Source organism: Proteus sp. LHD240705 (genome assembly GCF_047921555.1).
Lineage (GTDB): Bacteria > Pseudomonadota > Gammaproteobacteria > Enterobacterales > Enterobacteriaceae > Proteus.
On sequence record NZ_JBLRMI010000005.1, the window covers coordinates 57,672 to 173,014 of the forward strand.

At 38.5% G+C, this 115,343-nt stretch carries 96 protein-coding genes, 1 tRNA gene, 3 pseudogenes and 2 riboswitches (2 of these 102 cut by a window edge); of the genes and pseudogenes, 54 read left to right on the forward strand and 46 right to left on the reverse strand.

Annotated features, from left to right (window positions below; genetic code table 11):
* The 4 genes in view from recD to recC are tightly spaced (at most 15 nt apart) and all read right to left on the reverse strand, a layout consistent with a single transcriptional unit that may run on beyond the window.
* Positions 1-163 carry the 5' portion of an exodeoxyribonuclease V subunit alpha gene (recD, locus tag ACNART_RS11165; RefSeq protein WP_368927783.1) on the reverse strand. Its footprint begins 1,748 nt before the window's first position, so the window shows 163 of its 1,911 coding nt (coding positions 1-163); its start codon is at positions 161-163; the stop codon falls past the left edge of the window.
* Positions 164-165: 2 nt separating this feature from the next.
* The gene (recB, locus tag ACNART_RS11170; RefSeq protein WP_416303598.1) at positions 166-3,777 is read right to left on the reverse strand and encodes an exodeoxyribonuclease V subunit beta; all 3,612 of its coding nucleotides are present in this window, start codon (positions 3,775-3,777) and stop codon (positions 166-168) included.
* Complete coding sequence (gene ptrA, locus ACNART_RS11175; protein ID WP_368927785.1) at positions 3,774-6,662, reverse strand: pitrilysin; 2,889 nt, start codon at positions 6,660-6,662, stop codon at positions 3,774-3,776. The genes recB and ptrA overlap by 4 nt, the downstream gene beginning before the upstream one ends.
* A gap of 15 nt (positions 6,663-6,677) precedes the next feature.
* Entirely contained in the window at positions 6,678-10,061 is a 3,384-nt protein-coding gene (gene recC / locus ACNART_RS11180) for an exodeoxyribonuclease V subunit gamma (RefSeq protein WP_368927786.1), read from the reverse strand.
* A 134-nt stretch (positions 10,062-10,195) separates the two neighbouring features.
* Between recC and ACNART_RS11185 the strand changes: the two genes are divergently transcribed.
* Positions 10,196-10,318, forward strand: coding sequence for a hypothetical protein (locus tag ACNART_RS11185; protein WP_269812639.1), 123 nt, complete (start codon positions 10,196-10,198; stop codon positions 10,316-10,318).
* A gap of 87 nt (positions 10,319-10,405) precedes the next feature.
* Here the strand turns inward: ACNART_RS11185 and ACNART_RS11190 are convergent, their stop codons facing one another.
* The 7 genes from ACNART_RS11190 to rppH all read right to left on the reverse strand — a co-directional run bounded on the left by ACNART_RS11190 (position 10,406) and on the right by rppH (position 16,846).
* A complete protein-coding gene (locus tag ACNART_RS11190; RefSeq protein ID WP_198620951.1) occupies positions 10,406-10,867 on the reverse strand; it encodes a DUF2509 family protein in 462 nt (153 codons plus the stop codon).
* Entirely contained in the window at positions 10,864-11,508 is a 645-nt protein-coding gene (locus ACNART_RS11195; RefSeq protein ID WP_198626197.1) for a prepilin peptidase-dependent protein, read from the reverse strand. Before ACNART_RS11195 ends, ACNART_RS11190 begins: the two co-directional genes overlap by 4 nt.
* The gene (locus ACNART_RS11200) at positions 11,502-12,011 is read right to left on the reverse strand and encodes a potassium:proton antiporter (RefSeq protein ID WP_232797586.1); all 510 of its coding nucleotides are present in this window, start codon (positions 12,009-12,011) and stop codon (positions 11,502-11,504) included. The genes ACNART_RS11195 and ACNART_RS11200 overlap by 7 nt, the downstream gene beginning before the upstream one ends.
* Before the next feature lie 181 nt (positions 12,012-12,192).
* Positions 12,193-13,044, reverse strand: a complete 852-nt coding sequence (locus ACNART_RS11205) for a thymidylate synthase (protein ID WP_198626198.1) — start codon at positions 13,042-13,044, stop codon at positions 12,193-12,195.
* 46 nt (positions 13,045-13,090) lie between these two features.
* Entirely contained in the window at positions 13,091-13,981 is an 891-nt protein-coding gene (gene lgt / locus ACNART_RS11210; protein ID WP_109373089.1) for a prolipoprotein diacylglyceryl transferase, read from the reverse strand.
* Positions 13,982-14,060: 79 nt separating this feature from the next.
* The gene (gene ptsP / locus ACNART_RS11215) at positions 14,061-16,307 is read right to left on the reverse strand and encodes a phosphoenolpyruvate--protein phosphotransferase (protein WP_196532776.1); all 2,247 of its coding nucleotides are present in this window, start codon (positions 16,305-16,307) and stop codon (positions 14,061-14,063) included.
* Positions 16,308-16,315: 8 nt separating this feature from the next.
* The gene (gene rppH / locus ACNART_RS11220; RefSeq protein WP_036934096.1) at positions 16,316-16,846 is read right to left on the reverse strand and encodes an RNA pyrophosphohydrolase; all 531 of its coding nucleotides are present in this window, start codon (positions 16,844-16,846) and stop codon (positions 16,316-16,318) included.
* 112 nt (positions 16,847-16,958) lie between these two features.
* Positions 16,959-17,050, forward strand: a riboswitch (TPP riboswitch).
* Positions 17,051-17,165: 115 nt separating this feature from the next.
* Between rppH and thiB the strand changes: the two genes are divergently transcribed.
* The 6 genes from thiB to rluA all read left to right on the forward strand — a co-directional run bounded on the left by thiB (position 17,166) and on the right by rluA (position 26,643).
* Entirely contained in the window at positions 17,166-18,128 is a 963-nt protein-coding gene (gene thiB / locus ACNART_RS11225) for a thiamine ABC transporter substrate binding subunit (protein WP_198632392.1), read from the forward strand.
* The gene (gene thiP / locus ACNART_RS11230) at positions 18,128-19,708 is read left to right on the forward strand and encodes a thiamine/thiamine pyrophosphate ABC transporter permease ThiP (protein ID WP_368927787.1); all 1,581 of its coding nucleotides are present in this window, start codon (positions 18,128-18,130) and stop codon (positions 19,706-19,708) included. Before thiB ends, thiP begins: the two co-directional genes overlap by 1 nt.
* Entirely contained in the window at positions 19,701-20,402 is a 702-nt protein-coding gene (gene thiQ, locus ACNART_RS11235; RefSeq protein ID WP_198620955.1) for a thiamine ABC transporter ATP-binding protein ThiQ, read from the forward strand. Before thiP ends, thiQ begins: the two co-directional genes overlap by 8 nt.
* 88 nt (positions 20,403-20,490) lie before the next feature.
* Positions 20,491-22,845 (forward strand): DNA polymerase II, encoded by a 2,355-nt coding sequence (locus ACNART_RS11240; protein WP_416303599.1) that lies wholly within the window; start codon positions 20,491-20,493, stop codon positions 22,843-22,845.
* A 185-nt stretch (positions 22,846-23,030) separates the two neighbouring features.
* Complete coding sequence (gene rapA / locus ACNART_RS11245; protein WP_198626202.1) at positions 23,031-25,934, forward strand: RNA polymerase-associated protein RapA; 2,904 nt, start codon at positions 23,031-23,033, stop codon at positions 25,932-25,934.
* 55 nt (positions 25,935-25,989) lie between these two features.
* The gene (gene rluA / locus ACNART_RS11250; protein ID WP_072064290.1) at positions 25,990-26,643 is read left to right on the forward strand and encodes a bifunctional tRNA pseudouridine(32) synthase/23S rRNA pseudouridine(746) synthase RluA; all 654 of its coding nucleotides are present in this window, start codon (positions 25,990-25,992) and stop codon (positions 26,641-26,643) included.
* 243 nt (positions 26,644-26,886) lie between these two features.
* Here rluA and djlA read toward each other — a convergent pair whose 3' ends face one another.
* Entirely contained in the window at positions 26,887-27,687 is an 801-nt protein-coding gene (djlA, locus tag ACNART_RS11255) for a co-chaperone DjlA (protein WP_023582748.1), read from the reverse strand.
* Between the two features lie 430 nt (positions 27,688-28,117).
* Between djlA and lptD the strand changes: the two genes are divergently transcribed.
* From lptD to apaH, 6 genes are read left to right on the forward strand one after another with little or no spacing between them, the layout of a single operon-like run.
* Positions 28,118-30,490 (forward strand): LPS assembly protein LptD, encoded by a 2,373-nt coding sequence (gene lptD / locus ACNART_RS11260; protein WP_198620958.1) that lies wholly within the window; start codon positions 28,118-28,120, stop codon positions 30,488-30,490.
* A gap of 50 nt (positions 30,491-30,540) precedes the next feature.
* Complete coding sequence (surA, locus tag ACNART_RS11265; protein ID WP_198632353.1) at positions 30,541-31,878, forward strand: peptidylprolyl isomerase SurA; 1,338 nt, start codon at positions 30,541-30,543, stop codon at positions 31,876-31,878.
* The gene (gene pdxA / locus ACNART_RS11270; protein ID WP_198620960.1) at positions 31,868-32,866 is read left to right on the forward strand and encodes a 4-hydroxythreonine-4-phosphate dehydrogenase PdxA; all 999 of its coding nucleotides are present in this window, start codon (positions 31,868-31,870) and stop codon (positions 32,864-32,866) included. Before surA ends, pdxA begins: the two co-directional genes overlap by 11 nt.
* A complete protein-coding gene (gene rsmA / locus ACNART_RS11275) occupies positions 32,859-33,677 on the forward strand; it encodes a 16S rRNA (adenine(1518)-N(6)/adenine(1519)-N(6))-dimethyltransferase RsmA (protein WP_156734007.1) in 819 nt (272 codons plus the stop codon). The genes pdxA and rsmA overlap by 8 nt, the downstream gene beginning before the upstream one ends.
* Positions 33,678-33,702: 25 nt before the next feature.
* Entirely contained in the window at positions 33,703-34,080 is a 378-nt protein-coding gene (apaG, locus tag ACNART_RS11280) for a Co2+/Mg2+ efflux protein ApaG (RefSeq protein ID WP_416303600.1), read from the forward strand.
* A 2-nt stretch (positions 34,081-34,082) separates the two neighbouring features.
* Positions 34,083-34,904 (forward strand): bis(5'-nucleosyl)-tetraphosphatase (symmetrical) ApaH, encoded by an 822-nt coding sequence (gene apaH / locus ACNART_RS11285; RefSeq protein WP_198620961.1) that lies wholly within the window; start codon positions 34,083-34,085, stop codon positions 34,902-34,904.
* Between the two features lie 438 nt (positions 34,905-35,342).
* Here apaH and folA read toward each other — a convergent pair whose 3' ends face one another.
* A complete protein-coding gene (gene folA / locus ACNART_RS11290) occupies positions 35,343-35,828 on the reverse strand; it encodes a type 3 dihydrofolate reductase (protein WP_088494660.1) in 486 nt (161 codons plus the stop codon).
* 175 nt (positions 35,829-36,003) lie between these two features.
* Here folA and ACNART_RS11295 point away from each other — a divergent pair, with 175 nt between their 5' ends.
* Positions 36,004-36,618: a LysE family translocator gene (locus tag ACNART_RS11295; RefSeq protein WP_109373076.1), complete on the forward strand. Its 615-nt coding sequence runs from the start codon at positions 36,004-36,006 to the stop codon at positions 36,616-36,618.
* Between the two features lie 41 nt (positions 36,619-36,659).
* On the opposite strand, the gene ACNART_RS11300 is transcribed toward ACNART_RS11295, so the two are convergent.
* From ACNART_RS11300 to nudF, 10 genes and pseudogenes are all read right to left on the reverse strand, one after another.
* Entirely contained in the window at positions 36,660-37,790 is a 1,131-nt protein-coding gene (locus tag ACNART_RS11300) for a hypothetical protein (RefSeq protein ID WP_416303601.1), read from the reverse strand.
* A 107-nt stretch (positions 37,791-37,897) separates the two neighbouring features.
* Positions 37,898-41,128, reverse strand: a complete 3,231-nt coding sequence (gene pta, locus ACNART_RS11305) for an autotransporter Pta (RefSeq protein ID WP_368927790.1) — start codon at positions 41,126-41,128, stop codon at positions 37,898-37,900.
* A gap of 453 nt (positions 41,129-41,581) precedes the next feature.
* Complete coding sequence (ftsP, locus tag ACNART_RS11310; protein ID WP_198620766.1) at positions 41,582-43,003, reverse strand: cell division protein FtsP; 1,422 nt, start codon at positions 43,001-43,003, stop codon at positions 41,582-41,584.
* A 386-nt stretch (positions 43,004-43,389) separates the two neighbouring features.
* Positions 43,390-44,139: a 1-acylglycerol-3-phosphate O-acyltransferase gene (locus ACNART_RS11315; RefSeq protein WP_198620765.1), complete on the reverse strand. Its 750-nt coding sequence runs from the start codon at positions 44,137-44,139 to the stop codon at positions 43,390-43,392.
* A gap of 64 nt (positions 44,140-44,203) precedes the next feature.
* Entirely contained in the window at positions 44,204-44,929 is a 726-nt protein-coding gene (locus ACNART_RS11320) for a DNA gyrase C-terminal beta-propeller domain-containing protein (RefSeq protein ID WP_406588771.1), read from the reverse strand.
* A 51-nt stretch (positions 44,930-44,980) separates the two neighbouring features.
* Positions 44,981-47,161: pseudogene (gene parC, locus ACNART_RS11325) on the reverse strand (DNA topoisomerase IV subunit A); the annotation flags it as partial.
* A 31-nt stretch (positions 47,162-47,192) separates the two neighbouring features.
* Positions 47,193-49,088, reverse strand: a complete 1,896-nt coding sequence (parE, locus tag ACNART_RS11330; RefSeq protein ID WP_416303602.1) for a DNA topoisomerase IV subunit B — start codon at positions 49,086-49,088, stop codon at positions 47,193-47,195.
* A 124-nt stretch (positions 49,089-49,212) separates the two neighbouring features.
* Entirely contained in the window at positions 49,213-49,788 is a 576-nt protein-coding gene (yqiA, locus tag ACNART_RS11335) for an esterase YqiA (protein ID WP_198620762.1), read from the reverse strand.
* 3 nt (positions 49,789-49,791) lie between these two features.
* Entirely contained in the window at positions 49,792-50,631 is an 840-nt protein-coding gene (gene cpdA / locus ACNART_RS11340; RefSeq protein WP_109373068.1) for a 3',5'-cyclic-AMP phosphodiesterase, read from the reverse strand.
* Positions 50,632-50,857: 226 nt separating this feature from the next.
* Complete coding sequence (nudF, locus tag ACNART_RS11345) at positions 50,858-51,493, reverse strand: ADP-ribose diphosphatase (protein WP_198620761.1); 636 nt, start codon at positions 51,491-51,493, stop codon at positions 50,858-50,860.
* A 213-nt stretch (positions 51,494-51,706) separates the two neighbouring features.
* On the opposite strand from nudF, the gene tolC reads away from it, so the two are divergent.
* The 3 genes from tolC to ACNART_RS11360 all read left to right on the forward strand — a co-directional run bounded on the left by tolC (position 51,707) and on the right by ACNART_RS11360 (position 55,335).
* The gene (gene tolC, locus ACNART_RS11350; RefSeq protein ID WP_109373066.1) at positions 51,707-53,104 is read left to right on the forward strand and encodes an outer membrane channel protein TolC; all 1,398 of its coding nucleotides are present in this window, start codon (positions 51,707-51,709) and stop codon (positions 53,102-53,104) included.
* Between the two features lie 330 nt (positions 53,105-53,434).
* Positions 53,435-54,163, forward strand: coding sequence for a DUF1190 family protein (locus tag ACNART_RS11355; RefSeq protein WP_072070058.1), 729 nt, complete (start codon positions 53,435-53,437; stop codon positions 54,161-54,163).
* A gap of 8 nt (positions 54,164-54,171) precedes the next feature.
* Complete coding sequence (locus ACNART_RS11360; protein ID WP_109373065.1) at positions 54,172-55,335, forward strand: glutathionylspermidine synthase family protein; 1,164 nt, start codon at positions 54,172-54,174, stop codon at positions 55,333-55,335.
* A gap of 98 nt (positions 55,336-55,433) precedes the next feature.
* Here ACNART_RS11360 and ACNART_RS11365 read toward each other — a convergent pair whose 3' ends face one another.
* The 4 genes from ACNART_RS11365 to ribB form a co-directional block, all read right to left on the reverse strand.
* The gene (locus ACNART_RS11365) at positions 55,434-55,754 is read right to left on the reverse strand and encodes a CcdB family protein (RefSeq protein ID WP_198626205.1); all 321 of its coding nucleotides are present in this window, start codon (positions 55,752-55,754) and stop codon (positions 55,434-55,436) included.
* Positions 55,754-56,005 (reverse strand): type II toxin-antitoxin system CcdA family antitoxin, encoded by a 252-nt coding sequence (locus ACNART_RS11370; protein WP_368927793.1) that lies wholly within the window; start codon positions 56,003-56,005, stop codon positions 55,754-55,756. Before ACNART_RS11370 ends, ACNART_RS11365 begins: the two co-directional genes overlap by 1 nt.
* A gap of 344 nt (positions 56,006-56,349) precedes the next feature.
* On the reverse strand, positions 56,350-57,135 hold the full coding sequence (gene ygiD, locus ACNART_RS11375; protein ID WP_198620760.1) for a 4,5-DOPA dioxygenase extradiol: 786 nt from the start codon (positions 57,133-57,135) through the stop codon (positions 56,350-56,352).
* A 178-nt stretch (positions 57,136-57,313) separates the two neighbouring features.
* Positions 57,314-57,967, reverse strand: coding sequence for a 3,4-dihydroxy-2-butanone-4-phosphate synthase (gene ribB, locus ACNART_RS11380; protein WP_023582768.1), 654 nt, complete (start codon positions 57,965-57,967; stop codon positions 57,314-57,316).
* Positions 57,968-58,091: 124 nt separating this feature from the next.
* Positions 58,092-58,250: riboswitch (FMN riboswitch) on the reverse strand.
* A gap of 202 nt (positions 58,251-58,452) precedes the next feature.
* Here ribB and ubiK point away from each other — a divergent pair.
* A complete protein-coding gene (gene ubiK, locus ACNART_RS11385; protein WP_198620759.1) occupies positions 58,453-58,773 on the forward strand; it encodes a ubiquinone biosynthesis accessory factor UbiK in 321 nt (106 codons plus the stop codon).
* 101 nt (positions 58,774-58,874) lie between these two features.
* Here the strand turns inward: ubiK and ACNART_RS11390 are convergent, their stop codons facing one another.
* Positions 58,875-60,197, reverse strand: a complete 1,323-nt coding sequence (locus ACNART_RS11390) for a 6-phospho-alpha-glucosidase (RefSeq protein WP_349442856.1) — start codon at positions 60,195-60,197, stop codon at positions 58,875-58,877.
* Positions 60,197-61,825, reverse strand: a complete 1,629-nt coding sequence (locus ACNART_RS11395) for an alpha-glucoside-specific PTS transporter subunit IIBC (RefSeq protein ID WP_368927794.1) — start codon at positions 61,823-61,825, stop codon at positions 60,197-60,199. The genes ACNART_RS11390 and ACNART_RS11395 overlap by 1 nt, the downstream gene beginning before the upstream one ends.
* A gap of 301 nt (positions 61,826-62,126) precedes the next feature.
* Between ACNART_RS11395 and ACNART_RS11400 the strand changes: the two genes are divergently transcribed.
* Complete coding sequence (locus ACNART_RS11400; RefSeq protein ID WP_198632361.1) at positions 62,127-62,831, forward strand: GntR family transcriptional regulator; 705 nt, start codon at positions 62,127-62,129, stop codon at positions 62,829-62,831.
* A 108-nt stretch (positions 62,832-62,939) separates the two neighbouring features.
* Here ACNART_RS11400 and hldE read toward each other — a convergent pair whose 3' ends face one another.
* From hldE to ACNART_RS11415, 3 genes are all read right to left on the reverse strand, one after another.
* A complete protein-coding gene (hldE, locus tag ACNART_RS11405) occupies positions 62,940-64,364 on the reverse strand; it encodes a bifunctional D-glycero-beta-D-manno-heptose-7-phosphate kinase/D-glycero-beta-D-manno-heptose 1-phosphate adenylyltransferase HldE (protein ID WP_109373059.1) in 1,425 nt (474 codons plus the stop codon).
* Between the two features lie 95 nt (positions 64,365-64,459).
* Positions 64,460-67,300 (reverse strand): bifunctional [glutamate--ammonia ligase]-adenylyl-L-tyrosine phosphorylase/[glutamate--ammonia-ligase] adenylyltransferase, encoded by a 2,841-nt coding sequence (glnE, locus tag ACNART_RS11410; RefSeq protein WP_368927795.1) that lies wholly within the window; start codon positions 67,298-67,300, stop codon positions 64,460-64,462.
* Between the two features lie 26 nt (positions 67,301-67,326).
* Complete coding sequence (locus ACNART_RS11415; RefSeq protein ID WP_198620755.1) at positions 67,327-68,250, reverse strand: inorganic triphosphatase; 924 nt, start codon at positions 68,248-68,250, stop codon at positions 67,327-67,329.
* A gap of 219 nt (positions 68,251-68,469) precedes the next feature.
* Here ACNART_RS11415 and ACNART_RS11420 point away from each other — a divergent pair, with 219 nt between their 5' ends.
* Together ACNART_RS11420 and ACNART_RS11425 are read left to right on the forward strand one after the other, a co-directional pair.
* Complete coding sequence (locus ACNART_RS11420; RefSeq protein ID WP_109373056.1) at positions 68,470-69,090, forward strand: TIGR04211 family SH3 domain-containing protein; 621 nt, start codon at positions 68,470-68,472, stop codon at positions 69,088-69,090.
* 26 nt (positions 69,091-69,116) lie between these two features.
* The gene (locus ACNART_RS11425; RefSeq protein ID WP_368927796.1) at positions 69,117-70,355 is read left to right on the forward strand and encodes a multifunctional CCA addition/repair protein; all 1,239 of its coding nucleotides are present in this window, start codon (positions 69,117-69,119) and stop codon (positions 70,353-70,355) included.
* Here ACNART_RS11425 and folB read toward each other — a convergent pair whose 3' ends face one another.
* A complete protein-coding gene (gene folB / locus ACNART_RS11430; RefSeq protein WP_099074474.1) occupies positions 70,356-70,706 on the reverse strand; it encodes a bifunctional dihydroneopterin aldolase/7,8-dihydroneopterin epimerase in 351 nt (116 codons plus the stop codon).
* Positions 70,707-70,810: 104 nt separating this feature from the next.
* Here folB and plsY point away from each other — a divergent pair, with 104 nt between their 5' ends.
* The 5 genes from plsY to ACNART_RS11455 all read left to right on the forward strand — a co-directional run bounded on the left by plsY (position 70,811) and on the right by ACNART_RS11455 (position 75,096).
* Positions 70,811-71,467 (forward strand): glycerol-3-phosphate 1-O-acyltransferase PlsY, encoded by a 657-nt coding sequence (gene plsY / locus ACNART_RS11435; RefSeq protein ID WP_023582777.1) that lies wholly within the window; start codon positions 70,811-70,813, stop codon positions 71,465-71,467.
* Between the two features lie 440 nt (positions 71,468-71,907).
* Complete coding sequence (locus tag ACNART_RS11440) at positions 71,908-72,606, forward strand: RraA family protein (RefSeq protein ID WP_198620752.1); 699 nt, start codon at positions 71,908-71,910, stop codon at positions 72,604-72,606.
* Positions 72,607-72,622: 16 nt separating this feature from the next.
* Complete coding sequence (locus ACNART_RS11445; RefSeq protein ID WP_198620751.1) at positions 72,623-73,147, forward strand: prephenate dehydratase domain-containing protein; 525 nt, start codon at positions 72,623-72,625, stop codon at positions 73,145-73,147.
* A gap of 78 nt (positions 73,148-73,225) precedes the next feature.
* Complete coding sequence (locus ACNART_RS11450) at positions 73,226-73,624, forward strand: cupin domain-containing protein (RefSeq protein ID WP_196532807.1); 399 nt, start codon at positions 73,226-73,228, stop codon at positions 73,622-73,624.
* A 59-nt stretch (positions 73,625-73,683) separates the two neighbouring features.
* Positions 73,684-75,096 carry a 3-deoxy-7-phosphoheptulonate synthase class II gene (locus tag ACNART_RS11455; RefSeq protein WP_198620750.1) on the forward strand — a complete coding sequence of 471 codons (1,413 nt, stop codon included), beginning with the start codon at positions 73,684-73,686 and terminating at the stop codon, positions 75,094-75,096.
* Positions 75,097-75,177: 81 nt separating this feature from the next.
* Here ACNART_RS11455 and tsaD read toward each other — a convergent pair whose 3' ends face one another.
* Complete coding sequence (tsaD, locus tag ACNART_RS11460; RefSeq protein WP_198626212.1) at positions 75,178-76,197, reverse strand: tRNA (adenosine(37)-N6)-threonylcarbamoyltransferase complex transferase subunit TsaD; 1,020 nt, start codon at positions 76,195-76,197, stop codon at positions 75,178-75,180.
* Between the two features lie 342 nt (positions 76,198-76,539).
* On the opposite strand from tsaD, the gene rpsU reads away from it, so the two are divergent.
* The 7 genes from rpsU (at position 76,540) to ACNART_RS11495 (ending at position 83,899) form a co-directional block, all read left to right on the forward strand.
* A complete protein-coding gene (gene rpsU / locus ACNART_RS11465; protein WP_001144069.1) occupies positions 76,540-76,755 on the forward strand; it encodes a 30S ribosomal protein S21 in 216 nt (71 codons plus the stop codon).
* 112 nt (positions 76,756-76,867) lie between these two features.
* Positions 76,868-78,616: a DNA primase gene (gene dnaG / locus ACNART_RS11470; protein ID WP_368927814.1), complete on the forward strand. Its 1,749-nt coding sequence runs from the start codon at positions 76,868-76,870 to the stop codon at positions 78,614-78,616.
* Between the two features lie 186 nt (positions 78,617-78,802).
* Complete coding sequence (rpoD, locus tag ACNART_RS11475) at positions 78,803-80,659, forward strand: RNA polymerase sigma factor RpoD (RefSeq protein ID WP_198620772.1); 1,857 nt, start codon at positions 78,803-78,805, stop codon at positions 80,657-80,659.
* Between the two features lie 317 nt (positions 80,660-80,976).
* Positions 80,977-81,053: transfer RNA gene (locus ACNART_RS11480), tRNA-Ile, on the forward strand.
* A gap of 554 nt (positions 81,054-81,607) precedes the next feature.
* The gene (locus ACNART_RS11485) at positions 81,608-81,967 is read left to right on the forward strand and encodes a hypothetical protein (RefSeq protein ID WP_198626213.1); all 360 of its coding nucleotides are present in this window, start codon (positions 81,608-81,610) and stop codon (positions 81,965-81,967) included.
* A gap of 87 nt (positions 81,968-82,054) precedes the next feature.
* Positions 82,055-82,774, forward strand: a complete 720-nt coding sequence (locus ACNART_RS11490; protein WP_349442861.1) for an enterotoxin A family protein — start codon at positions 82,055-82,057, stop codon at positions 82,772-82,774.
* Between the two features lie 207 nt (positions 82,775-82,981).
* Positions 82,982-83,899: a bestrophin family protein gene (locus ACNART_RS11495; RefSeq protein WP_198620771.1), complete on the forward strand. Its 918-nt coding sequence runs from the start codon at positions 82,982-82,984 to the stop codon at positions 83,897-83,899.
* 158 nt (positions 83,900-84,057) lie between these two features.
* Here ACNART_RS11495 and ACNART_RS11500 read toward each other — a convergent pair whose 3' ends face one another.
* Both ACNART_RS11500 and ACNART_RS11505 read right to left on the reverse strand, forming a co-directional pair.
* Positions 84,058-85,587 carry a methyl-accepting chemotaxis protein gene (locus tag ACNART_RS11500; protein ID WP_198620746.1) on the reverse strand — a complete coding sequence of 510 codons (1,530 nt, stop codon included), beginning with the start codon at positions 85,585-85,587 and terminating at the stop codon, positions 84,058-84,060.
* Positions 85,588-85,854: 267 nt separating this feature from the next.
* On the reverse strand, positions 85,855-87,381 hold the full coding sequence (locus tag ACNART_RS11505) for a methyl-accepting chemotaxis protein (protein WP_198620745.1): 1,527 nt from the start codon (positions 87,379-87,381) through the stop codon (positions 85,855-85,857).
* Between the two features lie 417 nt (positions 87,382-87,798).
* On the opposite strand from ACNART_RS11505, the gene ACNART_RS11510 reads away from it, so the two are divergent.
* Positions 87,799-88,473 carry an HAD family hydrolase gene (locus ACNART_RS11510; RefSeq protein ID WP_198620744.1) on the forward strand — a complete coding sequence of 225 codons (675 nt, stop codon included), beginning with the start codon at positions 87,799-87,801 and terminating at the stop codon, positions 88,471-88,473.
* Between the two features lie 90 nt (positions 88,474-88,563).
* Here ACNART_RS11510 and ACNART_RS11515 read toward each other — a convergent pair whose 3' ends face one another.
* The 6 genes from ACNART_RS11515 to ACNART_RS11540 form a co-directional block, all read right to left on the reverse strand.
* Positions 88,564-89,139, reverse strand: coding sequence for a TerD family protein (locus ACNART_RS11515; RefSeq protein ID WP_368927797.1), 576 nt, complete (start codon positions 89,137-89,139; stop codon positions 88,564-88,566).
* A 79-nt stretch (positions 89,140-89,218) separates the two neighbouring features.
* Entirely contained in the window at positions 89,219-89,797 is a 579-nt protein-coding gene (locus ACNART_RS11520; RefSeq protein WP_100158820.1) for a TerD family protein, read from the reverse strand.
* A 53-nt stretch (positions 89,798-89,850) separates the two neighbouring features.
* Entirely contained in the window at positions 89,851-90,891 is a 1,041-nt protein-coding gene (locus tag ACNART_RS11525; RefSeq protein WP_198620743.1) for a TerC/Alx family metal homeostasis membrane protein, read from the reverse strand.
* Between the two features lie 34 nt (positions 90,892-90,925).
* Complete coding sequence (locus tag ACNART_RS11530; protein WP_109373009.1) at positions 90,926-91,381, reverse strand: tellurite resistance TerB family protein; 456 nt, start codon at positions 91,379-91,381, stop codon at positions 90,926-90,928.
* 25 nt (positions 91,382-91,406) lie between these two features.
* Complete coding sequence (locus ACNART_RS11535) at positions 91,407-92,579, reverse strand: TerD family protein (RefSeq protein ID WP_196564181.1); 1,173 nt, start codon at positions 92,577-92,579, stop codon at positions 91,407-91,409.
* Positions 92,580-93,164, reverse strand: a complete 585-nt coding sequence (locus ACNART_RS11540) for a TerD family protein (RefSeq protein WP_198620741.1) — start codon at positions 93,162-93,164, stop codon at positions 92,580-92,582.
* Positions 93,165-93,488: 324 nt separating this feature from the next.
* Between ACNART_RS11540 and ACNART_RS11545 the strand changes: the two genes are divergently transcribed.
* The 13 genes and pseudogenes from ACNART_RS11545 to ACNART_RS11605 all read left to right on the forward strand — a co-directional run bounded on the left by ACNART_RS11545 (position 93,489) and on the right by ACNART_RS11605 (position 105,893).
* A complete protein-coding gene (locus tag ACNART_RS11545) occupies positions 93,489-94,556 on the forward strand; it encodes an ATP-grasp domain-containing protein (protein ID WP_198620740.1) in 1,068 nt (355 codons plus the stop codon).
* 14 nt (positions 94,557-94,570) lie between these two features.
* Positions 94,571-95,707, forward strand: a complete 1,137-nt coding sequence (locus tag ACNART_RS11550; protein ID WP_368927798.1) for a phosphoribosyltransferase domain-containing protein — start codon at positions 94,571-94,573, stop codon at positions 95,705-95,707.
* Positions 95,700-96,470, forward strand: a complete 771-nt coding sequence (locus ACNART_RS11555; RefSeq protein ID WP_234980414.1) for a hypothetical protein — start codon at positions 95,700-95,702, stop codon at positions 96,468-96,470. The genes ACNART_RS11550 and ACNART_RS11555 overlap by 8 nt, the downstream gene beginning before the upstream one ends.
* A 2-nt stretch (positions 96,471-96,472) precedes the next feature.
* A pseudogene (locus ACNART_RS11560) lies at positions 96,473-97,217 on the forward strand (cysteine protease StiP domain-containing protein); the annotation flags it as partial.
* 125 nt (positions 97,218-97,342) lie between these two features.
* Positions 97,343-97,549: pseudogene (locus tag ACNART_RS11565) on the forward strand (RNA-binding protein); the annotation flags it as partial.
* Positions 97,549-98,493, forward strand: a complete 945-nt coding sequence (locus ACNART_RS11570) for an HpcH/HpaI aldolase/citrate lyase family protein (RefSeq protein WP_109373002.1) — start codon at positions 97,549-97,551, stop codon at positions 98,491-98,493. The pseudogene ACNART_RS11565 and the gene ACNART_RS11570, both read left to right, overlap by 1 nt.
* A gap of 284 nt (positions 98,494-98,777) precedes the next feature.
* Positions 98,778-99,275, forward strand: coding sequence for a tellurium resistance protein TerW (locus ACNART_RS11575; RefSeq protein ID WP_109373001.1), 498 nt, complete (start codon positions 98,778-98,780; stop codon positions 99,273-99,275).
* Between the two features lie 513 nt (positions 99,276-99,788).
* The gene (locus ACNART_RS11580) at positions 99,789-100,427 is read left to right on the forward strand and encodes a vWA domain-containing protein (protein WP_198626216.1); all 639 of its coding nucleotides are present in this window, start codon (positions 99,789-99,791) and stop codon (positions 100,425-100,427) included.
* A gap of 17 nt (positions 100,428-100,444) precedes the next feature.
* The gene (locus ACNART_RS11585) at positions 100,445-101,086 is read left to right on the forward strand and encodes a TerD family protein (RefSeq protein WP_198626217.1); all 642 of its coding nucleotides are present in this window, start codon (positions 100,445-100,447) and stop codon (positions 101,084-101,086) included.
* The gene (locus tag ACNART_RS11590; RefSeq protein WP_416303603.1) at positions 101,086-101,724 is read left to right on the forward strand and encodes a vWA domain-containing protein; all 639 of its coding nucleotides are present in this window, start codon (positions 101,086-101,088) and stop codon (positions 101,722-101,724) included. Before ACNART_RS11585 ends, ACNART_RS11590 begins: the two co-directional genes overlap by 1 nt.
* A gap of 105 nt (positions 101,725-101,829) precedes the next feature.
* Positions 101,830-102,870: a TerY-C metal binding domain-containing protein gene (locus tag ACNART_RS11595; RefSeq protein WP_198620733.1), complete on the forward strand. Its 1,041-nt coding sequence runs from the start codon at positions 101,830-101,832 to the stop codon at positions 102,868-102,870.
* On the forward strand, positions 102,870-104,366 hold the full coding sequence (locus ACNART_RS11600; RefSeq protein ID WP_368927800.1) for a PP2C family serine/threonine-protein phosphatase: 1,497 nt from the start codon (positions 102,870-102,872) through the stop codon (positions 104,364-104,366). Before ACNART_RS11595 ends, ACNART_RS11600 begins: the two co-directional genes overlap by 1 nt.
* Before the next feature lie 27 nt (positions 104,367-104,393).
* Positions 104,394-105,893 (forward strand): helix-hairpin-helix domain-containing protein, encoded by a 1,500-nt coding sequence (locus ACNART_RS11605; RefSeq protein ID WP_368927801.1) that lies wholly within the window; start codon positions 104,394-104,396, stop codon positions 105,891-105,893.
* 67 nt (positions 105,894-105,960) lie between these two features.
* Here ACNART_RS11605 and ACNART_RS11610 read toward each other — a convergent pair whose 3' ends face one another.
* Entirely contained in the window at positions 105,961-106,377 is a 417-nt protein-coding gene (locus tag ACNART_RS11610; RefSeq protein ID WP_198626219.1) for a TonB family protein, read from the reverse strand.
* 257 nt (positions 106,378-106,634) lie between these two features.
* On the opposite strand from ACNART_RS11610, the gene aes reads away from it, so the two are divergent.
* A complete protein-coding gene (aes, locus tag ACNART_RS11615) occupies positions 106,635-107,603 on the forward strand; it encodes an acetyl esterase (RefSeq protein WP_368927803.1) in 969 nt (322 codons plus the stop codon).
* On the opposite strand, the gene ACNART_RS11620 is transcribed toward aes, so the two are convergent.
* Positions 107,600-108,313, reverse strand: a complete 714-nt coding sequence (locus ACNART_RS11620) for an NUDIX hydrolase (protein ID WP_198632372.1) — start codon at positions 108,311-108,313, stop codon at positions 107,600-107,602. The two genes, aes and ACNART_RS11620, sit on opposite strands and share 4 nt — an antisense overlap.
* 153 nt (positions 108,314-108,466) lie before the next feature.
* Here ACNART_RS11620 and ACNART_RS11625 point away from each other — a divergent pair, with 153 nt between their 5' ends.
* Together ACNART_RS11625 and ACNART_RS11630 are read left to right on the forward strand one after the other, a co-directional pair.
* On the forward strand, positions 108,467-109,486 hold the full coding sequence (locus ACNART_RS11625) for an SPFH domain-containing protein (RefSeq protein ID WP_198620728.1): 1,020 nt from the start codon (positions 108,467-108,469) through the stop codon (positions 109,484-109,486).
* Positions 109,486-110,430: a sugar kinase gene (locus ACNART_RS11630; RefSeq protein ID WP_198626221.1), complete on the forward strand. Its 945-nt coding sequence runs from the start codon at positions 109,486-109,488 to the stop codon at positions 110,428-110,430. Before ACNART_RS11625 ends, ACNART_RS11630 begins: the two co-directional genes overlap by 1 nt.
* Before the next feature lie 63 nt (positions 110,431-110,493).
* Here the strand turns inward: ACNART_RS11630 and ACNART_RS11635 are convergent, their stop codons facing one another.
* A complete protein-coding gene (locus tag ACNART_RS11635; protein WP_109372991.1) occupies positions 110,494-110,829 on the reverse strand; it encodes a hypothetical protein in 336 nt (111 codons plus the stop codon).
* A 504-nt stretch (positions 110,830-111,333) separates the two neighbouring features.
* On the opposite strand from ACNART_RS11635, the gene ACNART_RS11640 reads away from it, so the two are divergent.
* The 4 genes from ACNART_RS11640 to dhaM all read left to right on the forward strand — a co-directional run bounded on the left by ACNART_RS11640 (position 111,334) and on the right by dhaM (position 115,083).
* The gene (locus ACNART_RS11640; protein ID WP_109372990.1) at positions 111,334-111,594 is read left to right on the forward strand and encodes an ogr/Delta-like zinc finger family protein; all 261 of its coding nucleotides are present in this window, start codon (positions 111,334-111,336) and stop codon (positions 111,592-111,594) included.
* Between the two features lie 272 nt (positions 111,595-111,866).
* Complete coding sequence (gene dhaK / locus ACNART_RS11645) at positions 111,867-112,931, forward strand: dihydroxyacetone kinase subunit DhaK (protein WP_198620725.1); 1,065 nt, start codon at positions 111,867-111,869, stop codon at positions 112,929-112,931.
* Positions 112,932-112,960: 29 nt separating this feature from the next.
* Complete coding sequence (gene dhaL / locus ACNART_RS11650) at positions 112,961-113,593, forward strand: dihydroxyacetone kinase subunit DhaL (protein WP_198620724.1); 633 nt, start codon at positions 112,961-112,963, stop codon at positions 113,591-113,593.
* 41 nt (positions 113,594-113,634) lie between these two features.
* The gene (gene dhaM / locus ACNART_RS11655) at positions 113,635-115,083 is read left to right on the forward strand and encodes a dihydroxyacetone kinase phosphoryl donor subunit DhaM (protein WP_198620723.1); all 1,449 of its coding nucleotides are present in this window, start codon (positions 113,635-113,637) and stop codon (positions 115,081-115,083) included.
* Positions 115,084-115,188: 105 nt separating this feature from the next.
* On the opposite strand, the gene ACNART_RS11660 is transcribed toward dhaM, so the two are convergent.
* Positions 115,189-115,343 carry the 3' end of a hypothetical protein gene (locus ACNART_RS11660; RefSeq protein WP_198620722.1) on the reverse strand. It continues 697 nt past the right edge of the window, so only the last 155 of its 852 coding nucleotides appear in the window; its start codon lies off the right edge, out of view; the stop codon is at positions 115,189-115,191.

Genomic DNA, 115,343 nt, shown 5'->3' on the forward strand with positions numbered 1-115,343 from the left:
TACTCAATGGTAAACAAACATGCCCCGCTCCAGTTTGAGCACTCAAATAAGCAAATACAAATAGTAAAATAGGGTTTTCATCTTCAACCAGCATTTGTGCAAATCGGAGATCTAAAGGTCGTAATAAGTTTTGTGTAATCGCTTGTTCTAATAGTTTGATCATTTTTATTTCTCACCGACTACATCGGATTTGCTACTTTTACCTGTAAATAATGAATCCAACGCCAAAACAAAAGCTTCATCAGGCAAATAAGCGTAAACCCCATTTCCGGGATGTTCTTTATCTATACCCCGTAAAAAAAGATAATAAATACCACCAAAATGAGTTCGATAATCATAATCAGGAATACGTTGCTGTAAAAAACGATGTAACGCTAAGGTATAGAGTTGATATTGCAAGTCGTAGCGATGATCCATCATTGCATTCATCATCGCTTCTTGTGTGTAATCCTCACTCGATCCACCTAACCAATTCGATTTATAATCCACAACATAGTATTTACCTTCCCAAGAAAAAACTAAATCAATAAAGCCTTTGAGCATCCCTTCTACTTGTTGAAATTGCAAAGCAGGACAACGTTTTGATAGAGGATCAAACTGACTTATTAATTGAGTCAATTGAGCTGATGATACTTCTTTCTCAATAGGTAAATAGAATTGTAATTCATCAAGTTGTTGTGATTTTGGGATATCAGCAAGACATAATCCTTGAGAATTAAGAGGCGTATGAAACAGCGTTTCCATCCATGTAACTAAAAGAGGAGCCCACTTTTCATCAAAGCCTTGAGCTGTCAATTGTCCTTGTATCCACAGTTCATCAATAGGCTGCGAAAAATCCAACACTTCAAGCAAACTATGTAAGAATGTTCCTGCTACTGCACCACGAGGGAAATGATGAATAGAATTTTCATCAACCTCTCCTTGTTGCTTCTCACCTTTAGCATCTGTATCAAGTCCTGGTGCGATAGATTGCACCAAAGCCTCAATATCACCCAAATCAAAATGATAATTACGATTTGAATGCTGATAGGTTAATCCTGAATAACTCGTTATACGCCAATTATCATGGATCTGACGTTTAAATATAGCGGCCTCAAGTTTTGTTTCTGCCATTAATTGAAGCTGATAGCGATGTACTGATATGTTATCAAGCGTTGTTACACTGATATTATCATCTAATAAAGCGTGAATTGATTGATGTAATAATTCACTATCGCCTTCTTCACCTTGCTGTAATAAATACCCTAAAGCATTTTTATGCAGATCAGTAAGCCCTGATTTACGTTTAGTCCCTTTAACAAGAGGAGCAACACCAACATAACAGCAGAATTTAGATCGTGTTAATGCCACATAAAGTAAGCGTAAATCTTCAGCTAAGCGCTCTTCATCTGCTAAACGTAAGCTTTCAGGCCGGCTAAAAATATCTAATTTCGCGTGAAATTTTTCTCTGTCATGATAAAGCGCCCCTTTTTGTTCTTGGTAATTACAAGCAAAAGGTAAGCAAACAATAGGATATTCAAGGCCTTTAGATTTATGAATAGTACAAATTCGCACAAGATTTCGGTCGCTTTCCAAGCGCATTTGTTGACTTTCAGATTGCGCATCAGGATGAGAAATCTGTTGTGCTAACCAACGAATAAGAGCGTGTTCACTATCAAGTTGTAATGATGTTTCTTGTAATAATTCACCAATATGCATGATATCTGTAAGCCGGCGCTCACCATCAATACTTGCGAGTAAATTTTCCGCAATTTGATTATCCATCATGATTTTACGCAACATTGGTAAAACACCACGCTTTTGCCATAATGCATAATAATCAGCAAATTTTTCTACATAATTATTCCAGCGATGTTCATCATGATTTAGGCTATCAATTTGCTTCGCGCTAAAACCAAATAATCGGCTGGCTAAAGAGGCTCTTAAAACACGCTCTTTCTCTGGTGTTACAACCGCTTGTAGTAACCAAAGTAGATCTTTCGCTTCATTGGTTTCAAATACACTTTCACGATTGGATAAGAATACGGATTGTATTGAAAGTAAATTCAGTGCATCACGGATCAGTATCGCTTCTCTACGGCTACGCACCAATACCATAATATCAGCAGACGTAACCGCTCTTCTTGCACCTTGCTCAATCAGCCAAGCCTGTTGCTGATCCCCTGCTGATAACCAATCACGAATTTGTGCGGCACATTGCGCTGCCATGATTTGCTCATAATTTCCCGTAGAAACACTTTCGCCTTCAGCAAGCCAAAAATTAAAAGGCGAAATCGGCTCATCATGGTAAATAAAGACCATGTCTTGGTTTTTTTCAGCCGAACTTACTTCAATAAAAGGAATATGTTCAAATAAAAATGGGGCCTTGGAACGCATAAAAAGCTTGTTAACTGCATTCACCATACCCGGCGCAGAGCGCCAGTTAGTATTTAATGTGTAGTGATGAGATGTCTGCTTTCGTGCTTGAATATAAGTAAAAATATCCGCACCACGGAAAGCATAAATTGCCTGTTTAGGATCACCAATAAACAGCAAACCACTATTTTCATGCTCACCATAAATGGCATCAAAAATACGATATTGTTGAGGATCGGTGTCTTGGAATTCATCGATCATTGCAACTGGATAACGTTCACGAATAGCTTGCGCTAAAGCCTCGCCACTTTCACGTTTTAACGCTCTGTCTAGACGTGTTAATAAATCATCAAATCCCATTTCACCACGACGCATCTTTTCATTTTCAATACCTTGGCGTATTTCAGGGATGGCGTTGGCAAGAATAACATCTCGCAGAGTTAGGCTCTGCTTTGTTAATCGTTCAATTTCAACAAAAAGAATATGCTCTGGTGCTGGGCCTTTCGTTGCCTTTTCATTCAGCATTTCTTGAGAAAAACGAACCAAACAATCAGGTAATTGATAGCTTTTCGTTTCTAATGTTGATGCCCACAGAGTAATTTCTTCAATCCATTTAGGTAAGAAACGACTGCTATAACTACGTTTATCAACACCTGAAGCGGTTATCCATGCTTCAACTTCATGATGATGTTCATGCCAACGAGTTTTTACCTTGTTAATTGCTTCAATAACCGCTTGATGACGCTCTTTGACTGATTCATTTTCACTGTCTAATGCCACACCTTCGATTTCAGGCATTTCACCTTGTAAATAAGGCTGTATTTCATAAAGTAGCTGTTCAGGGCCAGACCAAATCTGGCTTACTGCATTAGCAACATCATAAGAAAGTGGATAACAATGACGGCGCCAAAAGTCAGCACATACCCGTTTTTTAAGCTCATATTCATCTTGGATCAAGACTTGTTCAAACAAGACTCCTGATTCAAATGCATTGTTTGCCAACATACGCTGGCAAAAGCCATGAATAGTATAAATAGCCGCTTCATCCATTTGTCGTTCTGCTTCTAACAACCACTGTGCAGCCAGCTCTTTATTCGGGATTTGTTTAAGTAATTCGTGGTAAGCGTTATCACTACTTTCAACATCATGACGGATACAGGCAAGTCTTAGTTCATGGATATTTTTACGAATACGGGCTCGTAATTCATCTGTCGCCGCATCCGTAAATGTCACAACTAAAATCTCTTCAACACTGAGAGGGCGGTAGAATGCAGACTCTCCGCCTAATCCAAGAAGCAACCGTAAATACAACAACCCTATTGTATAAGTTTTCCCTGTTCCTGCTGACGCCTCGATGAGGCGTCTTTGGTACAGAGGGAGTGTATACGGGTTTAATGGCTGTGCCTGTATCACTTCACTCACTCTTTAATTTCCTCAATAGGTAAGGTTTTTTGTAATTCACTTACCGTAGCATAACGTTTCCATTGTTTATTTTCGGCGTAATCAGCATCTTTGCCATCTTTACCAATAATTTGAGAAACAAAAATAAATCCGTTTGGTTTTATAATTGCTTTTTCATAAAACTCAATAGCTTGTTTTAACGTTACTTTATTAAGCTCAGCTAAGAATTTTTCACGTCCATCATATTTTAAGTTATTACGATGGAAGTCATTTCGATAAAGAGAAACTTCTTCATAGAATGTTTGAGGTGGCTGTTTAACTTCGGTAATAATCGCTTGTTTATACTGATTAAAATCAGCCTCTTTCATTTTTTTCAAACGCTCGTAAGCTTGTTGATAAAATGCGTTATAGCGCTCATTTAAATAGACAGGCGGTTTTGCATTACTTTGCAGTAAAAAGCCAATACCTGATTGCTCACCCATAGTAGCTTGATAAGCAAATACAGCATAACCAAGTTGCTCTTCTGTTCTTAATTGATCATAGAACCAAGGTTTGATAATAGACGATAACACTGAAGAAATTGCCTGACCTTCAAGGCGGCTATAACCCGTTGGGATATAAAGCTCACCTAATGCGTTATCTGTGCTCTTCGATTTATTTTGGAATTCAACTGCATTTAATTTATTGAATACTAATGTTTCACCGATCCAATATTCTGTGCCTTGATTACCTAATAATTCGTGTGCAGATTTAGCAATATTGCGGCTTTGCTCTGGCGTTAAGTTACCAATAATCAGCGCTTGAAGTGCCGCGTTTTTAATGACTTCACGGCGATTATCAATAATATCTTGCAGTGTAATTGACTCTAATGCTTTGAGTTTGTCAGCTTCTTCATAGTACGGGATCGTATTTAATCGACGAGCTGGTAGCATAGCTGCTTCAAATGCTTTTAAGTTATGGGTCACTTCAAGTTGTTCACGATACCAAGATTTTGCTTGATCTAGCTCTTCTTGAGTTGACTCAAAATTCATATAGCTTTTCAGTGTCGCATTAACAAGTTCTGGTAAATGTTGCGTATAACCATTCATTGAAAAATCAATACCTTGTCCTGATGTAGATGAGATATTCATTCCCGCAACAGAAGCTTGGTAAGATAATTCACTTAATGCTAGACCTGCAAGATAGTCTGTTAAAGTTTGTGTCACTTGTTGCTTAACAGTGATATCCGATTTTTTATTCACCAAACTTAATGTCACACTCGCTTTCGGTTCATCAGAAAAATAGTGTGATGGCATATAGAACAGACGAGCACTTTTATCCTGCCACAACAATTGTGGTTTGATGATTTTACTGTCCGCATCAATCAGTGAAAGATTATCAGGGATGTAAGGGTTAAGTGCTGGCAATGATAATGAAATATCATCTGATAATGTTTGCCATGTTTTTAATTGCTTATCTGTGATTTTATCAACCTGATAAGGCGCGTTAACAAAGTAAGCTTGTTTGTTAGAAGGTTCATTAGGACTTATTACCCAAATACGAGCCTTCTCTGGTGTCAGTGAATCAAGACGTGAAAGGATAGCTGAAGGCTCATAATTATCAGCGATATAGTCTGCATTAAGGATATTTTTGACTGGATAACGCAGCATCATATCCGAAATGCCTTCTATGTAATTCATATCTCTTACAATAGAGCCATAACGGAATGAGAGATCCAATACATTCGCAATTTCATCAAAGTAACGCTGACTGATACCTTCTGTTTGAATTAAACGAATGTACGAAAAGATAGCGGAAATCACTTTGTCTTTTTGCGCTAACCCTTTATCGGTTAACGAAACATAAATGGTAAACGAGCCTTGGTTACGATCAATATAGGGCTCTGAGAACGCACTAATATTTTCGGCTAAACCTTGGTCTTGTAACCATGTTGCTAAAGTGCCTGAACTACGATTACCAATTAAATAGCCAATGTATTCGTCCGTTTTACTGCGAAAATCAGCAACGTTGTTATCTATACCAAACTCAATTTGTAAAGTCTTTTGCGGTTGAGCCGGTACTAAGTGGATCATTAACCCTTTTTCTTTATCCGTCATAGCAGGTACAGTGGTGACAGGCACATCTGCCTTTTTATTCGGGATACGAGCGAAAGTGTCTGCGGCTAATTTAGATAATTCATCAAGTGACTTATTACTGTAAATTACCCCATTCATTAAGTTGCCAGAATAGTGCGTTTGATAAAATTTAATTAATTCATCTTGTAATTTACTGTTTGGCTTATCACTCAGCGTTTCTAAATTTCCGCCCATAAAACGGGAACTTGGATGAGCAGGGTTTAAGGTTTCTGCCCTGACTTGCCAAAAACGCATACCATCGCGCGCGCGCGCCATAGTTAATTCTGCATTAACAGCATTACGTTCACGATCTGCATTTTTAGGATCAAGTAAAGGTTCAGCTAAAGCATCAGCAAGTCGATCAACCGCTTCATTAATGGCACTATTTTCCACTTCTAAATAGAATGCAGTACGATAAGTCGTTGTACTCGCATTATGAGAGCCACCATTCTTTTGTAAGAACTCAGACATGCTGCCTGATTGAGGATATTTCACCGATCCCATTAACACCATATGTTCTAAATAGTGCGCAAGACCTTGCTGACTATCAGGATCTTCTAATGCGCCAACAGGTAGCGCAACTGCCGTTAATGATTTAACTGCTTTTTCATCAGAAACCAGTAATACTGTCATTTCATTAGGTAGTTTAATCGCTTGATATTGCCGTGGATCGCTCTCACTTTTTTCAATGCTATCAGGCAATACTTGCCAGAGTGGATCAGCGGCAAAGCTGTTGATACTCACTAGCATCAATAGCAACATGATCCATAGTTGCGAGCAGTACTTTCTCATCTGATATGAGCTCCCTTATTTTTTCAGAAATGGAATTATTGGTTTAAATATTGTTAATGCCGTCTGTTTGACCGTTTGTAAAAAAGGCTCGTCTAATTGAGAGAAAGCACGCTGAACATACATATCACTCATTTCACCATCTCGATTATAGCTATCCGTTAAATGTTGCATCAGTACTAATTCTGCTTTCTCAAGTGTCTCTTCATCATCAAGTAAAAACTCTTGTGATTTTTTATCATAGCAAGCTTGTAACCAAGCCCAGCCACTTTTCGCAAATAGCGCTAATGGGCTGTTTAACCCTTGTTTATAGTCACTGATTAACTTGTCTAACGTTGAATAGGCAAATTCAGGATCAACTGGTAATAAACACCATTGAGTCTCTTTTCTGCCGTAAAACCGACTCTCACCCGTTCCCTGTTTCAAACAATAAACTAGGTGCTCAATCCACAGCTGCAATAAGTCATTAGCGGTTAAGCTGGCAGGTCGCCAACGTAATAAACCATCAGCTTGTACCTCATTTAAACGACCAATCAATGGCATTGCACTAAAGCTTTGCTCTAATGTGACAGAATGTGTAGCTAATCGTTCACTTCTTATCTTTTCAGCTAAAGGAAGTAACTCTTCTATTTGCTGCTCCCAATAAATTTGACCAAATGCACTTGCAGGAAGTTGACCTGCTGCTTTGATACGCTCAAACAAAGCTTCTGTTGAAGTTTGATCAATCAATGCTTTTAATAACCATTGATTCAATAGATAACGTTGAAGAGCATTTATCACAAATGGCTCTTCTTCGGGTAATTCTGTTTCTTCAATAACAAAGTTTATTTTTAATCTTTGTTGGAAGAATGCACGAATAGGATGACGATAAAAACGTGCAAGCGCATCAACAGAGACTTGATCTATTGTGTCATCATCGTTTAGTGGCTCGGTAAAAGTTTGATGAACCATTCCCTGCCCACTGGCAGCAGGCAGCCATTCAGAGGCATAAGAACGAAAGAAAGCGCCTATTTGGAAATTTTCTTGAGCAAAAGGAACACGGCTATGTTGTGTTAATAGATGCTGATTTATACGAGCCGCACTGTCATCGACATTGAGTTCATCATCCTCCGGTAAACGGAAATTTTGCCCAATATAATCTTGTAACTCTTTGATTAAAACTGATGGATTGCATTCTCGATCGTCACGTATCGATTTTCCGATATAGCTGATATAAAGGTATTTTTCAGCTGAGCTAAGCGCTTCAAGGAATAAATAGCGGTCATCATCACGACGTTTTCTATCACCACGACGGCGTTTTTCCGCCATTAAATCAAATCCTAACGGCTGAATATTACGAGGATAAATACCATCGTTCATACCTAATAAACACACTGCTTTAAAGGGAATGGAGCGCATAGGCATTAGTGTACAGAAATTAATGCTGCCAGCTAAAAAACGCTGACTAATTTTTTCATCATCGAACCGTACTGTTAATTCATCCCGAATAAGGACTAGCGGAATTTCATTTTGATATTGCGCTTTCAATCCATTTTCAATCACTTTTTGCCATTGTTGGATAATAAGCACTAAAACTAATTCCGTTTCCTCATCAGACTCAAAAAAGGCATCAACTAATTGTTGTCCAACTTCTAGCCATGATTCTAATGAACGAGTTTCACTTAAACGTGTACGCCAATCACTTAATGTATAAAGAAAATCAGCGAGATGCCCTGCAAGCTCCGCAACTAATCCACTGGATTCATCATAAGGAAGCACACCTTTCCAAGGACCATTTTCACTTTCCATCGCATAACCAAGCAACATGCGCAGTAAGCCAAACTCCCATGTATTTTTGCCCGTGATTGGCAATAAGAATGAAGCCACATTCTCATCATCTAATCCCCAGCGTATGCCTGACTCATCAACCCAACGACGTAGTAGTTTTAGTTCATTTTCAAAAATAGAAAAATGCCCTGCTAAAGCAGGGACTTCAAGCAGTGCCAACACTTGTTCAGCGGTAAAACGACTTTGAGGAAGTTCTAGCAACGTAATAAAAGCCTGTAATACAGGGTGCGCTTGACGCGCTTTTCTATCTGAAATAGCAAAAGGAAGATAACGTTCTGAAGGTGCATTACCAAACACTGCTTGAATATAAGGTGTATAGCTATCGATATCCGCAACCATCACAATAATATCGCGCGGTAACAATTCAGGATCTTGTTCTAATAAATACAGTAATTGGTCTTGCAGTACTTCGACTTCGCGCTGTGGGCTATGGCTTGCATGGAAAGTCAGTGAGTGATCATCTGGTGAAATCACTCGTTTATTTTCACTACACTCATAAGTTTCAAGTGTTGTACCTAATTGCGAAAAATCTTCTAAATCAAGAATATCTGCTTGTAATTGATGAAGTAAATTATCTCTTGGGATCTCAACAAACGCATCTAACACATCGGTATATTCAAGTTCAGAGAGGAAATAAAGATTATCTTTACCTAGTTTTCCCCATGATGCTAATAGCGGATTACCGATGTTTTGCTCGCCCTCATCATTAAATAACGAAGAAGCATTTTTTTCATCTTTAAACCAAGGCGATTCATGCAATTGCTTATAATGGCGTGGCTTTCTGCTATTAAGACGAGAGAGAAATTTAGGATCTTGAATATCTCCCCAATAGTAACGGCAAGGATTAGTAAAGAGTAAATAGATCTCAGTATGACGCCCTATCGCTTGTAATGCCTGCAAATAAACTTGAGGTAGAGCCGAAATCCCACAAATAAAAATACGAGGTGGAAAACAGTGTTGAAGCTCCCCTTCTTTTGCATTATTTAAAGTCGAAATAAATTGCTGATAAAGGTTAGAACGGTGCCATTGAGGCTGATTAAGATCTTTTGTGTATTGCTGTAATGCTACCCACAATATTTTTTGCCAGCGTTGATTTTCACTCAACCCTTCGATTAACTCATCATTTTCCCACGAAGCTAACCAATCTGAACGATAAACTAAATATTGGTCAAATAAGTCAGCTACACGTCCTGCTAACTGGTGAAGTTTACGTTTATCTTCATCATCATCAAGGTAATGCAGTAAGGGTTTAAATTCTTCATTAGGCAAAAATTCAGGAAGTAATGCCATTAATTTCCATGTCATCGCATCTTTAGAAAAAGCGCTTTCTTTAGGTATACCTGATAATACCCGAGTAAACATTTCCCAAATAAAGGTTGCTGGTAATGGATAACGGATATTAGCAGCAATACCCAAGCTTTCGGCAAGCTGGATTTGCAACCATTGAGACATTCCAGGGCTTTGTACAAGGATCACTTCTTGTTCAAAAGGAGAAGAAAGTGGCCTGGTCTGCATAAAGTGCACCATAAGTGACTTTAGTAATGACAACTGATTTGAGTGATATATATGAAACATCAGATCCTCATCTTATTAATAGCATGACCAGTAATACAGCCTTATTTCGGGTAATACATTATTGGCAACATAACCTTCTATTTGCTGACAACCTTCAGACTGTAAAAGTGAGCGTGTCATTATTTTGGGGTTAGATGCGAAATAATCAGGTGATTTATCAGACATTTGTTCAAATAAAACAAAAAGTTCCTGCCCTGACTGCTGAATTTGAATTAGCTGCTGAAAATCAGCTTTTAATGATTGACTATACGCTATAATAGCGACAAAACTAATATTAAAAAACAGCAATATAAACATTGTATTAAGTAATATAGAGCCACTTTCTGATTTATTTTGAATATTATCTATAACACACACTCCTTATGCACTAATGGGCAATAATCTAGCCATCCGCTTGGATGAATAGTTATTGTTCTATTTTTATCCTTTAAGATACTAACCCATTGGTAATGATATATTTTATAACCTTTTAAGCTTTCTGCTTGTCCTTGAAGTAAGCCCTTATCTAGAGAGAGCAAAAGTAGGCAGCTTTTTATTTTAGGATTTGCATGAAAAGTATGACATTGCCATTTATTTAATCGAGTTGATGAAAGATCCCAATTAAGTGCAATCCCCCACTGCAATGCAGATTCAGCAAATAAAAAAGCCTGTCGTGCTTGTAACTCTTGCATCACTATTTGTTGAGACTGCCTGTAATGATAAGCAAAGTTTCCAAGTACAGATAAACTCATCACAACAAAACCCATTACCATCAATAAACTTGCAAACCCCTGTTCATCTTTTCTATATGTAAAATCGGTATTCATAACAAGGTCACATTCCTTAAACGCATGATATTTTGATAATGCGACTTCACTTTATGATTTTGTTTTAAATGAAATTTTAAAGAAACTGAAAGATAAAAAAGAGACATCCCTTTTATTAAATGGGGCTTTGAATAAGAACGCAAAGTAAATTCAGTCACCTCAATTTCATTACTCTCAAAAAAACGTTGCCATCCTGAAGAGGCGCAATCTTTGACTCCTCTTCGTTGTTCTAGTTGTCCATTTTTAAGACGGTATCCAAAATAATCACTCTCTTTTGAAGAAGGCGGTTCCCATTTGCCATTGCTGTTTATGTCGTAAGCAAAAATAACGCAGGAGTTTTTCTCTTGAAGGGGGTATTGTCCTATCTTTAAAGAAGACTCAGCCAAGCCGTTTGGCTTCAACGTATTAACACAACTGTCATAACAATACCCTGTGCGTCTTAATTGTGCTTCTAACACCAATAACCGTTCTCTTAAAAAAATATCTAACTGGTATTGTTGGTAAGAATAGATCAGTGTGTTCATTATTTGAGGATAAGCCCGACTGATACATAGAAATAAAACCCCACTTATCGCGATAGCAAAAAGGCATTCCATCAACATCATGCCAGACGAAAATGAAATTCCAGATCGTTTCAACATGATGGAAATGCCTTCATGCTCTGACTACATGCTCTTATTCTGCCTAATGATGAAATAATAATTTTCACTTCGCCTTCTACACTGTGAAGAACAAAGCTCATGGGTTTTAACGTTTGACGAATTCCACCAAACGTAAAGTTTGAAACTGTTGATTGCTTAAGTTGAATGCCTGAAGCTAATTGAAAAATATCTTGTTGCTCTGATAAATGGCGAGAATGAAGAGGAGTCGCAATTATTTTATTATTTGGTGATAACAAAAGCGTAATTTTAATTCTTACATTAAATAATAGAGCTTGTTGTTGCTGATAAGAAAGAAAAGCAATGGTTTCACGCACGCTATGCAGTAACTGACGCTGGTAAGTAAAATGCTGATAAGCAGGAATTGATAAATAGCTTAAAATAGAAACTATCATCATCACAACCAATATTTCAAGTAAGCTTATACCAAATTCGCCCTCTTGCTGATGTGCCCTACTTAGGCTTATATCCATGTTATTGTTCATTTATTTCTCCTTTTAACCTACTGCGAGAATGCAGACAAAACATTTAAAGGTAAATAAAGGAAAGTGTTTTTTTCGAACAACAACGCAATAACCGTATTTTCAGAATAAATACAAAATAAGGGTAAAAATGAAAAAAGCCCCTGTTTATTGCTAAACAGAGGCCTTTAAAGCAAGGAATAAACTAAACTGTAAATGGATATTTTATTGCTTCATGGCATTGATAACCTTCAACAGTAAAATCATCCGTTGTTACCCAAGTTTCAATATCTTCCAACGTTTTGATTTTTGGATTGATATGTAATGTTGGTAACGGTAATGGCTCTCTTTTTAACTGCACATCACGCATTAGAGGTAATTGATTTTCATAGATATGTGCATTGATTATCTTATGAAATGCTTTACCCGGCTTATGCCCTGTAATTTGAGCCACCAGCGCCAATAAAACAAAGCACTGAATTTGGTTGAAATTCAAACCTAGCGGCACATCACAACTGCGCTGATAAGAGGTTAAATAAAGCGTATCACCCACAAGTGAAAAGGTATGCGTATGCATACAAGGGCGTAAACAACCCAGTTCCGTTTCACCCGGATTATAGAACGTTACGATTTCACCACGATCATCGATACCTTTAGTCAGGTCATCTACCACTTTACGTAATTGATCAAAATGAGAACCATCAGGGCGTTGCCATTGACGTCCTTGAACGCCATAAACACGCCCCATATCGTCTTCGCCTTTGCGATGAGGGTTATTTAACCATGCACCATTTTCATTTGCATTGGCATTCCATGTATTGCAACCAATTTCACGAAATTGAGCGGCATTGTCATAGCCACGTAAATACCCTAACAGTTCTGCAATGGCCGCTTTATAAAAACTTTTTCGTGTTGTTATCAGCGGAAATTGGTTATTCGCAACATCATATTCCAGATCGGCATTAATCACCGTTAAACAACGGGTTCCTGTCCGTTTATTATCAATCCATTGCCCTTCATCGATAATGCGTTGACACAATGCCAGATACTGCTTCATGTTGTCTCTCTTGTTAATTAGCTAATAATAAAAAATTTATCTCACACTATTTGTGAGCAGATGTTGGGTTTTGTGCCGTTTTTTTATCTTGACGATAAGCCCATACCATAAAAATAATACCCAACAGAATCATTGGAATTGAAAGTATTTGCCCCATACTCACACCACCAAATAATCCTAGTTGTGCGTCTGGTTGACGGAAGAATTCAACAATAATACGGAATGCGCCATAACCAATCAGGAATAGACCCGACACACTTCCGACAGGACGACTTTTACGCACAAAAATATTCAGAATAATAAATAACACCACGCCTTCTAACAGCATTTCATAAAGCTGAGAGGGATGACGAGGTAAAACACCATATTCTTGAATAATAGGCAGTAACGTTGTTGGATCTTGAGCAACAAGCTGGAGATCCGCAGAACGCGAGGTTGGGAATAAGAACGCCCAAGGCGTATCTAATGTGACACGTCCCCATAATTCGCCATTGATAAAGTTACCAATACGGCCTAGCCCTAATCCAAATGGAATTAACGGTGCAACAAAGTCTGCCACTTGGAAAAATTTACGTTTAGTGCGTTTAGCAAACCAAATCATGGCACAAATGACCCCAATTAAACCGCCATGGAACGACATTCCGCCATCCCACACTTTAAAGAGGTAAAGAGGATCATTTAAAAAGACAGGTAGGTTATAAAATAAAACATAACCTAAACGACCACCGATAAATACACCCACAAAGCCGACATAAAGTAATGTTTCAACTTCATTTTTATTCCAACCACTATTCGGTTTTGCAGCTCGGCGATTTGCAAGCCATAAGGCAAAGACAAACCCAACTAAATACATCATACCGTACCAGTGTAGTGACACAGGCCCGATAGAGAACATAACGGGATCAATCTCTGGAAATTTAAGGTAGCTTATACTCATTATTCCCTACTTCACTTAATCAATAATTTCTGTGCTGGTTATTTATTACCAACACAGAAAAGGCTTATACGAAGGTCTGCTAGATACCTCCGCGAATTAATCCACCTAATCCTTGCCGTTCCATAAATTCAGAAGACAATTTTTTGATTTCTGTTGTGGTTTCAGCTTGCAACACCTGTTGCATAAAAGGCTGTAACATCACAGGATCAAGATGGCGCAATAAGTATTTTACCCTAGGTAAACTACGACCACTCATGCTTAACTGCCTAAAACCGAGCCCTATTAACAGCAATGCCCCTATTGGCGTACCTGCCATTTCACCACAAACACTCACTGGCAACTGATAATATTGGCATTGTGTTGCAATCAAATTCAGTGAACGCAATAACGCAGGATGCAAATTATCATAGAGTGATGCTACATGGGTATTATTACGATCGACAGCAAGTAAATACTGAGTCAAATCGTTTGTTCCAACAGAGATAAAATCAACCCGATTGGCTAATTGTGACAGCATAAACACCAACGAAGGAACTTCAAGCATGATGCCTAACGGTGGTGGAACACACTCACACTTTATTTCTCGACTAACTTCATCACATGCTCGTAGCAGCAATGTTCTTGCTTCGTCGATTTCATCAAGACTTGTCACCATCGGCAACAATATTTTCAAATTTTTAAATTCGAGATTTGCTTTTAGCATTGCACGTAGCTGAATAAGGAAGATTTCAGGTTGATCGAGCAATATTCTTATTCCTCTCCAACCTAAGCAGGGATTTTCCTCATTAATTGGCATATAAGGAAGTTGCTTATCAGCACCAATGTCTAAAGCGCGCAATACAACGGGTTTATCTGGAAAAAAAGAGAGAATTTCACGATAACGGTTTTTTTGTTCATCTTCAGAGGGAAAACCACTTTGCAACATAAAAGGAATTTCGGTGCGATATAAACCCACACCATCTATTCCCACACTAATGCGTTGCTCATATTTTATATTTAATCCCGCATTCAATTGAACGCTAACTGCTTCACCGTTTTTTAAAACCGCTTGCTGTTCAAGTTGATCTTCTGCGATTTGGCTTAATACGCTCTCTTCATCAATAATTTGTTTATATTCTTGAGTAATAAAAGGCTCTGGCTCAATAAATATTTCACCACGATAACCATCAAGAATAAGCATGCGATTATGTAACAGCTCAGGTTGAATATCTGCTCCCATAATCGCAGGTATTCCCATCGCTCTAACAAGAATGGCAGAATGTGAGTGAGTTGCGCCATCTCGAACAATGACACCAGCAAGTTGTTGCTCTGGTAACTCCGCCAATAAACTGGCACTTAATTCATCAGCGACCAAAATAAAACGCTCTGGCCAAATATTGGTTGAGCTTAGATCATCATCTAAATGAAATAATAAACGCTGTCCTAATGCTTTAAGATCAGAGGCTCTTTCTCGCATATAACCGTCTTTCAGGCTGGAAAATTGTGCTGATACTTTCTCAACCACCACTTTAACTGCCCATTCTGCGACATAACCTTGTGTGATTATCGCGGTCATTTTATGTTTAAGCTGTGGATCATTAAGTAAATGCGAGTAGAGATCAAAAATGGCCGCACTCTCTTTTTGTGCATTCGCCATAAAACGCTTACTAAAACGGCGACATTCTGCTGTCGCATCTTCTAAAGCAACAGTGAGTCGATTTAGCTCTGCTTTTATATCAAGTGCACTGGCTTTAAATACATTTTCAAGGATTGGCTGAGCGACTTCTTGCCAGCCATATGCCATCACCACCCCCGTCGAAACCGAAAGTGCTTTAATACGGCTTTGACGATATTGTCCAAAAAGCCCTTTAGTTTGTACTTGCGATAACGTTGCACCTAATTGTGTCGCCAGTGTCACCATAAAAGATTCTTCGCTTTCATTAAATAAGCGACGCTCTTTTTGCTGAACGACTAATACACCAAGGAGTTGACGACGATAGACAATAGGTACACCGAGAAAAGCACGGAGATCATCTTCTTTAACTTGAGGAAGGTATTTAAAGCTAGGATGCTCGCGAATATCAGCGAGGTTGATGAGCTCTGAAAGACGCCCCACTTCACCAACAACGCCTTCATCAAATGAGAGGCTAACGGCTCTCCCTCTAGGTTTTTTTAACCCTTTGGTCGCCATAAGATAAAAACAACTACGTTGTTTATCGGCAAGATAAATAGAACACACATCCGTGTGCATTGCCTGACACGTTTCCTTGACTAAGAGTTCAAGAGCTTCTGGAAGCCCCGCTGCCATAGCCACTTTTTCTACAATTTCTCGCAAACGTGTCAGCATAGTGTTATCTAATACCTTTTACGCCGATATCCATACGATGGACGAGGTAAAGACACTTGTTCTTGCAACGGCATGACTACGGGTGCGAACTCTTTCATTACACGTCGATAAACATCGCGTTTAAAAGAGACGACTTGTCTAACAGGATACCAGTAACTCACCCAACGCCAGCCATCAAATTCTGGCGTTTTGCTTTGTTGAACATTAATGTCTTTATCATTACTTGTTAACTGCAAGAGGAACCAACGCTGTTTTTGTCCAATACAAACAGGTTTTGTGTCCCAACGCACCAAACGCTTCGGTAACTTGTAACGTAACCAGTTACGTGTGGAGGCAAGAATTTTAACATCCTTGCGACTTAACCCAACTTCTTCGAACAACTCTCGGTACATTGCCTGCTCTGGCGATTCTCCAGGATTAATTCCCCCTTGAGGAAACTGCCATGAATGTTGCCCATAGCGACGAGCCCAAAGCACTTGCCCTTGCCGATTACAAATTACAATCCCTACATTCGGGCGGTAGCCATCATCATCGATCACTAGACTACCTCAATAACCAAATTTGAAAGATAACTCATTGTTTCATACTACCCACAAACGGTAAACCTCTATCAACAGACTTTGCACGACGCGCGTATTTATCTACAATGGGAAAGTCTCAACGGGGTGCCTTTTTAGGCTGAGAAAAACTCGTGGAACCTGATCCAGCTAATACTGGCGTAGGGATTTGAGTCAGGATGTTGCAATATTCATTGATTTGCCATCCTCACTCCTCAGATCCTACCTGACTTTTACTGAGGAACTAAACGTGTTAACTAAATCGCTTCGCTTTACTTTCCTTCTGGGCGCACTGGGCATTATGAGCACTTTTTCAACTCAAGCCTTAGCACAAAAACCCACACTGACTGTTTACACTTATGATTCATTTACCGCAGATTGGGGGCCAGGGCCTGCAATAAAAAAAGCGTTTGAACAACAATGTGATTGCGAATTAAAACTTGTTGCCCTTTCTGATGGTGTTTCTCTGCTTAATCGCTTACGTATGGAAGGTGATAAGAGTAAGGCTGATATTATTTTGGGTTTGGATAACAATCTGATCCACGCAGCAAAAGAAACGGGACTTTTCGCACCAAGTCATATCGATACATCAAAACTCACCCTACCTGAAAAATGGGCTGATGATACCTTTGTGCCTTATGACTACGGTTATTTTGCTTTTATCTATGATAAAAACCGCATTGCTAATCCGCCAAAAAGTATGGCTGAACTGCTAAATAGCAAAGAAAAGTGGAAGATTTTGTATCAAGATCCTCGCACCAGCACACCGGGTTTGGGTTTAATGCTATGGATGCAGTCACTTTATCCTGAAAATACGGCCTCTGAATGGAAAAAATTGTCAGAGAAAACGCTGACAGTGACTAAAGGTTGGAGTGAGTCTTATGGCTTATTCTTAAAAGGTGAAGGTGATTTTGTGCTTAGTTACACATCATCTCCGGGTTATCACATTTTAGCGGATAAAAAAGATAACTATGCAGCGGCAATTTTCGATGAAGGACATTACTTACAAGTCGAAGTCGCGGCAAAATTGAAATCGAGCAAACAACCTGAATTAGCGCAACAATTTATGCAATTTATGCTCACCCCTGCTTTCCAAGAAACTATTCCTACAACCAATTGGATGTATCCTGTTATTGATATGCCATTACCTGACGTCTATTCCGTGATGCCTAAACCCGAAAAATCATTGCAATTCGATGCAGATGTTGTCGCAAAAGAGCGCCAAACATGGACTCGTAATTGGCAATCTGCGGTTAGCCGCTAATGGGAAGATGGCTTATCCCGGGGCTATGTGCCTCGGGTTTACTGCTTATTGTGGCGTTATTGTCATTTGGCGCATTGTGGTTTAACGCACCAAGTGGTGAGCTGACCTCAATTTTTGCTGATGAATATTTATGGCATGTTGTCCGCTTTACTTTTTGGCAAGCCTTTTTATCTGCGCTGTTTTCGATATTACCTGCTATTTGGCTCGCCAAAGCACTCTATCGACGCCAATTTAAAGGACGAACACTGTTTTTACGCCTATGTGCCATGAGTCTTGTGTTACCTGTTCTAGTTGCACTTTTTGGTATTTTAACGGTTTATGGCAGAGTGGGATGGATTGCTCAAATTTGTGAATGGCTAGGGATCGATTACCAATTTCCCCCTTATGGTTTGCAAGGCATTCTATTAGCTCATATTTTTTTCAATATGCCGTTAGCAACCCGAATGCTATTACAAGCACTCGAAAGTATTTCGTCAGAACAACGCCAATTAGCCTCACAGCTTGGCATGAATGGCTGGCAACGTTTTCGTTTTCTTGAATTTCCCTATTTGTGGCGTCAAATTCTGCCCACGGCATCACTTATTTTTATGCTCTGCTTTGCAAGCTTTGCCACTGTATTGGCATTAGGCGGAGGTCCTGCGGCAACGACTGTTGAACTCGCGATTTATCAAGCGTTAAACTATGACTACGATTTACATCGCGCTGCACTGTTAGCGTTGATCCAGCTTTTTTGTTGTTTAGGTTTAGTGCTTATTAGCCAAAAGCTAAAAGGCACCCTTTTTGTGGGAAGCAGTCAAAAGCTACATTGGCGTGATCCCTATGATCCTATCTTTAGCAAAATAATCGATGGTTTAGTGATCACTCTTGCGATCCTCTTTTTAGTACCGCCAATTCTAGCGGTAATAACGGACGGTCTTAACAGTCAATTTATACGTGTCATACAACAACCTGTACTTTGGCAGGCGTTTACTACCTCACTGATTATTGCGGTTGGTGCAGGTATTGTTTGTGTTGTATTAACGATGATGTTGCTATGGAGTAGCCGAGAACTTCGCTTACGGCACTTTAAAAAAGCAGGACAAGCCATGGAAATGAGTGGTTTGATTATTCTGGCGATGCCGGGGATTGTGTTGGCAACAGGCTTTTTCCTTCTATTCAACAATACGATTGGATTACCCGAATCACCGTATGTTTTAGTCATTTTAACCAACGCATTAATTGCTATTCCGTATGCATTAAAAGTACTTGAAAATCCAATGAATGACATCGCTTCACGTTATGGTCTTTTGTGTCAGTCGCTCAATTTACAAGGTATAAATCGACTCCGTTGGATAGAATTACGCGCATTAAAAAAACCAATATCACAAGCCCTTGCTTTTGCTTGTGTGATTTCTATTGGGGATTTCGGTATTGTGGCTCTTTTTGGTAATGAAACCTTTAGAACCTTACCTTTCTATCTTTATCAGCAAATTGGTGCTTATCACACTCAAGATGGTGCCGTGACCGCCATGATCTTATTGCTACTTTGCTTCACTCTTTTTAGCCTAATAGAACGATTGGCAGGAAAATCTCATGATTAAATTAGAGCACCTTGCTTACACCTATGAACACCAACATCTCTTATTTAATTTAACCGTTAATACGGGAGAGCGTATCGCTGTGTTAGGCCCCAGTGGCGCTGGAAAAAGTACATTACTCAGTTTAATTGCGGGTTTTTTACCGTCAGAAAAAGGAAGCCTTTTTCTCAATGGTGAAAACCATACTAAAACCGTCCCTGCTAAACGTCCTATCTCCATGTTATTTCAAGATAATAACTTATTTCCACATTTAACTGTCAGACAGAATATTGGTTTAGGGTTAAATCCCAGTTTAAAACTGACTGATGCGCAAAAAGCACTATTAGAAGATCGCGCTAAACAAGTGGCTCTCAGTGAATATCTTGAACGCTTACCATCCCAATTATCGGGGGGGCAGCGTCAACGTGTCGCAATTGCACGCTGCTTGGTACGTGAACAACCGATTTTATTACTCGATGAGCCTTTTTCTGCATTAGATCCCGCTTTACGCATTGAAATGCTGGCACTACTTGAGCAACTTTGTGGTGAGAAGACGTTAACCTTATTGATGGTTTCGCATAGTTTAGAAGATGCTGCAAAAATCGCCTCAAGAGCGATTGTGATTGATAACGGTATGATTGTGTATGATGGAAATACACAATCACTAATAAATGGTAAAGTGGATCAATCACTTATTTTAGGTATTCCGTTTAATTAATCTTAGCTAAAATTAACTGTATAAATAACCACTATATTGACTATAATAAACACATATTTAGTAAATTATTTGTGTTTATTGGGTGCTCATGATTGGTCATACGGAACAAGGTTTTATTCTTACTCGCCACTGGAGCGACACACCAAAAGGTATTGTCGTCTCTTATTGGCTGGCGACAGATCATGGTCCGCATAAAGTGACTGTTCCTATGCAACGTGCTATCGGTTTTGTTGCCCGTCAATATGAAACTGTTTTACGCTCACTCGTTAATAAAAATCCTGATATTGAAATTCGCCCCCTCGAGTTAAAAGATTTCGAAAGACAGCCCGTTTTTGGTGTTTATTGCAAACAATACCGCCAACTTGTTCAACTTGAGCAACAACTTAAAGAGCATCACATCCGACTTTATGAAGCAGATATCCGCCCACATGAACGTTATATGATGGAGCGCTTTATCACCGCACCAGTCTGGTTTCGTTATCAACAAAATAATATTGCTACATTAAAACCCGCTCCTGATTATCGCCCAACGCTTCGAACCGTGTCTTTGGATATTGAAACCAGCGAGTTTGGTGAACTTTACTCCATTGGGCTTGCAGGTTGTGGCGATCATGTGGTGTTTATGCTTACTGATGAGTTGCCCGCAGAGTGTGAAAGCCAACAATCTCAAGGCTATCGTTTATGTTATGTCAGTAGTCGATTACGTTTAATTGAAAAGCTAAATGAATGGATACAACACTATGATCCCGATGCCATTATTGGTTGGAATTTAATTCAATTCGATCTACGTATTTTGTACACGCATGCCCAACGGTATGGCGTCAGTTTATTATTAGGTCGTCAAAATAGCCCGTTAGAATGGCGTGAGCATGGATTTAAAAAAGGACATTTTTTTGCATCGGCTCAAGGTCGTTTAATTATCGATGGCATTGAAGCATTGAAAATGGCGACGTGGAATTTTCCCTCTTTTAGCCTCGAATCGGTTGCTCAAACACTGTTAGGTGAAGGTAAAGCCATTGATACACCTTATGCCAGAATGGATGAAATTAATCGGCGCTTTAAAGAAGATAAACCTGCACTGGCTTATTATAATTGGCAAGATTGTGTCTTAGTGAACCGTATCTTTGATGCGACATCTCTTATGGCATTCTTATTAGAAAGAGCCTGTGTTACAGGGCTTTCAGTTGATAGAAGCGGTGGCTCTGTCGCGGCTTTTACTCACCTCTACTTACCCTCAATGCATCGCATTGGATATGTCGCGCCTAATCAAGGTGAAAAACCTGAAGAGCATAGCCCCGGTGGCTTTGTGATGGATTCTGCTCCCGGCTTATATGATTCTGTTGTTGTGCTTGATTACAAAAGCCTTTATCCCTCTATTATTCGTACTTTTTTAATCGATCCAGTAGGAATGATTGAAGGAATGCACCAACCTGACGAAAAGTTTTCTATTTCTGGATTTCGCCAAGCACGATTTTCACGAGAACTGCACTGTTTACCCGCTATTGTGTCGCAAATTTGGCATGAAAGAGATAATGCCAAATTACATAAAAATGCCCCGCTCTCTCAAGCGCTCAAAATCATTATGAATGCTTTTTATGGTGTTTTAGGCTCTGTGGGTTGTCGCTTTTTTGATCCTCGTTTAGCGTCTTCCATTACGCTACGAGGTCATGAAATTATGAAAAAAACACGAGAATTAATTGAGGCCAAAGGTTATCAAGTTATTTATGGCGATACGGATTCAACCTTTGTTTGGCTGAAGTCACCTCACACAGAACAACAAACACAACAGATTGGGTATCAATTAGTACAAGAGGTAAATCAATGGTGGAAAACACATCTCTTTGAAAACTACCAACTAGATTGCAAATTAGAACTAGAATACGAAACCCATTACCGCCGCTTTTTAATGCCTACCATCCGAGGTATGGAAACGGGTAGCAAGAAACGCTACGCCGGACTCAGCAATGATAAAATGGTATTTAAAGGATTAGAAACCGTCAGAACAGATTGGACTCCCCTTGCTCAAAAATTTCAACAAGAGCTTTATACACGCATTTTTCATCAGCAACCTTATCAGCAGTTTATTCGTGATTATGTTGCGGATACGCTTGCGGGAAAATATGATGAGAGATTAGTGTATCGTAAAAGATTACGTCGAAAATTATCAGAATATCAGCACCACGTCCCCCCTCACGTCAAAGCAGCACGTAAGGCGGATGAATATAATTTATCCCAAAATAGACCTCAACAATATCAGCAAGGCGGTTGGATTAGTTATATAATTACCCTCTTGGGGCCTGAGCCATTAGAGCACATTACCACTGCACCTGATTATGAGCACTATATCAATAAGCAATTAATGCCTATTGCAGATGCAATCCTACCTTTTATACAAGATGATTTTTCAACCTTGTTAAATGGGCAAATGACACTCTCATTTTAAGTTGTGTCATTTTGCAGGTGACGGTTTGCTTTGCATCTATTAACATAACGCCCCTTTGGTGATAATTAGCTTTTCTTTGTTCAAGGAACAAGCACTTTTTATCCCGCAGATTTTAATGACAACACCGCAATACTGCATTCATTAATAATTCCTAAATTATATATTTGAGAGCTGAGTTTATATATATGCCTTTTACTCTTGGTCAACGTTGGATTAGCGATACTGAAAGCGAGCTTGGACTGGGTACTGTTGTGGCAATTGATGCCCGCATGGTTACCTTACTTTTTCCTGCCTGTGGCGAAAACCGCCTTTACTCCCGTCATGATGCACCAATAACGCGGGTGATGTTCAATGCAGGGGATACCGTCACCAGTCACGAAGGCTGGAAACTCGCCATCGATAACGTTGTAGAAGATAACGGCCTACTTATCTATCAGGGTGTACGTTTAGACACTGAAGAGCCTGCACAATTACGTGAAGTGTTCTTAGATAACAAACTCACTTTTAATAAGCCTCAAGATCGCCTTTTTGCAGGTCAAATCGACCGTATGGATCGCTTTGCATTACGCTACCGCGCTCGTAAGTTTATGAGCGAGCAGTTTAAGCAAGCACAAAGTGGTTTACGTGGTATCCGCGCAAGCCTTATTCCTCATCAGCTTTATATCGCCAATGAAGTGGGTAAACGTCATAACCCTCGTGTATTATTAGCTGATGAAGTGGGTTTAGGTAAAACGATTGAAGCTGGTATGATTATCCATCAACAATTAATGGATGGTCGTGCTGAGCGCGTGTTGATTATTGTGCCTGAAAGCTTACAACATCAGTGGTTAGTTGAAATGTTACGCCGTTTCAACCTCCGTTTCTCACTGTTTGATGATAGCCGTTATAGCGAATCTTTATTAGATAGCGATAATCCATTTGAAACAGAACAGATGATCATCTGCTCTTTAGATTTTGTGCGTAAAAACAAACAACGTTTTGAACACTTGGTTGAAGCAACATGGGATATGTTAGTTGTCGATGAAGCTCATCACCTTGTTTGGAGTGAAGATGCTCCAAGCCGTGAATATCAAGTAATTGAAGAATTAGCTGAATCTATTCCTTCGGTATTGCTATTAACCGCAACCCCTGAGCAATTAGGTCAAGAAAGCCACTTTGCCCGTTTACGTCTGCTCGATCCAAGCCGTTTCCATGACTACAACGAATTTATTAATGAGCAACAAAAATATCGCCCTGTTGCTGATGCTGTCACTATTTTGCTATCAGAAGATGATTTAAATACCGAACAACAAAATATCATCAGTGAAATGATCAGCGAGCAAGATGTTGAGCCATTACTGAAAGCGGCAAATACCCAAGGTGAAGAACGTACTAAATCCCGCCAAGAACTTATCCATATGCTAATGGACAGACACGGAACAGGTCGTTTGTTATTCCGTAACACTCGTTCTGGTGTTAAAGGTTTCCCGAATCGCTTACTTCACGCGATAAAAATGCCACTGCCAACACAATATCAAACCGCAATTAAAGTGGCTGAAATTATGGCAGCGAAAAAGAACCTCGAAGTTCGTGCAAAAGAGATGCTCTACCCTGAACGTATTTACCAAGAATTCGAAGGTGAAAATGCAACATGGTGGAACTTTGACCCTCGTGTTGAATGGTTACTGGGTTTCTTAACTGCAAATCGTAATGAAAAAGTACTGGTAATTTGTGCTCAAGCAGCAACCGCACTGCAATTAGAACAAGTTTTACGTGAGCGTGAAGGTATTCGCGCGGCAGTCTTCCACGAAGGTATGTCATTACTTGAACGCGACCGTGCAGCTGCTTATTTCGCGTCTGAAGAAGAAGGCGCGCAAGTTCTACTATGTTCAGAAATCGGCTCTGAAGGACGTAACTTCCAGTTTGCTAATCAACTGGTTATGTTTGATCTGCCATTTAACCCTGATTTACTAGAACAACGTATTGGTCGCCTCGATCGAATTGGTCAAAATCGCGACATTGATATTAGCATTCCTTATCTTGAAGGTACGGCTCAATCCGTATTATTGCGTTGGTATCACGAAGGCTTAGATGCCTTTGAGCATACTTGTCCAACAGGTCGTACTATTTATGACAGCAAATATGATGCTCTCGTCAATTACCTTGCGCAACCTAATGAATTAGCGGACTTTGACGAGTTTATCGCTGCTTGCCGTAAACAGCATGATGAAATGAAGCTCAAACTTGAGCAAGGCCGCGACCGCCTATTAGAAATGCATTCTAACGGTGGTGAAGTTGGTGTTGAATTAGCAGGTGAGATTGCAGCGCAAGATAACGATCCTGAGTTAGTGAACTTTGCACTAAACTTATTTGATATCGTCGGTATTAATCAAGAAGATCGCAGTGATAGCTTAATTATTTTAACGCCATCCGATCATATGTTAGTGCCTGATTTCCCAGGATTACCGCAAGATGGTTGCACCATCACATTTGATAGAGAGCAAGCATTATCTCGTGAAGATACCCAATTTATTAGTTGGGAACACCCAATTATCCGTAATGGCTTAGATTTAATTTTGTCTGGCGATACAGGAAGTTGTGCCGTTTCTTTACTAAAAAATAAAGCATTGCCAGTGGGAACGCTGTTAGTGGAACTGATTTATGTGGTCGAAGCGCAAGCGCCTAAACATCTTCACTTAAGTCGTTTCTTACCGGCAACACCAGTTCGCTTATTACTTGATCTGAAAGGTAATAATCTTGCATCTCAAGTTGAGTTTGAAAGCTTTAATCGCCAATTAAATGCGGTTAATCGTCATACTTCGAGCAAACTGGTCAATGCGGTACAAAGTGAAGTCCACCATGTACTTAAAGCTTCTGAACCGTTAATGGAAGTTGAAGCGAAAGGACTTATCCAAAAAGCGAAAGAAGAAGCGGATCGCGTGCTGACTCATGAATTGTCGCGCTTAGAAGCTTTACGTGCGGTAAACCCAAATATTCGTGATGATGAAGTCGAAGCAATTGAAAATGAACGTGCTCATATTCTTAACCATTTAGATGAAGCAACGTGGCGTTTAGATTCAATTCGCCTCATTGTTGTTACCCACCAATAATCACCGTTAAAGCGGGGAGTATTTTACTCCCCGTTGTTTTGATGAGATATCCACCATGATGGAAGTGTATAACCCGCCGACAGATCCTTGGTTACATGTTTTATATCAAGATGAGCATATTATTGCCGTCAATAAACCCAGCGGATTACTGTCAGTACCGGGCAAAGCGCCAGAGCATAACGACAGTATTATGTCGCGCATTAAAGCTGAATTTCCTAATGCTGAATGTGTGCATCGCCTTGATATGGCAACCAGTGGCGTTATTGTTGTTGCACTAAATAAAGAAGCAGAGCGTGAACTAAAGCGTCAATTTCGTGAACGTGAACCCAAAAAAACCTATATCGCACGCGTTTGGGGACATATCGAAAAAGAAGAGGGTTTGGTTGATTTACCTTTGATTTGTGATTGGCCTAATCGACCAAAACAAAAAGTCTGTCATGAAACAGGGAAAGCGGCGCAAACTTTTTATGAAGTGTTGGAATATGAAGAGAATGCGACAAGAGTGAAACTCTCACCAATTACTGGGCGTTCACATCAATTGCGGGTACATATGCTAGCGTTGGGGCATCCAATTCTTGGGGATCGCTTTTATGCACACCCACAGGCAAGAGCGATGGCGCCTCGCCTGCAGTTACATGCTCAGGAATTATTTATTACGCATCCTGCTTTTCGATCCCCGATACATTTTGAATGCCTTGCCGATTTTTAGTGTCTTATGACACTAAAACAGTCACTGAACTCAATGAAGCAAGGAGCAGGCAAAGCGCTAATCCCATAACCCCAACAAGAACACGGACGTTTGACATGGATATAGTTCCTTTTTTAAGAGAAGAGAGAATGAAATAATTAAATTTCACTTATATTTTACCGTGATAAATAATAAACTCAACTCAGTCTAAGTTATCTCTATCACGGAATAATTCTCTCTTTTCTCATCTTCTTTTACAAGATGTTAACGAAATCCTTTTTCTTTTTTAATCAAATCGTAAGCAACTTGTATAGACTGTGCTTTTTGTTTTGCGATTTCCATCATTTCTGGCGGTAAACCTTTCGCTACAAGTTTATCCGGATGATGTTCTCCCATCAATTTTCTATAAGCTCTTTTTATGGTTTTAACATCATCATTCTCATCGACGCCAAGTACCTTACACGCATCAGAGAGCGTTGGACCTTGAGGTTGGGGCTGATAACCCTGTCCATTTTGATAATGAAAATTCTGACCAGCCTGCATCATTGCTAATATATGTTCAAAATGCGCACGAGAAAAACCTAGCTCATCGATAATGATAAACAACATTTTTCTTTCATTTGGATGCAGTTGACCATCTGCAAAAGCAGCTTGTAATTGGATTTCCAGAAACATCTGAAGTAAGTCACGGCGCCCAACACAAATTTGCCGAACACGTTGCAATGTGGCTCTTAATGGAAAATCGGGTGATTTGCCTTCTCTAAAAGCTTGTTGCGCGGCTTGGCGACCAACACCATGCAGATTCATGCGATCCATTAATTCGCTGGCAAGAGAGATATCGGTTTGAGTCACTCGCCCTTTTGATTTTGTCAGATGGCCTAAAACTTGAAAGGTTGCGGCAAAGAAAAAAGCTTGTCTATCACGCGTATAGCGCCCACCACTTCCTAATTTACTTCGTTGCATGTCATAGAGGTGCCCAAGAAAAACACCAATAACAATGCCCCAAAAGCCTATTCCTGCAAAACTACCAATGGTAAGGCCTAATAATTTTCCCCAATAGCGCATAGACTCCTCAAATCTTCAATGCTCTGACTGCAATTTTGCATTATCATACTATTCATTTGCTTGCACACCTAACACCAAGCAACCTCTAAATAGACTTTTTCTTAAAATGAAGAGATTTACTGTTTCTCTTTGGACAGAGGTAATGCTGTTTTCGTTTAAATTGTGTTAAAGTAAAATGAGTGACCAAACGAATAACTTTAGCGTTGTTATACAGCACGAAATACCGCATCAGCGCGGTGTTTTTTTGTTTCTAATAAGGCTATAACCCTATTTCAACACAGAAACATCGAAAAAATGAGGCATACGCCTATTTTTCGGTTACCGTTAGAACAATGTTCAGAACGTTGGGCTGGTGTCGCATAACTCCCTGCGTTAGTTTCTCGCTGTTTATCAGCACGAAGCCACTGATGACGGAAGCACATAAATACTTATGAAAAAAAGTTATCCCACACTGCTGGCCACCCTAGTTTGGGCCACAATATACGGTCAGCCTGCTTATGCTGATCTTGCCTCCCAATGTTTACTGGGAGTTCCTGTTTATAACAAACCATTAGTACAAGGCGATCCTAACAGCTTGCCCGTCACCATCACTGCAAATGATATGCAAGGTGAATATCCTCGCATGGTCAAATATAAAGGTGATGTTGATATTAAACAGGGAAACCAAACCTTAAGTGCCGACAGTGTTGAACTGACACAGACTGAGGGAGAAACACCATTAAGAATGGTCACAGCAACGGGAAATGTGTCTTATGATGATCCTCAAATCATCTTAAAAGGCCCGCGTGCTTGGTCTAATCTTAATAATAAAGATACGGATATTGAGCAAGGTGATTACCAAATGGTTGGCCGTCAAGGCCGTGGTTACGCAGATAAAATGCAAATGCGTGGCGAAAACCGCTATACCATTATGGATAAAGGCATGTTCACCTCTTGTTTACCAGGAGATGATAGCTGGAGCGTTGTTGGCTCAGAGGTTATTTTAGACCGTGAAGAACAAGTCGCTGAAATTTGGAATGCGCGTTTTCGTGTCGCCAATGTGCCTATTTTTTATAGCCCTTATCTTCAATTACCAATTGGTGATAAACGCCGTTCTGGTTTCTTAATTCCTAACGGAAGCTATTCCCGTAGCTCTGGATTTGATTTCCAACTCCCTTATTATTGGAATATAGCTCCTAATTATGATGCGACCATTACGACTAACTATATCAGCCGTCGTGGTTTAAAATTAGATAATGAATTCCGTTATTTAACGACTCCAGGTAGCGGTACGATTGCCGTTGATTGGATTAATCACGATAGCCAATACAATAAAGATAAAGAAGAAAATAAAGCTGGCTATCTTCCTCGTGATTCTGCAACACGTTGGTTATTCTACTGGGGACATAGTGGCGTCATGAACAATGTGTGGCGATTTAATATCGATTACACAAAAGTAAGTGATAACAAGTACTTCACTGATTTCACCTCTCAATATGGTAACACCACAGATGGTTATGCAACTCAGAAATTTAGTACGGGTTATGCGCAACAGAACTGGAATGCCACATTAACAACCAAACAGTTCCAAGTCTTCTCTGATAATAAAGATGCAAGGGCTTATCGTGCAGAGCCACAACTTGATCTCAATTATTATAAGAATGATATCGGGCCGTTTGATTTCCGTACTTACGCTCAATTTGTTCGCTTTACCAGTGTGGGAGATAACACCCCTGAAGCAAATCGTTTCCATATTGAGCCAACGATCTCACTGCCTGCATCAACAGGTTGGGCAAGCTTTAATAATGAACTGAAAGTGATGGCAACTCATTACGATCAGGACATTCCTGAGGCTTATAAGAAAAGATATCCTAACCAATTAGATGACAGCGTTAATCGTGTATTGCCACAGTTTAAATCTGATATGAAAGTGGTTTTCGAGCGCCAATATCAAACCAATGATATTACTCAAACCCTCGAACCTCGTGTGCAATATCTTTATGTTCCTTATAAAGATCAGTCTAATATCAATAACTTTGACTCCGCATTATTACAATCAAACTATGGCGGACTTTTCCGCGATAGAATGTATGGTGGTTTAGACCGCATTGCTTCTGCAAACCAATTAACCACGGGTGTAACTTCGCGTTTTTATGATAGCGAATTAGTTGAACGTTTTAACGTTTCTGTAGGTCAAATCTACTTCTTTGAGCGTCCAAGAACAGGTCCTTCTTCTATTGGTAATGAGATTATTAATAGCAAAGATGAAACAGGTTCAATGGTATGGGCGGGTGATGCCTACTGGCGGATCACAGATACTGTAGGTATGCGTGGTGGTTTACAATATGACCGTCGCTTAGGTAGCGTCTCAATGGGCGATGCGATTATGGAATATCGCGCAGATAGCGATCATCTTCTACAGTTAAGCTATCGTTATGTTGATCGTGACTATATCCAAGCCACGCGTGTTCGCCCTTATGATGGTGGTATTAATAAACTTCCTGAATACCAAAAAGGTATTTCACAAGTCGGTGTCGTAGGAAGCTGGCCATTAGCAGAGCGTTGGGGACTTGTGGGTGCTTATTACTTTGATACCAAAGAATCAGAGCCTGTTAGCCAAATGGTTGGTCTACAATACAACACCTGTTGCTGGGCTGTGAATGTGGGTTATGAACGGAAAATTGTTGGCTGGAAAGTTGACCACAGCGATATTGATAATAAATGGTCTGTCAATGTGGAACTCAGAGGCCTAAGTAACAATCATAGTTTGGGTAGCCAGAAAATGCTTGAACGCGGTATCTTACCTTATCAAAGAGCATTCTGATTTAATCAGACTACGGAATTGGCTGAATAAATATGTCACCCCGCAATAAGATGCGGAAAATACATAATGGGAAACTTATGAAAAATTGGAAAACGCTGTTTATCGGCTTAATGATCACGGTCGGTGCAGCCACCAGCTCAACAACATTTGCTGCTCAAGAATTAAACCGTGTATCGGCGATTGTCAATAACGGTGTCGTTCTAGAAAGTGACGTCAATAGAATGCTACAGACAGTCAAAATGAACGCAAAAAATGCGGGACAAGAGATGCCTGATGAGCAAGTTCTTCGCCAACAAATTCTAGAGCGTTTGGTGATGGATAACATCATTTTGCAAATGGCACAGCAAATGCAAATTGATATTCCTGATGCCGCAGTAGAATCTACAATTCAGGGTATTGCTGCTGAAAATAAACTCTCTCTTGAGCAACTGAAAAAGCGTCTTGCTGCCGATGGGATTTCTTATAACGAATATCGACAAGATATCCGTAAAGAGATGATGCTAGCTGAAGTTCGCAACAATGAAGTGCGTCGCCGTATTACTATTTTGCCTCAAGAAGTTGATTCTCTTGCGAAGCAAATTGAAGGTCAAGCAAGCCAAAGTGTTGATCTAAACCTGAGCCATATCTTAATTCCATTATCAGAAAATCCTGCGCCAGCAGAAATGGAAAAAGCAAAGCAAGTCATTGCTCGCATTATGAATCAGCTTAAAAATGGTGCGGATTTCGGTAAATTGGCTGCAACTTATTCTGCTGATCCACAAGCTTTAAATGGCGGTAATATGGGTTGGGCATCTATTGATGAATTACCAACACTATTTGCAAAAGAATTAGCAAATGCGCAAAAAGGCCAAATCGTAGGGCCTCTTCACTCTGGTGTTGGCTTACACATTATCAAAGTAAACGATATTCGTGGTGGTTCTAATACCCTTTCTGTTACGGAAGTAAAAAGCCGCCATATTCTGCTAAAAAGCTCACCAATCATGAATGATGAGCAAGCCTATGCCAAGTTACAGCAGATCTCTGCCGATATTCGCAGTGGTAAAATAACCTTTGCTGATGCAGCAAAAGAGTACTCTGAAGATCCAGGTTCAGCATTACGCGGCGGTGAGTTAGGATGGTCAATGCCTGATGTTTACGATCCGGCATTCCGTGATGCGTTGATGCGCTTAAATAAAAACGAATTAAGCCAACCTGTTCGCTCAAACTTTGGCTGGCATTTAATTGAATTAGAAGACACACGTAGTGTTGATAAAACAGATGCCGCGAATAAAGAACAAGCATACCGTTTACTCTTCAACCGTAAATTTAATGAAGAAGTACAAAACTGGATGCAAGAGCTACGAGTAGGGGCTTATGTGAAAATAATGAACGAGAATAATGCAAACTAAGCAAATAAAACCACTTGTTATCACCCCCGGCGAACCAGCCGGGGTTGGTCCTGACCTTATTATCTCATTAGCACAAATGAGTTGGGATTTACCTTGGGTTGTTTGTGCTGATCCTCAGTTACTTAAAACAAGAGCAGAATTGTTAAACCTGCCTCTTTCATTAGTTGAATACGATCCTGCTACGCCACCTCAAATACACACACCAAGCCAAATTTATGTACTCCCAATTGCACTTCACACTAATGTCATTCCAAGTACATTAGATGCACGCAATGGTTTATACGTTGTAGAAACATTAGCTCGTGCTTGTGATGGTTGCCTAAATGGTGAGTTTTCGGCACTCGTGACTGGACCAGTTCATAAAGGCATTATCAATGATGCAGGTGTGCATTTTACAGGACACACCGAATTTTTTGCTGATCGTAGCCACTGTGAACGTGTCGTTATGATGCTGGCGACAGATACATTAAGAGTCGCATTAGCAACCACACATTTACCATTACGAGATGTGGCGGATGCAATTACAGGTGAGCTTCTGCATGAAATTATCACTATTTTAAACCACGATTTAAAAACCAAATTTGGTATAGCAGAACCTCAAATTTATGTTTGTGGCCTTAATCCTCATGCAGGGGAAAGCGGTCATATGGGACGTGAAGAAATTGATATTATTGAGCCTGCATTAACACAATTACGTCAGCAAGGCATTCATCTTCATGGTCCTTATCCTGCTGATACCTTATTCCAACCTAAATATTTAACACATGCTGATGCGGTACTTGCGATGTATCACGATCAGGGATTACCTGTGCTAAAATACGAAGGTTTCGGTCGTGCCGTGAATATAACTCTCGGCCTTCCTTTTATCCGTACTTCTGTTGATCATGGCACCGCCCTTGAGCTTGCAGGTACGAAAAGCGCAGATGCTGGCAGTTTTTGCACCGCATTAAATTTAGCCATTAATATGATACAAAATTGTAATGAATAATAGAGTCCATCAGGGGCACTTTGCCCGCAAACGCTTCGGGCAGAACTTTTTAACAGACAGCTATATTATTGAAAGTATTGTTGAATCCATTTATCCTCAACCTGGTGAAGCCATTGTTGAAATTGGTCCTGGTTTAGGTGCAATTACAGAGCCAGTAGGCGCAAGAATGGATAAAATGACGGTTGTAGAAATTGACCGTGATTTAGCCGCTCGTTTAGAAGTTCATCCTACATTAAAAGACAAGCTGACCATTATTCAGCAAGATGCTATGACGATTGATTTTGCGCAATTAGCAAAAGAGCGTCAGCAGCCTCTGCGTGTTTTTGGTAACTTGCCTTATAACATTTCTACACCACTCATGTTCCACTTATTCAGTTTTGCTGACGCAATTTCTGACATGACATTTATGTTGCAAAAAGAAGTGGTCAATCGCCTTGTTGCTGGTCACGGCAGCAAAACTTATGGTCGCCTAAGTGTGATGGCGCAATATTATTGCCAAATCATCCCTGTACTTGAAGTTCCACCAACTTCATTTAAACCGGCACCTAAAGTTGATTCAGCGGTTGTTCGCTTGATCCCTTACAAAGAAAAGCCATACCCAGTAACGGATATTACAATGCTTAGCCGTATTACCGCTCAAGCATTCAATCAACGCCGTAAAACACTACGTAATAGCTTAGGTGGATTACTCACAGCAGAAGATATGATAGCTCTTGATATCGATCCAACTGCAAGAGCAGAAAATATTTCTGTTGAGCAATACTGCAAAGTGGCAAACTGGTTATCGCAAAAGCAAGACTCACAAGCATAAGATAAAGCCAGAGACAGGAGGCACTATGTTTACCTCATCAAAAGTGGCGATACAGGTACAAAGCGTTTACATTGAAAGCCAATCTTCCCCTGAAGATGAGCGATATGTTTTTGCTTATACCATATCAATTCATAATTTGAATAAATGTGCAATTCGCCTCCTGCGCCGCTATTGGTTGATCACCAATGCACAAGGTAATACCACTGAAGTTCGAGGTGAAGGTGTTGTTGGCGAACAGCCGCTTATTGAACCTGGCACACAATATCGCTATACCAGTGGTGCCGTTCTTGAAACACCAATGGGAACAATGGAAGGTCATTATGAAATGATTGGCACTGATGGTCGATTATTTCAAATAGAGATCCCTGTTTTCCGCCTTGCACTTCCAACATTGATAAACTAACTATGGCAACTTATTTAATTGGTGATATTCATGGCTGTTACCATGAACTGCGCCACCTTCTTGATAAAGTCAGTTTCAATCCAGCACAAGACACATTGTGGTTAACGGGTGATCTTGTTGCACGAGGCCCTGATTCTCTTGAAGTACTGCGCTTTGTAAAAAGCTTAGGGACTTCACTTAAACTCGTCTTGGGCAATCATGATCTTCATCTTTTAGGTGTATTTGCAAAAATTAGCCGCAATAAACCAAGAGATAAGTTGAATGATTTACTTAATGCGCCAGATGCAGACGAATTAATTAATTGGTTAAGACGCCAACCTGTATTGCAAGTTGATGAAGACAAAAAAATCATCATGGCTCACGCAGGGATCACGCCACAATGGGATTTAGAAACAGCCCAAATGTGCGCTCGTGAAGTCGAAGCTATTTTAAGTAGTGATAGCTACCCTTTATTTATTAACTCAATGTATGGTGATTTACCAAACAACTGGTCACCAGAACTTTCGGGTCTAGCGCGATTACGCTTTAGTACTAATGCACTCACTCGTATGCGTTACTGCTTTCCTAATGGTCAGCTTGATATGATTTGCAAAGATAAACCACAAGACGCGCCTGCACCATTAAAGCCTTGGTTCGATTTACCAAGCCAATTACCTGAAGGCTATAGCATTATATTTGGGCATTGGGCCTCTCTTGAAGGGAAAGGCACTCCTGATAATATTTATGCGTTAGATACAGGATGTTGCTGGGGTGGGGATCTCACTTGTTTACGTTGGGAAGACAAACAATATTTCACTCAATCTAGCCTATCTGCTCCCAAATAAATCACTTATTATCCCCTTCTTTCTTAAAGCGCAAAAATGGCCATATTGCCTTTTGCGCTATGCGGGTTTTATCCTCACATATTACCTAAATTACTCTTTTTTATTCTAAAGAGAACATTTTATATACAAAAACGAACACTTTAAAATATCTCTAAATTTAACTATTAATAATCAATATGTTATTTTTTTTCATAGAAAAATAAGTACAAAAAAACACGATATTGAGAATAAAAAATCGCTATATTGATTAATATCTCATATATTATTCTTATAAAATGAGTTTATTAAAATATAAATAATGATTACATTTAATAAATAAATCTTTATAAATAAAAATTTTAGTTAGAATAATAAATCTTATTTTTTATTATTCTTATATTAATAAAATAGGAATAATAAAAAGGGAGATATTTAATCTCCCTTTTTATTTAATTCTTGTTATTTTCTTCTTTTTAATATTTCGAAGCAGTAGTTATGTGAGTTATTTTCATCTGCTTCATGGTATTCCATGAAGGTAGAATCCCACTCATCAGGCTCATAATCTGGGAATGTTGTATCACCGATGACTTCAGCATCGATATGAGTTAAATAGAGTGTATTTGCCATAGGCAGAAATTGCTCATACACTTTTCCACCACCGATAACCATAATTTCTTCATGATTTTCAGCAGCTTGCAAAGCTTCTTCTACGGATTTAACCCAAACAACATCGCTATCTGTTCCTGGCTGGCTACTTAAAACAATATTAAGACGATTCGGTAAAGGACGTCCAATAGACTCATAAGTCACCCGACCCATAATAACGGGTTTATTTAGCGTATTCTTTTTAAACCATGCTAGGTCACCCGGTAATGTCCAAGGCATTGCCTTTTCCATACCAATAATGCGATCCATCGCTAATGCTGCGATTAAACTAATATTCATTTACACACCTACGGGTAAAGATGGGAAAAAAACTGTTCACACTATACGTAAAGCTAAAACCTGAGTCGATACAAATTATGCTTCCTTGATAATAAATAATTGCTTTATACTCGAAATGTTAACTTAATCATATAAGATTCAATCATTATAATATTGTTATATACAAGGCGCTATTATGCTTGAAACTTCTTTAGTTGTTTTTACAATTGCTTTACTTGGTATGATCTCACCAGGCCCTGACTTTTTTCTCGTTGTAAAAAATGCTGCGCGTTATCAACGTTCTGCGGCAATGATGACCGCAATGGGTATTGTAGCTGCATTACTTGTGCATATGTCATATTGTGTTGCAGGTATTGCTGTGCTTATCACCACAACACCTTGGCTTTTTTCCATCTTAAAATATGCTGGAGCCGCTTATTTACTGTGGATTGGTTTTCAGAGCTTACTCTCAAAATCTAATCATTCGATTGATGAAAAAGCAGCACAACATTCACAAATCAGCTTTAAAAAAGCCTTTATGCAAGGTTTTCTCTGCAATTTACTTAACCCTAAAGCCACCTTGTTCTTCCTTGCCGTTTTCACTCAAGTATTAAGTGTTGATTCCAGCATCGGTGAAAAATTGTGGTATGCCTTTATTATTTGGGGTTTAGCTTTAGTCTATTGGCCTTTATTGGTTCTATTAATCCAAAGTGCGCCAGTCAGAAAAATGCTCAATAAAATCCAAAAAAGCATTGATAAAGTGCTAGGTGTGGTACTGATTGGTTTGGGGATTAAAGTCGCGTTGAGTTAAGCAGTAAAATATCATATAGCCACAAGCTATATGATATTATTTTACTTAAAATAATATGATAAGTCATTTAATGTATTTTTATTAAACCGTAGATAACTATTAATATTAGTTTCATTAAGTTCTAGCTCATTAATAGTATTTTTAATGTATGATGCTTTATTTCTATTCTCCCCTTTGTATTCTTCAAAAATTAGTTTTATTTTTTCTTTATATATATCATTACTATTATCAAAAACTTCATACACCTCAAAATAAAAATAAAAATAAAAATCAATTGATTTTTTATCGTTCATCATAGATTCTTTCATATAGGATGGTAATAATACTTTCAAATTATCACCAATTATCTTTATCTTTTTATTATTTCCAAAACTATTAAGATTCACTTTAATCTTTTCCAAGGTATTTTCTAGTTTTAATAGAAATACTTCATTTCTCATTTCCTTTTCTTTTAAAACATGAATAAATTTAATTAGATTGATAATAGATTCTTCTTTATTTACTTTGTTAATTTTTTTCAGATCACTGATATTTTTTATTATTCTAATTTTATTCTCTTCACTTTTTCCATCATCGTAAATAAGATCCAGTAATTTAAAAATACTCTCCTTATAAAAAAGATCATTTCTTGATATAAATTTAAACCCTTCCTCATTATCAGTTTTCTTTAATATATCTTCATTCTTTTTATTTTCTATCGAATACATCAATTTATTTAAAATCGAATACAACAACAAAAAGTCATCTCTTGTTTTTATATTATTTTTCAAATAGTTATTAATGAATTCAATTTTATCTATATCACTTTTCATCCTTCTTTTTAAAAACGAGGAAATGTTCTCATTAAGATTATAATAATCTATTGTAATTCTATTAGAATTTATAACTTTCTTATTTTCTAATGAATTTAAAAAGTAGAAGTTATTTACCTTTTCATATTCACTATTTTTTAAAATCGAATTACAACTTGTTTTAATGTTTATTATTTCCTTTATAAAATCAAAAATCCTTTGAAAAAAACCACTTTTCTTATATGAAAGAATAAAACTTCTATTTACATTATCAATTTTATCAATTAATTTTTTTATGCCACGATCACCATTTCCCTTTTCTCCTTTATAATGAATAATATATTTTATATCTTTTAAAGTAGTATCATTAATAGTAATCATAACATCTCCTTTTTTATCACTTAAAAATAAAACAACAATATTAATTTTAATACAAAAAAAAAGCCCTTATTACTAAGGGCTTTAATATTTAAATTAATTAATACAATTTAGAAATTAATTTTCAATGTTGCATTAATTCCACTTGAACTTACATCACTATTATATTGACCTTGGTAAGAAAGTCCGAAAGTCGTTGATTTACTTAACTGTGCATCAACACCTAAACCAACACCAAATAAATTATCCAGCTTACCACCGCGTAATGTTGCATCACCGGAATTTGATAAGAAGAGGCGTGATTCAGGACGATTATCACCAAACAGATGGCTTGCAGAAATATCGCCTTTTAATGCCATATTTATATTACCTGCCATAAATGGATAGCCACCACGTAAACCGATAGTACCCACTTGAATATCTTGTGAGTCTGTCTTAGTGGTAAATTTCATATTACCGACATTCTCATTGATATCATCAGTTGATACACGTAACCAGCTAAATCCTGCGTATGGTTCAATAGAATACTGATTGGTATTAAATTGAGTATAAGCACCCTCTAAGAAAATTTGAGTAATTTTTGCATCATAACTGGTAGAGTTATAACCTGCATTTTGTCCTACCCAAAGTGTTCTTTTTGCATCTCTATCTTGGTTAGTATGTGTGAAACCATAGTTCAATGAAGCCACGTCATACAAATTAGACACACCGTAAGCACCAATATGAATATCGTTGCTGTCTATTTTACCGTGCTCATTACCTTTATATTTGGTTGAACCCGCACCAAAGAACAGACCCGCCTTAGTATTTTCAGTCACATCAATTTCTGCGCCTAATAAGCCGACATAGAAATCAACATCCATATTGCTGTGACCATAATCAGCATTACCCCATTGACCAATGCCTGTCATCCAAATACGCGCGTTGCTGTTATCCAATTTAGCATAGCGACCTTGACCAATACCCATAGCTTGATCTTTCACTGTCCGCGTTAACCCTAAAACATTAACCACACTCGCACTATTGGCATTTAAATACATATCACTACCTAATGATTCATAGGTCTTATTCAGATCTCTTTCATTCATTGGTAATACTGCATTAAATAGATCACCACTACCTGTATTGTCTAAAGTATTAGCAATTGAGCGACCATTTTCATTATTTGCAAAAGTTGCCAGTGAGGTATTTTCTTTCTTACTTAATGTACCTGTAATGGTGTTGTCTTTTACAGACACATTTTTATCAAATAATGCATAATCATTATTTGAAGCAATATCGTTATTCGCTAACATTTTAGTTTTAACACGATTATCAACTAAATTGTCTGCATTAACTGTACCTGTTGCGACCGTGTTATTAAGGTAGATATCTTTTAATTGCCCTTCACTATCAGCACCAACGTCTAAATTCGCGCCTTTGTTGAGTGCAATATCACCAACATTAACATCATGTCCAACGGTAACTAAATAAGTCCCTTTATCGTTGATATTAATATTGGCTTTGTGGCTTTCATTTGAGGCCAATTGACCTTTTTTAGTAAAAGTATCGTTATAGCGATCAATAACACTTAATTTGCCGCCATTCACATTGACCGCTTCTGTGCCAAATGATTCTGTAAAGCCATATAAAGTACCTTGTTCGACTGTTGTACCTCCGCGATAAGTATTATCGCCAGTCATCACTAATGTACCTTCACCTTTTTTAACTAAAGCGCCGTCATATAAACCCGCGTCAATTTTAGCCTGAATAGCATCAGCACGTTTTTGGTAATACTCTTTACGCCATTTTTCAGCATCTTCTTTGCTGACAATGTGTGAGGTTGGATCTGAGTTACCATCATTGATAACAAAATCAGTGCCTAAATTGTAGTCACCTCCCGCAGCAATGCCTTTGTCTTTATATTCATTTAACCAGGCAAGATCTTCTTGTTCACGTAAATCTAAAGCTACTTGTGAGATATCATTTGTCCATACATCAAGTGGCGTCATGCTTAGGTCATACTCAAATTTACCTAAGAATTGACCCGGTCCATACATGCCTTTATCTAAATCCGGTGTACCCCAACCATAACGCACATCAGGAGTGCCTTCCGCCGCAGTCCAGCTATCATATAAAGAGCCATCTGGATTACGGTGATTAGCCGTTGTAAACATCACATCACGTACTTGCATTGCATTCATTGATGCATAACGTGACATTAATACCCCCATCGCACCAGTAACATGAGGCGCCGCCATTGATGTACCACTAAAGGTATTCCAGCCTGCGTTACCTTCTTCATCAACAACTGAAGAATAAATAGCACGACCCGGTGCAACAACCGTCCACCATTTCGCATTACCCGCTTCATTGAAGACTTTAATTAATTGATACCCCGATTTATCTGCGGTTTGTTCAAGACCAGCGACTGCAATCCAATGCTTTTCTGCTTCTGGATTAAAATAAGGATAAAGAGGACGATAATAAGGCTGGGCAAAGTCACGATTACCCGTTGTGAATACTTGTACGGTATTAGTCCCTTTTACAGCATCATAAGCGGCATCAACAAAAGAAGGTTTATCACCATAAACTTTCTTGAAATAAAAATATTCGTATTCAGTTTGCGCTGTGGTATCAACAGGCATGTGTACAGTGGTATTCCCCCCATCAGGACCTTTAGTTGGAATAGTATTAACAATTCGAGGGTTTGTTCCCCAACTGTTATTAATTACCTGCGCCCCTGCATCTACCATCGCTTTCCAGCCAGTATAGAAATAAGTGTAATCTTGATAAGGACCGTAGTTATTGCTATCTGTTGCGCCAGTATTTCCTAAATAAACATCAGAACCCCACGCAACCCCATGCATGCCATTACCGTCACGGTTAGCACCGACTGTTCCTGTAACGTGCGTACCATGTGTATCATTCACACCTTTGATCCAACCTCCATCAACATCAAAGGCTTGACCTTTTTCATAATGCCCCCCCATTTCTTGAGGATAACGCATCCCTGTTGAGCCATATTGACCTTTGGCTTTCACCGCATGAAAACGTGAACCACTTAACTCTTCATGTGATAATAATGCACCTGAGTCCATTACACCGATTTTGGCACCCTGCCCATGAAAACCAAGTGCATAAGCACTAGAGGCATTCATGGCAGCCAGCCCCCAGTCTTTTTGATATTCTTGGCTTTCCCAACTTTTGGTATCTCCTAATTGCCCAGCTTCTGAATATGCTACGGAATATCCAGAAAAAAGAAGTGCTGATGCAACAATAGAAAGTTGAAATATATTATTATTTATTTTATTTTTTTTATTCATTTTGTGATGATGACTTAAAGCTATTTCTTTGTTCATTCTGTACCTTCAGTTATATTAAAATTTAATAACATTAATTAAGGATCAAAAATAAAAGACGCAAAGATTCTCTAGTTTCTAGAGAAATAATTACTTGAAGGGCATCTCAAAAATAGGTTTTCATGCCACAAAAATAGATAGATTGACTACGTAATCACAAATTAATAGATAGATTAAACAAAATTAGATCACTTGTTATTATATTACAAACAACCAAAATTAACCTATTTCAATATTAACCTCATTAATGACAATATTTAAATCAACTTAATAAAGAGAACTTAAATAAATAAACAAAAATATCAAATTGATTAACAATTTTTTTTGAGAATATTTTTCTCTATTTAACTTTAGTCTAAAAAATATAATCCACATTATTTTTGATATAAAAAAAACAGTATCTTTATTTTAAAAATACTGTTTTCCTTTTAATTTGGTGTTACTACTTAGTTTTTATTCTAAAGGTGTAACTTCCATTTGTCCTACCATACCTTTATCTGCATTTTCTAATAACTGACTGTAATATAGAAAAGGAAAATGCGAATAAGAAGGTTGTTTTAATTCCACCAGCAATTCACTTTGGCTTTCGATCCAAACAGTATCTTTCCAGCCAAAATCTGCAGGTGCGGGTTTCTGACCATTATGGTTAATCACTTTAAAACGGGCACCTTCAATATGGAATGGTTGCGGCGTCGGTACTGTTACAAGCCAACGCTCCCACCCATTTTGCTTACCGACTAAATCAATTCTTGAAAGCTCCCAACGAGCATTGTTTATTCCCGGAGGACTGTTATGCAGTTGAATGGTTCTAGGCTGAATAGAGGTGGTAATTTGTGTGTCATCTACCGCTAATTGTGCAGGTGCTTTGTCTGTTACTAATGACATTAACCCAGTTGGTTTAATGGTTAGTATATTGGCATTACGTAGCAAATCTGAAGGTTCAAAAATACCGCGAAGTCTATCCATAAAACCCGCACTTTGCCCTGCGGTAATTGTGACTTCACTCCCTTCAGACATATCCACCAATATTTCGCGTCTCTCGCCCGGAGCCATAGGAATTGATTTCAACTCAACGGGTGATGTTAATAGACCTTGATCAGAGGCGATAAGGTAAAGTGAACGACCATCATTTGCGGTTAGCTCATAACGACGAGCATTAGATGCATTGACTAAACGTAAGCGGATCCAACCTCTAGAGACTTCAATATAAGGATCTTCACGTCCATTGACTAGCAATGTATCACCATAGAAACCATCACTAGCGGCTTCTTTGTCGTATTGTGGTGTACCAAAATTATCAATCCGCTTATCTTGAATAATGATCGGAAAGTCATTCACTCCATAATGTTTTGGTAAAGGTAGGGATTTGCTCTCTTCATCTTCCACAATCCACATTCCCACCAACCCATTATAAACATGAGGTGCCATTTTAAAGGGAGTATTGGCGTGATACCAACATGTGGCTGCTTTCTGACGAATAGGCAATACTGGCGACCAGTAAGCGCCAGGTGACATTAATCTTGCCGCGCCACCGACTTGTGTACCCGGAACTAATAAGCCACTTACCGTCATTGATACCGCTTCATTAAGGCGGTTACTATAAATAAGTTTTATATCATCGCCACTTTTGACTTTGATTGTCGGTCCCGGAGTTGAGCCATTGATCCCCCAAACTTCCGCTTTTTGCGTACCATTAAACGCCCAATGAACATTTTGCAACGTCAAAAACAGTGGCTGACCACGACGAGATTCCAACAATGGCGGTATAGGTAATTGTTTATCATTGACTGATTCAGCACGAACAGAAGAAGATATAGAGCCCAGACATACCGCTAAGCCTGAAGCCTGAATAAACTGGCGACGACTAAATGACATACTTTCTCCGCAACAAAGTACAAATATTCCTATCGCATAATCAAAAATGCTGTGACAGGAAAAAAAGCTGCTGTGATTTAAAGACAAAAGGACTTAAATGAAATTACGGGAGCATAATAGCGCGGATGTGACATAAATCCTAAAAATAGTTGATAACCAGCACACTAAATAATTCAAAATGCAGCTAGGGAACAACTGGAATACATAAAAATATATACTCTAAATAATTCAAGGTGCAACTAGACGACAAGTGAATGATTCGCTAGGAGCATACATAAGTATGTGACTAGTGCGAATGAGCGTAGTCAACAACGTTGCACCTTGAAGTATGACGAGTATATGAAAATCAGGCTTATATTCGTACTAACAAAGAAACTAAATAAGTATTAATTTAATTTACCGGGAAAATCACGCTTATTCATTTCTTCAACTTCTTTATCTAGCTCTTCGATTTTCGCTTTCATAATTTGACGACAATCTTCTGCTAATTCTCGAACTTGATCTTTGCCGTATTTTGAAACATCAATTGGAGGCAACATTTCAACAATAACGTAACCATTGTTCCAACGATTTAGCTTAATTTTACCCTGTGTTGTAGAAACACAAACAGGAATAATAGGCACACCAGCTTGAATGGCCGCATGGAACGCCCCTGTTTTAAACGGTAAAAGGCCGCGACCACGGCTACGAGTTCCTTCAGGAAACATCCAAACAGAAATCTTCTTCGATTTAATTTGATCGGCAACTTGTGAAATAGTGCCATGCGCTTTAGAGCGATTTGCTCTATCAATCAAAATATTACCCGTTATCCAATACAACTGACCAAAGAAAGGAATAAAAATTAAGCTTTTTTTACCCACTGTTACGGTATTAGGTTGTACCGCATTTGACATCGTCACCATATCAAAATTGTTTTGATGGTTTCCGATATAAATACTTGGGCCATAGCTTTCCGCTTCTTTTGGAAAACGCTCAACGAGTTTAATCCCAAAAACAGTAGATAACTTGCCGAATAAGCGTCCGTAAGTCATTACATGTTTAGGATTTCTTGGTGAAAACATGCAATAAATCATTCCAAACGTCACCACAATAATGGTGTAAAGAATGACAATGATGCCTCGAATAATGGCTAACATAAGTTTTAGCGTCCTAAATAGAAGTGGGTCAACAGACCCACTCAATATCAATTAAGTATTAGATTTAATTTGTTTCAATATCAATATGATCGATAACTTGAGCACCGCGAGGTAAAGAGGTTCCTCGACGTCCACGTTTTGCTTTAAAGCTAACTAACTCATTCATCGACATTGTCATTTTACGTTTACCAAAATGCAGGGTAACAGAGGCATTTTCAGGTAATACTCGTAACCAAGCGACGTTATCCTCACCACTTGCTGCTTGTGAAGCTGGAATAGAAACCATCTGATTTCCCTTTCCTTTTACCATAGTTGGTAATTCTGCTGCTTCAAAAATCAGCATTCTACCGCCTTTAGTAATGATCATAATGAGATCAGTGAGCTCATTATTCAAGCGTTGTGGCGGTAATGGTAATGCATTTTCAGGTAAAGTCAGTAGTGATTTTCCTGCTTTATTTTTAGAAGTTAAATCATCAACCTGACAGATAAAACCATAACCAGCATCAGATGCCATTAAGATCTTATCGGTATTTTCGCCCATAACAACATGACGTAATTGCGCACCTTTCTGAACTTTTAATCGTTCAGTTAGCGCATCGCCTTTGCTACGACCAGAAGGTAATGCATCAACATCAACGGTATAGCTTTGACCTGTGGTATCAATTAAGTGTACCGGTTGATTACTCATACCTTCAACGGCATCAAAATAGTCATCACCAGATTTAAAACCAGCCGATTTTGCATCAATATTATGTCCTTTTTGGCAACGAATAAGCCCTTTTTCAGACATAATGACGGTAACAGCTTCAGGATGTAGATGTTTTAACGGAATAGGTTCATCACCCGCATTACCACTAAAATAGTTGATCTCTTCTGCTTTAAGCACTTCTTGCTGACCATCAACAGTAAAGATTAATGCTTCATCTTTAGGTGCAAACAGCATTTGTTCAATCACATCGCCTTGCTCTTTTCCTAAAGCAACAAGACGCGTACCACGCCCTTTTTTATTCATTTCATTCAGTTGTTCTGCTGAAATGGCTAAAATACGTGTTTTGTCAGTGATGATAATAAACCAGTGTTGCTCATTTTTCTTTTGAGGATCAACTAAGAGCGGTGCTAATAATTCAGTCTCTTCAGAAACAGTGAGTAGCCCTTTACCTGTCTTATTCTTCGTTTCCATCTCATCGTAAGAGAGAACCGAACCATAACCTTCTTTTGTTGCCAATAAATATTCTTGTCCAGCACTTCCCGCTAACATGTATTTCACGCTGGCTTCAGGTGGGAAAGTTAACTTACCGGTTAGTGGTTCGCCTTGGCTACGTCCTGAAGGCATATCATTTGGACTTAAGGTATAGCTTCGACCTGTGGAATCAAGGAACAGAACAGGCTGATTACTCATGCCTCGTACTGCGCTGTGATAGCTATCTCCTGCGCGATAACTCATGCCACTGGGATCAATATCATGCCCTTTTGCATTACGTACCCAGCCCATTTCAGACAACACAATAGTCACAGGCTCTGATGGCAACATATCTTGTTCATTCACCACTTTCGCCTCTTCTTGAGGGCGAATAGGTGAGCGTCGATCATCACCAAATTCTTTCGCGTCGGCTTCAATCTCTTTTTTCAGTAAAGTATTTAAACGGCGTGGTGAACTTAACAATTTCTCAATGCTGTCGCGTTCTTTTTCAAGCTCATCACTTTCGCCTTTTAGTTTCATCTCTTCAAGTTTGGCTAAATGACGCAAACGTAGTTCTAAAATAGCTTCAGCTTGAATATCAGATAACTCAAAGCGACGCATTAATTCTGCTTTGGGTTCATCTTCATGACGAATAATTTCAATCACTTCATCAATATTGAGATAAGCAATTAATAAACCTTTGAGGATTTCTAAGCGACGTAAAACTTTCTCTAAACGATGATTTAAGCGGTTTGTCACTGTTTGGCGACGATAAACTAACCATTCGTTTAAAATAGTTAGTAGTCCTTTTACTGCTGGACGGTTATCTAACCCAATCATATTCAGGTTAACGCGATAACTTTTCTCCAAGTCAGTATTCACAAACAAGTAGTACATGACTTGTTCTAAATCAACACGATTACTACGAGGAACAATAACAAGTCTAGTAGGATTTTCATGATCAGATTCATCACGTAAATCTTCAACTAAAGGCAGTTTTTTGGCACGCATCAATGCTGCGATTTGCTCAAGTACTTTGGCGCCAGAAACTTGATGAGGCAATGCAGTGATCACTGCACATCCCTCTTCTTTTTGCCAAACAGCACGCATTCTGACAGAACCACGCCCTGTTTTATAAATCTTCTTGATATCGTCTTGAGCCGTAATAATTTCAGCTTCAGTCGGATAATCAGGGCCTTGAACATATTGCATTACGTCAGATAATCCTGCATCAGGATTATCTAAAAGCATCACTAAAGCTTGCCCTATTTCACGCGCATTGTGAGGTGGAATATCCGTTGCCATCCCAACAGCAATACCCGTTGTGCCATTAAGCACGATATTAGGTAAGCGTGCAGGCAACATTTTCGGCTCTTGCATCGTGCCGTCAAAGTTAGGGATCCAATCTACCGTACCATGTCCTAACTCACTCAATAATGTTTGTGAATATTTAGAAAGACGTGATTCGGTATAACGCATCGCGGCGAAAGATTTTGGATCATCCGGCGCACCCCAGTTACCTTGTCCATCAATTAACGGATAACGATAAGAGAACGGCTGAGCCATAAGTACCATTGCTTCATAACATGCACTATCACCATGCGGGTGATATTTACCTAGCACGTCACCCACAGTACGGGCTGATTTTTTAAATTTAGCGTTATTACTTAAGCCAAGCTCTGACATCGCATAAACGATGCGACGTTGTACGGGTTTTAGCCCATCTCCAATAAAAGGTAATGCACGATCCATAATGACGTACATGGAGTAGTTGAGATAGGCATTTTCTGTAAATAAGTGGAGCGGTTGGCGCTCTACACCATCATGAGTCAATTCACTCATTCAATTTTTCCTCAGACTCTTGTGGTATCCATTACACTTCGATGTCAACTTCATCGCCTTTCTCTTGTAACCAATTTCGGCGATCTTCAGAGCGTTTCTTCGCTAACAACATATCCATCATGCCTAGGGTTTCTTGATAATTTTCATCATCAATCACCAATTGCACTAAACGACGCGTATTAGGATCAAGCGTTGTTTCACGCAGTTGAAGTGGGTTCATTTCACCCAACCCTTTAAAGCGCTGTACGTTAGGCTTTCCTTTTTTACGGCTTAAACGTTGTAAAATGGCATTTTTTTCTGATTCATCAAGGGCATAATGAACTTCTTTACCTAAGTCGATGCGGTAAAGTGGTGGCATTGCCATATAAACGTGCCCTTCCTTAACAAGAGCAGGGAAGTGGCGCACAAATAAAGCACATAATAAGGTTGCGATATGTAAACCATCCGAGTCCGCATCCGCAAGAATACACACTTTACCGTAACGCAGTTGGCTTAAATCATCACTATCAGGGTCCATACCAATTGCTACCGAAATATCATGGACTTCTTGTGACGCAAGTACTTCATCTGAAGAGACTTCCCATGTATTTAAGATTTTACCGCGCAGAGGCATAATCGCTTGATATTCACGATCTCGAGCTTGTTTAGCAGAGCCTCCAGCAGAGTCCCCTTCAACTAAAAACAGTTCGGTGTAACGTAAATCTTGAGAAGTACAATCAGCCAATTTACCCGGCAATGCTGGCCCTGAAGTGAGTTTCTTTCTCACCACTTTTTTAGCAGCTCGCATACGACGTTGAGCGCTACTAATTGCCATTTCAGCAAGTAACTCACCGACTTGAACATTCTGATTTAGCCATAAGCTAAAAGCATTTTTTACAGCATTTGCAACAAACGCACTGGTTTGTCTTGAAGAGAGTCGCTCTTTGGTTTGCCCTGCAAATTGAGGATCTTGCATTTTCACTGATAATACATAAGCACAACGATCCCATGTATCATCGGCAGTTAATTTAAGACCTCTCGGTAGTAAATTACGGAATTCACAAAATTCACGCATTGCATCTAACACACCTTGGCGTAAACCATTTACGTGTGTACCACCTTGAACTGTCGGAATTAAGTTAACATAGCTTTCAGTGAGTAGATCGCCACCTTCAGGCAGCCATAACATAGACCATTCAACAGCTTCATTATCACCTTCAAATTTGCCTGTAAAAGGCTCTTCAGGAAGGCGAACAAACTCAGCAACAGCTTCACTTAAATAATCGGTTAAACCATCAGCGTAGCACCAATTTTCTTGGGTGTTGTTTACTTTATCGACAAAAGAAACATTAACGCCCGGACACAATACTGCTTTGGCTTTTAATACGTGAGATAAGCTTTTAGAAGAAAAACGAGGAACATCAAAATAAGAGCCATCAGGCCAAAAATGCACACTCGTTCCTGTGTCCCGTTTTGCACTGGTGCCAATCTCATGTAACTCTTCAACTTTATCGCCATTTTCAAAAGCAATTTGGTAAATTTTACCATCACGACGAACAGTTACTTCAATACGCTTTGAGAGGGCGTTAACAACCGAGATCCCCACACCATGTAACCCGCCAGAAAATTGATAATTTTTATTAGAGAATTTTCCTCCGGCGTGGAGGTGAGCAAGGATTAGCTCGATAGCAGAAACGTTAAGTTCAGGGTGAATATCGACAGGCATTCCTCGCCCATTATCGATAACTTCGATAGATTGGTCTGCATATAAAATGACATCGACCTTCGATGCGTGTCCCGCAAGCGCCTCGTCCACGCTATTATCTATCACTTCCTGTGCCAAATGGTTCGGTCTTGTTGTATCTGTATACATCCCCGGACGACGACGTACAGGCTCTAGACCATTAAGAACCTCAATATCCTTTGCGTTATAACTTGATTGAGTCATTGTTTTAATCTGCGGTTCGCTGTTAGAAAAATACTGTTTATAATAACAGGTGTTGGCGGCAATATGATATTAATTTTCGGCTAGATACATCAACCTACGTTTTACAGGTTAATCGACCGAAAGGCTAAATTATCTTTAAAAATTGAATAATTTTCGGAAAAAAACGTTCAAAACCCACAAAAGCATGGTTTCCATCCGATTCTATGGTTTGCCTACACGCGCCAAGATATGAGACAGCTTGACGATAATCAAGTATTTCATCTCCAGTTTGTTGAAGCAACCAAATAAGTTCTGGTGAGGTAATTGCAGGAATACGCAAAGCAAGCAACTCATCCATATGATGAGGTTCTAGCTTATATTTTTGATGTGTATAAGGATTTTCGTTCTCACCCAAGAAATCTTGCAAAAGATCGAAAGGACGTATCGCAGGATTAACAACAACAGCGGGTAAATTAAAACGTTGAGATAGCCAAATAGATAAATAGCCACCTAATGATGAGCCAATTAATCCAAGCTTGTCATCTGTACTCTCTTTAACTAACGTTTCAATTAGCTGAGCGGCTTCTTGAGGATAAGGTGGCAGTTGAGGTACTAACAATTCAATTTCAGGATGTGTTCCTTCAAGCCATTGACGAAAAGCCTGTGCCTTTGCTGATTGAGGTGAGCTATTAAAGCCATGCAAGTAAAGAATACGAGGCATAACTTAATAGCCATCCGCATCAAGATCAGGACAAAATTCAGTGCCCGCTAAACGGTAAACTTGTGTTTCAATTTTGCCCTTCTCATCAGATGAAAGTGACATTTCCAAATAGCGCCAGCCCGGAGAAACAGTATCTAATGTAAAATTCGTACAATGAGGGCGAAACTGAATGCATGTAGAAGGCGTTGCCAACAAACGAATGCCATTCCACATTTCATCCATTTCTTGGTGAATATGGCCACAAAGCATCATTTTGACTTGAGAGTGATTTCTTAAACGTTCTGCCAATTCTTGAGAATTTCTTAAACTGTGTTGATCTAACCATGTACACCCTGAAGGCATAGGATGATGATGCAACAAGATAATCGTATCTCTGTGCTTTTGACTTTCGAGACAGCGTGTTAGCCAATCTAACTGACAATCTGATAACTCACCATGAGGAACGCCTTGAATTTGGCTATCTAATAACAGCATTTGCCAATTATCACCAATCAACACTTGTTTAGCTGACAAAATTCCTGCCTGATTTAAAGCATCAATCATTGCAGGTTGATAGTCATGATTACCCGGCAACCAAACACAAGGAGGTGTCAGCGTTGCAATGCCATCAGCAAAATGCTGATAAGCTTCAAAGGTTTGATCTTGAACTAAATCACCTGTCGCAACAATCAAGTCAACATCAAGACCCTGCTCTCTAATCGTATTTAATACCGCATGGTAGCTACGATAGGTATTTATACCCAGCAGAGTATCTTCCACATTAGCAAAGAGGTGGGTGTCTGTGATTTGTAATATTCTTACGGTGTTTTTGTGTTTCACCGATAATTCAAGCTGGCTTTCCAAAAGGTTTCCTTGTTTCACTCTCATTAGCCGTTATGTTAACGTATTTTCGTAGTAAAGATCTGCCAACCAATACACATTTCAAAAGATTAGTGAGAAATATTCTCGCTTTCAATCACGTTTTTTTCACTTCATTTTACAATTTAATTCATTTGATATCGTACACTTAGAGATAGTTACTCTACTTGATAATATTACTAAAAACATCCTTTAAAGATTGATTAATGTATTAAATTATCGACCAACGCTTTCTTAACGCAACATGATGAAGTTGTAGCCATTGAAGCGCGATAACGGATGCTGCGTTGTCAATAACCCCCTCTTCAACCCAAAGATAAGCTTGTTCTCTGCTAACAACATGAACACGAATATCTTCATTCTCACACGCTAATCCATGAATACCTTTTGCTGTTGTTGCATCAACTTCACCAACGTAAACATGCATTCTTTCGCTCGTACCGCCGGGGCTTGAAAGATAACTCACAATAGGTTCACATCGTCCAACAATAACACCCGCTTCTTCTTGGGCTTCACGTCTAACAACATCTTCTGGACTTTCTCCTGGTTCGACCATGCCCGCAACCACTTCAAGCAACCAAGGTGTATCACTGGTTTCATACGCAGGAATACGAATTTGCTCAATTAACACCACTTCATCACGTTTGGGATCGTAAGCAAGCAAAACACCTGCATTGCCTCGTTCAAAAACCTCTCGCTTAACTTCCTCACTCCATCCACCTTCAAAAAGGCGATGTTTAAAGCGATATTCGGTCATGCGGAAAAAGCCTTTGTATAAATCTCTTTGATTGAGCAATTTCACATCTTCACGACCGTATAAAAATGGTGTATTTTCCCTTTTCTTCATACAATGTTCCTTAAGTTACATTTAAGAGTCTTTTTATTGCTTACGTTTAATACAGATTTAAAGAAATTTGCCAACAATTCATGTAAAGTTAATCTAAAATAAAAGGATATGGCACAAATGGCTACCCCTAGTTAGGGAAACAATCTGCTAGAATTATCCCCAATCAAGATTAACAGAGGCAACTCAGCGAAACTGTTGCAACAAGGAATTAAAATGAAAAAACTGCTCTCTCTTTTGGTCACGATGAGTTTGGCAGGATTCAGCACTGCAAGTCAGGCTGAGGATCTGCTTCAAGTTTATCAAAAAGCAAAGGACAGTAACCCTGAGTTACGCAAGTCATTAGCTGAACGAAATCAAGCTTTTGAAAAAATTAATGAAGCTCGTGGCTCATTATTACCACAATTAGGATTAGGCGCATCCGCAGATTATAAAAGTGGCTACCGTGATAATAGCAACACCGAGTCCAACGCTATTGGTGCAAGTTTAACGCTGACTCAAAGTGTGTTTAACATGGCGTTATGGCGCCAATTAAACATTCAAGAAAAAACAGCGGGCATGAGCGATGTGACTTACCAAACAAGTCAGCAAAAACTGATTTTAGACACCGCGACCGCTTACTTTGATGTTTTGCGTGCTATCGATTCATTATCATTTATTGAAGCGCAAAAAGAGCAAGTTTACCGTCAGTTAGATCAAACAACTCAACGTTTTAACGTAGGTTTAGTGGCTATTACTGACGTACAAAATGCGCGTGCAAATTACGATAGCGTACTGGCACAAGAAGTGGCTGGCCGAAATCAATTAGATAATGCATTAGAAAAACTACGCCAAGTAAGTGGTATCTATTACATTAATCTAGCATCACTAAACATCAGCCGTTTTTCAACAACTTCACCAGACTCTATTGAGAAACTACTAAAAGATGCTGAAGAACGTAACTTAAGTTTATTAAGCGCACGTTTAGGTCAAGATTTAGCGCGCGAAAATATTCGTTTAGCACAATCAGGTCACTTACCAACAGTAGATTTAAATGCATCAACGGGTGTGTCCAATAGCCATAGCCACGGTAGCGCATTACCACCAGCAACAGCGGGTAATAGTCGCAATAGTTACAGTGGTCAAAATAGTATTGGTCTATCTGTTAGTATCCCTCTGTATACCGGCGGCAAAACAAGCTCACAAGTTGAACAAGCACAATATGGTTTTACGAGTGCAAGCGAACAATTAGAATCGGTTTATCGTTCTATTGTCCAAATCGCGCGTTCTTCTTATAACAATATTTCTGCATCAATCAGTAGCATTAAAGCGTATCAACAAGTTGTTGTTTCTGCGCAAAGTTCATTAGATGCAACTGAAGCGGGTTATCAAGTAGGTACTCGTACTATTGTTGATGTGTTGAATGCCACCACAACGCTTTATGATGCAAAACAGAAATTATCCAACGCACGTTATGACTATTTAATTAACCAATTAAATATTGAATATGCGCGTGGTACATTAAATGAAAATGACTTAATTCAGTTAAATAATGCACTAGGTGCAGAAGTTTCTACTTCACCAGATAGCATTATTCGCTCGTTAACAAGCCCTGCTCTTAACGTTGCGCCTTGATCGTGAATTAAGAATTTAGTCACTTATAAAAAACCGCTTTCAGCGATAAACTGATAAGCGGTTTTTTTTTATACATCCTCTCCGCATAAGATATTGTGTTATGGCTTAAATTAAGATCTCAGCAATATCTATATTCTTGTATTAACAAATACCTTAATTACAATTAGGTTAAAAAGAGAGGATTTACCTAATTTCATTACTCTTAACCTTATAAAGATCACAAATTTCTGGTTATCCCTGATGATTAGGCGTTTCTTATTTATTTTCTAGACTATTTAACCTATCCTAGCTTTTATTTTGAACGTTTTACCTTTTATGGATCTTATCAATATGCCAATGAAACGTACCAAATCGATTAATCGTGATGCTTTCCGTAAAGCATTTCGTCCTTATCGTCTGGCGCCTGTTGCAATCGCCATCACTGCTGTATTCGCGCTTTCAGGATGTGAAGAGAGCGATGAGACAGTTTCACTGTATATGAATGCACAAGAATGTGCTCAAGCGAATCCTTCACAAGCGGCACAGTGCGAAGACTCTTATCGCACTGCATTGCAAGAAGCACAGCGTACAGCACCGAAATATGCAACATTAGAAGACTGCGTAGCTGAATTTGGTGATGCACAATGTACACAAACAGCGTCTATCGATGGACAGCCTGTTAGTACCGAAAATGCAAATAATTTAAGCCCAGACAGCTCACAAATGGCCCAAGCTAACTCTGGTGGTAGCTTCTTTATGCCATTAATGGCGGGTTATATGATGGGTCGCCTAATGGGTGGTGGGGCGCCAGCACAACCTCTGTTTAGTTCACGTAATCCAACAAGCCCTGCGAATGGTAAATTTGTGGACGCAACAGGCCGTAACTATGGTCCTGCAGTTGGTGGTCGTCAAATGAACGTACCAAAAACAGCCATGACACCAAAACCATCAACAACCTCGACAGTAACTCGTGGCGGCTTTGGTAATACAGTTTCGAGACAAGCAGCGGCTCAACGTACCAGTGCAACAAATAATAACCGTAGCTCAACCGGTTCATCTTCTTATCGTTCAGGTGGTTAATTAAAACCATGAAACGCGAAAATATCATTGAGCGCCCAGATTGGCGTGAAAAAGCCACTGAATTTGGCTTTAATTTTCATACAATGTATGGCGAGCCTTATTGGTCTGAAGATGCTTATTATCAATTCTCAATGGAAGAGGTTGAAACGTTAGAAGAAACAACAGAAGAGTTGCATCAGATGTGCTTACAGGTCGCTGATAAAGTGGCTAATAGTGAAGAGTTGCTGACTCGTTTTCAAATTCCTCGTCACTGCTGGGATTTTGTACGTGATTCATGGAAATCATCTCAACCTTCGCTCTATTCACGTCTTGATTTAGCCTATGACGGCAAAAGCCCAGCAAAACTGTTAGAAAATAATGCAGATACGCCAACATCGCTGTATGAATCTGCTTTTTTCCAATGGATCTGGCTTGAAGATCAAGTCAACGCAGGTCGTTTACCGCAAAATGCCGATCAATTTAATAGCATTCAAGAGAAGTTAATTGATCGATTCGCAGAGCTTCGTGATCAATATGGAATGCGTTATCTGCATATGTCTTGTTGCCAAGATACTGAAGAAGATCGCGGTACGGTTCAATATTTACAAGATTGTGCTGAAGAAGCCGAAGTAACAACTGACTTTGTGTTTATTGAAGATCTAGGTCTAGGTGAACGTGGTGAGTTGACTGATCTGCAAGATCAGATAATCAGCAATATGTTTAAGCTTTACCCTTGGGAATTTATGTTCCGCGAAGACTTCTCAACTAAGTTAGCTGATGCGGGAATTCGTTGGTTGGAGCCATCTTGGAAGAGTATTATCTCGAATAAAGCATTACTGCCAATGCTTTGGGAGATGTTCCCTAATCACCCAAATCTGCTACCTGCTTATTTTTATGATGGTAAAGCACCTGATTCATTATCACGTTATGTTATCAAGCCACTGTTTTCACGTGAAGGTGCAAATATTCGTATTGTTGAAAATGGCAAAGATATTGCTGTTGCAGATGGTCCTTACGGTGAAGAAGGCTTTATTGTTCAAGATTTCCATCCACTACCAAAATTTGGTGATAGCTATACATTAATTGGTAGTTGGTTGGTTAACGACCAATCCGCAGGTATTTGTATTAGAGAAGATAGAGAGCTTATCACTCAAGATCTCTCACGCTTCTATCCACATATTATTTTAGATTAATAGAAATCTTAAAATTATATTGAGCACCTTATTGCTTATAAGCAGTAAGGTGTTTTTTATTGCAAAAATCTTTCCATTTTGATGATTTCAATATATGACTATATTCCAGAAATAATCATATCCATAGCAGACACAATCGCTGTATGGATCTCCGGCTTAATACACACGATATCAGCTGTTCTTAACTTATTCTTTGCCACGACTGTTATAGATTTCGTCATAACAACATATTTCTGATTATCTATTTCAATAATGGGTGTCAATATTTCTACTTGAGAATTCTTATATGATAACTGGGTAATCGGTATAATAACCCGAGAATCAATATCACTTAGTAGCTCATTTTGAATATCAATAAAATAAGGGTACTGTTCTTTCGATTTAAGGGATTTATTACGATATACCGTATATTGAGACATTAAATAACCCCATATTCATCATCATCAGTAAACAACCCCATTTCCTGTTCAAATTCATTAAGAGCTTGGATGCCATTTTTGTTTTCCGCTTTCCACTGTTCTCGCTTTTTTTCACGAATTGCATCAGATAACATTTGATCGAGTGTTGCTGATAAATTAATTCCAAGCGCTCGCGCTTCATCCACCAATTTTGCAGTTAGATACACATTAACTCCTCGTTTATCTTTTTTACTCATTACCAATGTTTTCATTATAAACTCCATTTATGCGCATCATTTATGTGCATAAGTGTAGAGCAGATAATTATCAACATCAAACTAGAGATATTCAAAAAAACATAATTGACTTATTTAATAGAATATAAAAAGCATTCATTGAATAGTAATGAAGCTTATCAGACATTTATCCAAATAAAAATAAAATCAATATAAACAAAAGGTTAAAATTATTTGTTATATCTATATAGAAAATTGGAAAGGTCAATAACGAGGGAAATATAATGAGTCGATACATTATATTTAATATAAAAAAGGTCAAATTCCACAAAAGTGCATTTGACCTTTAGATATTATAAATTAGTTTTTATTGAACAATCTTATCCAATTTGAAATGTCATCATACTGAGCGATTTATTAACGATATCATTATTTAGCAACGTTACTTTTTCACCTTCCTGTTTTAAACCTAATAGGTATAACGCGGGTAAAAAATGCTCTGCTGTTGGATGTGACAATCGTCCTTCTTCCGTTGATAAAATCGTAAAGAGGTCAGTTGGCTCTTTGTCACTTTGCAAGCTACTTTCTATTGCTTCACTAAACGAAAGTGCCCAAGGATAAGGCGCTGCATCACTGTTTTGCCAATCCATCATTCTTAAGTTATGAACAATATTACCGCTACCAATAATTAAGACACCTTCTTTACGTAGTTCAACTAATTTTTGACCTAATTCATAATGCCATTGTGCCGATTGACGTGCATCAATACTTAATTGAACAACTGGGATATTGGCATTCGGGTACATTTTTTCAAGTATTCCCCAACTTCCATGATCGAATCCCCATTGATCCATATCGAGTTTTAATTTAATCGGATCAATAAGATCTTCAATCAGCGCTGCTAAACCTATTGAGCCTCGCGCTGGGTATTCTATTGCATACAATTCTGGTGGAAATCCATAAAAATCATGAATTGTCTTTGGTTGCGACATTGCTGTTACATAAGTTCCATCGGTATACCAATGGGCTGAAATCACTAAAATCGCTTTAGGTTGAGGAAGCGTTTCCCCTAATTTTGACCAGAGGCGAGTATATGTATTATCTTCTAATACATTCATTGGACTACCATGCCCAATAAACAGCGCTGGCATCATTTTTGTTTCCATAAACCACCTCTTATGGCGAGTGTTCTTATCACATAAGCATACTGCCTTCTTACTTGAAATATAGTCAAAGAAGTATGAAATAGTTATTCAAAAAATATGAAAAAAGCCACCTAAGTTTCCTTAAGTGGCTTGATATAAGTGTGTGTGTGTTTTCAGTGTCGTTTATAACATGTTAATTTCAGCCAGCTTTTTTCTCCTCACGAAGACGATAAGCCACTAAATCTTCAATAGTTAACACTGGCATATTGTGCTTTTTAGCAAAAGTGATCACTTCTGGTGCTCTTGCCATTGTGCCATCATCGTTTGTTAACTCGCATAACACTGCAACAGGTTTAAAACCGGCTAAAGTTGCTAAATCAATCGAAGCTTCAGTGTGTCCGCCACGCGTTAACACACCGCCAGGTTGAGCACGTAATGGGAATACGTGACCTGGACGATTTAAATCACTTGGTTTTGCATTATCAGCTGCCGCTGCACGTACTGTGGTTAAACGATCTGATGCTGAAACACCCGTTGTAACCCCTTGTGCCGCTTCAATTGTTACCGTAAACGCGGTATGAAAATGACTGGTGTTATTTTCCACCATCATAGGCAAATCAAGTTGTTGACGGCGTTCTTCTGTAATGCATAAACAAACAATGCCACTACCATGACGAATAGACATCGCCATCTGTTCTGTGGTCATAGTTTCTGCTGCGAAAACCATATCGCCTTCATTTTCACGGTTCTCGTCGTCGAGCACCATCACGCCTTTACCAGCACGAAGGGCTTCTAGAGCAAGTTCAACACGCTCAAATGGATTACCGAATTCGGAAAGTAGCGTCTGATTCATGGTAAAAAAACCTCAATAATTAATGAAAGTTACCAGAATCAGGGCAGTCTTAGGAGTGGATCTCTGCTTAATAAACACACAAGCAGAAACAACAGGAATGGATACAATGATCCTACTGATGCTATTTTATTCTCTCCCATCCAGACTTTAACTGTCGGCTCCAGAATCACACTGGATCTGCTGACCTTTGCATTACAATGGCAACACAAAGCGCTCGCGGGCTTTACCTAAATTTTAGGTATCTACCGCCGGTGGGGACTTACACCCCGCCCTGAGATTAACGGTGAAACTATACGCTTTAAAATTATAAGAGGCAATCATCAATCGGTGACAATCTTTGTTTCATCACATTATCATTTTATGACATACGGTTATTTAACGATTTATAATAAAAAAGTAACAATAATCTTGATATCTGGTTTAATTCCCTCTGCCCTCATATTACACTTAGCCTCAGCTTTCTATTTTATTTGTGAGGACTCCCCATGTTGGACCCGAAAAAACTTGAACAAGTCGCGCGCCAAATCCAAAACGTTCTGCCACAAGGCATTAAAGATTTTGGTGATGATATTGATAAAAAAATCCGCACTGTTCTGCAATCTCAATTAAACAAATTGGATTTAGTCAATCGCGAAGAGTTTGATGTACAAACTCAAGTCTTATTACGTACTCGTGAAAAACTTAATCGTTTAGAACAACGTTTAAATGAGCTAGAAGCGGGTCTGCTTGCAAAACCTCAAGCTGAAGTTGCTCAAATTGAAGACGTTGAAATTGTGGTAGAGGCGCAAGCTGACAATAAAGCTTAATTCGTTCACTTTATTGCTGATTTTGATTTAGTAATAAAGCAAAACCCTGTATCTCACAAAGACGCAGGGTTATTTTTTATACACAACAAGTCAATTGATCACTATTTTAACTCTGGCCAATAGTCTTTATTAACTTCAATTAAATCATCTAAAATTGCTTTTGCGACAGTCGCACTTGGCACCGTTTTGGACATTGTAATAGCCTGCCACAGTTTCAAATATGATTTTTCAATCCATGCTTCTACCACTAATTTTTCAACTGCAACTTGCTGACTCATCATCCCTTTTTGGAATAATGGAATTTTGCCCATCACTAACGGCTCTGGCCCGTGACTTCCGACAATGCAAGGGATCTCAACCATTGCATCAGGATCAAAATTAATAATTGATCCATTATTAGGAACGATCAGTAACATTCTTTCTTGAGTATTAAATGCGATCGCCGTTGCGAGATCGACAATATAAGAGGCATGTTCATCTATCTCAAGATGACCCGCTGATGATTTACCCGCTGCCGTAATGGCACGACAAGCACTGAAAACATTCTTTTCTCTGTGCTCCATCACTTCATTCGCACGCGTATGGTTAGGATCAGAATGCTCAACAACATAATCAGGGAATAGATAATATTTAAGATAAGTATTTGGCATCGTATCAGGATCTAATGCCCACACATCTTTTGCTTTACCGAATGTATCATTCCAGCTTGCTTCAACAGGCTCCCCTGCCACTTTTGGAATATATCCATGTTCAGCAACATGCTTACGGATAACGGGTAATAAATCATTACCTTGCAAATCTTCAATTTGTGTCCACCAGCCAAAGTGATTTAAACCATAATAACGGACACGCATCTCTTTACGTGACTTTAATCCTGCAATTTGTGCCATGCGTGATTCAATACCAATTGGCATATCGCAGATATTTAAGATTTTTGCATTTGGTTTTAAACGGCGGGTAGCTTCAGCGACAATAGCTGCTGGATTAGAATAATTTAGCATCCATGCATTTGGTGAATGTTTTTCCATATATTCAACCAATTCTAACACGCCGCCAATAGAGCGCATGCCGTAAGCAATACCACCAGGCCCACACGTTTCTTGCCCTAACACACCGTGACGTAAAGGAATTTTTTCATCTTTTTCACGCATTGGGTATTTACCGACACGAATATGTGCCATAACAAAATCAACATCAGTAAAAGCTGTTTTAGGATCAGTGGTATAGCAAAATTCAATATCAGGTGCTTTTTCAGTAAGAATAATTTCACACGCTTTAGCAATAGTTTCTTGCCGCTCGGCATCATTGTCATAAAATTTGATGGCTCTTAATGGAAAACGCTTTAAATTTTCCAATAGCATCAAAATAATACCGGGTGTAAATGTACTACCGCCACCTGCAATTACGACTGAGAATTTCTTCATTATATAGCCTCCGACAAGGTGATTTTTTGTGTATCTTCTTTCATTAATTGTTCAATTTGGTCTCTCACTTGAGAAACGTGTAGCCCGATAATAATTTGTAATGCATGACCTTTGCGCACCACACCATGTACACCGAGCCCTTTAAAATAGGCATCTGTTTCAACTAGTTCGCTATCTATCACTTCAATGCGTAAACGTGTTGCACAGTTATTTAAAGATTTGATATTTGCACTTCCACCTAAGCCATCGAGAATGCCTTTAGGTAGTGCCAACTTTCGGTCTTCTTTTGCCGATTTGGAATTATCTGAAGCCTGTGACTTTTTATTTTTATAATCTTGTTTGCTATAGAGTTTGATCTCTTCGTCGTCTTCTTCACGACCAGGTGTTTTTAAATTAAGTTTGATAATTAACGTTCTAAACACCACAAACCAAATCATTGTAAAAGTAAGGCCGATGACTATCTGTGTAATAATCATTCCGTAATGGTTATGAAACATTGGGATCCAATTCATAGGAAGGAAATTATCGATGATCCCACCGCCCATATTCCCAACAACCCCAAAGTGATAGAGGGTTGTGGCTAGTGTGGCAGCTAATACGGCATGAATGGCAAATAAGAGAGGTGAGATAAATAAGAACGTGAATTCTAATGGTTCTGTTATTCCCACAAATACAGCGGTCAATGCAGAAGGTATAAGTAAGCCAGCAATTTTAGCTCTATTTTTAGGTGCAGCCGTAAAATAAAGAGCAAGCGCTATACCAATAGAACCAAAAACTTTGCTATTACCATGTAGTGCAAAACCACCTTCAGGAAATAACTCTTTTAAAGATTGGGTACTTTGACTGAAATATTGCATATTTTGAGCCCAATCAACTTGAATACCATGTTCAGTGACTGCTGGGCCGAAAATAAAAGGTCCGTAAATAAAGTGATGTAAACCAGTAGGAATTAAAATACGCTCAAGAAAGGTATATATCCAAACACCCAAAGAGCCTGATTCAACCATAAATACTTGCAAAGATTGAATACCAATTTGCACTTTAGGCCAGAAAAATAACGTTATCCACGCTAACGGTAACATCATAAAAAAACTAATTAATACGACATAAGATGTTCCTTGAAATATCCCCAAAAATACCGGAAGTTGTTTATCGAAATAACGATTATGAATACCCGTGACAATACCAGCGATAATAATTGCGCCAATAATACTGGTATCTAATGTTTTAATACCAGCAATCATTGTAAGACCACTATTTCCACCAACTTCATTTGTAAAGTCCACGCCCAAATAACAGCCCCAAACAATTCCCATTGCATTAATAAAATAATTCCAAGTGAGAAAACTCACCATAACGGCAAGGCAAGCTCTTGCTTGTGCAGTTTTAGCTAAACCTATTGGTAAACCAATTGCAAAAATAAGAGGCATATTACGAAAAACAGTCCACCCTCCTTCTTCAATAATATGAACAATTTGAGCGAATAAACTATCGGGTCTTAATAAATCTTCACTAATAAATAATGGATTCTGTAATAGAATTGCAATGCCTACAACAATACCTGCAAAAGGAAATAGCAGGACAGGGGTAAACATGGCTCCACCAAATCTTTGTATTTGACTGAGCATAAAAATATCCTCTTATTTACTGCTACTGAAATGACACGCTTTTTAATTTATTTTTATTCTGTGAAATTAGATTAGATTCTTTTCTCTTTATTCTCTCATCTCAAATGAACTATTCGTGATCTGATTCATACTAATCTTTCACACTAAGTGATCTACTTTTTAGTTAAAAGACAGATCATTTTTTATTTTTTGATAACGTTCACATTTTAAAGGTATAAATGATTATGCTATATATCAAAAGATTAGATTCATATAAATTAAATAGAATAAGCTAATTTTTATAATAAAAAGAGGTATAAAAATGATCTATAAAGACATTGCAAAAAGCCTAAGAATTCAAATAAATTCTGCTGGATATCAAATTGGCGACCCACTACCCGCAGAAAAAACATTAGCGCAACAATACAACGCATCAAGAATGACAATACGTAAAGCAGTAGATTTATTAGTTATTGCAGGATTATTAGAACGAAAACATGGCTCAGGGACTTATATTAAAGAAAAAGATGTTCATCATGAAAATGCTAGCCTAAAAGGCTTTGTCGAATTAATGGCAAATACAGGGCACAACGTAAGAAGCGAAGTGGTAGAGTTTAGTGTTATTCCCTGCCCTTTATCTATTTCTAGCAAATTACGTATTAATTCAAATGAACGTATATTTTATTCAAGACGAATACGTTTTGTAGACAACAAACCGCTTATTGTTGAAGACAGTTATATGCCCGTAAAATATTTTAGTAATTTAACATTAACGCACTTAGAAGGATCTAAATTTGATTTTATTGAAAATGTTTGCCAAATAAAAATAGCGGGAAGTTACGAAACATTCCACCCTATCATGCCAGATAACAATATTTGTCAATTATTAAAAATAGAGAATAACATTCCCATATTAAGGCTCAGCACATTATCATACAGTATTCATGGTGATTATATTAATTACTCAATAATGTATAGAAACACCCAAGATTATATTGTTGAATATCATTTAAAACGAGAACAATAATCATTAATATAAAATAATATTGAAACTTTAATATTAATAATTAGATTTATTGTTATAAGAGCAAAAAAAAGCACTCCGAAGAGCGCCTTTCATTTTTTATAAATGCCATTATTTCTTTTTAATCGCATTAATAATATTTGTTGTAGAAATGCCGTCTTCAAAATTCAGCACTTTTACTTCACCACCTGCTGCCCAAACTTCTTTGCTACCTGCAATATCTTCAGGCTTATAGTCGCCACCTTTAACTAAGATATCCGGTAATACAGAGGCAATTAAGCGCTGTGGTGTATCTTCTTCAAACGCAACAACCCAATCGACGGCACCTAATGCGCCCAACACAGTCATACGCTGTTCTAATGGGTTAACAGGACGACTTTCACCTTTTAAGCGCTTAGTAGACGCATCACTATTTACCGCAACAATAAGGCGATCACCTAATTTACGTGCATTCGCTAAATAGCTAACATGCCCTGCATGAAGAATATCAAAACAACCATTTGTCATCACAATACGCTCACCGCGCTGACGCGCTAATTCGACGGCTTGTTTTAATTGTTCTTCTTCCATCATGCCAAACCCGTTATCAGCTCGACCACGAATAGCATTTTCAAGCTCAATAGGTGATACCGTTGATGTCCCTAATTTACCCACAACAACGCCTGCCGCTGCGTTAGCAAGGAAACAGGCTTCACCTAAAGGTTTGCCAGCAGCTAAAGAGGTTGCTAATACGCCAATTACTGTATCACCTGCCCCTGTTACATCATAAACTTCTTGGGCTTGGGTTGGTAAATGCAATGGAGCTTCATTAGCACGCAGTAAGCTCATTCCTCGCTCTGAGCGAGTGATCAGCAACGCTTCAAGATCTAAATCTCGAACTAATTGAGTCCCTTTTTCCACCAGCTCATCATCAGTTTTACAAACACCAACCACTTGTTCAAATTCAGACATATTTGGCGTTAATAGCGTCGCACCGCGATAGCGTTCAAAATCTGATCCCTTAGGATCGATTAATACAGGTACACCCGCTTTTTTTGCCAGTTGGATCATCTCTTGAACATGAGAAAGTGCCCCTTTGGCATAGTCAGATAAAACCAATGCGCCAATAGAAGGTAATGCTTGCTGAATACGTTCATAAATAGGTTGAGGATCAACATTGCTAAATCCTTCTTCAAAATCAAGACGGATTAATTGCTGATTACGTGAAAGTACACGTAATTTTGTGATCGTTGGGTGTGTCGCAACAGAGACAAAATCACAACGCACATTGACCTGATTTAATGTATTGCTCAATGCTTTTGCGGCTTCATCGATACCTGTTAAACCCACTAAACGCGAATTAGCACCAAGAGACGCAATATTCATCGCAACGTTTGCTGCACCACCTGGTCGCTCTTCTGTGGTATCAACTTTAACCACTGGCACTGGGGCTTCTGGTGAAATTCGACTTGTTGGGCCATACCAATAGCGGTCTAACATGACGTCACCGACAACCAACACATTGGCTTTATTAAAATCCGGTAGCGTTACTTTCATCCCATACTCCACATTTATTTTCAAAATAAGCCGAAATAATACCATAACTTGTTAAGCAAAAAGAGATACACATAAGACTTCATGCCAACAAACCATTACTCTTGTTCACCAAGCCACTTCAATTTGCTTTTTAATACACACTCTCGCTCTGCGATAAAACAATGATTATCCACAATGGCAGGTAATGCTTGTAGCGCCAGATGATGTAATTCATTACGCAATGTGACATAAGCATGTGTTAAAGCGAGAGCTTCATCTTCATCCATCACTTGATGCTTTGCCATTAACTCAAAAATACGCACATTATCAGACCAACGAGTTAAACCTGGGTATTGGTGAGAAAAACGCAATACTAAATATTGCGCAATAAATTCAATATCAGTAATACCGCCAGATGAGGTTTTTAAATCAAACTTATCGGCTTGCGTTGGTGCAAGATGTTGCACCATTTTTTTACGCATATCGCGTACTTCATTTTGTAACACATCAGCATCACGAGAAAGGCATAACGTTTCATGACGAATACGTGAAAACATCTGTTGTAATTTATCATCGCCATAAATCATTCTAGCGCGAATTAAAGCTTGATGCTCCCAAGTCCAAGCTTCATTTTTCTGATATTCATCAAAAGCTTGAATAGTACTAACCAACATACCTGATTCACCCGAAGGACGTAAACGCGCATCGACTTCATACAACACGCCAGAAGATGTTCTGGTACTAAACAAATGGATAATACGCTGTGCTAAACGCAGATAAAACTGGCGAGCATCAATCTGTTTTGCCCCTGTTGTCACAGTGTTTATTGGACAATCTAATAAAAAGACCAAGTCCAAATCAGAGCTATATCCTAACTCCCATCCCCCCAATTTACCGTATCCAATCACCGCAAAACCCAGCCCATCACGATGAGCTAAATGTTCAGGTTCACCATAACGTTTCACCATATATGACCAAGCTTGATGAACAACAGCATGAATAATAGCTTCCGCTAAATACGTTAAGTGATCGCTAACCTTCATTACTGGCAATACACCTGTAATATCTTCAGCGGCGATACGTAGTAATTGGGCTTGCTTAAACTGGCGTAATGCTTCTAATCGTTGCTCTTCATCTTCTTCTGGTACACGTAATAAATATTGGCGTAATTCATCACGATACGCATCTAAAGGCAGGGGTTGATAGAGAGAATTAGGATCAAGTAATTCGTCCAATAGTAAAGGATGAAGCGCTAATTGTTCAGCGATCATCGGTGATGCCGCACAAAGTCGTATAACATGCGTTAAAACTTCATCCGATTCTTGCATCAACTCTAAATACGTTGTACGACTCACAATGCTTAATAGCAAAGGCGTCACGCGTTGTAGTGTCACTAAGGTAAGGGGTTGCTGGCAAATTTTAGCCAATAGTTTTGGCATTAAGGCATCAAGAACATCGCGTCCTCTTGGCCCTATTGTTCGCTTGCCAATATCTTGGCGAAAATTCTGCAACGTCTGATTTATTGCCTCAAGCGCTTCACTGGTTAATGTTTCATGAAATAATGACGATGTTTCAGGCAAGCGACCAAGTAACCAAAGACGCTTAAATTCAGAGATATCGTCTTCATCATCGTTTTCGTCTTCTTCACCGATTAATTGCGTGAAAATAACGGAAACAGCCTGCATCTTGTGGTTAATTTCTTGATAAAGCGCTTCCCAATCATCAAATCCCATTGCCAAAGTCAATCTGGCTTTATCTTCTTCACTTTCAGGTAAGGTTTGGGTTTGTTGATCACCAATAGACTGTAAAAGATTTTCTAATCGGCGAAGAAAAAGGTAGCTTTCAGCCAATTGTACCGTTTCTTCTGCGGTGAGTAATTCAAGTTTCGCAATAACGTTAAGCACCGTTAACAATGAATTGCTTTGAAGCTCAGGCTCTCTACCACCACGAATTAGCTGAAAAACTTGCGTAATAAATTCGATTTCACGAATACCACCAGAGCCTAATTTTATATTATCAATCATGCCACGACGACGAACTTCACGACTTATCATGGATTTCATATTTCTAAGTGATTGAATAACACTAAAATCAATATAACGACGATAAACAAAAGGACGCAACATTTGGCGCAATACTTGGCAATACTCTTTCTTTTCTGCCCCTAAAACGCGTGCTTTGATCATGGCGTAACGTTCCCAATCGCGCCCTTGCTCTTGATAATAATCTTCCAGTGCCGCAAAGCTCATTACCAAAGGCCCACTTTCGCCAAAAGGACGTAACCGCATATCAACGCGGTAGACAAAACCATCAATAGTATGCTGATCCAGCGCTTTAATCAGCTTTTGACCTAAGCGCGTAAAAAACTGCGCATTATCTAATTCTCGTCGTCCACCTTGTGTAAACCCATTTTCAGGATAGGCAAAAATTAAGTCGATATCAGAAGAAAAGTTAAGTTCAAACCCACCTAGTTTTCCCATTCCTAAAATCAGTAATGGCTGAGGTTTTCCCCCATTATCACAAGGCGTTCCCCATTGTTGGCAACATTGCTGATAAAGCGTATCTCTTGCGCCACAAATTAATGTTTCAGCTAATACGCTCAAATGTTTTAGCACACAAGGAATATCGGCTAATTGAAAAAATTGTAGCCATGCAATGCGCACTAATTGTTGATGACGAAATTGGCGTAAAACTCGCATAACGTCATCTTCATTATCAATATCGGCTAATTTTGCTGTCAATTGAGGCTCATAACTCTGCCATTCCACACTCGTTGGCGGATTTTGTCTGATATCAGTCAACCATTGAGGATTAACGCGCAAATGCTCTGTTACAAAGGGGCTAAAAGCAAAAAACTGTTGTTCTTGTTCACTAAAAGGCGCTAACGCATTCAATTGAGAAGAGAACCCACACTGTGCTTTATTCCACAATTGTTGAAATACACCGATAACAGACATAAATAGACTCTCAAGTTGTCAGGAAATTAAGCAATAGACAGTAACCATGCCATAGAAGATAACTTAAAATTCAACCATAAAACATGATAATAGTCGGTTGCTGTTGTAAATGTTAACGGTGAAATCGCATTGAGTGATTGTTCCATAGATCTAGGCAAATCAGACTGTTTTTTGCACCAATCTGAAAATAATGCCAACATGGCAGGCATGGTAATTGTCGGTGGCGTCGGATTGGCAAAAATCGCTTCTTCTAATGCCTGTATCGCACTTAACCATTTAGTCAATTGCTGAGCCGTTGTATCACTAGGAGAAAGATTCACCACACTCAACGATAATGCAGGTTTATCTTTCGCCAAATAATAGCCTCGAGCCGCCTTACTGCGAGAAGCAAGACGCAATCCGCCCTTTTCACCTAAATAAGTCGCTAATGCGATAACATCTGACACATTGCCTTTTTTGAGTTCTAACTCGAACTCTTCAATGGGCAACTCATATTGATGAGTGCGAATAGCACCTTTATCTAACACCACTTCAATTTGGCTATTTTGAAAATCCACCAGCCAAATTTCACGGTAAAAGTCCGTATTAAACAGCACATCAAGTTGAGACTCTAATTGTGTAAGGTCGGTATTTTCAGGCCAGATTTCTGCTGGGAATCGTGCTAGATCTAATTTAGGTTGTTCTAATTCCACGTTATATTCTGGACGTTGATGCAAACCAGCAACGACTTTACCAGCAGTTTTAATTGTCATTTCATAACGTTCATCAACACCACGAATACGCAGCCCCATATCCCAGCGACGAATTTGATTATCTGCGGTTTCAAAGTAAAGATTAGTCAGCTTTTTGGGTGCAGTATGCTGATGAGGTAGAGTCAGAATGCGCTGAATAATGTGAGGAATAGCGGCAGGTATGGCACTCATTTTGAGTTCAGTTTCTAATTGGCTCATTCTATTTCCCTTAAGTAAATCAATTGATTAGTAAAATATTTGACGCATTTTCATTTTGCAAGTGATAGCCTAATAACAATAATGAATAAAAGGCAGATTATCCCTATATTCTACCAGTTAAGACTGTTCTCATTCTGGTTTACTATTTGCTTACGCAAACTTTACTCTTTAGTATCAGTAAAAATATTCTCTTGTATAGATAAAAAAGTTGAAAACATAATGCGAAAATTACCCTTACTTTTTCTTTCCTTACTTGGCTTAGGCTTTTCTCTGAGCTCACACGCAGAAACTCGTTATGTTTCCGATGAATTATCCACTTATGTGCATAGTGGACCAGGAAATCAGTATCGAATCGTTGGCTCTTTAAATTCTGGCTCAACAGTCACCGTACTTTCTCGTAATGCAGCAACGGGTTACGTACAAATTAAAGACGATAAAGATCGTACTGTTTGGATACCTGAAAGCCAACTGAGTGCTCAGCCAAGCATGCGTACTCGCATTCCTGCGATGGAAAAAGAGATCCAAACACTGCGCGACAAACTGGCGAATATCGACCAAAGTTGGAATCAACGTACAATAGATATGCAAAATAAAGTTTCAAACAGTGATGACATCATCAATGGCTTGAAAAAAGAAAATGAACAAATGAGAACTAAGCTCGCTGTCGCAGAGAAAAAACTCGATTTTGCTAATCAACAATTAGATGACAGACAACGCGATATCATCTTACAGTGGTTTATGTATGGTGGTGGTGTTGCTGGTGCAGGTCTTGTCTTTGGCCTGATCCTTCCACATATTATTCCGCGTCGTCGTAAACGTAATGATCGTTGGATGAACTAATATCCAACCAAAGGAACAGTGATCCCGTGAATATATACCTTGTTGGTGGCGCTGTACGCGACCAACTGTTACAGATGCCAGTAAAAGACAGAGATTGGGTTGTTGTTGGTGCAACACCTCAAATGCTATTACAACAAGGCTATCAACAAGTAGGCAAAGATTTTCCTGTTTTTCTTCATCCAGATACTCATGAAGAATATGCCCTTGCGCGTACAGAACGAAAATCAGGCTCAGGTTACACGGGATTCACTTGCTATGCAGCACCCGATGTCACATTAGAAGACGATCTTGCGCGTCGTGATCTCACCATTAACGCTATCGCTTATTCCGTTGATGGCGGATATGTCGATCCTTACCACGGCATAGATGACATCAATGCGAGACAACTTCGCCATGTTTCTGAGGCATTTTCAGAAGATCCGTTAAGAGTTTTGCGAGTTGCACGTTTTGCGGCACGGTTTGCGCCTTTAGGATTTAATGTTGCACCTGAAACACTGCAATTAATGAAGACGATGGCACAAAGTGGTGAGTTAAATACACTGACTGCTGAACGTGTTTGGAAAGAGACTGAAAAAGCCCTTGAGAGCCCCGCGCCTCAAGTCTATTTTGAAGTTTTACGTCAATGTGGTGCTTTAAGCGTTCTTTTTCCTGAAATTGATGCTTTGTTTGGTGTACCTGCTCCTGAAAAATGGCACCCAGAAATCGATACTGGCATTCATGCCATGATGGTACTTAATATCGCCAGTCAATTAACAGACGATATTGCGGTACGCTTTAGTGCCTTATGCCATGATTTGGGAAAAGGATTAACACCTCCTGAAAATTGGCCTCATCATCACGGTCATGGCCCTGCGGGTGTGCCTTTAGTTGAAGCCTTGTGTCAACGTTATCGTATTCCTAATCATATCCGTGATCTCGCGCGTTTAACGACAAGATTTCATGATCATATCCATCGTATTGATAGAATGCGCCCCTCTAAAATAATCCGCTTATTTGATGCTATTGATGCATGGCGAAAACCAGAACGTGTTGAACAACTTGCAATGGTGAGTGAAGCGGATGCGAGAGGACGTAAGGGCTTAGAAAATATTGCTTATCCACAACGTGCGTTTCTTTGCCAAGCTTTCCTTGTTGCAAATAATGTGGATATTAAGCCAATCATTGAAAGTGGATTAAAAGGCAGTGCAATACGAGATGCGCTAACCAAGCAACGAGAAGTCGCGATTATAAAATGGAAATCGCGACTTAATCAGGAACAGCGCTAATTAAGCTTTACGCTCAATAATCACACCTACATTTGTGGCTTGTGCAACAGCTCCTGGTTTCGCTAATTTAATTTTTACTCTTGGTACAGCAAATTGCGTTATCAATAGCTGTGCCACTTCTTCAGCAACACGTTCAACTAATTCAAAACGTCGAGTCTCAACATAGTCAATAATTGCATTGCTCACACTGGCATAATCTAAACAATGAACCACATCATCAGTTTGGGATGCGCGTTTGTTATCCCATTCCATTTCGATATCGAACACTAATTTTTGTTTTATGGTTTTTTCCCAATCATAAACACCGATTGTGGTTATTACTGATAATTGCTCAATAAATACGATATCCATCACGTCATCTCTTATTTTTTCTGCTCATCGGATACCACTTCCGATGAAATATGCGTATTATCCATACATGCTTAACGAACTTACATAAACATTGGAGAATACAAATGAGTGCTAACGCACTTGGAATGATCATCTTCGCCTACTTGTGCGGCTCAATCTCCAGCGCGATATTGATTTGCCGACTGGCAAGACTCCCTGATCCAAGAAAATTTGGCTCTGGCAATCCCGGAGCAACCAACGTCCTACGTATTGGAGGAAAAGCAGCCGCGGCAGCCGTTCTTATTTGTGACGTCCTAAAAGGGATGATCCCTGTTTGGCTCGCCTATTACTTAAATGTGCCTCCTTTTTACCTCGGTATTGTCGCAATAGCAGCTTGTCTAGGTCATATTTATCCTGTTTTTTTCCACTTTAAAGGCGGAAAAGGTGTAGCCACTGCATTTGGTGCTATCGCTGCCATTGGTTGGGATTTAAGTGGGCTTATCGCAGGAACGTGGTTACTCACCGTCTTACTGAGTGGCTATTCATCGCTTGGTGCGATTATCAGCGCACTCCTTGCCCCTTTTTATGTTTGGTGGTTTAAACCAGAATTCACTTATCCCGTTGCTTTATTATCATGTCTGGTACTTTACCGTCATCACGACAATATTCAACGTTTATGGCGTGGTCAAGAGAGCCGTATCTGGCATAAATTAAAGAAAAAGACTGAAAAAACAGAAAAAGAGATCATTCAAGAAGCTAAAGAGCAAGAAAAAGAAGATTAACCTCCTTTGCCCAAATGTCATAATAAAAAAAGCTACCTATTAAATTAATAAGTAGCTTTTTTTCTCTTTAATATAAACTTAATAAATTAATTATCCCTAATTTTAATTGTAATTAAAAGTCATTTAAATAATAGTTAGCAGCATATTGCCTTAAAATAAACATGACAGTTTTATTAAAATAGAATTAACCATAGAGGTTAATTAAATTAGAAAACAAAAATCAACCCCAATTAATATTAACCAATAAAAATTATAACAACAATTAAATAAACAACATTAAAGTTATTATTAAAATTAAATAATCAACATAATCATCGAACTATATTAAATTCATCTTTTCCAATAACAAATTACTTGAACAACCATTAATTTACATCTATTAATTAATACGAGCCCAAAAAACAACAATTATTTAACCATCCATTTTATTGGAGTAAACTATGTTTGTAAAAATAGATAAAAATATAATTAACTCAATAAAAAAAATGAAGTTAAGTACATCAACATTGGTTGATATTCTTGATGGGTTAGGAAAAACAACCGTCCTGAATAGTCAATTAAGAAGTATTAATCTAGAAGATTTTTATTCCGTAGCCCAAGCTTATACAGTTCAATGGAAATTAATAAGGAAACAAAAATCTATTTTAGAAAAACAACCTTCAACTTGGGAGCAAGTAAGCCCTTTTTTAGTTCCTGAATTAACAGATGCCAAAGGATTAATTTATATTGCTGGTGGGTATGAATTAATCACAGAAGCGGCTCTTGCAGGTGGAATGAGCTGTACTTATTTTGAAAAGCTCGGATTTGACGCCATTATTCTAGGTGGAGCTGTACGCGATAAAAATGAGCTTATGGATTTAACAATTCCAGTTATTGCCACCAATCTTACTCCCACAGATACACAAGGAGCCTACCTTGTGAGTGAGACTGGAACCCATTGTACTATTGAATACTCAACTATTTATAGTGGCGATCTAGTAATTTCAGATCCTAATGGCACCGTAATTATTCCCTTAAACCTCGTTGATAAAGTACTAGAAGAAGCAAAAAAAATTCATAGCATTGAAAATAGTATGCTAAAGAAAATCAAACAAGGGGAACGCTTACCTGAGCTAATTAACACAACTGGTCGTATATAATTGAGGCTTCATAAAAATGATAAATATTCATACTTTAGGGCCTTCTGGAACAAACTGTGAAAAGGCCGCACATTACTGGTTAAATAAAAATAACCAACAAGGTAATATTATTCTTCATCCTACGTTAGAAACCGCAGTGAAAGAGATGGAGAAAAGTCCAAATAGTGTTTTGTTAGGTTGTATTGTTTATCCCTATTTACATAATATTGTTTTTAGTAATCTTTCATTTATTAAATTAACCGACTGCTTTGTTATGGACACTCATAATATGTTGTTTGCTAGTCGATTTAACAATATTAATGAAATAAAAAAATTAGGTTCTCATCCTGCACCTAAAGATCTCTTTAATAAAATTAAAGAGCTCGACAATATTGAGAAAGAACTTTTCAATTCTAATAGTGAAGCAGCTTTACAATGTAGCTTAGGAAATGTTGACGGTTGTATTACAACATTAAAAGCCGCTAATAAATATCACTTAAATATATTATATGACTTTGGCCCAGTGCCAATGGGATTTTCCATTCATTCAAAATTGAATTAATCATTGATTACATTTCAATTAACTATCTATGAATTATTCATTAATGGGATATTATTTTTAAATAATGAGGAAGAAAATATGAGCTTATATTTGTCTGATGAAATGATTTCTTATGATATGGATTTAAATCGCAATGAAGGTGAAGAAAGTAAAATTCAAGCCAAATTTATTCATGGCACTGATTTTACAATTGCATTTTGGACATTTAAACCTAATGCCATTATTCCAGAACACAAACATGAGCATGAAACAGCCACAACAATATTAAAGGGCTCGCTCAAACTCACTGTTGATGATCGCATCGTTTATTTACATGCTGGTGACTCTTTTATTATTCCCTCTTGGGCTGTTCACCACGCTATCGCACTAGAGCCTTCTGAGGTTATTGATGTGTATACCCCAGTAAGAGAAGACTATGTGGCGAGACAAAATGGCGTTATCAAAACCTATTTAGAGACCTCTCAACCACAAGAATAAGTGTGTAGCGAGGTTTAATCCTCGCTCATCTTCTCTCGTCAGTTATAGGAGTACTCACGATGTTTAGTACTTATGATATTGATGTTTTGACCGGACGTAATGATAAAACACCTCAATTAGCCAATCACATACTATCAAGCAATGTGGTTTCATTATCATGGCGACCTTCATCGTGGAAGGCATTACCGTCCAAACAATTACCAGAATATCCAGATATTCATGCGCTTACTTATTGCCAAGAAAGATTAAAAGACAGTCCACCATTAATTCTGGCATCAGAAATAAGAGCTTTTAAAAATTTATTAAAACTAGTCGCGAATGGAGAAGCTTTTCTCCTTCAAGGTGGAGATTGCGCAGAATCTTTTGATAATTGCCAATCAACCATTATTCGAGATTTAACTTTTACCTTGGCACAGATGTCTGCATTAATAGAGCAATCAACAGGATTACCCGTGATAAAGCTGGGACGTATCGCAGGACAATATGCCAAGCCTCGCAGCCAACCTTTTGAAACACTAAATGGCTTAACCTTACCCAGCTATCGTGGCGAAATTATTAATGGTCTAGATTTCTCAAGCAAAAGCAGACAGCCCGATCCACTAAGAATGATCACGGCTTATCATCATTCTGCGGTAACATTAAATTTGTTACGAGCAATGAATTATACTCAATATGCAGGACATAAAACCGCACTAGAGATTAAAACCTACCCAGGTTCAACAGAGCCTGCACACTATTCTAATTTGTTGGAGCAGCTCTATCATTCTCAGCAATATATTATCAATAAGCGTCCCGATACTTCCTCATATTATATCAGCCATGAAGCATTACTTTTGCATTATGAAGAAGCAATGAGTCGCCAAGATTCTGAAGATAACAAATGGTATAACTGTTCAGCACATATGGTTTGGGTTGGAGAAAGGACAACCGATATTGACCACGCTCATATTGAATATCTTCGCGGGATAGAAAATCCTATTGGTATAAAATGTAGCTCAAGAATGTCAGGAGAAAAACTCATTCAGCTGATTGATAGGTTAAATCCTGAAAATGAAATAGGTAAAATTATTTTAATTGTACGTATGGGAAAAGATGCCATTCATTCTCATCTACCTGAATTGGTCGAAACTATACAACATCATCAGCGCTCTGTTATCTGGCTTATCGATCCTATGCATGGCAATACACAATCTACCAGTACAGGTATCAAGACTCGACATTTTTCTGATATTGCCTCAGAAACTCGTGCTTTTATTCATATTCTTCATGATATGGGTATTCAGGCAGGAGGAATACATTTAGAAATGACAGGACAAGAAGTCACTGAATGTACAGGTGGGTTACAACAAATTAATCCTACGGACTTAAGTCATGGCTACCAAACGTTATGTGATCCTCGACTTAATCGAACACAATCATTAGAGCTCGCTTTTCTTGTGGGACAACACTGGACGACAATGTCTTATAGCTAGCTTTAAAATAAAGATACAAAAAAGCGCTTTGATAACACACCAAAGCACTTCAATTTTGAATTATTTTTTAGCTTATAACTATTAACGCGTTAATGCAGGCAACTCAGCTAAAGGCCAGCGAGGTCTTACGGTCACACTTAACGGGCCTTCTGTACCGCCTTTAAAGCGGATCATTCCTGCTAGTGCAATCATTGCGCCATTATCAGTACACAATTCAGGACGCGCATAAAAAACTTCGCCACCTAATTGCTTCATTACGGTTTCCATTTTTGCACGTAATGTACGATTAGCACTTACACCACCTGCCATCACCAAACGTTTAAAGCCTGTTTGTTCTAAAGCTCTACGACATTTTATCGCAAGCGTATCAACAACCGCATCTTCAAATGCCCGTGCAATATCAGCGCGAGTTTGGTCTGAATCATCATTTTGACGAATAGTATTAGCTGCAAAGGTTTTTAAACCCGAGAAACTAAAATCAAGTCCAGGTCTATCTGTCATTGGGCGAGGAAAGACAAAGCGACCTTCTGTGCCTTGTTGCGCCATTTTCGATAATACTGGGCCACCAGGGTAATCTAATCCCAGCAGTTTTGCCGTTTTATCAAAAGCTTCGCCAGCAGCATCATCAATAGATTCACCTAATAAGGTGTATTCGCCAATTCCCGTCACACTAATTAACTGTGTATGGCCACCAGAAACCAAAAGTGCCACAAATGGAAACTCTGGTGTTTTCTCTTCAAGCATTGGAGCCAATAAATGGCCTTCCATATGATGAACAGGAATAGCTGGGACATCCCACGCAAAAGCTAATGAGCGTCCAATGGTTGCCCCTACAAGCAACGCGCCAACAAGACCGGGGCCAGCAGTATAAGCAACCGCATCAATATCTTGCGCCGTAAGATTTGCTTCTTTCAGTGCCGCTTGAATAAGAGGTACTGTTTTACGGATATGATCCCGTGAAGCAAGCTCAGGAACTACCCCACCATAATCGGCGTGCAGTTTAATCTGGCTATAAAGTTGATTCGCTAATAGGCCGGCTTTATCATCATAGATTGCGATACCGGTTTCATCGCAAGATGTTTCAATACCTAAAACTCGCATGACACTTCCAAATTCTTCTTCGCTAACTCGCGTAATGAATCGATTGTATCATTATTTCGGTGATTTTATACGCCTTCGCAACATCTTTTACATACCAGCATGTGACAAATTCCTTTTTCTGGTCTATAATTATTCACCTATTTTAAGTGATTTAAATGTGTGGTTAGCGACTGTCGCTTTTTGTGTACTTATTAAAAAGACACAAAAGTGAGAGTTTGCGTTTCAATTTTGTGCATCTCTTTACAAAGTGCCCTGCTTTGAAGTAAAATTCCGCACCATTTTAAATGTCGGCTGGCTTAAATAATGCCAGCGCAAACCGATTTCTATTGAGGTGAGAGGCACATGCCGGTAATCAAAGTACGTGAAAACGAGCCATTTGACGTTGCTCTTCGTCGTTTCAAACGCTCTTGTGAAAAAGCAGGCGTATTAGCAGAAGTTCGTCGTCGTGAGTTTTATGAAAAACCAACGACTGAACGTAAACGCGCTAAAGCATCAGCAGTAAAACGTCACGCTAAAAAATTAGCTCGCGAAAACGCACGTCGTACTCGTCTGTACTAATATTTTGCGGCTTATACCGCAACGTATGCAGACACTGTAGTCGCAGTTAAAGGCCGTGCTTTCTCCTGAGAGCGCGGCTTATTCTCGTTCAACAACAGGCGTAAAAGGGCTTATGGCTGGACGAATTCCACGTTCATTTATCAATGATTTGCTAGCTCGAACCGATATCATCGATCTTATCGACGCTCGCGTGCCGTTAAAAAAACAAGGCAAAAATCATTCAGCGTGTTGTCCGTTTCATAATGAAAAAACGCCCTCTTTCACAGTAAATAGCGACAAACAGTTTTACCACTGTTTTGGTTGCGGCGCGCATGGCAATGCTATTGATTTTTTGATGAATTACGACAGACTCGATTTTGTCGAAACCATTGAAGAGTTAGCAGCAATGCATGGGTTAGACGTTCCTTATGAATCAGGAACAAGCAGTAGCCCTATTGAACGACATATAAGACAAAATCTCTATCAAGTGATGGAGAAATTGAATCAGTATTATAGTAGCGCTCTCAATAAACCTGATGCACAGGAAGCAAGAAACTACCTTGCGCATCGTGGGCTTAGTGAAGATATTATTACCCGTTTTTCTATTGGATTTGTACCAACAGGTTGGGATAACGTCCTAAAACGTTTTGGTCAAAGTGCCGATAATAAAGCCTTACTTCTTGAAGCGGGTATGGTAATAACTAACGATAATGGTCGCACTTATGATCGTTTTCGCCAACGAGTCATGTTTCCTATCCGAGATAGACGTGGTCGTGTTATTGCCTTTGGTGGGCGTGTTTTAGGTGATGATTTACCTAAATACTTAAACTCACCAGAAACAGAGATATTCCATAAAGGACGTCAACTTTACGGACTTTATGAAGCGCAACAATCTAATAATAACGTCACAAAGCTATTAGTTGTTGAAGGTTATATGGATGTTGTGGCATTAGCGCAGTTTGGTATTGATTATGCCGTTGCCTCATTAGGAACCTCCACCACAGCAGAACATATCCAGTTGCTCTTTCGGACAACGGATAACATTATTTGCTGCTATGATGGAGATAGAGCTGGACGTGATGCCGCATGGCGAGCATTAGAAACCGCCCTTCCTTTTTTAAATGATGGTCGCTCTTTACGTTTTATGTTTTTACCCGAAGGTGATGATCCCGATTCATTGGTTCGTCGTGAAGGTAAAGAAGCTTTTGAAAAACGTATGGAACAAGCACATTCATTATCAGAATTTTTATTTGATTCACTCGTTCCTCAAGTGGATCTGAGTACTCAAGAAGGCAATGGTAAGCTATATAGTTTAGCCAGACCATTAATAGATAAGATCCCAAGTGAAACTTTACGTCTATATTTATTAAGAGAGCTTGGAAGCTTAACGGGAAATCCCGATATTGAGCAGATGGATCGTTTATTTGGTAGAACGCCGGTTAATCACGATTTATCGTATCAACCGACAAAATTACGCACAACACCGATGCGTATATTGATTGCCCTATTGATACAAAACCCAGAATTCTCTAAATTAGTGCCCCCTCTCGAGGGATTAAGTACAGAAAAAATTGCAGGTCTATCACTTTTTATTGAATTAGTTTCTGTTTGCCAAGCACAACCTGGCCTAAATACGGGACAAATTATCGAACTCTATAGAGAGAATAAATTCGGTAAACAGCTTGAAAAATTGGCAATGTGGAACGATATAGATATAGATGAGATTGCAGAAAAAACCTTTACAGACACGTTAGATCATCTTTTTTTAACCGCAATGGATGAACGTTTAAACACACTTATTGCGAAAGATAGAACAGAAGGCCTAACGCAAGATGAACGCGAAGAAGTCCAATTGATAATACAGGCACGCGTTAAAAAGTAAACACAGAATTAAGATTAAAAACACGGCTTAATTGCCGCTATCGGTAGGTACTAAAAACCTACATTTGCTACGCTGAGGGGACCGTAGCAATCGACAATGAAAATGCCCCTCCGTAGTTATTGTTGGCTGAACAGTTATCGCCGACCGACACCAACCCAAATTACTTTGAAGTGTGGATACCGTCTTATGGAGCAAAACCCGCAGTCACAGCTGAAGCTACTTGTTACTAAAGGTAAGGAGCAAGGCTACCTGACCTATGCTGAGGTCAATGACCATCTGCCGGAAGATATCGTCGATTCAGATCAAATCGAAGACATCATCCAGATGATTAACGACATGGGCATTCAGGTTATGGAAGAAGCACCTGACGCCGATGATCTGATGCTGGCAGAAAATTCAAATGATACTGATGATGATGCTGCAGAAGCCGCAGCTCAGGTACTTTCTAGTGTAGAATCTGAGATTGGCCGTACAACCGACCCTGTGCGTATGTATATGCGCGAAATGGGTACCGTTGAACTGCTCACCCGGGAAGGTGAAATTGATATCGCAAAACGCATTGAAGATGGTATTAACCAAGTTCAATGTTCCGTTGCAGAATATCCTGAAGCAATTACTTATCTTCTTGAACAGTATGATCGCGTTGAAGCTGGCGAAGCACGTCTTTCAGACTTAATTACTGCGTTTATTGACCCTAATGCCGAAGAAATGGCAGAAAGTGAAGATGTCAACTTAGGCAAAGATGATGATGAAGTTGACAACAGCGCTGAAGACGAAGATGAAGACGAAGATGAAGATGGCGACAATGACAGCGATAGCGATGATGATAACAGCATCGATCCTGAATTAGCGCGTCAGAAATTTACTGAGCTTCGTGAGCAATATGAAAAAACTCGCCAAACTATCAAGGCGAAAGGTCGCAACCACAAAGATACAGAGCTTGAAATCTTATTATTATCTGAAATTTTCAAACAGTTCCGTTTAGTACCGAAACAATTTGATTATTTGGTTAACAATATGCGTGACATGATGGACAGAGTTCGTGCTCAAGAACGTCACATCATGCGTCTTTGTGTTGATCAAGTTAAGATGCCAAAGAAAACCTTCATTACGCTGTTTACAGGTAACGAAACCAATGACACATGGTTCACTGCTGCTCGTGCAATGAATAAGCCTTGGTCTGAAAAACTGGCAGGTATTGAAGAAGAAGTACAACGCAGCTTACAAAAACTGCAACAAATTGAAGTTGAAACTGGACTGACAATCGAACAGGTTAAAGATATTAACCGTCGTATGTCTATCGGTGAAGCAAAAGCACGTCGTGCGAAAAAAGAGATGGTCGAAGCGAACTTACGTCTCGTTATCTCTATCGCGAAAAAATATACCAACCGTGGCTTACAGTTCCTTGACCTGATTCAGGAAGGGAATATTGGTCTGATGAAAGCGGTTGATAAATTTGAATACCGTCGTGGTTATAAGTTCTCAACTTATGCAACATGGTGGATCCGTCAGGCAATTACTCGTTCAATCGCTGATCAGGCGCGTACAATCCGTATCCCTGTTCACATGATCGAAACGATTAATAAACTGAACCGTATCTCTCGTCAAATGTTGCAAGAGATGGGGCGTGAACCTTCACCAGAAGAGCTTGCAGAACGCATGCTGATGCCTGAAGACAAGATCCGTAAGGTACTGAAAATCGCTAAAGAACCAATCTCCATGGAAACCCCAATCGGTGACGATGAAGATTCACATTTAGGTGATTTTATCGAGGATACTACTCTCGAATTACCACTGGATTCTGCAACATCAGAAAGCTTACGTTCAGCAACTCACGAAGTGTTAGCAGGCTTAACATTGCGTGAAGCGAAAGTCCTGCGTATGCGTTTTGGTATCGATATGAATACCGACCATACCTTGGAAGAAGTGGGTAAACAGTTTGATGTTACCCGTGAACGTATTCGTCAGATTGAAGCGAAGGCACTGCGTAAATTACGCCACCCAAGCCGTTCTGAAGTGTTACGCAGCTTCCTTGATGAGTAATCGACTTACTTTTCAATAAAAGTTATAACAAACGCCTGTGATATCACAGGCGTTTTTTTATGGAATTTCGATACGGTATCTACAATCTATCTAATCTACGATAGATTTCACCTACATATATTTATAAAAAATAGCCTTATTATTTATATTATTGTACCTGTACGTAAGCTTATCCATAACTCGTTACGCTATGTTATTGATATCACAGTTATTCTCCGTTTTATTTTTTTATTGTTTAGATTGAACAGAATTTGCGCATACAGTCATTCAAAGGCTAGACCTCGTGCCAAATGGCACGTATAATCACACTCCATTAAGGCCCCTTAGCTCAGTTGGTTAGAGCAGGCGACTCATAATCGCTTGGTCACTGGTTCAAGTCCAGTAGGGGCCACCAAATTTTAGCTGTTAAATCAGCACATTAAGCCACTTCTTAGCAAGTGGCTTTTTTGTTTCTATAAACCATTGCCCCATTTTTGCCCCATCAGATATTTTTAGCTACGTTAATATTTATAGAATCACTACATTTTAAAAATTTTTTATTATTTGTTTTGAATTCCATTCTATTTCAGTTTCAAAAATCTATAACTCACTGAAAAATAAATATTCTCTAAAATGCTCTCGCGTGAAATATGGATCATCAATCCCACGTAAAGCATGAAATTTCTTTTACTATTAATGTGTTATTTTTTATCGTGTTCCTTTTTCCACATCTCAAACTTTATTCTTTCATTAATAGAATATGAAAATTTCTTGATCCAAAAAAACATATTATTTTTCCATTACAACATATTAAAATAAAATATTTAAAAAATAATTCACCTCTGTATATTTAAATCGTTTCCATTACCTTGATGTACATATTAGCCCCCACAATAAACATTAATTATTTATTGAATGGAATACACAACAATCACATATAAATACCGTAAACAAATATAGAGGTTATAAATGAAAAAATTACTTATTATTAGTATTCTTTCCTTTTCAGCATTTTCGCATGCCGGTATTGATTTTGACGGTTATTGCAAAAAACTAAATGGAAAAGTAAAAAATGGCAAAATTTCCAGCCTCACGGTTGTAACTAATAGTTATAACGATGGGGAAAAACCAGTGTTAGCAGCCAATATAAAATTTGTCCCTACCACTGGTGGCTCTTATCATTATGGCATTATGTACAACGCAACTGCACTTTACGATATCGCTAAGGTTTCATTTCTGACACAAACAAATATAGCCGTATGTATTGGAAGTGAAAAAACTTTTCCTGGTAACGATGCCCTCTTTATGATTGGGTTATCAAGACACTAATTATCCAAAAGTAAAAGAAATCATGACTAAATAAAAAAGGGAAATGACATAACACTATAAAGCATTTATTGAAAAATAGAGGTTATAATGAAAAAAATAATTTTAATTATATTATTTATTTTATTTAATATACAAATATCATATGCAAGACCTGTTAGTAAAGTGTACCGAGCAGATTCAAGACCACCCGAGGAGGTATTTAAAAAAGGATTTGTCGCTTGGGGAAATAATATCAATTTTCATTCCCATGTAAACGGTGTTTCAGGGAGAAGAGGGAGTAAAGACTCTGCATTTATTCCGACAACATCAAGTTTTAAATCAAGTGAAAAATTCGCAAAAGATTTACTCAATGTCTCAAGCGAAAATAAATCTTATATTTATAAGATAAGGGCAACAAATAATTTTTATTCTGCACTTGAGACTGTCTATTATTATCATGATAAAATTAAAGAACGTGTTAGTGACGTATTAAGATCAGTATTAACTGAAGAGCAAGAATATTCTGCATATATAAATATTCCAAATCAATTAATAGAACTTGTCACTATTTACACTAAAGAAGGTAGTGAGATCCTTGAAGAAACAATGGTAAATCCTCATTATTCACCAGAAAAAACATATTCATCTGATGAACCCTATAAAGGTTATAACCCATTAAAAATAGATAATTTACCTCATCTAGTGATGGGATTATCTATGACTAATATAAACAATGAGTTAGCAGAAGCATCCGCAGTGCTACCTTCATCTTCATTCACTTGGGGTTCTGTACTAAGTACAGTTATGGAGGTGGCTGAAGCATTATGATTAATAAATCAAATCAACTATGTCTGCATTATTACATTAACGATACTCATGTCTAATAATATAAATTTATCTTTCTGATTCATATAGGTATATATGAATCAGAACTTTCATACTTATTAATTATTTTAATAGAATTAATTGGCTTATTACTTCTTTTATTGAGATAATATTCTCACAATTCAAATCTTGTCTTATATAATTACTATTATGGTCATTCGTCCTAATCAACACTGGTTCTTTCGGTTATTTGATTGGCATGGTTCAGTGCTTTCAAAAATAATCTTTCGTTTATGCCTTAATGTTATCATGTCAATTATCGCTATTTTGATTTATCAATGGTATGAACAATTAGGAATACACTTAACAGTTGCTCCTTTTAGTTTACTCGGTATTGCCATAGCAATATTCCTTGGTTTCAGAAATAATGCAAGCTATAGCAGGCTTGTGGAAGCCAGAACCCTATGGGGTAATATGTTAATTACTCATCGTAATATATTAAGAAATATAAAAGCATTATTACCTGAAGATAAACAATTTAATCGAGACTTTTCTAATCTATTAATTGCTTTTAGTTGGAGCTTAAAGCACGAGCTAAGAAAAACAGATCCAATGGTTGATCTTTACCGCCTATTACCTCGAACTTTATTTAATGAAATAATGAATAGCCCTTATCCCACTAATCGTATTTTATTACATATCGGTTTAAAAATAGGTGAACTGAGAGATAACAAGATGATAAGTGATGTTATTTTTCAATCAATTAATAAAGATATTAATAATTTATCTGATGTACTCGGAGGTTGCGAACGGATCTCAAATACCCCAGTTCCATTTGCTTATACTTTGATATTGCAACGTACTGTTTATTTATTTTGTACATTATTACCTTTTGCTTTGGTAGCAGATCTCCATTATATGACACCGTTTGTATCAGTTTTTATCTCTTATACTTTTTTATCTTGGGATTCATTAGCTGAAGAATTAGAAGATCCTTTTGGTGTATCTGCAAATGACTTACCCTTAAATGCCATTTGTAATACGATTGAAAGAAACTTATTAGAAATGCAAGATATTACCCCATTACCGATAACTGTAAGACCAGATAAACATTATAACTTACTATGATCAATAAATAATCATAACCACCCGTAAGCGGGTGATTTTATATTTAAGACGCTGACGCGACTTAAACTGGCTAAAGCCAATAATAATAAAGCTCACTTGAGTTTTACACTCAGAGTGAGCTTGTTTTGAATACAATATTAACAGACTAACTTAACGGATTAATATTGTTCTTTAATTTGAAAGACTGAAACTTTATCTGTTAAGTTTTGTGCTTTCTCATCTAAGATCATTGTTGATGTTGCACCTTGTTCAACCAAGGCAGCATTTTGCTGTACAACAGAATCCATTTGGTTAATTGCGACAGCAATTTGTTCGATCCCGACTTTTTGCTCTTCTGATGCAATACTAATGCCCTGCATAATATCGCTGACTTTAGTAATAGAAGAGACTATCTCTTGCATATGCTCACCCGTTTTATTAACCAACTCACGGCCATGAGCCACATCAGCAACGGATTCTCTGATAATTTGATTAATTTCACGCGCAGCATCTGCACTTCTTGCTGCTAAATTTCTCACTTCTGTTGCAACAACAGTAAATCCTCGGCCTTGCTCACCTGCACGCGCCGCTTCAACGGCTGCGTTTAATGCCAGAATATTGGTTTGGCTTGCTATGTTATTAACCACATCATTGATTTCAGCAACTTTTAATGTTCCTACCTCAATTTTCTTCATTGAGTTAATCGCATCATTCATAATGTTAGAACCATCAATCGCTAAATCGCGTGTTTCTGCGGTAATGGAGTTTGCTAAAATCGCATTATCCGTATTATTCACTACTGCGATTTTTATCTCTTCCATACTTGCTGCTGTTTGTTGTAAAGCACTTGCTTGCTCCTCAGTACGAGAAGAGAGATCTTGGTTGCCAGAAGCAATTTCTGCCGAACCTTTTTTGATCTCTAGCGCTTCTTCTTTAACAAGTTGAATAGTCGATGTTAGCGCTGTTTGCATATCCCCTACATTAGAGAACAAAGTTCCAAACTCATCATTTCGTTTCTTAGGTAGAGTGAAACTTAAATCTCCCTCTCCCACTTTTTGTAAAATCGAAGACAATGTATTGAGATTGAAGATAAAAGTTTTGTTTATCCAACGAATAACCATATAAAGCAGAGAAAGGATAATGGCTAACGCAATAATCGAGGTATAAATAGAAAGATGAACCATCCAAGCTTGCTGTGTTTTAATATCATCATTCACAGCTTTAGTGATCATAAGATATTCATCAAAGAGATCAGATAAACGATTAAAGTCACCAGAGAGGTTTGATTCTGTGTAATCTAGCGTATCGATAGGTGCAATAAGTTCATCTAGAAGATAATAGAATAACACTGATAGTTGTTCTGAATTACGTTGAGCGTCAGGACTTATCTTCTTCACGCCTACCCAATGTGTGATAGTCGCTTTTGATTTTGTCGCCAACTCTTTCGCTTCAGCAACAAGTGATTTAATTGTTTCTTGCTTATTCTCATCCGTCATTGTTTTCAACAACATTAGGTAGTTGACGTGAGAACGAATGGTCGCTAATTCATACCTTGCTTCTTGAACACTATTCAATCTGGTATTCAAAGAATCCAATGATGCGAAGTTCTCTTGCATCCTATAAATAAAAAATGACGACAATACAGATGATAATAAGAAAATGGCTAATAATATGATAGAACCTACTTTAGCTGATCTTTCAATACTCATGAAATAATCCACCCCGGTAATAAAGTGATACAAATGTACTCATTTATCGGCACGAAATAGATTTTATTTACTTATTAATCAGAATTATCGATACAAACACTTATTACAGTTTTCAATCAATGATTGCGACTAGTTTTTTATACTGATATTCATATTTTAACTTTGATAATATCTCACAATGAAATAATATTTTAGTGTTATTAATAAGTTAAAAATAAAACAGCGCACTTCAATACAATACTTCAAAGTGAGCTGTTTTAATCGTTATTACATCGGTTCCTCAATCTGAAATACCGCTACATTATCCATCAATACCTGCGCTTTTTCGTCTAACATCATCGTTGAAGATGCGCCTTGATCCACTAAAGAGGCGTTTTGTTGCACAACCGTATCCATCTGATTAATCGCCACCGCAATTTGTTCAATACCAACCCGTTGCTCTTCAGAAGCGAGACTTATCCCTTGCATAATATTATTTACTTTTGTAATTGAAGAAACGATCTCTTGCATATGTTTTCCCGTTTTATTAACGAGAGCGGTTCCTTCTGCGACATCTTTTATAGATGCTTTTAATATCTGGCTGATCTCTTTTGCAGCATCTGCACTTTTGGCTGCTAAATTTCTTACTTCAGCCGCAACAACGGTAAAACCTCGCCCTTGTTCCCCTGCTCTCGCAGCTTCTACTGCTGCATTTAGCGCTAAAATATTCGTTTGACTCGCAAGATTATTAATCACTTCGTTAATCTCACCCACTTTTAACGCGCCTTGCTCTATTTTTTTCATCGATGAGATAGCTTCTTTCATTACGCTAGCACCATCTATAACGATATCATTGGATTGATTAATAATCTCATTGGCTTCTTGAGTATTTTCGGTGTTATTGGCTACTGCGGTTTTAATCTCTTCCATACTGGCTGCGGTTTGTTGTAATGCACTAGCTTGCTCTTCAGTACGAGCAGAGAGCTCCTGATTACCTGATGCAATTTCAGAAGCTCCTCGTTTTATCTCTAACGTTTCTCTTTTTACGGTAAGAATGGTAGAAGTTAACGCTTTTTGCATATCACTCACATGTGAAAATAACTCACCAAATTCATCTTTTTTCATTTTAGGTAAATCGAAAACTAATTCCCCTTTACCAACTTTATTTAACACATTAGACAACGTATTAAGGTTATAAATAAAGGTTTTGTTTATCCAACGAATAGCAAAATATAAAATAACGAATAGAATTAATAAGGATATGAGAGTGGAATAAATAGAAAGCTGAACCATCGTATCTTGTCTATTTCTGAGCCCAGCACTATTTTTGGCTTTAACAGAAACATAGTTATCAAATAAATTATTTAATCTATCAAAATCATTGGCAAACTCTGTATCCTTTATATGTATTGCTTCTGAGCCATTTGACGCAATCAAGAGTCTATCAATTAGGCTATAAAATAACTTTGCTATTTCATCTGCACTTTTTTGTGCTTCTACTGTGACTTTCTTTTCTTTTACCCATATATCCATTGCATGTTTAGCACTTACCGCAATTTTTTTGTTTTTCTCAATAATTTCAGCATCTTTAGCATTTGTTTCGGCGGTATCTTGTATCAGAAAATTCACATTAGAACGCATAATCGCTAATTGATAACGCGCCATCAAAACATCGGTGTAACGTGTCAATAATACTTCAACTTGAGTAAAATTATTTTTCATTTTATAGATGAAAAATGTAGATAATACAGAGGATAAAATAAAAATTAATAACAGTGCAGATGCGCCTATTTTAGCACTTTGTTTAATACTCATAATAAAAATACCTATATGTACATATCGATAAACTTTATTTTTTATCGACGAAGTTATTTTTTTATTTAATTATCATTGATACATATAAGTTAATAATTTTTATTTAAAAATTTTTATTCTATAAATAACCACTAATCATATTTTAAATAAATCACGCTTTATTCTTATTTTATAAAATAATGCAACCAATAATGTTAATAATAAATACGCTATTTTTTATCAATCACGCATTACTTTATTGGGTAGCCAATATCTGCTGATGCTTTTCATCGATTACTCCTACACCCTATTATTCATAAAAGTATAAATAGTTTTATTTTCAATAAGTAACAACCGTACTATCTCATTTTGAGAACGATGATATAATATGCACCATGACCTTAAAAAACTCTGATGATTTACGGAGCTTAACTTTTTATGCAACCTCAGTTTGAAAACTCAAAAAACACCGTAAAAACATTATCAGTGTTTGATTTTGATGGCACGCTGACCTATCACGACAGTTTTATTCCTTTTTTAAAGTTTGCTTTTGGTAAACGTAAATTTTCACGCCGTTTGATTAAGATGGTATTGCCCACATTACGTTGCTTTAGACGCAAACTTACTCGTGATGAATTAAAAGAAGTACTTATTAAAACCTTTTTAACCAACATTGATGAGAATTGGCTAAAAGAAAAAGCCGAAGCCTTCTGCCAACTTTACTGGGCTAAACTAATGCGCCCTACCGGTTTATTAGCCGTTGCTGAAGAGGTGAACAGTCACGCTGAAGTCACCATTTGTTCAGCATCACCAGCAATGGTGTTACAACCCTTTGCTGATCGCTTAGGCATTAAATTAATTGGTACAACGCTCGAAGTTGTTGAAGGTGTATTAACGGGGAAAATTATTGGTAATAACTGTCGCTGTGGTGAAAAAATCAAGCGGTTAGAAAGTGTTTATGGGGATCTCACACAATATCATTTAAGAGCTTGGGGAGATTCTCGAGGTGATCATGAGTTGCTTTTTGCAGCACAAGATCCTCATTGGCGCCACTTTCATACAGGCAAAAGTAAATCGAAAAAATCACCCATAAAGATAGAAACAAAAAAATAATCTTACCCACAAAATTGAGCACAAAAAAACCCTCGATTAACGAGGGTTTTTACCATGCACTATGTACTATATGTACTAATAGTGTAGAGATTAGATATTCACGCCGTGTTGTGATGCTAATGCACCTAAACCACCCGCAAAACCTTGACCTACAGCTTTAAATTTCCACTCTGTACCATAGCGATATAACTCACCAAAGATCATTGCAGTTTCTGTAGATGCATCTTCAGAAAGATCAAAGCGTGCAATTTCAGTATTATTGTCGTTATTAAAAACGCGCATAAAACTGTTGCTCACCATACCGAAGTTTTGTTTACGATTTTCAGCATCATAAATAGTGACTGCGAATACCAATTTTTTCACTTCAGCAGGGACTTTTGATAGGGTGATTTTTACTTGCTCATCATCACCATCGCCTTCCCCAGTACGGTTATCTCCTTGGTGTTCAACGCTTCCACATTGACTCACTTTGTTATTAAAGAAGATAAAACTTGCGTCTGAAAGTACTTTTCCATCTTCACCTACCATGAACACTGACGCATCTAAATCGAACTCTGCGCCATCAGTCACGCGGGCATCCCATCCTAGACCAACCATAGCAACCGACATTGTTGGTGCTTCTTTAGTCAGAGAAACATTACCGCCTTTAACAAGGGAAACTGCCATATCAAAGCTCCTACTTTATTGAATAAACTGGCAATCACATCTTATGACTGCCAGCGGTTAGTGTCTTATAAATCCACTATCAAGAGGCATTAATACCGTATTGAGCACAAACTGAACCTAAACCACCCGCATAACCTTGACCAACAGCACGGAATTTCCACTCCGAATTATGGCGATATAGCTCACCAAATAACATTGCTGTTTCTGTTGATGCATCTTCCGTTAAGTCATAACGAGCAACTTCAATTTGGTTGTCATCATTAACTAAACGAATAAATGCACCTGATACTTGGCCAAAGCTTTGGCGACGAGCTTGCGCATCATGGATAGTCACAACGAAGATAACCTTATCGACATCATTTGGGATCATGTCTAATTTGATTTTCAGCGCTTCATCATCACCATCGCCTTCACCAGTACGGTTATCACCCGTGTGAACAACAGAGCCATCAGCAGATCTTAAGTTGTTATAAAAAATGAAATCGGCATCGCTACGTACTTTTCCATTAGCCGCTAACAGAAATACAGATGCATCTAAGTCAAAATCTTGACCATCTGTAGAACGGGCATCCCAACCAAGTCCGACAAGGACGTTTTTCATCGTTGGGGCTGCTTTGCTCAGAGAGACATTACCACCTTTAGAAAGAGAAACGCTCATTTTTTAACCTCTTTAATTTAGTTTTTGATATTCTGATTTCTCAAGAATACTAATTATTCTGACTTACCTTCATTATCCTTTTTCTCTGGGAATAAGAAACTTGCAATAATACCCAGAGCAAGAACACCAAGCACAACAAATAGGCTGGTTGTCGCGGAGATGCTGTATCCATGTTGCCAAATATGATCTGTTGCATTTAGACCCAGTTTTACAGCAATAAAGAACAACAACACAATAACCGCTTTTTCAAGGTAAACGAGATACTGTTTTAACGCTTCTAACACGAAGTAAAGCGTACGTAAGCCTAAAATTGCGAACATCATTGCACTATATACAATTAAAGGTTCACGGCTTACTGCGATAATAGCGGGAACCGAGTCGAAAGCAAACATCACATCAGAAAGCTCTACGACTGCCACACACAGCATCAGTGGCGTTGCATATAGCGCAGCTTTTGTACCACGACCGATAGTAATATCTTTGTTTTCAGGTTTCGCTAACTCTACATCAACTTCTTTTTGTGTTAGTAAGAATGCATGTCCAGTGATTTTTGGCCATATAGGGAAAAATCGTTTTACTAAGCGATAAGCAAGATGCTGCGAATAGTCTTCAATTTCTTCACTATCATCACCGCTTTTCAGCATCATAACTGCCGTCCAAGCCACGATTAAGGCAAATACTATCTCAACATATGGTCCTAAACTTAACAGTCCTGTACCGATGGCAACAAAGATCCCACGGAAAACAATAGCACCGATGATACCCCAATAAAGAACGCGGTGACGGAAGCGATCAGGCACAGCAAACCAAGAGAAAATCGCCATCATGACAAACAAGTTATCAACCGAAAGCACTTTCTCTAGCGCATAACCTGTTACGAATAAACTCGCAACCTCTGCACCATGGTGAATATAAAGGAATCCTGCGAATACCATTGCAATAGCAACCCAGAATATAGACCAAAATATGGCATTCTTTAATGTTATCGGCTTATCTGAGCGATGCATAAATAAGTCGATAAAAATAGCGCCAATCGCAAGTACAACAAAGACAATGACAGTTTCTGTCGGAAAACCAATATGTGTGGATACCATAATAATTCCTAAACGGTTCCCTATATTAAATTAATTACAAACCAAATTCTGCGGGCTCAAAGCCTAATGCAATGGCAATAGCGCGCACAGCTTCTTTTTCATCATTGTCAAAATCACCATCACTTTTCGCAACAGCAATACCGACACGAATAGCTAATTGCGCAGCTTCTGGCTGATCTTTCATTGCCAGAATATACTTCATGGTTTCGCCTTTACCGACTTCAGTATCAAATTCGAAACTCAGGATTAGCTTATTAAAGAATTCGATAACTTCAGAAGTATCAAAAACTTTAAGTTCATCCGATGCTTTTAAAAAACCGAGCATCTTCTGTTTTTCTTCAGAACTCACTCCACCGCTGGCAATGGCAATACGTGCGCAAACAGCAACAGTGCCTTGCATAAATTTTTTGTTTTTAAAGCGACCAACTTGCTTTGCTAACTCAGAGCGACCTGAATTAAAACCATCTTTTAATTTGTTAAAAAAACTCATGCTATTTTTCCTTATATCAACTTGATCACTTAGAACCCGCTGTCCAGCGAAATCCCCACCCGTAGGCATTATCCATATCACGGTGACCTTTAAAAAACTCATTGAGACGTTCAACTTTTATCGAACCATTCTCATTAACGAGTCGTGCAATCGCACACATATTGCGACCATTATTACCGTCAGTTAAACGGGTTTCGATAGGAGGTTGTTCTGGTACATGAATGGTGACAACACCATCTGTTTTGCTCCAATTCGGTACACCTTCATAAATAAACGCGAAAATCAGCACTTGCTTGATATTTTTCCATTCACGTCCATTCACAAAGATCCATTCACCACCAGCAACATCTCCCGTACGATCATCGCCTTGCAATTCAACATAAGGAATACGATTGAAATCACCAAACCCGTTTCCTAATGCTTGAATAACGGACTTATGTCCTTGCTGAAGTTCAACAAAAGCACCGATATCTAAATCGATACCTTTATTGCCACCGAACAACCCACCTAATAACCCAGAACCCCCACTTTTGCTTTCTCGATGCCAATCAAGGTTGATCCGAATTTTACCGAAGTCATCTTTCTTCGTTAGGCTAATTGCCGGTTTTTCTTTAGTTAAAGAAACCTTACTTAAGTTCACCGAACTTGGCGCTGGCGCCGGTTTTGGTGCTGGTGCTGGTGCTGGTGCTGGTGCTGGTGCAGAGTCTGCAATATCAACACCAAAATGTTCAGCTAATGGCTTTAAACCGCCGTTAAATCCTTGAGCGATAAAACGGAACTTCCAACTACCATTACGAAGATACAATTCACCTAAAATTAATGCCGCTTCAGGACGACCGTTAATATCAACATTACCGTTTGCCACAACTTCGTTATTAGCATCAACTTGAATTGATAATCGTTGTAAATTTGCGATAGTTTGTTGACCTTCACAAGTCGCCGTAAACGCAATTTTTTCAACATCTGGACGTAAGCGCGTTAGATCCACCGTAAAAGATGTGCTGTTTCCTGCTGTCGCATAAATAACGGTGCGATCATCATTAGCTGTCTGTCCATAAAACACCATATCGGTGTCGCCATTCACTTTACCTGACGCATAAAGTCTAAAAGCAGACACATCAACTGGTGCACCTGATTGAATTCTAATGATTAATGTTTGATTAGGAACAGGTACGTTCCCGCCTGGAGTCATATTCATTTATCGCACCACCGTAGCCACAATATCAGGCATCATGTCATTAATAACACGGCCTTTACAAGGCGCACCAAACGCAGTGAAATCCCATTGACCATGATTACGTTGTAAAGAAGCAATCACGATACCTGTATGAGAGCCTTGCTCTGTTAAGGTATAACGCACCAGCTCTTTATTCGTTGTTTTATCAACAACTCGGCAGAATGCGTTTTCAACTTCATTAAATGTTTGTCCACGGAAACTATTTACTGTAAATACCAAGTATTCAACATTTGTTGGTAAACGGTTTAAATCAACGAAAATTGTTTCATCATCGCCATCACCGTCACCCGTTAAGTTATCACCAGAGTGAATAACCGACTGACAACTTGATTTTAATTTTCTAAACCAAATGGTATCGATTTGATTACCATTTGCGTCAAGTAATACGCAACTTGCATCTAAATCGATAGAACCACCACCACCAAAAAGACCGCCTAATAATCCTTTTTTCTTAATCGGATCCCAGCCCAAACCAAACATTAAGTGGCTCAGTGTAGGTACTTGTTTACTGAGAGAAACTGTTTGATTCTTGCTTAATGAAACCATAATTAAATTCCTTCAGAGGTAGAGTGAAACAATAACGCCATTTGTGATTAATTCCATATCATGAAAATCATCATATCATGATGAAGTACACGAGCAAGACTATTTTTCTCACTTAAATTTAAAGTTTTGTCAATTTATTGATATCAATGATATTTTCATTGTAATAAAATATTAAAAACACAAAAAAATCATAATAATAACTTACTCAATTACCCAATTTAAAAATTAACTCAAATAAATCATATTATGATTGACACAGTTCTTCGAAATCTTCATGATTATAAGCATTGAACCCTACACTTTTATTTCACGGTATACAGAGTAATGAATAACACAATTTGGTTTATGGAAGGTTTATCATCACAACGCGATATAATTCAAAGTGTTAAAGACTTTGCAAAACAGCAGCATCAAGAGATCTTTGTGCTCGCATCTCATCGTCATACTCGAAATGAGATTTTATCGCTTGCTGATGGGGCTTTTTATGAACCTCTTGAAGAGACATTACGCTTACAATTTATCGATGATGTTGTAAGACAGCATCAAGTCCGTGCCATTCACACCGGTCGTAATAGCGCATGGTTTGAATTACACCGCCAAGAAATTGAGTCATTTGGGGTAAAATTAACAACTGGGGCCACACAACTTGAACAGCTTCAGTTAGCTGATAATAAAGTTGCATTTGCACAAGCGATGGAACAATGTGGGCTTCCTGCAGTACCTTCTATTTACATTAAATCTATCGATGAATTAGAAACGCATATAAAAGAGCCTCCTTTTGGCGAAATACCTTTATGCATCAAACCTGTAAAAGGGATTTATGGTATGGGTTTTTGGCGCTTTGATAATCAAGTTTCACCGATGGCACTGTTTAATCACCCAGAAAATCGCCAAGTCAATCCTCAACAATATCTTGATGCATTAAAGGCAGTTGAACATTTTGAACCTTTAGTCTTAATGCCTTATTTGCCTGGTCCTGAATACTCTGTTGATATGGTGGTTGAACAAGGTGATGTTATTGCAGCTGTAGCTCGACGCAAAGAGGGTGCAATACAACATCTAGAGATCTCAGGCGAGGCTTATGAATTAGGTAAAGCGTGCGCAACGGCGATGAAAGCCGATGGTCTTGTGAATGTGCAAACTCGAAATAATCATCAAGGTCGCCCACTCTTACTTGAAATTAATATGCGCCCTTCTGGTGGTATTGGTTATACCCAACATTGTGGAATTAATCTTGCAGGTATTTTTGCTTTACGCCAATTAGGATTAATAAGTATTGAAGAGGCTGAAGCCCAAAATAACCATTTTACACCAACAAAAATACGCTCAATCACCGATTCTATTGTTTTCAATTCAGCGTTAACAAACTTAATCAGTACGGATAATAATTAATAATGAAAAATAGTATGAGTGACTCATCCGTTTATCGTCGCCTTCTTTCTTGTGGCACATTAAGTGTGACGCCAAATTGTTCTATTGAGTTACTTGATGAATTATTTGATATTGCAGAAAGACGCAATCCTAAGCGTGCATTTCTATTTGTCAGTAAAGTATTAGGTCGTCATATTCCTGTTTCACCGAAAAAAATGCGTGAAACCTACCAAAAACTTGCCCATCAATTTCCTGACTCACTTGAAGGTCCTGTACTGTTTATTGGTATGGCAGAAACGGCGGTGGGTTTAGGTGCTGGCATTTTTGATGAAGTGAGAAATCGCTATCAACAAGCCATTTATTTAACATCAACACGTCATCCTGTTGATAAAGGTGAGTTGCTGTGTGAATTTAAAGAAAATCACAGCCACGCGACTGATCACTTACTCTATTTACCTACAACAGCAGAGCAACGCCAGTGGGTACAAAAAGCAAAAACCGTTGTATTAATTGATGATGAAGCGACTACAGGTAATACCTTTATCAACCTCCTTTCAGCACTACGTGAAGAAGGTGGATTAACCCATATTGAGCAGGTTATAGCGGTAACCTTAACCGATTGGAGTGGTGATTCTATCGTTGAGCGCTCCCCATTACCGATTAAAACCCTCTCTTTAGTTCAAGGGAAGTGGCAATGGGATGCCGATCCAAATGCGCCTTTACCTATTATGCCTAATGTTAATATCACTGCATCAGGGCAAGTTGCTATCACTGGTAAACAGAGCTGGGGTCGATTAGGGATGACAACGCCCGCAAGCAATCTGGGTTTATCCATCAATGCTTCTTTAGGTGAAAAAATCCTTGTTTTAGGATCGGGAGAATTTGTTTGGGAGCCGTTTTTATTGGCTGAACGTCTTGAAAAACAAGGTGCTATCGTAAAATATAGTTCGACAACGCGTTCACCTATTTCAACTAATTTTGCCATTCAATCAGCGATCACATTTACTGATAATTATGGTTTAGGTATTCCTAACTTCGTCTATAACGTGGCGCATCAACAATTTGATCGCATTTTGCTTTGTTGTGAAACACCAGCTGAAAGCATTGATAGCCAACTGATTGAAGCCCTCAATAAAGTTGCACCTATTGTTGAGGTAATTAGTTATGACTAAGCCCGTTATTTTAACTGATCTCGATGACACACTATTTCAAACACGTCGTAAGATGGTGGATGAATTAGCACTAGAACCCTATAAGACTGGCGCGCTAGATAGAAGCTTAGAACCCCGTAGCTTTATGACCCAAGAGCAAGCCATGCTTGTAGATTGGATGTTAGAGCACGCGGATTTAATTCCTGTTACTGCTCGTGGAACAGAAGAGATTAGCCGAGTCACCATTCCTTTTCATTCTTGGGCGATTACTACACATGGTGCGGTGATATTAACGCCAGAAGGCAATGCTGATACACAATGGCAAAACCACATCACTCAAAGCTTAGCGCCATATACACAGCGTTTATTGACTCTACAACAATCAATCACGCAATTAATGGCGGAACGAAATATTGATGGTTGGGCGCGAATTAACTATGAATACGGTGATTTGCCTATTTATTTAGTCATGAAGCATAACGATAGCACCCGATTAGACGAGCTATACACCATAGGTGATGAGATAGAAAAAACATTCTCAACTGAAGGTTTTTATATTCATCGTAACAGCAACAATATTGCTTGGTTACCTGAGCCTATCGAAAAAGGCAAAGCTGCCACCTATTTGCTCAATAAATTAAAAGCTGAGCGTGGTGTTTTTCCTGTGATTGGACTCGGTGACAGCCTAAGTGATCATCGCTTTATGAAATTATGTAGTTGGTATGGACTTCCTCGTCAAAGCCAATTTGCGGATGCGATCAACACAAAAATTTTTGGAGAATAAACATGATGGATCATAAGCCTTTTTCGGGCTCTTATGTATCAGGAGATGTCGATTTCCTACTTCAACCGGTTAATATCGAAATGACGCCCGTTGAGTTAAAAGAAGAGCTGATACAATCGGGTAAGCGCCACTATTCTGACATGCTAAGTCAAGAGCCAGAGCCAACAACATGGCATCTAGATCTCTTTGAAAAAGCGCTAGAAACAGGTGCTACACGCTTAGCAACTGAAGTCATAATGTTGGCTAAATCATTGATTGAACGCTTTGGTGATACCAAAATTATCTTGACAAGCCTTGTTCGTGCAGGTGTTCCTTTAGGCGTCATGTTGCAACAAACATTACGTAAAATGGGAAAAACCTCTTATCACTACGGCATTAGTATTATTCGAGATAGAGGCATTGATAGCGAAGCGCTTTCATGGATAGAACAACGCCACGGTACAGAAGGTATTGTGTTTGTCGATGGATGGACAGGAAAAGGCGCTATTACAGGTGAACTTATTCGTTCGTTATCAGGGCGAAAAGGCTATCCAGCTCAGCCTCGTCTTGTCGTCCTTGCTGATCCTTGTGGCTGTGCATGGTTAAGTGCCAGCGATGAAGATTGGCTTATCCCATTTGGGATCATGGGAGCGCCTGTTTCAGGATTAATTTCACGTTCAATTTGGACTGAAGAAGGCTTTCACGGTTTTGTGGATTGCCAACATTTAAAACAGTATGAATGCAGTCGTTACCTTGTTGATACTGTTGGAAAAGTCGTTGATACATTAATCGATAACGATACTCCACTAGCTACATTTAAAGAACAACAATCAGACTTAAAAAAGCTGAGCGAAAACGTCGTTAGTTCACTTGCAAACAAATATGATATTTCAAATATCAATCGTATAAAACCCGGTATTGCTGAAGCTACACGCGCTGTTTTACGCCGTGTACCTGATCATGTTCTTGTGAGAGAAATAACCGATCCTGATGTCGCGTTACTGGTTTATCTTGCGCAGGAAAAAAATATTGCTGTTATTGAAATAGGGCAAGCGCTTGGTCAATATCGTGCAGTGACTATCATTAAAAAGGTGAAATAATGATTGAACGATTATCCCCATGGAATTTAGGGGCAACGCTTTATATGCCCGCGACACGAACAGATATCGCACCCACAATCATCAATCAGAAAATTGAAGGGTTACGCTCTTTAATTATCTGTTTAGAAGATGCCGTGAGTGATGCAGATATTCCTGTTGCATTAGAAAACTTGGCAGCCTTATTAAATACCTTAGCAGAGCACAAAAAAAACAGCGATTGTAGCCATTGGCCACTGCTGTTTATTCGCCCTCGCCACACTGAAATGGGTCAATGGATCACTGAAAATCTTGATGTCAGCGCCATCGATGGTCTTGTTTTGCCTAAGTTCACACAAGTTTCTCTGCCAATTTGGTGGAATATTATTGAAAATACGCATTTATGTATGATGCCAACACTTGAAACAGAAGAAGTGTTTGATGTTATTCAAATGACAGAGCTTGCAAACCACCTACTAACTCACCCTTGTCATAACAGAATTATTGCATTACGTATTGGTGGTAATGATTTAATGAATGTCATTTCTCTTAGACGTAATCGCCAATTAACACTTTATGATGGCCCAATGGGTTACGTGATAAAAATGTTAGTTGCTGTCTTTGGCGCTCGCCAATTTGCCCTCACAGCACCTGTTTGTGAGCATATTGATGATCACCATATTATGGATAAAGAGCTGGCACTTGATATTGCTAATGGCCTTGTCGGTAAAACAGCGATCCATCCAAAGCAAATTCATAAAATTGAACAAGCTCTCATGGTGTCTCAATCCGATCATTCAGATGCATTACGTATTTTAAATTCAACACAAGCCGTCTTTAAATCACAAGGTGCAATGTGTGAACCAGCAACACATCGTCGCTGGGCATTGAGTATTTTAACCAGAGCTAAAATTTATGGCATTATTCCTAACCAACAAAATAATGCTCAACGTTTTAACGCAACATAAAATACTCTATAGCAGGTGATAAATTCGATAAGATAAAATAATTATCTTATATTGATTTCGATTTATAAGTTTCTAGTTAAAGCATGTTATCTTTAACTAGAACTTATAAGAACAACGTGAATCTTTTTATTTAAAAAAGTGTATTTTTTTTATTTCAGTTATTAATTTATACTACATTTAATAGGCAGCTTATTTTATTTATCCTTGTCAACACAGAACAAGAATAATAGAAATTATTGCTGAATATTTTAACACACCAATGACAAAATAAGTGGTAACTAAGCATGCAATTAAGCACTCGTCAGGTCAGAGTCTTTACACTGGCAACCCTTTTAAGCTCAGGAAAAAAGGTTCCAACCATTAAGATTATTTCTGCTCTTGAATGCTCAGAGCCTACGTTAACTCGTGTATTAAAAGAGATAAGAGATTCTTATGGTGCTGAAATAAAATACAGCAAAGCCTCTCGTGCATATCAAATGACTGAACGAGGTCAACTCGATAGTAAGGCGTTACGCCGTATGCGTGAGGCATTATCCGCCAGCGAAGATCTACGCCACAATGGAATGACAAGCCGAGTTTATCTCGATAAAGATAAGAAGAAATCTGTTTCACTTTCATTAAAAATGTCAGCATTGCGCAAGATTGATAGATTATCTTATTTAAATAATTCCACACGTAGTGAAGCTGTTGAATTATTAGTTGATCACTATATTGAAAATTTAATTCAATCAACACTCGCTGAAATAGCAGAGAAAGAAAAAGAAAAAAAGAATTCGAATTAAATAAAAAAAGCAACTTGATACTTCGGTATCAAGTTATTTTATAAAAACAACAAAAGCAGAAAATATATAAAAACACTTATCTAATAGAATTGTTTCATATATTTCCTCACACTCTTAATTTATTTTAAATTACTTTAAAAACAAAAAACACCAATTAACTAATACTTTGAATTTATTGACTTTTATAATTGTTATTTTTTAATTAAAAAGAGTATTTATACCTAATCACTATTAGTCATTCATTTAGCATTACTCTTATTAAGACGGTTCAATAAAATATATTTTCTTTAATAAAATAAAATCGCTCCATCACTCAATTTAAGGATGACAAACAGGCTAATTTCTCTTTTATTTTACTTTTCATACTATCTTCATTCAGATTAATAATATTGGACAATCATCACTGCGTTTTTTCTCTAATTTAATTAAACTAAGCATAATCTCAATTGAACACCTTCATGGGTCGGTTAGTATATTAATCGCTTATTTCTATCTCACTCACAGGATAAATGCATGAGAAGATTGCCAGTTTACCTTTTGCTTGATACATCGACTTCCATGTATGGAGAGCCTATTGCAGCAGTAAAAAATGGCGTTGAAATGCTCTTATCAACACTACGCCAAGATCCTTACGCATTAGAAACTGCTTATATTTCTATCATCACCTTTGACTCAATCGCGCAACAGGTTGTGCCACTCACTGATTTAATCAATTTTAAAGTACCAGATTTAGTCGCAAGTGGAACAACAGCATTAGGTTCTGCGCTCACTTTAGTTTCTAGTCGTATTGAAAAAGAAGTACAAAAAACTACAGCTGAAACAAAAGGAGATTGGCGTCCGTTAGTTTTTGTGATGACAGATGGCGCCCCCACAGACGATTGGAAAAAAGGCGTTGAGAAATTTAAAGCGGCACGCACTGGCGTTGTTATTGCGTGTGCAGCAGGACAATCAGCACAAACTGATGTACTAAAAAATATCACTGAAATTGTATTACAGCTAGATACTGCGGACTCCAATACCATTAAGTCATTCTTTAAGTGGGTTTCAGCCAGTATTTCTGTCGGTAGTCAAAAAGTCGATTTAACTAAGAAAGATATTAGTGATCTTGATGACTTACCACCGCCACCTCCTGAGGTTAACGTTGTACTTTAAATAAAAAAGGAATGAATATGTCTATTAGTTTAAAAAAAGGACAAGGTGTTAGTTTAAAGAAAAATGAATATGACCTTTCCTCTGTCACTATCGGTTTAGGCTGGGATATCAACGAAGAAAAACGCGGATTCCTTGGTGGGCTTTTTGGTAAAAAAAGCGAAGAATACGATTTAGATGTTATTGCCTTCTTATGTGGTGAAAATGGCAAAGTAAACGATTTAGGTCAAATTGAAGGTGGGCAACCTTCTCTCGTTAATGGCGATATTATTTTCTTTAATAGCCTACAACACAAATCAGGACAAATTTGGTTAACGGGTGATAACCGAACAGGCGCAGGTGATGGCGATGATGAACAGATCATTGTGAAATTAAACACACTTGATCCTAAATTTACCAAAATTGTCTTTATTGTTCAGATTTACAATGGTCGAGAACTACAACAACATTTTGGTAAAGTACAAAACGCCTTTATCCGCGCTGTTGATGCGAAAAATGTAGAAATGGCTCGTTTTGATTTATCTGGAGGCGAAGCCTTCAACAACCAACGTTCAATGCTGTTTGCTGAATTAGTCAGAGAAGATAATGGCTGGAAACTGAACGCCATTGGAGAGCCTTCAAGTTCAGATAGCTTTATTTCTTACTTAAAGGATTTCGCCTAATGAGAAGACTTCCCGTTTACCTGCTGATTGATACTTCAGGATCAATGAGAGGTGAATCTATTCATGCGGTTAACGTTGGGATACAAACAATGCTTAATGCATTGAGACAAAATCCTTACGCATTAGAAAGCGTGCATATCTCTATCATTACCTATGATAACGAGGCTCGTGAATTTATCCCATTAACTGCATTAGAAGATTTCCAATTCTCAGATATCACCGTACCTAGCTCTGGCGGTACTTTCACTGGTGCTGCGCTGGAATGTTTAATCAAGTGTGTCGATCGTGATATTAAACGTTCCGATGGTGACCAAAAAGGTGACTGGCGTCCTCTCGTTTTTTTAATGACGGATGGCACACCGTCTGATGCTTACGCCTATGGTGAAGCGATTAAAGAAGTGAAAAAGCGTTCATTTGGTTCGATCATCGCTTGTGCTGTTGGCCCTAAAGCCAAACACGATCACCTTAAAGAGCTTACATCTCAAGTGGTAGCTTTAGAAACGCTAGACTCCAATGCCTTCTCGGGCTTTTTTAAATGGGTTTCTGCCAGTGTCGCATCTGGCAGTTCAAGTGCAGGAGTGAATACGGATAAAGACACCCTACCGCCGCCACCTCCTGAAATCCAACTGGTACTGTGATCTATAAAAGCAAAGCGCTCCAAAAGGCTTTGCTTTTATTTTATTCAGACTTTGGTTTATCCATCACAATACATAACAGCCACGATAAAGAGATAAGGTATAACAATGAGAAGGCTACCCATTTTCTTTGTTTTAGATTGTTCAGAATCAATGATCGGTGAAAACCTAAAAAAGATGAATGACGGTCTAACAACTATTATTAACGATCTGAGAAGAGATCCGCACGCCCTTGAAACGGCTTGTATTTCTGTTATCGCCTTTGCTGGTGTTGCAAAAACGATTGTTCCACTCACTGAAGTCGTCTCTTTTTATCCTCCTCAACTTCCTTTAGGCGGAGGCACGTCATTAGGCAGCGCATTACGAGAACTTTCTCACCAAATCGACACGCAAGTAAGAAAAACCACACTTGAGCAAAAAGGCGATTGGAAACCTGTCGTTTATCTTTTAACTGACGGCAGACCTACTGATGATTACGCGCAAGAGATCAAGCGCTGGAAAGCTCACTACGCCAACAAAGTTAACTTAATTGCGATTGGATTAGGCTTAAGTGCAGACTTACATGTGCTGTCGCAATTAACTGAAAACGTGCTGTTATTTACCGAAGCACAAGAAGGCGATTTTACTCGTTTCATTAAATGGATAACGATGTCAGTGGTTTCTCATAGCCGAAGTGTTGGCGAAGAGCCGCCACCACTTTTAAATCAAACAGAGTATATTGTTCGTCTTGCGAAAGATGATGTTGCTCGTGCCTATGATGAGTCTTGTGTCACTTTTGTCGGGCGTTGTAGCCACACACGTTCACCTTATTTAATGAAATATGAACGACCACCAATGAAAGCTTCAGGGCTCGATTTTAACCTCAATCTTAATGGTTTTAACTTAACGGGTTGCTACACTTTAAATGAAGATTACTTTGCATGGAGTGATCTCAGCGCCACGGCATATCAAGTTAACACCAGCGAACTTCATGGTACACCTGGCTGCCCTTATTGCGGCAATGCTACTGCTTTTGCCGTTTGCCAATGTGGTAAATTACTTTGTGTGAATGGCCCTGAAAGCGTTGTTTGCCCTTGGTGTGATAACAACATCACCTTTGGTGATAACAGCAGCCAATCTGACTTTGATGTCACACGAGGTAAAGGCTAATGGATAAAAAAGCCCTACTCACAAAACTGATTATTGATGACACGCTGACACAACATCGCATTCCAGTGCATGAAGAACTTGTTATTGCGTTGTATGAAGATGAGGAAATCGCTCAATACATTGATTTTATTATTGATAAAATCAATGCTAAAGCGGCAGAAAAAATAACACCACAAGACAAAATCCCCCCTATTCTTCTGTTATTGCCACCAGCTCGCAATTTAGCTGCTGAAGAAACATCATTACCAGAAGAGTGTCCATTAAAGCCAGGTCAAATTCCAACACACTCATCACCAATGCCAACAGAAAAACCGATTATTCATCGCCCTACGGCAAAAATTACCCTTTCTAATGCAAAAGTAGGCACTGCATTCAATTCTACGCTCAGTATCGAGCTAAATACCCTCGAAATTGCCGAAATTGAAGCGGTTGATGTCCCTGAAGGAGTTGGAATAACCTTTGATCATGAAAGTTGTTGCTTAGTAGGAATGCCAACAAAAAGTGGCAATTTCATATTGGTTGTCCATTGGTCTGTTAATGCTATTCGTTATCAAGATGAAGTCTTATTAATCATCAATCCTGATCCGCGTAGCTTATGGCAAATCAATGAACCTCCCGCTGATAGCCCTTATCCCAAAGCCCACATCGATAGCCAACTTATTCTTGAAGAAGACATTCGAATTGTAGGAGCAAGCCGTCGTGGGCGTTCTCATGAACATGCAGGCACATTCCGTGATGATGATTTTTATATTCACCACGATAACCAAAGCCAATGGAATATTTTAATTGTTGCTGATGGTGCAGGCAGTGCTCGCTATTCTCGCGAAGGCTCACGCATTGCTATCAATACGGTCAGCCACTATTTAAAATCACAATTAAGTTTGGAAAATGAAGCAATTAAACCTCATCTTGAAACCATCCATCAATGGAATGACAACAGCGCCATTAATCAAGTAGGAAGCTTCTTTGCACAACTCTTTCGTAATGCCGCCCAATTAGCAATTAATAACCTCAAAAATGAAGCGATTCATATTAATGAACCCGTAAAATCATTTTCAACAACGTTATTAGCCACGGTTTCTTTGCGTATCAATGATGAGTTATTTGCTGCCTCATTTTGGATGGGAGATGGTGCGATTGCCGCTTATGGTCCTGCTGGAAAAGTGCGTATTTTAGGTATTCCTGATAGTGGTGAATATGCAGGACAAACCCGTTTTCTTGATGATAGTGCGCTCAACGATGCTGAATTTAATCGACGCATTATTATTGGTAAGTGGAAAGAAATTTCACATCTTATTTTAATGACAGACGGAGTGTCCGATCCCGTATTTGAAACGGATAATGGCTTACAAGATCCCAATAAATGGGCTGCATTCATTGATGAAATATCGCCTTGTTTAGCCTCTCCTGAACATGCAGATAGCGCATTGGCTGAATGGCTGAATTTCTTTTCAGCAGGCAATCACGATGACCGCACTCTGGTTGTGGCTTGGTAATCATAAAAGAGAGAATCGGTGAGTTTCATGGCAGAGATCATTACCTGTACAACGCAAAGTGGAAAAACAGTTCAGTACGTCAATGAGATCATTGGCTCTGGCTCAATGAAAGATGTCTATTTTTCCCCTGACCGAACCTACGTTGTTGCCTTCTATAAAACACAACAGAATGCACAAGCCAAAGATAGAATCGATATGATAACAGGCTCTTATCGACATAATATCTTTGAACAAAGTGGTGGAGAATATTGGAAAAACCTCTTTTGCTGGCCAACGGATGTTGTCGAACATCAAGGCAAAATTGGTATTGTTGTTCCAACTTATCAATCCCACTTTTTCTTTAAATATGGTTCTAAAAACAATGACTTTCTTGCGATAAAAGGTCGAGAAAAAGAAGGTAAATGGTTTGCAAGTGCCAATAACCAAAATAAATTTCTCGATCCTCGTGAAAGAGGCAATCTATTAAATTACCTTAAAGTCTGTTTATTGCTCTCTCGTGCAGTACGACGAATGCATGCAGCAGGCTTATGCCACAGTGATTTAAGCTATAAAAACGTCCTTATCGATCCTGAGCAAGGTCATGCCTGTGTGATTGATATTGACGGTTTAGTGGTTCCCGGTAAATATCCGCCTGATGTGGTGGGAACCCCTGACTTTATCGCGCCTGAAGTAGTAAAAACCAGCCATTTACCGAAAGAAGATCCTAACCGTATTTTGCCAAGCATCACGACAGATAGACACGCACTTGCGGTATTAATCTATATGTATCTGTTTTATCGTCACCCATTACGGGGCGGTAAAATTCACGATCTTGACGATGAAATGCGTGATGAAACGCTCTCTATGGGTGAAAAAGCATTATTTATTGAGCACCCAACTGATCGTAGCAATGCGGTAAAACTTAATCAGGTAAAACCGTCATCGCTACCTTGGGCTGATCCCCAAAAAATCCCTTATACCATTATGGGGCCTTACCTTACGCCTCTTTTTGAAAGAGCGTTTATCACGGGATTACACGATCCTTCACAACGCCCTACCGCAGATGAATGGGAGACGGCTTTAGTCAAAACGGTAGATTTAGTTCAGCCTTGTCAAAATAAAGATTGTGAACAGCAATGGTATGTTTTTTCTGGAAAAACACAGCCCGTTTGTCCTTATTGCCATACGCCTTATAAAGGTCAATTGCCGATTTTAAATCTCTACTCTTCACGTAAGGCAGGCAGTTTCAGACCTGACGATCACCGCTTAATGGTATGGAGTAATCAATCACTCTTTCCTTGGCATGTTAATCGCCTTATTGCGCCCAATGAACGCACTACTGATGAACAGAAAAAACGTGTCGGTTATTTCGTTTTTCACAATTCAACATGGTGGCTGGTGAATGAACGTATTGAGGGATTGATGGTATTGCCAGAGAAAAAACAGATAGCCATTGGCGATAAAATTGCGCTAACAGATGGGTTGCAATTTGTATTATCAACAGAAGAAGGCGGACGACTGGTTGTGGTGCAATTAGTCTCAAATTAACGATAAAGAGAGAATAATCCGTTTAATTTATCGTGGGTTATTCTCTTTGCTATAAGCTATTTTTAAATCAACGTTTAAATTCCATTGTTAAATTTAAATCTTTTGTCGGTTTTCCTGACTCATAACGCCATTTTTCCATAGCTCGAATAGTCGATAAACCAAAAACCTCCACTAAAGGGGAATCTAACATCCTAATATTTTGCACATATCCATTTTCATCAATATCAAATTTTATATTTAACGCTCCCTCAATGCCTTGAGAATACGCTTTTGCAGGATAATTAGGAAATACTCGTAATAAATTCTTAGGGTGATTTTTAACCGTAAGATTTGACTCATTTATTTCACTCTGAGTTATTTCCTCTGGTTTATCGGCTAATTTTGCTTTCAATAATTGCACATCCGACTGTGTTGATTGAATAGCACATCCATTTAATAAAATGGTGCTGCAAAGTAAACTTAAAATAGCTAATTTTATTTTCATTTTTCTTTTCTGAAATAAGATTAAATATAAAGACACAATAATATATCTCATTATCATTTCTATTCTCAATTAAATATTTAGTTAAGAAAAACTGTGCAATTAATCATATTTCAGTCGTCCTATTTAAATCAAAGTCAGATCACATATTCACGTCTCACCCTTGCTATTTAGCGCTAACGTTCAATATTGGATATCAAGATCCCAGTTTATTAAGCCCCAGTATTTACAATACCGAGCAGTGATAATTGGAGGGGCTAATGAAAACTAAAAATAAAATCAATGTACTAGAAATTATTTCGCCAGAAATGCAACAAGTTATGCAATTTTATGCAGATAATCCGCAACCTGCGCCAGAAAGTAATGACTACCCTTCTATGCGCCTTGCTTACAATCAAGACAGACGTTATTGGAATGCAGATGCACCCGAAATGTTTAGCATTCAAGATATTTCCGTTAGCACGTCTTATGGCGAGGTTCTAACACGCCTTTATCAACCCACAGAAAAAACACCCGCAACACTCTATTATCTTCATGGTGGGGGCTTTATTTTAGGGAATTTAGATACCCACGATCGCATTATGCGTTTACTCGCGTCTTATACAAGTTGTGCAGTGATTGGTATTGATTACTCACTATCACCAGAAGCACATTATCCACAAGCGATTGATGAATCAGCGCAAGTCTGCCAGTTTTATGATCAACATGCTGAACACTACGGTATTAACACTCAACACATTGGTTTTGCAGGCGATTCTGCGGGAGCCATGTTATCGCTTGCTACTGTACTGTGGTTACGCGACAAACAAATCCACTGTGGCAAGGTAAGTGCAGCTTTATTATGGTATGGATTATACGGTTTACGTGATTCCACTAGCCGTCGGCTTTATGGTGGTGAATGGGATGGGTTGCGCCAGCAAGATCTAGAAGAATATGATAATGCGTATTTAACCGCGTTAGGCAATCGTGATGCACCTTATTATTGCTTATTTAATAACGATTTAACGCAAGATATTCCCCCTTGCTTTATCGCCAGCGCACAATACGACCCACTTATTGATGATAGCGTGACTCTCTTTAAAACCCTTGAAGCACATCAATCACCTTGTGAATATAAAATGTATCCAGGCACATTACATGCCTTTTTACACTACTCACGCATGATGAAAGTGGCTGATGACGCCATTCGAGATGGCGCTCATTACTTTGTAAAACAACTTAAGAATTAAAACTCAAGATTTCGAATAAAACGATAATCCGCAGACGCCTCTTTAAGTCGATACAGACTTGCAGGGCGTCCTCTCTCTGCCCGCTTTTCTCCTGTATCAATCAATAAATCAGCTTGTTCGATGCGTCGTCTAAAGGATTTTTTCTGGATCTCTTTACCAATCAGAATTTCATGAACATGTTGCAACTCTGGCAAGGTAAAAACTTCTGGCAATGCAAATCCAGGAACAATCGAATAGAGTGATTTTTGCTTTAATCGCTCTCTTGCTTGTGTAATTAATTCATGGTGATCAAAAGCTAAGCGTTGTTGTGCAATCTCATCAATAGGACACCACATTACCGAATCCACGGAATCAATATGTGCTTCACACACTTGATGTGCAATCAACGCGGTATAACAGACCGTCACAGACCAACCTCTTACATCACGCTGGTTATTTCCCACGGAACAAAGTTGCTCAATATAAGGAGGGATCACACCCGTTTTCTCTTTTAATTTTCTTAGCACAGTATCGTCAAGGCATTTGTCCTGTACTTCATCGACAAATCCACCAGGTAAACCCCATTTTCCTTTTTCAGGATGCTCTCCTCTTTTCACTAACAATACTTTTAACTGCTCTTCATGATAAGTAAACAGTACCGCATCAACAGTAATCAGTGGGGATAGGAAATCACGGCGGTTATAACTGGCTAAAAAATCTTGTTCATTCATGGCGTAAGCTTTATTAGAAAACGATGAAACTATTTTAAGCCTAAACAGCAAAAAATCAAATTTTGTCATAAAGACACTAAATCAGTTGACAAGCATAGTGTCGATAGGACACAATCCAGTTATTGTCATAAGGACACTAATTGGAGATATCCTATGTTTAACTTAAATTATTTCAAAGCAGACTCATCAACTTTCATTATTAAATCGGTAAACGGCAAAATTCGCCAGCAAGGTAAAGGATTGAGTTTTTGGTATAACTCAGCCACAACCTCTATTGCCGCACTACCTTTAAACGCCCAAGAAGCGCCGTTTATTTTCAACTTTCAAACCTCGGACTTTCAGGGCTTACGCATTCAAGGACAAATTTCATTTCAGGTCAAAACACCTGAAAAAGCCGCAGAAGTGCTCAATTTTAACTTGAGCAAAAACGGCAAATCTTATGCATCAGAAGATCCACTAAAACTCAGTGATCGTGTTGTGCGTATTGCACAAACCTTAATCCAAGCAAAGATCCAAAGTACACCACTTAGAGAAGCGTTATTACTTAGCCAATCATTAGTTACTTTGGTGATGGAACAATTAATTGAACACCCATCATTAGATGCATTAGGTATTGCGATTTTAGATGTCTCTATTGCAGCAATCACTCCATCACCAGAAACCTTAAAAGCACTCGAAGCCGAAGCAAGAGAATCCTTACTGAAAGAAGCCGACGATGCCATTTATGCTCGTCGTAAATTCTCGGTAGAACAAGAACGCACCATTAAAGAGGCTGAATTGGAAACCGACTTATCTGTTCAACGTAAACGACAAGAAATTGAAGAAGCACGTTTAGAAAACGAACGCACATTATTACGGGAACAAGCGGAGATTGAAAAAGAGCGCCTTGAAGCCAAAGTAAATGCTGAAGCAAAACGTAAAGAACTGGTCGCGTTAAGTGCTGAAAATCAGCGAACACAATCAGAAGCTGATGCTTATGCTATTGAAGCGACCATGCGTGCTTATCGTGAACTGCCAGTTGAAAACCTAAAAGCCATGGCACTAGCAAAAATGGACTCTCAGCAATTAATGGCAATGGCATTTGAAACCTTAGCGCTGAATTCAGGGAAAATTGGTGAGTTAAATATCACTCCTGATTTATTTAGCCAATTTATGAAAAAAGGGAGTAAATAATGCAACGTAACGAAGATTTTCGCTTTGTGCTGGTGATGAGAAAAAGCCGCTTACAGGAATTAATTGAGCGTTTTAATACGTGGTCACAAGCCAAATTCTATTTAGAACACAACAATGTTGAGGTAACGGATTACCTCAACGAACACAATTTATATCAAAAGCAACTAACAGAAGCTGAACTTGTTTTAAAATCATTGGGACGTTTTCAGCTATTAGAAAGAAACTTATTGCCTAGCTATCAATTCTCACCCCACGATATTGTGGTGGTGATTGGTCAAGATGGGCTGGTCGCCAATACACTGAAATACCTTAATGGACAGCCTATTATTGCCATCAATCCCGATCCTTCAAGGTGGGATGGCAAATTACTTCCTTTTGAAATAGGTGAATTAAAAGAGACGGTGATTAATACCATTAATCAGAAAATGCCGTTTAAATCCGTGACCTTTGCACAAGCGACAACCAATGATGGCCAATCACTGTTAGCCGTTAATGATCTATTTATTGGCCCCAAAAGCCACACGTCTGCACGCTATATTTTACAATGGAGTGGTGCTCAAGAAGCACAATCTTCATCAGGAATTATTGTGTCTACGGGACTTGGCTCGACAGGTTGGTTTCAATCTATTCTCGCTGGCGCGATGGCAATCACAGGAGAAGCATCACATCCCCTGTTACAAGGATTTAGCTGGGGTGACAAAAAGCTGCAATTTAGTGTGAGAGAACCTTTTCCAAGTCGAACAACAGGCGTAGCTCTAACCTTTGGAACAATTGAGCCTGATTCACCTTTACAATTAGAATCTTTAATGCCTGAAAATGGGGTTATTTTTTCTGATGGTATCGAAGATGACTATTTACAGTTTAATGCAGGCTGTATAGCACATATTGGTATCGCGGACATACAAGGCCAACTTATTAGCCCTAAAGGGCGTCAGCGTATTTAGGCTTGATGAGGGTGAATAAATAACAATAAAGACATGACAAAAATAGAATAAATCTATTAATTATCAGTTAATTAAATCACCACCAACTTCACATTGTGTATTATTAAACACAGTAATAAAGTCAGCATTGGCACACTGATTATTTAAACTCAATTTCACCATCTCTTGATATGACGGAGAAAACCGAAGTGAAGAAGCGTGTTCTAGTGATTTATCGCCAAAAAAAGAAGAAAAAAGTTGAAGATCAGGGCAAGCATCCATGCTCACCTGATCTTCGATTGCCGTTATTAACATCCGTTGTTCTAACGTCATATTGTCTCGATGCCATCCTTGAGCAATCCAACCCAAACTAAACGCCATGAGTGCAATCCATGCATATAACGCTTGTGTGTTGAACATGACCTAACTCCTTAGTCATTCGAGACAAAACTTATTTCATCGACTTTTATTATAAAGATCAGCTTTTAACACTTTTCACTTGAACGCTATGCGAAATCCTTTCACACCCAGCCCTCAACTATTGAAAAGTATTTTTACTCACTTCCTTGTTAACTTGTAATAGACATCCTTGTCTATTGCCTTCTACTCACACTGAAAAACAACAGAAAAAATAAATAATAAATTCAATATGTTGCTCATCTCCGTATGATTTAACGTGAAGCCATTATCTACAAACTTTGTATTTTAGGCTAGTAAGTTTGTTCGGTTAACATCGGTTATGTGTATTTATCCGACAATAACCGAACTAACCCACCTACTCAAAACAATTTTATTTGTTTTTAGCACCTTTAAATCGCTTAAAAACAATTATTTACATCAAAAAACAATAATAAGACTGGTTATAATACAAATTTAAGCTAATATAGAAAGCATAATAGAACTGATAATAAAGAGAAAAATAACATGCGTGTCCTAACTATTTATTGTCCTGAATGTGGCGAAAAAGCGCTTATAAAGAAAAGTAATCGTAAACACAAAGAGTTATCTGATCTATATTGTGCTTGTCGTGATCCTGAATGCGGACATACCTTTGTTTTAAACCTCACGTTTAGTCACACTCTTATGCCAAGTGCAAAAAACAAAGATACGTTGTTATTAGACGTGATTAAAAATCTTTCTCCAGAGCAACGAGAGAAAGCACTTACTCTTTTGCAAGGCATGTAATCATCTCGAACAGACACTCTTTTTTTCATTTATTTTTATGATCTTGCTCCCATTCTGACAGGTTATTTGACTAACCTATTCTTATAGAAAGATAAATGATGTAGATTCATTTTTAAGCTAAATAAAAATAATTCTTATGTTTTAAATAAAACAAACATCGCCTATTGATGCCGTGTTTACCAATCCTTTAATAAATAATGTGTCAGCCCCCAAACCAGAAATCTCATTTCTGGTTTGAAGACTAAACACAAATTTCAAATGGAGCATTTAAGATGAAAAAGCTGATTAATCGAGTTGATGATGTGTTATCTGAACAACTACAAGGCTTTGCTAAAGCCCATCCTGAAATCAAACTTCATCCCTCCTCTTTTTATGTCACGCGAAAAGATGCTCCAGTAAAAGGTAAAGTTGCTCTATTGTCTGGCGGTGGTAGCGGACATGAACCCATGCATGCAGGTTTTGTCGGTAAAGGAATGCTTGATGGTGCATGTCCTGGTGAAATATTTACGTCACCAACACCTGATAAAATGTATGACTGTGCCAAAGAGATTGATAGCGGTGAAGGCGTTTTAATGATAGTGAAAAACTACACCGGTGATGTGCTTAACTTTGAAACAGCGACAGAACTGCTTCATGACGATGGTGTAAAAATTGCAACGGTATTAGTTGATGATGACGTAGCAGTAAAAGATAGCTTATATACCGCAGGACGCCGTGGTGTTGCCAATACCGTTTTAATAGAAAAACTACTGGGTGCGGCAGCTGAAAGAGGCGACTCTCTTGATGAACTGGTTAAATTAGGTCATCACATTAATAACAATGGTTTTTCTATCGGCATTGCCTTGGAAGCTTGTACCGTTCCAGCCGCAGGAAAACCTTCTTTTACTTTACCTGAAAATGAAATGGAGTTTGGTGTCGGTATTCACGGCGAACCAGGTATTGACCGTCGTAAATTTACCTCTCTCAATGATACTGTTGATGCCATGTTTAATACCTTGATTGAGAATGGTCACTATCAACGAGTGATCCGCAATTGGGATCGTGAAAGCGGCACTTGGATCGAGGAAAATCAGGAAAAACAGCCTTTAAAATCTGGCGATCGCGTCATTGTTTTAGTTAATAACCTTGGTGCCACACCACAATCTGAACTTTATGGTGTTTATAACCGTTTAACTCAATGCTGTGAAAAATTTGGCTTAACCATCGAACGTTCTTTAATTGGTTCTTATTGTACTTCGCTCGATATGTCAGGGATCTCAATTACGTTATTAAAAGTTGATAACGAGTTACTTACCTTATGGGATGCCCCTGTGAATACACCTGCGATGGTGAAATAAGTCTTTAATAACAAGAAAAGGAACACAAAATGGCTTTAACTCACGCTCAAATTATTCTTTGGTTACAACAATGTGCACTACTGTTTGAACAAAATAGTGATTATTTAACGGATTTAGATCGTGAAATTGGTGATGCTGACCACGGTTTAAATATGAACCGTGGCTTTAGAAAAGTGCAGGAAAAACTACCTGAGTTTGCAGGACAAGATATTGGCACTATCCTCAAAACTACGGGCATGACATTGCTTTCAAATATTGGCGGTGCAAGTGGTCCTTTATTTGGTACCTTCTTTATTCGTGCAGCCAAACCTACAGCTTCATTGCAAAACCTAGAACTAAATCAACTTGTTGAAATGGTAACAGAAGGTGTAGAAGGCATTGTAAGCCGAGGAAAAGCAGAGCCAAATGACAAAACCATGTGTGATGTTTGGTGGCCTGTGGTTGAGTCATTAAAACACGCTAATGAACAAAACCTTTCTATCAAAGAAGCCCTCTCTCAAGCACAAGTTGTCGCTGAAAAAGCCGCTGAAAACACCATTGCGATGCAAGCTCGAAAAGGGCGAGCAAGTTACTTAGGTGAGCGCAGTATCGGACATAAAGATCCTGGCAGTGCTTCTGTGGTACTGATGATACAAGCCCTTGCTAATAGTATTAATGCATAACTGACCAAGCAACCAATACAAGCAACCAATAAAGGTCTACCATGATAAATATTGTTATTGTTTCTCATAGTAAACATCTCGCTGATGGTGTGGCAGAACTTGCCAGTCAGATGCTTAATCCGACTCATTGCCAACTTGCGGTTGCCGCAGGTATCAACGATGAAGAACATGCGATTGGTACTGATGCCGTTAAAATTATGACGGCGATAGAATCGCTTTCACAAGCACAATCTATTGTTGTGATGATGGATTTAGGCAGTGCAATCTTAAGTGCAGAAACTGCGATTGAGTTACTTGATCCCGAGCTAGCTGAGAAAGTCACTCTCTGCTCAGCACCTTTAGTTGAAGGTACACTTGCAGCAGTTGTAGCGGCATCTTCAGGGGCATCACTAGAAAAAGTGATTGAAGAAGCTTCAAATTCTTTATATCCAAAGAAAATCCAACTTGGTGAAAATTTCGTTCAACCTAAAAATGATATTAATGCCCCTGTCAAAATTCATGGTAAAGAGGCAAGTTGGGTAGTTCGTAATCCTCATGGTTTACACGTAAGACCGGCGGCAACTTTAGTTGAGGTGCTTTCTACTTTTCAAGCTGATTATCAATTAGTTAAAGGGGATAGACGTATTAATCCTCTCAGTTTAAATCAGCTTTCATTAATACAAATTCGCCAAGGCGATGAGATAACGCTAATTGCCTCTGGTGAACAAGAAAATGAGGCGATTGCGGCTTTTCTTGAACTTGCCCGAAATGGCTTTGGTGAAGAGCTACCTTCTGATTCTAATACCATAACATTAAACGGTATTTTAGCCCCTGTATCTCAAATTAAAGCACCTGCTTTTGTTTGGCATGAAATAGAGCTCTCACCCGTCGAAAACTTATCAGAACCGATTGATATTGATGCTCAAATTGGCAAACTTAATTTTGCAATAAAGAGTACGCTAAAAGCACTAAAACAGAGTGCCAATAAAGCTAGCCAAAAATTAGGTGAGCATATTGGTGCTATTTTTAACGGTCATATCATGATGTTAGATGATGATGAGTTAATAACAAGCGTGATAGATCGCATCAAAACAGAGAAGATCAGTGCCCAGCAAAGTTGGTCGGATGAAATGCAAGAAAGAACACAGATGTATTGCGCACTTACCGATCCCTATTTACGCGCGCGTGAACTCGATCTTCGTGATCTACGTAATCAAGTGCTTTACCATTTACAAGATAAAACTCGCCCAAGCTTTACCCCTTCACAACCCGCTATTTTGGTCGCAAAAGAGCTTTTCCCTTCCACATTAATTCAATTAGTTGATAGTCAATTGGTCGGTATTGCTTTAGCAAAAGGTGATAGTCTCTCTCACAGCGCCATTATCGCGGCTGAAATGCGCTTACCGATGTTAGTCAATTTAGGTTCCGCACTATTAAAAGTCACTGAATCCCAAAAGTTAAAATTAGATACCAATAAGAGCGAATTAGTTATCGAACCGATAATGTTATAAACCGCTTTTCAAATTAACCACATAAAAAAACCCGCACAATAATGTGCGGGTAAGTCAACGAAAAACGCTATCAAATCTAGGTCATTATTGACTCTTCTAATTTTATTAAGGTATTGATAATACCAATGTCGTAGCACCACTAAAGTTACCTAATGAAGGAGTGCCATTAGTTTGAAGTTTTGACTTCACTCTTACATAGGTGTATTCATTCATTATTGCGTTAACTTGTGTACCAATTGATGCAGGTGAACCATTTAACG

Coding starts and splice junctions, on each gene's coding strand:
- hldE (WP_109373059.1), bottom strand. CDS start 64,364: ATGAAAGTAACGCTACCGGATTTTAATAAAGCCAATGTGTTGGTTGTC.
- folA (WP_088494660.1), bottom strand. CDS start 35,828: ATGAATATTAGTTTAATCGCAGCATTAGCGATGGATCGCATTATTGGT.
- glnE (WP_368927795.1), bottom strand. CDS start 67,300: ATGTCTGTTATCGGTGTATTTCAACAATTGTGGAATAAAGCACAGTGT.
- ACNART_RS11500 (WP_198620746.1), bottom strand. CDS start 85,587: ATGAGTATTGAAAGATCAGCTAAAGTAGGTTCTATCATATTATTAGCC.
- parE (WP_416303602.1), bottom strand. CDS start 49,088: ATGACTCAATCAAGTTATAACGCAAAGGATATTGAGGTTCTTAATGGT.
- djlA (WP_023582748.1), bottom strand. CDS start 27,687: ATGCGCTATTGGGGAAAATTATTAGGCCTTACCATTGGTAGTTTTGCA.
- ACNART_RS11200 (WP_232797586.1), bottom strand. CDS start 12,011: ATGAACAATAACATGGATATAAGCCTAAGTAGGGCACATCAGCAAGAG.
- dhaL (WP_198620724.1), top strand. CDS start 112,961: ATGGCTTTAACTCACGCTCAAATTATTCTTTGGTTACAACAATGTGCA.
- ptsP (WP_196532776.1), bottom strand. CDS start 16,307: ATGCTGACACGTTTGCGAGAAATTGTAGAAAAAGTGGCTATGGCAGCG.
- ACNART_RS11240 (WP_416303599.1), top strand. CDS start 20,491: ATGATTGGTCATACGGAACAAGGTTTTATTCTTACTCGCCACTGGAGC.
- ACNART_RS11440 (WP_198620752.1), top strand. CDS start 71,908: ATGTTTGTAAAAATAGATAAAAATATAATTAACTCAATAAAAAAAATG.
- ACNART_RS11415 (WP_198620755.1), bottom strand. CDS start 68,250: ATGAGCCAATTAGAAACTGAACTCAAAATGAGTGCCATACCTGCCGCT.
- pdxA (WP_198620960.1), top strand. CDS start 31,868: ATGCAAACTAAGCAAATAAAACCACTTGTTATCACCCCCGGCGAACCA.
- dhaM (WP_198620723.1), top strand. CDS start 113,635: ATGATAAATATTGTTATTGTTTCTCATAGTAAACATCTCGCTGATGGT.
- ACNART_RS11205 (WP_198626198.1), bottom strand. CDS start 13,044: ATGAAGCAGTATCTGGCATTGTGTCAACGCATTATCGATGAAGGGCAA.
- apaH (WP_198620961.1), top strand. CDS start 34,083: ATGGCAACTTATTTAATTGGTGATATTCATGGCTGTTACCATGAACTG.
- ACNART_RS11610 (WP_198626219.1), bottom strand. CDS start 106,377: ATGAAAATAAAATTAGCTATTTTAAGTTTACTTTGCAGCACCATTTTA.
- ACNART_RS11570 (WP_109373002.1), top strand. CDS start 97,549: ATGATTGAACGATTATCCCCATGGAATTTAGGGGCAACGCTTTATATG.
- ACNART_RS11300 (WP_416303601.1), bottom strand. CDS start 37,790: ATGATTACTATTAATGATACTACTTTAAAAGATATAAAATATATTATT.
- ACNART_RS11390 (WP_349442856.1), bottom strand. CDS start 60,197: ATGAAGAAATTCTCAGTCGTAATTGCAGGTGGCGGTAGTACATTTACA.
- rpsU (WP_001144069.1), top strand. CDS start 76,540: ATGCCGGTAATCAAAGTACGTGAAAACGAGCCATTTGACGTTGCTCTT.
- ACNART_RS11590 (WP_416303603.1), top strand. CDS start 101,086: ATGAGAAGACTTCCCGTTTACCTGCTGATTGATACTTCAGGATCAATG.
- ptrA (WP_368927785.1), bottom strand. CDS start 6,662: ATGAGAAAGTACTGCTCGCAACTATGGATCATGTTGCTATTGATGCTA.
- ACNART_RS11605 (WP_368927801.1), top strand. CDS start 104,394: ATGGCAGAGATCATTACCTGTACAACGCAAAGTGGAAAAACAGTTCAG.
- tsaD (WP_198626212.1), bottom strand. CDS start 76,197: ATGCGAGTTTTAGGTATTGAAACATCTTGCGATGAAACCGGTATCGCA.
- folB (WP_099074474.1), bottom strand. CDS start 70,706: ATGGATATCGTATTTATTGAGCAATTATCAGTAATAACCACAATCGGT.
- ACNART_RS11540 (WP_198620741.1), bottom strand. CDS start 93,164: ATGGTTTCATTAAGCAAGAATCAAACAGTTTCTCTCAGTAAACAAGTA.
- yqiA (WP_198620762.1), bottom strand. CDS start 49,788: ATGCCTCGTATTCTTTACTTGCATGGCTTTAATAGCTCACCTCAATCA.
- rsmA (WP_156734007.1), top strand. CDS start 32,859: ATGAATAATAGAGTCCATCAGGGGCACTTTGCCCGCAAACGCTTCGGG.
- pta (WP_368927790.1), bottom strand. CDS start 41,128: ATGAACAAAGAAATAGCTTTAAGTCATCATCACAAAATGAATAAAAAA.
- ACNART_RS11550 (WP_368927798.1), top strand. CDS start 94,571: ATGAGTGACTCATCCGTTTATCGTCGCCTTCTTTCTTGTGGCACATTA.
- ACNART_RS11575 (WP_109373001.1), top strand. CDS start 98,778: ATGCAATTAAGCACTCGTCAGGTCAGAGTCTTTACACTGGCAACCCTT.
- thiB (WP_198632392.1), top strand. CDS start 17,166: ATGAGCACTTTTTCAACTCAAGCCTTAGCACAAAAACCCACACTGACT.
- thiQ (WP_198620955.1), top strand. CDS start 19,701: ATGATTAAATTAGAGCACCTTGCTTACACCTATGAACACCAACATCTC.
- ACNART_RS11360 (WP_109373065.1), top strand. CDS start 54,172: ATGAAACGCGAAAATATCATTGAGCGCCCAGATTGGCGTGAAAAAGCC.
- ACNART_RS11190 (WP_198620951.1), bottom strand. CDS start 10,867: ATGAATACCGATTTTACATATAGAAAAGATGAACAGGGGTTTGCAAGT.
- ACNART_RS11515 (WP_368927797.1), bottom strand. CDS start 89,139: ATGGCAGTTTCCCTTGTTAAAGGCGGTAATGTTTCTCTGACTAAAGAA.
- ACNART_RS11580 (WP_198626216.1), top strand. CDS start 99,789: ATGAGAAGATTGCCAGTTTACCTTTTGCTTGATACATCGACTTCCATG.
- ACNART_RS11585 (WP_198626217.1), top strand. CDS start 100,445: ATGTCTATTAGTTTAAAAAAAGGACAAGGTGTTAGTTTAAAGAAAAAT.
- ACNART_RS11620 (WP_198632372.1), bottom strand. CDS start 108,313: ATGAATGAACAAGATTTTTTAGCCAGTTATAACCGCCGTGATTTCCTA.
- ACNART_RS11445 (WP_198620751.1), top strand. CDS start 72,623: ATGATAAATATTCATACTTTAGGGCCTTCTGGAACAAACTGTGAAAAG.
- rapA (WP_198626202.1), top strand. CDS start 23,031: ATGCCTTTTACTCTTGGTCAACGTTGGATTAGCGATACTGAAAGCGAG.
- ACNART_RS11420 (WP_109373056.1), top strand. CDS start 68,470: ATGCGAAAATTACCCTTACTTTTTCTTTCCTTACTTGGCTTAGGCTTT.
- dhaK (WP_198620725.1), top strand. CDS start 111,867: ATGAAAAAGCTGATTAATCGAGTTGATGATGTGTTATCTGAACAACTA.
- ACNART_RS11320 (WP_406588771.1), bottom strand. CDS start 44,929: ATGTCTGAAAAAGGGCTTATTCGTTGCCAAAAAGGACATAATATTGAT.
- ACNART_RS11355 (WP_072070058.1), top strand. CDS start 53,435: ATGCCAATGAAACGTACCAAATCGATTAATCGTGATGCTTTCCGTAAA.
- rpoD (WP_198620772.1), top strand. CDS start 78,803: ATGGAGCAAAACCCGCAGTCACAGCTGAAGCTACTTGTTACTAAAGGT.
- lgt (WP_109373089.1), bottom strand. CDS start 13,981: ATGAGTATAAGCTACCTTAAATTTCCAGAGATTGATCCCGTTATGTTC.
- surA (WP_198632353.1), top strand. CDS start 30,541: ATGCGGAAAATACATAATGGGAAACTTATGAAAAATTGGAAAACGCTG.
- recC (WP_368927786.1), bottom strand. CDS start 10,061: ATGTTTCATATATATCACTCAAATCAGTTGTCATTACTAAAGTCACTT.
- ACNART_RS11595 (WP_198620733.1), top strand. CDS start 101,830: ATGAGAAGGCTACCCATTTTCTTTGTTTTAGATTGTTCAGAATCAATG.
- ACNART_RS11185 (WP_269812639.1), top strand. CDS start 10,196: ATGCGAAATAATCAGGTGATTTATCAGACATTTGTTCAAATAAAACAA.
- dnaG (WP_368927814.1), top strand. CDS start 76,868: ATGGCTGGACGAATTCCACGTTCATTTATCAATGATTTGCTAGCTCGA.
- ACNART_RS11555 (WP_234980414.1), top strand. CDS start 95,700: ATGACTAAGCCCGTTATTTTAACTGATCTCGATGACACACTATTTCAA.
- ACNART_RS11545 (WP_198620740.1), top strand. CDS start 93,489: ATGAATAACACAATTTGGTTTATGGAAGGTTTATCATCACAACGCGAT.
- ACNART_RS11315 (WP_198620765.1), bottom strand. CDS start 44,139: ATGTTAGCCATTATTCGAGGCATCATTGTCATTCTTTACACCATTATT.
- aes (WP_368927803.1), top strand. CDS start 106,635: ATGAAAACTAAAAATAAAATCAATGTACTAGAAATTATTTCGCCAGAA.
- ACNART_RS11535 (WP_196564181.1), bottom strand. CDS start 92,579: ATGAATATGACTCCAGGCGGGAACGTACCTGTTCCTAATCAAACATTA.
- ACNART_RS11450 (WP_196532807.1), top strand. CDS start 73,226: ATGAGCTTATATTTGTCTGATGAAATGATTTCTTATGATATGGATTTA.
- ACNART_RS11510 (WP_198620744.1), top strand. CDS start 87,799: ATGCAACCTCAGTTTGAAAACTCAAAAAACACCGTAAAAACATTATCA.
- plsY (WP_023582777.1), top strand. CDS start 70,811: ATGAGTGCTAACGCACTTGGAATGATCATCTTCGCCTACTTGTGCGGC.
- ftsP (WP_198620766.1), bottom strand. CDS start 43,003: ATGTCATTTAGTCGTCGCCAGTTTATTCAGGCTTCAGGCTTAGCGGTA.
- ubiK (WP_198620759.1), top strand. CDS start 58,453: ATGTTGGACCCGAAAAAACTTGAACAAGTCGCGCGCCAAATCCAAAAC.
- ygiD (WP_198620760.1), bottom strand. CDS start 57,135: ATGGAAACAAAAATGATGCCAGCGCTGTTTATTGGGCATGGTAGTCCA.
- nudF (WP_198620761.1), bottom strand. CDS start 51,493: ATGAAGAAAAGGGAAAATACACCATTTTTATACGGTCGTGAAGATGTG.
- ACNART_RS11395 (WP_368927794.1), bottom strand. CDS start 61,825: ATGCTCAGTCAAATACAAAGATTTGGTGGAGCCATGTTTACCCCTGTC.
- ACNART_RS11630 (WP_198626221.1), top strand. CDS start 109,486: ATGCAACGTAACGAAGATTTTCGCTTTGTGCTGGTGATGAGAAAAAGC.
- ACNART_RS11295 (WP_109373076.1), top strand. CDS start 36,004: ATGCTTGAAACTTCTTTAGTTGTTTTTACAATTGCTTTACTTGGTATG.
- ACNART_RS11400 (WP_198632361.1), top strand. CDS start 62,127: ATGATCTATAAAGACATTGCAAAAAGCCTAAGAATTCAAATAAATTCT.
- ACNART_RS11635 (WP_109372991.1), bottom strand. CDS start 110,829: ATGTTCAACACACAAGCGTTATATGCATGGATTGCACTCATGGCGTTT.
- ACNART_RS11195 (WP_198626197.1), bottom strand. CDS start 11,508: ATGTTGAAACGATCTGGAATTTCATTTTCGTCTGGCATGATGTTGATG.
- ACNART_RS11530 (WP_109373009.1), bottom strand. CDS start 91,381: ATGAGTTTTTTTAACAAATTAAAAGATGGTTTTAATTCAGGTCGCTCT.
- lptD (WP_198620958.1), top strand. CDS start 28,118: ATGAAAAAAAGTTATCCCACACTGCTGGCCACCCTAGTTTGGGCCACA.
- ACNART_RS11485 (WP_198626213.1), top strand. CDS start 81,608: ATGAAAAAATTACTTATTATTAGTATTCTTTCCTTTTCAGCATTTTCG.
- ribB (WP_023582768.1), bottom strand. CDS start 57,967: ATGAATCAGACGCTACTTTCCGAATTCGGTAATCCATTTGAGCGTGTT.
- rluA (WP_072064290.1), top strand. CDS start 25,990: ATGATGGAAGTGTATAACCCGCCGACAGATCCTTGGTTACATGTTTTA.
- ACNART_RS11490 (WP_349442861.1), top strand. CDS start 82,055: ATGAAAAAAATAATTTTAATTATATTATTTATTTTATTTAATATACAA.
- ACNART_RS11370 (WP_368927793.1), bottom strand. CDS start 56,005: ATGAAAACATTGGTAATGAGTAAAAAAGATAAACGAGGAGTTAATGTG.
- apaG (WP_416303600.1), top strand. CDS start 33,703: ATGTTTACCTCATCAAAAGTGGCGATACAGGTACAAAGCGTTTACATT.
- thiP (WP_368927787.1), top strand. CDS start 18,128: ATGGGAAGATGGCTTATCCCGGGGCTATGTGCCTCGGGTTTACTGCTT.
- ACNART_RS11365 (WP_198626205.1), bottom strand. CDS start 55,754: ATGTCTCAATATACGGTATATCGTAATAAATCCCTTAAATCGAAAGAA.
- ACNART_RS11640 (WP_109372990.1), top strand. CDS start 111,334: ATGCGTGTCCTAACTATTTATTGTCCTGAATGTGGCGAAAAAGCGCTT.
- ACNART_RS11495 (WP_198620771.1), top strand. CDS start 82,982: ATGGTCATTCGTCCTAATCAACACTGGTTCTTTCGGTTATTTGATTGG.
- tolC (WP_109373066.1), top strand. CDS start 51,707: ATGAAAAAACTGCTCTCTCTTTTGGTCACGATGAGTTTGGCAGGATTC.
- ACNART_RS11505 (WP_198620745.1), bottom strand. CDS start 87,381: ATGAGTATTAAACAAAGTGCTAAAATAGGCGCATCTGCACTGTTATTA.
- ACNART_RS11600 (WP_368927800.1), top strand. CDS start 102,870: ATGGATAAAAAAGCCCTACTCACAAAACTGATTATTGATGACACGCTG.
- ACNART_RS11520 (WP_100158820.1), bottom strand. CDS start 89,797: ATGAGCGTTTCTCTTTCTAAAGGTGGTAATGTCTCTCTGAGCAAAGCA.
- ACNART_RS11625 (WP_198620728.1), top strand. CDS start 108,467: ATGTTTAACTTAAATTATTTCAAAGCAGACTCATCAACTTTCATTATT.
- ACNART_RS11525 (WP_198620743.1), bottom strand. CDS start 90,891: ATGGTATCCACACATATTGGTTTTCCGACAGAAACTGTCATTGTCTTT.
- ACNART_RS11455 (WP_198620750.1), top strand. CDS start 73,684: ATGTTTAGTACTTATGATATTGATGTTTTGACCGGACGTAATGATAAA.